The sequence below is a fragment of the Microvirga aerilata genome (assembly GCF_016743775.1).
GTDB classification, from domain to species: Bacteria; Pseudomonadota; Alphaproteobacteria; order Rhizobiales; family Beijerinckiaceae; genus Microvirga; species Microvirga aerilata.
The window spans coordinates 55,362-169,357 of sequence record NZ_JAEQMY010000002.1 but is presented as its reverse complement, the minus strand read 5'-3'; the positions used below and the strand labels follow the sequence as shown (position 1 = coordinate 169,357).

100 protein-coding genes and 1 tRNA gene (2 of these 101 cut by a window edge) are annotated in these 113,996 nt (G+C 63.4%); 58 read left to right on the top strand and 43 right to left on the bottom strand.

The window, feature by feature from the left end:
* From JKG68_RS02585 to hutI, 6 genes are all read right to left on the bottom strand, one after another.
* Positions 1–822, bottom strand: the 5' portion of a protein-coding gene (locus tag JKG68_RS02585; protein WP_202055560.1) for an ABC transporter substrate-binding protein. It extends 120 nt beyond the left edge of the window; only the first 822 of its 942 coding nucleotides appear in the window; its start codon is at positions 820–822; its stop codon lies beyond the left edge, outside the window.
* 317 nt (positions 823–1,139) lie between these two features.
* Positions 1,140–1,751, bottom strand: coding sequence for a HutD/Ves family protein (locus JKG68_RS02580; RefSeq protein WP_202055556.1), 612 nt, complete (start codon positions 1,749–1,751; stop codon positions 1,140–1,142).
* On the bottom strand, positions 1,751–3,415 hold the full coding sequence (gene hutU / locus JKG68_RS02575) for a urocanate hydratase (RefSeq protein WP_202055555.1): 1,665 nt from the start codon (positions 3,413–3,415) through the stop codon (positions 1,751–1,753). Before hutU ends, JKG68_RS02580 begins: the two co-directional genes overlap by 1 nt.
* 16 nt (positions 3,416–3,431) lie before the next feature.
* Positions 3,432–4,274: an N-formylglutamate deformylase gene (hutG, locus tag JKG68_RS02570; protein WP_202055553.1), complete on the bottom strand. Its 843-nt coding sequence runs from the start codon at positions 4,272–4,274 to the stop codon at positions 3,432–3,434.
* Positions 4,274–5,806 (bottom strand): histidine ammonia-lyase, encoded by a 1,533-nt coding sequence (hutH, locus tag JKG68_RS02565; protein ID WP_202055677.1) that lies wholly within the window; start codon positions 5,804–5,806, stop codon positions 4,274–4,276. The genes hutG and hutH overlap by 1 nt, the downstream gene beginning before the upstream one ends.
* Before the next feature lie 11 nt (positions 5,807–5,817).
* Positions 5,818–7,020, bottom strand: a complete 1,203-nt coding sequence (hutI, locus tag JKG68_RS02560; protein ID WP_202055551.1) for an imidazolonepropionase — start codon at positions 7,018–7,020, stop codon at positions 5,818–5,820.
* Positions 7,021–7,171: 151 nt separating this feature from the next.
* Here hutI and JKG68_RS02555 point away from each other — a divergent pair, with 151 nt between their 5' ends.
* The gene (locus JKG68_RS02555; RefSeq protein WP_202055549.1) at positions 7,172–8,530 is read left to right on the top strand and encodes a formimidoylglutamate deiminase; all 1,359 of its coding nucleotides are present in this window, start codon (positions 7,172–7,174) and stop codon (positions 8,528–8,530) included.
* Between the two features lie 17 nt (positions 8,531–8,547).
* On the top strand, positions 8,548–9,252 hold the full coding sequence (gene hutC, locus JKG68_RS02550) for a histidine utilization transcriptional repressor HutC (RefSeq protein ID WP_202055547.1): 705 nt from the start codon (positions 8,548–8,550) through the stop codon (positions 9,250–9,252).
* Between the two features lie 2 nt (positions 9,253–9,254).
* On the opposite strand, the gene JKG68_RS02545 is transcribed toward hutC, so the two are convergent.
* The gene (locus JKG68_RS02545) at positions 9,255–9,689 is read right to left on the bottom strand and encodes a MarR family winged helix-turn-helix transcriptional regulator (RefSeq protein WP_202055546.1); all 435 of its coding nucleotides are present in this window, start codon (positions 9,687–9,689) and stop codon (positions 9,255–9,257) included.
* A 59-nt stretch (positions 9,690–9,748) separates the two neighbouring features.
* Between JKG68_RS02545 and hmgA the strand changes: the two genes are divergently transcribed.
* A complete protein-coding gene (gene hmgA / locus JKG68_RS02540; RefSeq protein ID WP_202055545.1) occupies positions 9,749–11,104 on the top strand; it encodes a homogentisate 1,2-dioxygenase in 1,356 nt (451 codons plus the stop codon).
* 47 nt (positions 11,105–11,151) lie between these two features.
* On the opposite strand, the gene JKG68_RS02535 is transcribed toward hmgA, so the two are convergent.
* Positions 11,152–12,312, bottom strand: coding sequence for a cystathionine gamma-synthase (locus JKG68_RS02535; protein ID WP_202055544.1), 1,161 nt, complete (start codon positions 12,310–12,312; stop codon positions 11,152–11,154).
* Positions 12,309–13,685 carry a pyridoxal-phosphate dependent enzyme gene (locus tag JKG68_RS02530; RefSeq protein WP_202055543.1) on the bottom strand — a complete coding sequence of 459 codons (1,377 nt, stop codon included), beginning with the start codon at positions 13,683–13,685 and terminating at the stop codon, positions 12,309–12,311. Before JKG68_RS02530 ends, JKG68_RS02535 begins: the two co-directional genes overlap by 4 nt.
* Before the next feature lie 607 nt (positions 13,686–14,292).
* Between JKG68_RS02530 and msuE the strand changes: the two genes are divergently transcribed.
* Genes msuE through JKG68_RS02515 form a run of 3 tightly spaced genes read left to right on the top strand, consistent with a single transcriptional unit; the run spans position 14,293 to position 17,202 of the window.
* On the top strand, positions 14,293–14,877 hold the full coding sequence (msuE, locus tag JKG68_RS02525; RefSeq protein WP_202055542.1) for an FMN reductase: 585 nt from the start codon (positions 14,293–14,295) through the stop codon (positions 14,875–14,877).
* 41 nt (positions 14,878–14,918) lie between these two features.
* Entirely contained in the window at positions 14,919–16,316 is a 1,398-nt protein-coding gene (locus JKG68_RS02520) for an LLM class flavin-dependent oxidoreductase (RefSeq protein ID WP_202055541.1), read from the top strand.
* 55 nt (positions 16,317–16,371) lie between these two features.
* Positions 16,372–17,202 carry a MetQ/NlpA family ABC transporter substrate-binding protein gene (locus JKG68_RS02515; protein WP_202055540.1) on the top strand — a complete coding sequence of 277 codons (831 nt, stop codon included), beginning with the start codon at positions 16,372–16,374 and terminating at the stop codon, positions 17,200–17,202.
* A 72-nt stretch (positions 17,203–17,274) separates the two neighbouring features.
* Here JKG68_RS02515 and JKG68_RS34170 read toward each other — a convergent pair whose 3' ends face one another.
* From JKG68_RS34170 to JKG68_RS02500, 3 genes are all read right to left on the bottom strand, one after another.
* On the bottom strand, positions 17,275–20,247 hold the full coding sequence (locus tag JKG68_RS34170; RefSeq protein WP_202055538.1) for a right-handed parallel beta-helix repeat-containing protein: 2,973 nt from the start codon (positions 20,245–20,247) through the stop codon (positions 17,275–17,277).
* A 590-nt stretch (positions 20,248–20,837) separates the two neighbouring features.
* The gene (locus JKG68_RS02505; protein WP_202055536.1) at positions 20,838–23,747 is read right to left on the bottom strand and encodes a right-handed parallel beta-helix repeat-containing protein; all 2,910 of its coding nucleotides are present in this window, start codon (positions 23,745–23,747) and stop codon (positions 20,838–20,840) included.
* Between the two features lie 235 nt (positions 23,748–23,982).
* Entirely contained in the window at positions 23,983–24,288 is a 306-nt protein-coding gene (locus tag JKG68_RS02500) for a hypothetical protein (RefSeq protein ID WP_202055529.1), read from the bottom strand.
* A 119-nt stretch (positions 24,289–24,407) separates the two neighbouring features.
* Between JKG68_RS02500 and galE the strand changes: the two genes are divergently transcribed.
* From galE to tyrS, 5 genes are all read left to right on the top strand, one after another.
* A complete protein-coding gene (gene galE / locus JKG68_RS02495) occupies positions 24,408–25,400 on the top strand; it encodes a UDP-glucose 4-epimerase GalE (protein ID WP_202055528.1) in 993 nt (330 codons plus the stop codon).
* Positions 25,401–25,505: 105 nt separating this feature from the next.
* The gene (locus JKG68_RS02490; RefSeq protein WP_202055527.1) at positions 25,506–26,039 is read left to right on the top strand and encodes a DoxX family protein; all 534 of its coding nucleotides are present in this window, start codon (positions 25,506–25,508) and stop codon (positions 26,037–26,039) included.
* Positions 26,040–26,216: 177 nt separating this feature from the next.
* Positions 26,217–27,335, top strand: coding sequence for a LolA family protein (locus JKG68_RS34165; RefSeq protein WP_202055526.1), 1,119 nt, complete (start codon positions 26,217–26,219; stop codon positions 27,333–27,335).
* Between the two features lie 120 nt (positions 27,336–27,455).
* Positions 27,456–28,430, top strand: a complete 975-nt coding sequence (locus JKG68_RS02480; RefSeq protein ID WP_202055525.1) for a phosphoribosylaminoimidazolesuccinocarboxamide synthase — start codon at positions 27,456–27,458, stop codon at positions 28,428–28,430.
* 207 nt (positions 28,431–28,637) lie between these two features.
* On the top strand, positions 28,638–29,891 hold the full coding sequence (tyrS, locus tag JKG68_RS02475) for a tyrosine--tRNA ligase (protein WP_202055523.1): 1,254 nt from the start codon (positions 28,638–28,640) through the stop codon (positions 29,889–29,891).
* Between the two features lie 40 nt (positions 29,892–29,931).
* Here tyrS and JKG68_RS02470 read toward each other — a convergent pair whose 3' ends face one another.
* Positions 29,932–30,624: an EAL domain-containing protein gene (locus tag JKG68_RS02470; RefSeq protein ID WP_246515030.1), complete on the bottom strand. Its 693-nt coding sequence runs from the start codon at positions 30,622–30,624 to the stop codon at positions 29,932–29,934.
* A gap of 291 nt (positions 30,625–30,915) precedes the next feature.
* Here JKG68_RS02470 and JKG68_RS02465 point away from each other — a divergent pair, with 291 nt between their 5' ends.
* Positions 30,916–31,875, top strand: coding sequence for a homocysteine S-methyltransferase family protein (locus JKG68_RS02465; protein WP_202055519.1), 960 nt, complete (start codon positions 30,916–30,918; stop codon positions 31,873–31,875).
* Here JKG68_RS02465 and JKG68_RS02460 read toward each other — a convergent pair.
* From JKG68_RS02460 to JKG68_RS02450, 3 genes are all read right to left on the bottom strand, one after another.
* Positions 31,858–32,241: a DUF1622 domain-containing protein gene (locus tag JKG68_RS02460; RefSeq protein ID WP_202055513.1), complete on the bottom strand. Its 384-nt coding sequence runs from the start codon at positions 32,239–32,241 to the stop codon at positions 31,858–31,860. The genes JKG68_RS02465 and JKG68_RS02460 overlap by 18 nt on opposite strands.
* A 119-nt stretch (positions 32,242–32,360) precedes the next feature.
* A complete protein-coding gene (locus tag JKG68_RS02455; protein WP_202055511.1) occupies positions 32,361–32,564 on the bottom strand; it encodes a YgaP family membrane protein in 204 nt (67 codons plus the stop codon).
* Between the two features lie 110 nt (positions 32,565–32,674).
* Positions 32,675–33,406 carry a L,D-transpeptidase gene (locus JKG68_RS02450; protein ID WP_202055509.1) on the bottom strand — a complete coding sequence of 244 codons (732 nt, stop codon included), beginning with the start codon at positions 33,404–33,406 and terminating at the stop codon, positions 32,675–32,677.
* A gap of 256 nt (positions 33,407–33,662) precedes the next feature.
* Between JKG68_RS02450 and JKG68_RS02445 the strand changes: the two genes are divergently transcribed.
* Positions 33,663–34,241, top strand: a complete 579-nt coding sequence (locus JKG68_RS02445) for a tyrosine phosphatase family protein (protein ID WP_202055507.1) — start codon at positions 33,663–33,665, stop codon at positions 34,239–34,241.
* A gap of 21 nt (positions 34,242–34,262) precedes the next feature.
* Here the strand turns inward: JKG68_RS02445 and cueR are convergent, their stop codons facing one another.
* Entirely contained in the window at positions 34,263–34,718 is a 456-nt protein-coding gene (gene cueR, locus JKG68_RS02440; protein ID WP_202055506.1) for a Cu(I)-responsive transcriptional regulator, read from the bottom strand.
* Positions 34,715–37,249, bottom strand: a complete 2,535-nt coding sequence (locus JKG68_RS02435; protein ID WP_202055505.1) for a heavy metal translocating P-type ATPase — start codon at positions 37,247–37,249, stop codon at positions 34,715–34,717. Before JKG68_RS02435 ends, cueR begins: the two co-directional genes overlap by 4 nt.
* A gap of 240 nt (positions 37,250–37,489) precedes the next feature.
* Between JKG68_RS02435 and JKG68_RS02430 the strand changes: the two genes are divergently transcribed.
* From JKG68_RS02430 to JKG68_RS02420, 3 genes are all read left to right on the top strand, one after another.
* Positions 37,490–38,299 carry an endonuclease/exonuclease/phosphatase family protein gene (locus JKG68_RS02430; protein WP_202055504.1) on the top strand — a complete coding sequence of 270 codons (810 nt, stop codon included), beginning with the start codon at positions 37,490–37,492 and terminating at the stop codon, positions 38,297–38,299.
* Between the two features lie 140 nt (positions 38,300–38,439).
* Complete coding sequence (gstA, locus tag JKG68_RS02425; protein WP_202055503.1) at positions 38,440–39,054, top strand: glutathione transferase GstA; 615 nt, start codon at positions 38,440–38,442, stop codon at positions 39,052–39,054.
* Between the two features lie 93 nt (positions 39,055–39,147).
* Positions 39,148–39,957, top strand: a complete 810-nt coding sequence (locus JKG68_RS02420) for a glycosyltransferase family 2 protein (protein WP_202055502.1) — start codon at positions 39,148–39,150, stop codon at positions 39,955–39,957.
* Between the two features lie 4 nt (positions 39,958–39,961).
* On the opposite strand, the gene JKG68_RS02415 is transcribed toward JKG68_RS02420, so the two are convergent.
* On the bottom strand, positions 39,962–40,315 hold the full coding sequence (locus JKG68_RS02415; RefSeq protein ID WP_202055501.1) for a RidA family protein: 354 nt from the start codon (positions 40,313–40,315) through the stop codon (positions 39,962–39,964).
* A gap of 179 nt (positions 40,316–40,494) precedes the next feature.
* Between JKG68_RS02415 and JKG68_RS02410 the strand changes: the two genes are divergently transcribed.
* From JKG68_RS02410 to JKG68_RS02385, 6 genes are all read left to right on the top strand, one after another.
* Positions 40,495–40,585, top strand: a tRNA-Ser gene (locus JKG68_RS02410).
* An 83-nt stretch (positions 40,586–40,668) separates the two neighbouring features.
* Positions 40,669–40,932 (top strand): hypothetical protein, encoded by a 264-nt coding sequence (locus tag JKG68_RS02405; RefSeq protein WP_202055500.1) that lies wholly within the window; start codon positions 40,669–40,671, stop codon positions 40,930–40,932.
* The gene (locus JKG68_RS02400; RefSeq protein WP_202055499.1) at positions 40,892–41,293 is read left to right on the top strand and encodes a colicin D domain-containing protein; all 402 of its coding nucleotides are present in this window, start codon (positions 40,892–40,894) and stop codon (positions 41,291–41,293) included. The genes JKG68_RS02405 and JKG68_RS02400 overlap by 41 nt, the downstream gene beginning before the upstream one ends.
* Positions 41,294–42,594: 1,301 nt before the next feature.
* Positions 42,595–42,825, top strand: a complete 231-nt coding sequence (locus JKG68_RS02395) for a YMGG-like glycine zipper-containing protein (protein ID WP_202055498.1) — start codon at positions 42,595–42,597, stop codon at positions 42,823–42,825.
* A gap of 289 nt (positions 42,826–43,114) precedes the next feature.
* The gene (locus tag JKG68_RS02390) at positions 43,115–44,158 is read left to right on the top strand and encodes an aldo/keto reductase (protein ID WP_202055497.1); all 1,044 of its coding nucleotides are present in this window, start codon (positions 43,115–43,117) and stop codon (positions 44,156–44,158) included.
* Positions 44,159–44,192: 34 nt separating this feature from the next.
* On the top strand, positions 44,193–45,032 hold the full coding sequence (locus JKG68_RS02385) for an amidohydrolase family protein (protein ID WP_202055496.1): 840 nt from the start codon (positions 44,193–44,195) through the stop codon (positions 45,030–45,032).
* 66 nt (positions 45,033–45,098) lie between these two features.
* Here the strand turns inward: JKG68_RS02385 and JKG68_RS02380 are convergent, their stop codons facing one another.
* From JKG68_RS02380 to JKG68_RS02360, 5 genes are all read right to left on the bottom strand, one after another.
* A complete protein-coding gene (locus JKG68_RS02380; RefSeq protein ID WP_202055495.1) occupies positions 45,099–46,040 on the bottom strand; it encodes an ABC transporter substrate-binding protein in 942 nt (313 codons plus the stop codon).
* Between the two features lie 120 nt (positions 46,041–46,160).
* On the bottom strand, positions 46,161–47,165 hold the full coding sequence (locus JKG68_RS02375; protein ID WP_202055494.1) for an ABC transporter permease: 1,005 nt from the start codon (positions 47,163–47,165) through the stop codon (positions 46,161–46,163).
* Positions 47,162–48,712, bottom strand: a complete 1,551-nt coding sequence (locus JKG68_RS02370; protein WP_202055493.1) for a sugar ABC transporter ATP-binding protein — start codon at positions 48,710–48,712, stop codon at positions 47,162–47,164. Before JKG68_RS02370 ends, JKG68_RS02375 begins: the two co-directional genes overlap by 4 nt.
* Positions 48,709–48,870 carry a hypothetical protein gene (locus JKG68_RS02365; RefSeq protein WP_202055492.1) on the bottom strand — a complete coding sequence of 54 codons (162 nt, stop codon included), beginning with the start codon at positions 48,868–48,870 and terminating at the stop codon, positions 48,709–48,711. The genes JKG68_RS02370 and JKG68_RS02365 overlap by 4 nt, the downstream gene beginning before the upstream one ends.
* Positions 48,871–49,113: 243 nt before the next feature.
* A complete protein-coding gene (locus tag JKG68_RS02360) occupies positions 49,114–49,827 on the bottom strand; it encodes a GntR family transcriptional regulator (RefSeq protein WP_202055491.1) in 714 nt (237 codons plus the stop codon).
* Between the two features lie 125 nt (positions 49,828–49,952).
* Between JKG68_RS02360 and JKG68_RS02355 the strand changes: the two genes are divergently transcribed.
* From JKG68_RS02355 to JKG68_RS02340, 4 genes are all read left to right on the top strand, one after another.
* The gene (locus tag JKG68_RS02355; protein ID WP_202055490.1) at positions 49,953–50,948 is read left to right on the top strand and encodes a sialic acid TRAP transporter substrate-binding protein SiaP; all 996 of its coding nucleotides are present in this window, start codon (positions 49,953–49,955) and stop codon (positions 50,946–50,948) included.
* Between the two features lie 147 nt (positions 50,949–51,095).
* Positions 51,096–51,680: a TRAP transporter small permease gene (locus JKG68_RS02350; RefSeq protein ID WP_202055489.1), complete on the top strand. Its 585-nt coding sequence runs from the start codon at positions 51,096–51,098 to the stop codon at positions 51,678–51,680.
* The gene (locus JKG68_RS02345; RefSeq protein WP_202055488.1) at positions 51,680–53,086 is read left to right on the top strand and encodes a TRAP transporter large permease; all 1,407 of its coding nucleotides are present in this window, start codon (positions 51,680–51,682) and stop codon (positions 53,084–53,086) included. Before JKG68_RS02350 ends, JKG68_RS02345 begins: the two co-directional genes overlap by 1 nt.
* Positions 53,087–53,129: 43 nt before the next feature.
* On the top strand, positions 53,130–54,647 hold the full coding sequence (locus JKG68_RS02340) for a D-arabinonate dehydratase (protein WP_202055487.1): 1,518 nt from the start codon (positions 53,130–53,132) through the stop codon (positions 54,645–54,647).
* Between the two features lie 102 nt (positions 54,648–54,749).
* On the opposite strand, the gene JKG68_RS02335 is transcribed toward JKG68_RS02340, so the two are convergent.
* From JKG68_RS02335 to JKG68_RS02325, 3 genes are all read right to left on the bottom strand, one after another.
* Positions 54,750–55,169 (bottom strand): DUF1236 domain-containing protein, encoded by a 420-nt coding sequence (locus tag JKG68_RS02335; RefSeq protein ID WP_202055486.1) that lies wholly within the window; start codon positions 55,167–55,169, stop codon positions 54,750–54,752.
* Positions 55,170–55,396: 227 nt separating this feature from the next.
* On the bottom strand, positions 55,397–55,900 hold the full coding sequence (locus tag JKG68_RS33190; protein WP_246515022.1) for a DUF6894 family protein: 504 nt from the start codon (positions 55,898–55,900) through the stop codon (positions 55,397–55,399).
* The gene (locus tag JKG68_RS02325; RefSeq protein WP_202055485.1) at positions 55,875–56,276 is read right to left on the bottom strand and encodes a hypothetical protein; all 402 of its coding nucleotides are present in this window, start codon (positions 56,274–56,276) and stop codon (positions 55,875–55,877) included. Before JKG68_RS02325 ends, JKG68_RS33190 begins: the two co-directional genes overlap by 26 nt.
* A 606-nt stretch (positions 56,277–56,882) precedes the next feature.
* On the opposite strand from JKG68_RS02325, the gene JKG68_RS02320 reads away from it, so the two are divergent.
* From JKG68_RS02320 to JKG68_RS02290, 7 genes are all read left to right on the top strand, one after another.
* Positions 56,883–57,149 (top strand): hypothetical protein, encoded by a 267-nt coding sequence (locus tag JKG68_RS02320; RefSeq protein ID WP_202055484.1) that lies wholly within the window; start codon positions 56,883–56,885, stop codon positions 57,147–57,149.
* Positions 57,150–57,462: 313 nt separating this feature from the next.
* Positions 57,463–58,779, top strand: coding sequence for an ABC transporter substrate-binding protein (locus JKG68_RS02315; RefSeq protein ID WP_202055483.1), 1,317 nt, complete (start codon positions 57,463–57,465; stop codon positions 58,777–58,779).
* 68 nt (positions 58,780–58,847) lie between these two features.
* On the top strand, positions 58,848–59,771 hold the full coding sequence (locus JKG68_RS02310) for a carbohydrate ABC transporter permease (protein WP_202055482.1): 924 nt from the start codon (positions 58,848–58,850) through the stop codon (positions 59,769–59,771).
* A gap of 9 nt (positions 59,772–59,780) precedes the next feature.
* The gene (locus tag JKG68_RS02305; RefSeq protein WP_202055481.1) at positions 59,781–60,602 is read left to right on the top strand and encodes a carbohydrate ABC transporter permease; all 822 of its coding nucleotides are present in this window, start codon (positions 59,781–59,783) and stop codon (positions 60,600–60,602) included.
* Between the two features lie 14 nt (positions 60,603–60,616).
* Positions 60,617–61,750 (top strand): ABC transporter ATP-binding protein, encoded by a 1,134-nt coding sequence (locus JKG68_RS02300; protein WP_202055480.1) that lies wholly within the window; start codon positions 60,617–60,619, stop codon positions 61,748–61,750.
* Positions 61,751–61,774: 24 nt separating this feature from the next.
* The gene (locus JKG68_RS02295; protein ID WP_202055479.1) at positions 61,775–63,442 is read left to right on the top strand and encodes a GMC family oxidoreductase; all 1,668 of its coding nucleotides are present in this window, start codon (positions 61,775–61,777) and stop codon (positions 63,440–63,442) included.
* Between the two features lie 11 nt (positions 63,443–63,453).
* Entirely contained in the window at positions 63,454–64,935 is a 1,482-nt protein-coding gene (locus JKG68_RS02290) for a mannitol dehydrogenase family protein (protein WP_202055478.1), read from the top strand.
* A gap of 15 nt (positions 64,936–64,950) precedes the next feature.
* Here JKG68_RS02290 and JKG68_RS02285 read toward each other — a convergent pair whose 3' ends face one another.
* Positions 64,951–65,988 (bottom strand): NAD(P)-dependent alcohol dehydrogenase, encoded by a 1,038-nt coding sequence (locus JKG68_RS02285; RefSeq protein WP_202055477.1) that lies wholly within the window; start codon positions 65,986–65,988, stop codon positions 64,951–64,953.
* Between the two features lie 234 nt (positions 65,989–66,222).
* Here JKG68_RS02285 and JKG68_RS02280 point away from each other — a divergent pair, with 234 nt between their 5' ends.
* The 3 genes from JKG68_RS02280 to JKG68_RS02270 all read left to right on the top strand — a co-directional run bounded on the left by JKG68_RS02280 (position 66,223) and on the right by JKG68_RS02270 (position 72,542).
* Positions 66,223–68,052, top strand: a complete 1,830-nt coding sequence (locus JKG68_RS02280) for an adenylate/guanylate cyclase domain-containing protein (RefSeq protein ID WP_202055476.1) — start codon at positions 66,223–66,225, stop codon at positions 68,050–68,052.
* 77 nt (positions 68,053–68,129) lie between these two features.
* Positions 68,130–69,497, top strand: coding sequence for a cytochrome P450 (locus tag JKG68_RS02275; protein WP_202055475.1), 1,368 nt, complete (start codon positions 68,130–68,132; stop codon positions 69,495–69,497).
* A gap of 24 nt (positions 69,498–69,521) precedes the next feature.
* Entirely contained in the window at positions 69,522–72,542 is a 3,021-nt protein-coding gene (locus tag JKG68_RS02270) for a Dyp-type peroxidase (RefSeq protein ID WP_202055474.1), read from the top strand.
* Positions 72,543–72,646: 104 nt separating this feature from the next.
* Here the strand turns inward: JKG68_RS02270 and JKG68_RS02265 are convergent, their stop codons facing one another.
* Positions 72,647–73,108 (bottom strand): YidB family protein, encoded by a 462-nt coding sequence (locus tag JKG68_RS02265; RefSeq protein WP_202055473.1) that lies wholly within the window; start codon positions 73,106–73,108, stop codon positions 72,647–72,649.
* A 349-nt stretch (positions 73,109–73,457) separates the two neighbouring features.
* Between JKG68_RS02265 and JKG68_RS02260 the strand changes: the two genes are divergently transcribed.
* The 3 genes from JKG68_RS02260 to JKG68_RS02250 all read left to right on the top strand — a co-directional run bounded on the left by JKG68_RS02260 (position 73,458) and on the right by JKG68_RS02250 (position 77,601).
* Positions 73,458–75,128 (top strand): calcium-binding protein, encoded by a 1,671-nt coding sequence (locus tag JKG68_RS02260; RefSeq protein WP_202055472.1) that lies wholly within the window; start codon positions 73,458–73,460, stop codon positions 75,126–75,128.
* 184 nt (positions 75,129–75,312) lie between these two features.
* Positions 75,313–76,452, top strand: a complete 1,140-nt coding sequence (gene solA, locus JKG68_RS02255; protein WP_202055471.1) for an N-methyl-L-tryptophan oxidase — start codon at positions 75,313–75,315, stop codon at positions 76,450–76,452.
* Between the two features lie 30 nt (positions 76,453–76,482).
* Positions 76,483–77,601: a branched-chain amino acid ABC transporter substrate-binding protein gene (locus JKG68_RS02250; RefSeq protein WP_202055470.1), complete on the top strand. Its 1,119-nt coding sequence runs from the start codon at positions 76,483–76,485 to the stop codon at positions 77,599–77,601.
* A 101-nt stretch (positions 77,602–77,702) separates the two neighbouring features.
* Here the strand turns inward: JKG68_RS02250 and JKG68_RS02245 are convergent, their stop codons facing one another.
* From JKG68_RS02245 to JKG68_RS02235, 3 genes are all read right to left on the bottom strand, one after another.
* On the bottom strand, positions 77,703–78,149 hold the full coding sequence (locus tag JKG68_RS02245; protein ID WP_202055469.1) for a hypothetical protein: 447 nt from the start codon (positions 78,147–78,149) through the stop codon (positions 77,703–77,705).
* Positions 78,150–78,296: 147 nt separating this feature from the next.
* Positions 78,297–78,527 (bottom strand): hypothetical protein, encoded by a 231-nt coding sequence (locus tag JKG68_RS02240; RefSeq protein ID WP_210346192.1) that lies wholly within the window; start codon positions 78,525–78,527, stop codon positions 78,297–78,299.
* A 195-nt stretch (positions 78,528–78,722) separates the two neighbouring features.
* The gene (locus tag JKG68_RS02235; protein WP_312890719.1) at positions 78,723–79,364 is read right to left on the bottom strand and encodes a Crp/Fnr family transcriptional regulator; all 642 of its coding nucleotides are present in this window, start codon (positions 79,362–79,364) and stop codon (positions 78,723–78,725) included.
* 573 nt (positions 79,365–79,937) lie between these two features.
* Here JKG68_RS02235 and JKG68_RS02230 point away from each other — a divergent pair.
* From JKG68_RS02230 to JKG68_RS02195, 8 genes are all read left to right on the top strand, one after another.
* Positions 79,938–81,311 carry an amidase gene (locus tag JKG68_RS02230; RefSeq protein WP_202055466.1) on the top strand — a complete coding sequence of 458 codons (1,374 nt, stop codon included), beginning with the start codon at positions 79,938–79,940 and terminating at the stop codon, positions 81,309–81,311.
* Between the two features lie 68 nt (positions 81,312–81,379).
* Positions 81,380–82,138, top strand: coding sequence for an oxygen-dependent tRNA uridine(34) hydroxylase TrhO (trhO, locus tag JKG68_RS02225; protein WP_202055465.1), 759 nt, complete (start codon positions 81,380–81,382; stop codon positions 82,136–82,138).
* The gene (locus JKG68_RS02220; protein ID WP_202055464.1) at positions 82,131–82,349 is read left to right on the top strand and encodes a SlyX family protein; all 219 of its coding nucleotides are present in this window, start codon (positions 82,131–82,133) and stop codon (positions 82,347–82,349) included. The genes trhO and JKG68_RS02220 overlap by 8 nt, the downstream gene beginning before the upstream one ends.
* 299 nt (positions 82,350–82,648) lie before the next feature.
* Complete coding sequence (gene groES / locus JKG68_RS02215) at positions 82,649–82,963, top strand: co-chaperone GroES (protein ID WP_202055463.1); 315 nt, start codon at positions 82,649–82,651, stop codon at positions 82,961–82,963.
* A gap of 50 nt (positions 82,964–83,013) precedes the next feature.
* Positions 83,014–84,648 (top strand): chaperonin GroEL, encoded by a 1,635-nt coding sequence (gene groL, locus JKG68_RS02210; protein ID WP_202055462.1) that lies wholly within the window; start codon positions 83,014–83,016, stop codon positions 84,646–84,648.
* Between the two features lie 108 nt (positions 84,649–84,756).
* On the top strand, positions 84,757–85,839 hold the full coding sequence (locus JKG68_RS02205; protein WP_202055461.1) for a S66 family peptidase: 1,083 nt from the start codon (positions 84,757–84,759) through the stop codon (positions 85,837–85,839).
* A 311-nt stretch (positions 85,840–86,150) separates the two neighbouring features.
* Complete coding sequence (locus JKG68_RS02200; RefSeq protein WP_202055460.1) at positions 86,151–87,239, top strand: TRAP transporter substrate-binding protein; 1,089 nt, start codon at positions 86,151–86,153, stop codon at positions 87,237–87,239.
* 177 nt (positions 87,240–87,416) lie between these two features.
* Positions 87,417–88,415 (top strand): LLM class flavin-dependent oxidoreductase, encoded by a 999-nt coding sequence (locus JKG68_RS02195; protein ID WP_202055459.1) that lies wholly within the window; start codon positions 87,417–87,419, stop codon positions 88,413–88,415.
* Between the two features lie 149 nt (positions 88,416–88,564).
* Here the strand turns inward: JKG68_RS02195 and JKG68_RS02190 are convergent, their stop codons facing one another.
* The 3 genes from JKG68_RS02190 to JKG68_RS02180 form a co-directional block, all read right to left on the bottom strand.
* Positions 88,565–89,404, bottom strand: coding sequence for an ABC transporter permease (locus JKG68_RS02190; RefSeq protein WP_202055458.1), 840 nt, complete (start codon positions 89,402–89,404; stop codon positions 88,565–88,567).
* Complete coding sequence (locus JKG68_RS02185) at positions 89,401–90,348, bottom strand: ABC transporter permease (protein WP_202055457.1); 948 nt, start codon at positions 90,346–90,348, stop codon at positions 89,401–89,403. Before JKG68_RS02185 ends, JKG68_RS02190 begins: the two co-directional genes overlap by 4 nt.
* A gap of 190 nt (positions 90,349–90,538) precedes the next feature.
* Positions 90,539–92,020: an ABC transporter substrate-binding protein gene (locus JKG68_RS02180; protein ID WP_202055456.1), complete on the bottom strand. Its 1,482-nt coding sequence runs from the start codon at positions 92,018–92,020 to the stop codon at positions 90,539–90,541.
* Positions 92,021–92,212: 192 nt separating this feature from the next.
* Here JKG68_RS02180 and JKG68_RS02175 point away from each other — a divergent pair, with 192 nt between their 5' ends.
* Complete coding sequence (locus JKG68_RS02175) at positions 92,213–92,500, top strand: DUF2218 domain-containing protein (protein WP_202055455.1); 288 nt, start codon at positions 92,213–92,215, stop codon at positions 92,498–92,500.
* Positions 92,501–92,539: 39 nt separating this feature from the next.
* Here JKG68_RS02175 and JKG68_RS02170 read toward each other — a convergent pair whose 3' ends face one another.
* The 3 genes from JKG68_RS02170 to JKG68_RS02160 form a co-directional block, all read right to left on the bottom strand.
* A complete protein-coding gene (locus tag JKG68_RS02170) occupies positions 92,540–93,289 on the bottom strand; it encodes an SDR family oxidoreductase (RefSeq protein ID WP_202055454.1) in 750 nt (249 codons plus the stop codon).
* Positions 93,290–93,456: 167 nt separating this feature from the next.
* Positions 93,457–94,893: an aldehyde dehydrogenase family protein gene (locus JKG68_RS02165; protein WP_202055673.1), complete on the bottom strand. Its 1,437-nt coding sequence runs from the start codon at positions 94,891–94,893 to the stop codon at positions 93,457–93,459.
* Between the two features lie 49 nt (positions 94,894–94,942).
* Positions 94,943–96,556, bottom strand: coding sequence for an ABC transporter ATP-binding protein (locus JKG68_RS02160; RefSeq protein WP_202055453.1), 1,614 nt, complete (start codon positions 96,554–96,556; stop codon positions 94,943–94,945).
* Positions 96,557–96,714: 158 nt separating this feature from the next.
* On the opposite strand from JKG68_RS02160, the gene JKG68_RS02155 reads away from it, so the two are divergent.
* Complete coding sequence (locus tag JKG68_RS02155; RefSeq protein ID WP_202055452.1) at positions 96,715–98,142, top strand: coniferyl aldehyde dehydrogenase; 1,428 nt, start codon at positions 96,715–96,717, stop codon at positions 98,140–98,142.
* Here JKG68_RS02155 and JKG68_RS02150 read toward each other — a convergent pair.
* On the bottom strand, positions 98,139–100,190 hold the full coding sequence (locus JKG68_RS02150) for a sensor histidine kinase (protein WP_202055451.1): 2,052 nt from the start codon (positions 100,188–100,190) through the stop codon (positions 98,139–98,141). The two genes, JKG68_RS02155 and JKG68_RS02150, sit on opposite strands and share 4 nt — an antisense overlap.
* A gap of 112 nt (positions 100,191–100,302) precedes the next feature.
* Between JKG68_RS02150 and JKG68_RS02145 the strand changes: the two genes are divergently transcribed.
* Entirely contained in the window at positions 100,303–102,114 is a 1,812-nt protein-coding gene (locus JKG68_RS02145; protein WP_202055450.1) for an ATP-binding cassette domain-containing protein, read from the top strand.
* Between the two features lie 384 nt (positions 102,115–102,498).
* Positions 102,499–104,595 (top strand): cadherin domain-containing protein, encoded by a 2,097-nt coding sequence (locus tag JKG68_RS02140; RefSeq protein WP_202055449.1) that lies wholly within the window; start codon positions 102,499–102,501, stop codon positions 104,593–104,595.
* 98 nt (positions 104,596–104,693) lie between these two features.
* On the opposite strand, the gene JKG68_RS02135 is transcribed toward JKG68_RS02140, so the two are convergent.
* Together JKG68_RS02135 and JKG68_RS02130 are read right to left on the bottom strand one after the other, a co-directional pair.
* Positions 104,694–105,542: an SDR family oxidoreductase gene (locus tag JKG68_RS02135; RefSeq protein WP_202055448.1), complete on the bottom strand. Its 849-nt coding sequence runs from the start codon at positions 105,540–105,542 to the stop codon at positions 104,694–104,696.
* 197 nt (positions 105,543–105,739) lie between these two features.
* The gene (locus tag JKG68_RS02130) at positions 105,740–105,958 is read right to left on the bottom strand and encodes a dodecin (RefSeq protein ID WP_202055447.1); all 219 of its coding nucleotides are present in this window, start codon (positions 105,956–105,958) and stop codon (positions 105,740–105,742) included.
* Between the two features lie 197 nt (positions 105,959–106,155).
* On the opposite strand from JKG68_RS02130, the gene JKG68_RS02125 reads away from it, so the two are divergent.
* Positions 106,156–106,689: a DUF4142 domain-containing protein gene (locus JKG68_RS02125; protein WP_202055446.1), complete on the top strand. Its 534-nt coding sequence runs from the start codon at positions 106,156–106,158 to the stop codon at positions 106,687–106,689.
* A 65-nt stretch (positions 106,690–106,754) separates the two neighbouring features.
* Here the strand turns inward: JKG68_RS02125 and JKG68_RS02120 are convergent, their stop codons facing one another.
* Both JKG68_RS02120 and JKG68_RS02115 read right to left on the bottom strand, forming a co-directional pair.
* A complete protein-coding gene (locus JKG68_RS02120; RefSeq protein WP_202055445.1) occupies positions 106,755–107,102 on the bottom strand; it encodes a VOC family protein in 348 nt (115 codons plus the stop codon).
* Positions 107,102–108,121 carry a fumarylacetoacetate hydrolase family protein gene (locus JKG68_RS02115; protein WP_202055444.1) on the bottom strand — a complete coding sequence of 340 codons (1,020 nt, stop codon included), beginning with the start codon at positions 108,119–108,121 and terminating at the stop codon, positions 107,102–107,104. The genes JKG68_RS02120 and JKG68_RS02115 overlap by 1 nt, the downstream gene beginning before the upstream one ends.
* A gap of 73 nt (positions 108,122–108,194) precedes the next feature.
* On the opposite strand from JKG68_RS02115, the gene JKG68_RS02110 reads away from it, so the two are divergent.
* The 6 genes from JKG68_RS02110 to JKG68_RS02085 form a co-directional block, all read left to right on the top strand.
* Positions 108,195–109,283 (top strand): TRAP transporter substrate-binding protein, encoded by a 1,089-nt coding sequence (locus JKG68_RS02110; RefSeq protein WP_202055671.1) that lies wholly within the window; start codon positions 108,195–108,197, stop codon positions 109,281–109,283.
* Between the two features lie 38 nt (positions 109,284–109,321).
* Positions 109,322–110,053, top strand: a complete 732-nt coding sequence (locus tag JKG68_RS02105; RefSeq protein WP_202055443.1) for a hypothetical protein — start codon at positions 109,322–109,324, stop codon at positions 110,051–110,053.
* Positions 110,054–110,171: 118 nt separating this feature from the next.
* On the top strand, positions 110,172–110,675 hold the full coding sequence (locus JKG68_RS02100) for a MarR family winged helix-turn-helix transcriptional regulator (protein ID WP_202055442.1): 504 nt from the start codon (positions 110,172–110,174) through the stop codon (positions 110,673–110,675).
* Positions 110,672–111,298: a maleylacetoacetate isomerase gene (maiA, locus tag JKG68_RS02095; RefSeq protein WP_202055441.1), complete on the top strand. Its 627-nt coding sequence runs from the start codon at positions 110,672–110,674 to the stop codon at positions 111,296–111,298. Before JKG68_RS02100 ends, maiA begins: the two co-directional genes overlap by 4 nt.
* 88 nt (positions 111,299–111,386) lie before the next feature.
* Entirely contained in the window at positions 111,387–112,502 is a 1,116-nt protein-coding gene (gene hppD, locus JKG68_RS02090) for a 4-hydroxyphenylpyruvate dioxygenase (RefSeq protein ID WP_202055440.1), read from the top strand.
* 501 nt (positions 112,503–113,003) lie between these two features.
* On the top strand, positions 113,004–113,996 hold the 5' portion of the coding sequence (locus JKG68_RS02085; protein WP_202055439.1) for a porin. 270 nt of this gene lie beyond the right edge of the window; the window shows 993 of its 1,263 coding nt (coding positions 1–993); the start codon lies at positions 113,004–113,006; its stop codon lies off the right edge, out of view.

Here is a 113,996-nt window from a genome sequence, read left to right as displayed (position 1 = left end):
CTTCTTGTTCGCCTCGCGGTCCTGCCAGCGCAGGAACTGCGCCGACTTGCCGAAGGCCTCGCCCGTCTGCTTCACGTCGGCGCCCATGATCTCGTAGGCCTTGGCCTGATCCTTGGCGATCATGTCGAGGGCCTCGAAATAGCTGTCGGCGAAGGCCTTGGCGGCCTTCGGATTGTCGCTGAGGAATTTCGGCGTGCAGCCGAAGGTGTCCATCACGGCCGGATAGTCGAGGGTCGTGGCGATGATCTTGCCGGATTGCGGGGCCGCGCGCACGGAGGAGAGGTACGGCTCGTAGGTCATGGCCGCATCGTTCTGCCCGGCGATGAAGGCCTGCGCCGCAGGACCCGGCTCCATGTTGACCACGGTCACGTCCTTCACCGAAAGCCCGTTCTTCTTCAGCATCCAGGCGAGGACGAAATACGGAGACGTGCCGGGTGCGGAGGCCGCGACCTGCTTGCCCTTGATGTCCTTGATGGACGCAACGTCGTTCTTCACCACCATGCCGTCGGCGCCGAAGCTCTTGTCGAGCTGGAAGATCTGCTTGGTGGGCACGCCGTTGGCGTTCCACACGATCCAGGTCTCCACCGTGGTGGCGGCGCATTGGATGTCGCCGGACTGGATGGCGAGGTGGCGGCTGGCCTGCGGCACCTTCTTGATCGTCACGTCGAGGCCGTTCTTCTTGAAGATGCCGGCTTCCTTCGCGAGCGTCAGGGGCGCGAAGCCCGTCCAGCCCGACATGCCGATGGCCACCTTCGTGTCCTGGGCCGAGGCGGAACCGACCGCCAGCGCCAACACGGCCAACCCACCCAATACCGCCTTCATTGCAGCCTCCGTTTTATCCAAGTTCCCTGGCTCGTTCTGCCGACCGCACCCTTTGAAAGGTTTTGTCTCTCGGGCGGCGTTCTTCTATGAGCGGGCGAATGGCACCATGCCGAAGCGGCAATGTCAAATGTATAGACATTTCGCCCTGCCATTGTTTTAGGCACAATCAGCCGAAATTGCACTCCTGAAAGTCCGACCACAAGCAATGCCTCCCGTAAGCCCTCATCCTGAGGGCCGCCGGAGGCGGCGTCTCGAAGGGCGAGGGCGTTTCCAGTGCACACTGGATCCTCCTTCGAGACGGTCGCTGTGCGACCTCCTCAGGATGAGGTTGGAGATTCATGAGCAAGACTTTCGGATTGGTCTTGTGCAAGCTCGATGAGGATCGCCCTTCCGTTGCCCGAGAGCTGGATGAGATCCTGCGTGCCGTCCAGCATCAGGGCGTCGAGAACCTGAAGGGAAAGGATCGCCGAATCCAGCGTCACGTCGAAGGGGCCGTCCAGCGCGACGATGAAAGCCGTCTCCGTATCCTCGGCCAGCAACGCCACGCCGGATTGCACGAACCGCGTCCGGTGCCGGAATTGACCGCGCCGGGTCATCACGTTGATGTCGCGGATCGGTCCCGACAGGAGCCGCCCGACCGTCGCATCCTCGCCGGAGAAGGAGAGCTTGGGGGAGGCCCTGTCCAGACGAAACGGCACGCCCTCCACATCGAGCTCGATGCCGTTGCCTTCGACGACGATCAGCGTCCGGTCGATGTCGGGAAAAACCGAGAAAGGCCCGTCCGATTCCACATCCGCCATGCTGATGCGCCATCCGAACGTGTCGAAGCCGGAGCCTTCCGGGAATGCGGCGACCTCCGCGGTGGTGCCGCCGCCGTTTTTCCACGCAACGCGGACGAGATCCGCGTTGCGGATCACGCGCGCTGCCATCAGCCCAGGCTCGGCAGGTTGAGGCCGTGTTCGCGTGCGCAGTCCACCGCGATGTCGTAACCTGCATCCGCATGGCGCATGACGCCGGTCGCCGGATCGTTCCAGAGCACGCGCTCGACGCGCCGGGCCGCTTCCGGCGTGCCGTCGCACACGATCACCATGCCCGAATGCTGCGAGAAGCCCATGCCGACGCCGCCGCCGTGATGCAGCGACACCCAGGTGGCGCCCGACGCGCAGTTGAGCAGCGCGTTCAGCAGCGGCCAGTCGGAGACCGCATCCGAGCCGTCCTTCATGGCCTCGGTCTCGCGGTTCGGGCTTGCGACCGAGCCGGAATCGAGATGGTCGCGGCCGATCACGATGGGCGCCTTCAGCTCGCCCTTGGCCACCATCTCGTTGAAGGCGAGGCCGAGGCGGTGACGGTCGCCCAGGCCCACCCAGCAGATGCGGGCGGGCAGGCCCTGGAACTTGATGCGCTCCTTCGCCATGTCGAGCCAGTTGTGCAGGTGCTTGTTGTCGGGCAGCAGCTCCTTCACCTTGGCGTCCGTCTTGTAGATGTCCTCGGGATCGCCCGAGAGCGCGCACCAGCGGAACGGCCCGATGCCGCGGCAGAAGAGCGGGCGGATATAGGCCGGCACGAAGCCCGGGAAGTCGAAGGCGTTGTCGACGCCTTCCTCCTTCGCCATCTGGCGGATGTTGTTGCCGTAATCGAGGGTCGGCACGCCAGCCTTGTGGAAATCGAGCATGGCGCGCACGTGCTCGGCCATGGACTGCTTGGCCGCATGCTCCACGGCCTTGGGATCGGTCTCGCGCTTGGCCTCCCACTCGGCCAGCGTCCAGCCCTTCGGCAGGTAGCCGTTGATGGGATCATGCGCGGAGGTCTGGTCCGTCACCGCATCGGGACGGATGCCGCGGCGGTAGATTTCGGGGAAGATCTCGGCCGCGTTGCCGAGAAGGCCGACCGAGACCGGCTTCCTGTCGCGGCAGGACTGCTCGATGATGGCCAAAGCCTCGTCGAGGGTGTCGGCGCGCTGGTCGACGTAGCCCGTGCGCAGGCGCATCTCGATGCGGCTCGGCTGGCATTCCACCGCAAGGCACGAGGCGCCAGCCATGGTGGCGGCAAGCGGCTGCGCGCCGCCCATGCCGCCGAGGCCGCCGGTGAGGATCCAGCGGCCGGAAAGATCGCCATTGTAGTGCTGCCGGCCCACCTCCACGAAGGTCTCGTAGGTGCCCTGCACGATTCCTTGAGTGCCGATATAGATCCAGGATCCGGCCGTCATCTGGCCGTACATCATGAGCCCCTTGCGATCGAGCTCGTGGAACTTGTCCCAGGTGGCCCAGTGCGGCACGAGGTTGGAGTTGGCGATCAGCACGCGGGGAGCGTCCGCGTGGGTGCGGAACACGCCCACGGGCTTGCCCGACTGCACGAGCAGCGTCTCGTCGGCTTCCAGATCTTTCAGCGCCGCGACGATGCGGTCGAAGCTGTCCCAGTCGCGGGCGGCGCGGCCGATGCCGCCATAGACCACGAGCTCGCCGGGCTTCTCGGCGACCATCGGGTCGAGGTTGTTCATCAGCATGCGCAGGGGCGCCTCCGTCAGCCAGCTCTTGGCGGACAGGTCGGTGCCGTGGGCGGCGCGGATCACGCGGGCGTTGTCGATGCGGGTCATGGGACGGATCCTCGGGTCAGGCTTTGGAACGGGCGAAGGTGAGACAGGCTTGAAGAACGAGAGCAAGGGCCTCGCGCATGGGCGCCGCATAGGCCTCGTCATAGGCGCTCGGCCATTGGCCCTCGGTGACGGGTCCGAGGGGCTCTCTCATGTAGCCCCGGCAGGCGAGCTCCATCTGGACCGCGTGAACGCCGGCCTCGGGCCGGCCGAGGCTTCGCGTGATGTAGCCGCCCTTGAAGCGGCCGTTGACCACATGGCTGAAGCCGCTTCCGGCGCAGATCTTCTCGATGGATTCGCTCAAAGAGTGCGAGCAGGCGGCCCCGCCGTTGGTGCCGATGTTGAAGTGGGGCAGGGTGCCTTCGAAGAGGCGCGGAATGACGGAGCGGATGGAGTGGCAATCATAGACCACCACGTTGGCATGCCGCGCCCGCAGCCGCTCGACTTCGGCCCGAAGCGCTGCGTGATACGGGTCGAAGAAGCGGGCGCGGCGTTCGGCTATCTCATCTGCCGTCGGCTCGGTGCCTGGCTCATAGAGCGGCTCGCCGTCGAAGGTGGTGGTGGGGCACAGCTCCGTGGTCGCCTGTCCCGGATAAAGCGACACGCCGGACGGGTCGCGGTTCACGTCGATCACCGTACGGGAGACGGCGGTGCGGATCACGGTTGCGCCGAGATCGGCGGCGAAATCGTAAAGCCGCTCAATCCACCAGTCCGCATCCTTGCGGGCGAGCCAGGGCGAGACGAGGCCGCGCTCGTACGCGCTCGGGATCTCCGTGCCCGTATGCGGCAGGCTCACCACGAGGGGCGCATCCCCGCGCGTCACCGAGAGCCAGTCGTGATGAGGTGAGCGATGGAGGCTCATCACCGAGCCTCGTCGGCGATGAGCGGCAGAACGTCCCCTCCCGCCGCATCCACCAGCGCGCCGGACATGACCAGGGCGGCAGCCTGCTCCATGTCGGGCGCCATGTGCCGGTCGTTGTCGAGGTGCGGGATCCTGGCGCGCAGGAGCGCGCGAGCCCGCTCCAGGCGTTCGCTGGACCTCATGTTCGTGTGGAAGTCGCAGCCCTGAGCGGCGGCGAGCAGCTCGATGCCGATCACGTTGCCGGCGTTCGCCGCCATGGGCAGTAGCCGCCGCGCCCCGTGGGTCGCCATCGACACGTGATCCTCCTGGTTGGCGGAGGTGGGAATGGAATCGACGCTGGCGGGATAGGCGCGCTGCTTGTTCTCCGACACGAGGGCGGCCGCCGTCACCTGCGGGATCATGAAGCCCGAGTTGAGCCCGGGCTTGGGGGTGAGGAAGGCGGGCAGCCCCGAAAGGGTCGGGTCCACCAGCATGGCGATGCGCCGCTCGGCCAGCGAGCCGATCTCGCAGAGCGCCATGGCGATCATGTCGGCGGCGAACGCCACCGGCTCCGCATGGAAGTTGCCGCCGGAAATGACCTCGCCGGTCTCGGAGAACACGAGCGGATTGTCGGAAACGCCGTTCGCCTCGGTGGCAAGGGTTTGGCTGGCCTGACGCAGCAGGTCGAGCACCGCGCCCATCACCTGCGGCTGGCAGCGCAGGCAGTAGGGGTCCTGCACCCGGTCGTCGTTGGTGAGATGCGAGGCGCGAATGGCGCTGCCGGCCATCAGGGCACGCAACGATGCGGCGACCTCGATCTGCCCGGGATGGCGGCGCAGCTTCTGGATGCGCTCGTCGAAGGGCCCGTCCGAGCCCTTGGCCGCGTCGGTCGCGAGCGCCCCGGTGACGAGAGCGGCGCGGAACACGCGCTCGGCTTCGAACAGCCCTGCGAGCGCCAGCGCGGTGGAGACCTGCGTGCCGTTGAGAAGGGCGAGACCCTCCTTGGGGCCGAGCGTCAGCGGGGCGAGGCCAGCGCGGGCGAGAGCCGCCTCCGCCTTCACCCGCGCGCCATCCACGAAGATTTCGCCGACGCCCATCAGGGCCGCCGTCATGTGCGCCAGCGGCGCGAGATCGCCCGAGGCGCCGACCGAGCCCTGGCCCGGAATGACCGGGACCAGGTTCGCCTTCAGGCAGGCGGTCAGATGCTCGATGGTGGACCAACGCACCCCCGATGCCCCTTGGGCGAGGCTCGCGAGCTTGAGGGCCATCACGAGCCGCACCACGGCAGCAGGCAGCGGTTCGCCGACGCCGGCTGCATGCGAGAGCACGATGTTGCGCTGGAGCGTCGCGAGATCGGCGGCCCCGATGCGCACGCTGGCGAGCTTTCCGAAGCCGGTGTTGATGCCGTAGACCGGATCGCCCTTGTTGACGATGGCTTCGATGGTCTTCGCGCTGGCCTCGATGCCGGAGCGACAATCCTGATCCAGCGCTATGTCGGCGCCGAAATAGACCCGGCGCCAATCGGCCAATGGGACGGAGCCGGGGATGAGCATTACGGTTTGGGTCACTGTCCCCTCCAGATGCGGGCGTGAAGCGGGTTGAAGCCGATGCGGTAGACGAGCTCGGCCGGGCGTTCGATGTTCCAGATGGCGAGGTCGCAGCTCTTGCCGGGCTCGAGCGTGCCGATCTCATCGAGCTTTCCGAGCGCACGCGCCGCCTCGCGCGTCACGCCGGCGATGCACTCCTCCACCGTCATGCGGAACAGGGTCGCGCCCATGTTCATGGTGAGGAGCAGGGAGGTGAGCGGCGAGGTGCCGGGGTTGCAGTCGGTGGCGAGCGCCATGCGGGTGCCGGCTTTGCGGAAGGCCGCAACGGGCGGCACCTTCGTCTCGCGCAGCATGTAGAAAGCGCCCGGCAGCAGCACGGCAACCGTGCCGGCCTTCGCCATGGCGGCGGCACCGTCCTCGTCCGTGTATTCCAGATGATCGGCGGAGAGGGCTCCATGATCCGCAGCGAGCTTCGCCCCGTGCAGGTTGGACAACTGGTCGGCGTGAAGCTTGATCTTGAGGCCCAGCGCCTTGGCCGCATCGAAGACGCGGGCGGTCTGCTCGGGCGAGAACGCGATGCCCTCGCAGAACGCGTCGACCGCGTCGGCAAGGCTCGCGCGGGCAAGCGCGGGCAGCATCTCGATGCAGACCTTGTCGATGAAGGCATCCTTGTCGCCGTTCGCCTCCGGCGGCAGGGCGTGGGCGCCGAGGAAAGTGGTGGTGACGGAGACGGGGCGCTCGCGCCCCAAGCGACGTGCAGCACGGAGCGAGCGTGTCTCGGTTTCCAGGTCGAGCCCGTAGCCCGACTTGATTTCGACCGTGGTGCAGCCCTCAGCAATCAGATGATCGAGGCGGGGCAGGGCGCCTGCCACTAGCGCGTCCTCGCTTGCCGCGCGGGTGGCCTTCACGGTGGACACGATGCCGCCGCCGGCGCGGGCGATCTCCTCGTAGCTCGCGCCGTTGAGGCGCAGCTCGAATTCGTGCGCCCGGTCGCCGCCGAACACCAGATGGGTGTGGCAATCGACGAGGCCGGGGGTGATCCAGCGGCCCCCGCAATCGATCCGCTCAGCGGCGTCCCAGCCGGTCGGGAGCTCTCCCGCAGGGCCCGCAAAGGCAATGCGCCCGTCCTTTGCCGCAACGGCGCCGTTCTCGACGATCCCGAGATCGTCGCCGGCGAGGGTCGCAAGGCGAGCGTTGAACCAGACCCGGTCGAAGCGCATGTTCCTGCTCCGGTGACTTCGCGATAATGTCTATACATAATCGCGGAAGCTCGATATTGTCTAGACGTATTCGATGGGTTTCGATGGTCGGGCGGCGTCGTGGCATTTTGGCGGCTGCGGCGGGACCCCGTCCGGAGTGAAGGTGGCAGCGATGCGAAAGCTCATTCTCGATCACGTTCTCCTGCCGGAAGGGTGGGGGCAGAATGTCGGGCTCGACATCGACGGCGGCACGATCATGGCCGTGCATCGGCAGGCGGACGCTGGGGGGCGCGAGCGCATCGCCGGCATTGCTCTGCCGGGCCTGCCGAACCTGCACAGCCACACCTTCCAGCGCGGCATGGCGGGGCTTGCCGAAACCCGTGGGCCCGAGGGCGACAGCTTCTGGACCTGGCGGCAGGTGATGTACCGCTTCCTCGGCTCCCTCACGCCGGACGACGTGGAGGCCATCGCGGCCTTTGCCATGATGGAGATGCTGGAAGGCGGGTTCACGTCGCTCGCCGAGTTCCACTACCTGCACCACGATGCCGAGGGACGTCCTTACGCCGACATCGCGGAACTCTGCCGGCGCATCGCCGCCGGGGCGAACGAGTCCGGCATGGGCCTGACGCTTCTTCCCGTATTCTATGCCCAGGGCGGCTTCGGCGCCGTTGCCCCTGCGGAGGGGCAACGGCGCTTCATCAACGATGCCGAGAGCTACCTCCGCCTGCTCGAAGGCGCCCGCAGGGCCGTGGCCGATGTCGAGGATGGGGTCGTCGGCGTTGCGCCGCACAGCCTGCGCGCGGTCACGCCCGAGAGCCTTGGCGAGATCGTTGCGCTTGCCGGGGAGGGGCCGGTCCACATCCACATCGCCGAGCAGGTGAAGGAGGTGGAGGACTGCGTGGCGTGGTCGGGTCAGCGCCCGGTGGCATGGCTGCTCGATCACGCTCCCGTCGACCGGCACTGGTGCCTGATCCACGCCACCCATCTCGATGCGCGGGAGACGAAGGGCATCGCGGAAAGCGGCGCGGTGGCGGGCCTGTGCCCCATCACCGAGGCCAATCTCGGCGACGGCATCTTCGAGGGCGTCGATTACCTTGCCGCCGGAGGACGTTTCGGCGTCGGCTCGGATTCCAACATAGAGATCTCGGCTCCCGGAGAACTCAGGCAGTTCGAGTACAGCCAGCGCCTGAAGCACCGCGCCCGCAATGTGCTGGCCGCGCGCGAGGGGCAATCGACCGGGCGCAGCCTTTACGATCAGGCGCTGATGGGCGGAGCCCAGGCGCTCGGCCGCCGTGTCGGCGCCATCGAGGCGGGGTATCGGGCCGACCTCGTCGTGCTCGATGCGGGCCACCCGGACCTTGCCGCCGTTTCAGGGGACCGGTGGATCGACTCCTACCTGTTCGTGGCCGGCAAGTCCGCCATCGATACGGTGTTTGTCGCCGGCAAGCCCGTGGTAAGAGGCGGGCGGCACGTGAACCGCGAGGCCGTGGCGGCGCGCTATGCGCGCGCCATGGCCCGCATCTTGTCTTGAGGGAATCGCCGTCCGGCATGAAACATCTGCACCAGCGCATCCGCGACGACATCGAGGCCAAGATCATGTCCGGCGAGTGGTCGCCGGGCCACCGCATTCCGTTCGAGCACGAGCTGATGGCCGAATACGGCTGCTCGCGCATGACCGTGAACAAGGTGCTGTCGACGCTCGCCGCCAACGGCCTCATCACGCGCCGGCGACGGGCCGGGACGGTGGTGGCGGAGCCGAGCAACCAGCAGGCCGTGCTGCAGATTCAGGACTTTGCCCTCGAAGCCGCTCGCGCCGGCATCGAGTATCGCTTCAAGCTCCTGCACCGCTCGGTCGAGCCCATCGACGCCGCGGCGGCGCAGCGCACAGGGCTGCCCGCAGGCACGAAGATGCTTTGCGTCTCGACGCTTCACGTCATGGATGACGTGCCGCAAGCCTTCGAGCAGCGCCTGATCAACCTCGCCACGGTGCCCGAGGCCGACACGGAAAGCTTCAAGGATGATCCCCCGGGCACGTGGCTCTTGCGGCGCGTGCCCTGGACGGATGCGGAGCATATCGTGAGGGCCGTCAGTGCCGACGGCACCATGGCCAAGAGGCTTCACATCGAGACCGGCGCGGCCTGTCTCGTCCTGGAGCGGCGCACCTGGCAGGCGGGGGCCTTCGTGACCGAGGCGCGGATCACCTATCCGGGCGACAGGCATCACCTCGTCGGACGCTTCTCGCCGGTGGCTTGAGTTCAGCGCAACCGGAAGATCTCCTCCAGCCGTTCGAGGGCGGCCAGGAACGGCCCGGCCTCGGTTCCGAGCTCTTCCACGATGCGGCGCTCGAAGGCGAGGGCCTTGGGCACGATCTCCCGGTAGGCCTTTCGGCCCGATGCCGTGAGCGTCAGGATTTCCTCGCGCCGGTCCTCCTCGCTTTCGCGGCGCTTGAGCCAGCGCCGTTCCTCCAGGGCCTGAACGGCCCGGCTGACCTTGGTCTTGTGCATGGCCGAGTGCCGGCCGATGCCCTTGGCGCCCATCTCATCGAACTGCCCAAGCGTGGCCAGCACCCGCCATTCGGGGATCGTCAGGTCGTGGTGGGGCCCGTAGACGGCGCGGAAGTCCTGCGACACCGCAGCGGCGATCCGGTTGAGCCGGTAGGGCAGGAAGGCTTCGAGCTGGAGATGGGCCATGGCGTTGATGGTTACAAAATTGACGGTTACACCTGTAACTAAACTAGGAGGTCCTGCTCATGAATGTCCAGAACCCGTCCCTGCCTCAATCCGCCGGCCGGCTGGAGAGCGCCATCCAGCCCGGCTACATGTCGGGCTTCGGCAACGGCTTCGAAACCGAGGCGCTGCCCGGCGCCCTGCCCATCGGCCGCAACTCGCCGCAGAAATGCGCCTACGGGCTTTATGCCGAGCAGCTCTCCGGCTCGCCCTTCACGGCGCCGCGCACCACCAACGAGCGCTCCTGGCTCTACCGCATCCGCCCCACCGTTACCCATTGGGGCGAGTTCCGGAAGGCGGATATCGGGTTGTGGCGCACGGCACCCGCCGCCGAGGTCGAGGTGCCGATCGCGCCCATGCGCTGGGACCCGATCCCGATTCCGAGCGAGCCGGTCTCGTTCCTGGAGGGTATCCGCACCATCACGACGGCGGGCGATGCGGGCTCCCAGGCCGGCATGGGCTCGCATGTCTATCTCGTCACCCGCTCCATGGCGGACGAGTACTTCTACAACGCCGATGGCGAGATGCTCCTGGTGCCGCAGCAGGGCGCGTTACGCCTGTGGACGGAGTTCGGCATCATCGACATAGGGCCGGGCGAGATCGCCGTCATTCCGCGCGGGGTGAAGATCCGCGTCGAGCTGCCGGGCGGGCCCGCGCGCGGCTACCTGTGCGAGAACTACGGCGGCGCGTTCACCCTGCCCGAGCGCGGGCCCATCGGGGCCAACTGCATGGCCAATCCGCGCGACTTCCTCACGCCGGTGGCGGCCTATGAGGACAAGGACGCGCCCTCGAAGATGTTTGTGAAGTGGGGCGGCTCGCTCTGGGTGGCGGACATCGACCACTCGCCCCTCGACGTGGTGGCCTGGCACGGCAACTACGCCCCTTACAAGTACGACCTGCGCCGCTACTCGCCGGTGGGGCCGGTTTTGTACGACCATGCGGATCCGTCGATCTTCACCGTGCTGACCTCGCCGTCCGAGACGCCCGGCACGGCCAATATCGACTTCGTGCTGTTCTCGGACCGCTGGCTCGTGGCGGAAAACACCTTCCGGCCGCCCTGGTACCACATGAACGTGATGAGCGAGTTCATGGGGCTGGTCTATGGCCAGTACGACGCCAAGACGGGCGGCGGCTTCGTGCCGGGGGGCATGTCGCTCCACAACACCATGCTGCCGCACGGGCCGGACATGGATGCGTTCGAGAAGGCCAGCAACGTGGAGCTCAAGCCCCACAAGCTGGAAGGCACGATGGCGTTCATGTTCGAGACGCGCTTTCCGCAGAAGGTGACGGCCTTTGCGGCCGGCACGGACGCGCTGCAGAAGGACTACGGTGCTTACGGCCGCAAGCTGAAAAAACACTTCAACCCGAACCAGCGCTAAAGCGAAAATGAGCCTGCACCTGACGCCTCAGGTGCAGGCTCTTCGGTTCAGGCGAGGGCGGAGCGCAGATCCTCGATCAGGTCGTCCGCATCCTCGATGCCGACCGAAAGGCGCACGAGCCCGTCGTCGATGCCGAGCTCGGCCCGAACCTCCGAGGGCACGGAGGCATGGGTCATGATCGCCGGATGCTCGATGAGGCTTTCGACGCCGCCCAGGCTCTCGGCCAGGGTGAAGAGCTGGCAGCGCTCCAGGAAGCGCGTGGCGCCCTCGAGCCCGCCCTTGATCCTGGCGGTGACGATGCCGCCGAACCCGCGCATCTGCCGCTTGGCCAGTTCGTGCTGGGGGTGCGAGGCGAGGCCCGGATAGATCACGCCGTCCACGCCCGGATGAGCCTCGAGAAATTCGGCGATCTTCAGGGCCGAGGTGCAGTGCCGCTCCATGCGCAGCGAAAGGGTCTTCAGGCCGCGCAGGGCCAGGAAGCTGTCGAAGGGGCCCGACACCGAGCCGACCGCATTCTGCAGGAACCCGATCTTCTCGCGGATCTCCTGGTTCTGGCCCACGATCACCACGCCGCCCACCATGTCGGAATGGCCGTTGAGATACTTCGTGGTGGAATGCACCACGATGTCGAACCCGAATTCCAGCGGGCGCTGCACCCATGGGCTGGCGAAGGTGTTGTCGGCGACCAGCCAGGTGCCGTGGCCGCGGGCCGCGGCCGCGATGGCTTCGAGATCGGCGAGCTTCAGCAGCGGGTTGGTGGGGGTCTCGACCCAGACGAGCTTCGTGTTGGGGCGCAAGGCCGCCTTCACGGCGTCCGTGTCGCCCAGATCCACATAGGTGATGTGGAGCCCGGCCGACTGCTTGCGCACCCGCTCGAAGAGGCGGCGCGTTCCGCCGTAGAGATCGTCGGACGCGACGATGTGCGAGCCGTGCTCCAGCATGTCGAGCACGGTCGCGCTCGCGGCAAGGCCCGACGAGAACGCGAAGGCCGCCGAGCCGCCCTCGAGATCCGCGATGCAGCGCTCGAAGGCCATGCGGGTGGGGTTCTGCGAGCGGGCGTACTCGAAGCCCTTGTGAACGCCGGGGCTCTCCTGCGCGAAGGTCGAGGTGGCGTAGATCGGCATCATCACCGCGCCCGTGGTGGGGTCCGGTGACTGCCCCGCATGGATGCAGCGGGTGGAGAAGGCGAGCTGGTTGCGCACGGTCATTGGGCCTGAATCCGGAAGAAGTTGATGAGGTCGATGCGGGTGGCGAGACCCACGAAGGCGTCGCCATCCATGATCACCGGCACGAGGCCGGAGGCGAAGAGAGGCAGAAGCTCCGTAACGGGAGCATTGGCCGAGATGGTCTGGAGGCGCGTCACCATCACGTCCCGCACCGCCTTGTCGAACACGCCCTGGGGCGCTCCCTCGTTGGCGACCAGGGCGTCGAGAATGTCGCTCTCGTCGATAAGCCCGACAACGCGGCCTTCCTCGATGACCGGGAGCTGGGAGATGTCGGAGGAGCGCATGCGGGCAAACGCCGAGCGCAGCGTCTCGTTGGGCGACACGAAGATGGTGGCTCCCTCGCCAAAGGGGTTGATCACCACATCCCGGGCCGTGCCGGTGACGTCCCGGTCGAGCCAGCCCTCCTGCGCCAGGAAGGCATCGTTGAACACCTTCGACAGGTACTTGGCGCCCGTATCGCACACGAGGGTCACGACGCGCTTGGGCTCGGTCTGCTCGCGGCAATAGCGCAGGGCGGCGGCCAGCAGGGTGCCGGAGGAGGAGCCTGCCAGGATGCCTTCCTTGCGCAGAAGCTGGCGCGCGGTCGAAAAGCTTTCCTTGTCGTCGATGGAATAGGCCTTCTTGACCAGCGAGAGATCGCAATTTGGCGGCACGAAATCCTCGCCAATGCCCTCGACGGCCCAGGAGCCGGCTTCCGTCATCCGGCCGGTCTCGACGAGGGGCGCGAGGATCGAGCCTGCCGGGTCGGCAAGGACCATGACGGTCTTCGGCGACGCCTTTTTCATGTAGCGACCGATTCCCGTCAGGGTGCCGCCGGAGCCGACGCCCACGACCACGGCATCCACATCGCCGCCCATGCCGTCCAGGATCTCCGGGCCGGTGCTCGCCTCGTGAGCTGCCGGGTTGGCCGGGTTCTCGAACTGGTTGATGTAGACCGCGCCCGGGGTCTTCTGGGTAATCGCAAGCGCAAGATCCTGGTAGTAGTCGGGGTGTCCCTTGCCCACATCGGAACGGGTGATCACGACCTCGGCGCCCAAGGCCTTGGCATGCAGCACCTTCTCGCGGGACATCTTGTCCGGCACCACGAGCAATGTGCGATAGCCCTTGCTGGCGCCGACCAGCGCCAAGCCGACCCCCGTATTGCCGGCCGTGGCCTCGATGATGGTGCCGCCCGCCTTGAGGTTGCCATTGGCCTCTGCGGCCTCGATCATGGCTCTGGCGGGGCGATCCTTGATGGAACCGCTCGGGTTGGAGCTCTCCAGCTTCAGGAAGAGCCGGCAGGGACCGGTGTTCAGGCCTGTCACCTCCACGAGAGGCGTTTGTCCGATCAGGTCTAAGGCTCCGCGAGCGGCCATTTCACTGTATTCCTATGTGGATCAATAAATTCGTGTTTCACATTTTGTGAAAACGTGATCTCCATATAGATCCTAATGTGGATTGTCACGTTCACGTGGTGGGTATTACGCTCTGCAATGTGGGAGCGGCGGCGATGATCCGCCACCCATGACCTGGTCCTGTCAGCACGGGGCGCGGCATTACCGCAGGGAACAGCAACCCTGCTGAGGCTTGTTCTTTCTATCGAACGAAATGGTTGACATTAAAAACATTCGCGCCGAAGCTGATCCTGCTTTCGAGCCAACCGGCTCAAGGAAAGCCGCGGTGATTTGAGGTGTGCAGCTTGCGCCGCGTGATCAAACGCTAAGGTGCCGCGGAGCGTTCACTGCGCCTCGTGGTCTGACAGAAGGATTGCCAGTCATGAGTGCTCACGCCTGTCCTCCGCCGCTTCCGTGTTCCGCCCTCGAGCAATTCCGCCACGGCTGATCGGCCGTCGCCGCGCCGTCCTCGCCTTAACCTGACCGTCCGTTCACCGCCGGCCCGCCCCGGCGGCCGGGGAAGCCTTGCCTGCAGCCTGCGGCCATCGCCGCTCGAATGCCCACTCACCCTACCGGAAAGGGCCCATCCATGACGAAACCTCGGATCGTCGGCATTGCCGGCAGTGTTCGCCGTCCCTCCAAAACCCGCGCGCTGGTCCAGGCCCTGGGGGCGGAGGCCGGGCGACTGAAAGCCGTCGATCTCATCGTTCACGACTTGGCGGAGATCGGTCCGGGCCTGGGCGCGGCGCTCTCGCGGGCTCAACTGATGCCCGACGCCAGGCGTGTGCTGAGGGATATCGAGACGGCGGATGCGCTGATCGTCGGAACGCCCGTCTACAAGGGATCCTACGCGGGTCTCTTCAAGCATCTCTTCGATTTCGTCGAGCCCGAGGCGCTCAGGAATGTGCCCGTGGCGCTCGCCGCAACGGGCGGCGGACACCGGCATGCTCTCGTCGTGGAGCAGCATCTTCGCCCGCTCTTCGGCTTCTTCGAAGCGCTCACGATTCCGACCGCCGTCTATGCCGCCGAATCCGATTTTGACGCAGGCGCCCTCGCGGACGCCGGGGTGATTGAGCGGGTTGCCACGGCGGCTGGGCAACTCTCCGCACTGCTGGGCCAGCGCACCGGCCATGCCTTCAACGCCGCGCCGGTCCGGCTCGCCTTGGCCCGCTGACGGCAGCGGTCGCAACCCGAACGAACCCGATGGAGACACCTATGACAAAGCAGATCCGGCTCAACGCCTTCGACATGAACTGCGTCGGCCATATCCAGCACGGAATGTGGGCGCATCCCCGCGATCGCTCGACCGCCTACAACACCCTGGAGTATTGGCAGGACCTGGCCCGAACGGCCGAGCGGGGATTGTTCGACGGCATCTTCCTCGCCGACATCGTCGGCGTCTACGATGTCTACAAGGACAGCCTGGACCCGTCGATCGCTCACGCGGTTCAGGTGCCGGTCAACGATCCCTTGCTCGTGGTGCCCGCCATGGCGGCGGTCACGAAGCATATCGGCTTCGGGGTGACCTGCAATCTCACCTACGAGCCGCCCTATCTCTTCGCGCGCAGAATGTCGACGCTGGATCACCTCACGCGGGGACGGATCGGCTGGAACATCGTGACGGGCTATCTCGACAGCGCCGCCCGCGGCATGGGGCTCACGAAGCAGATCAAGCACGACGAGCGCTACGATGCCGCCGAGGAGTACATGGAGGTCGTCTACAAGCTCTGGGAGGGCAGCTGGGAGGATGACGCGGTTCTGCGCGACCGCGAGCGCGGCCTCTATGCCGATCCCGGCAAGGTGCACCGGGTTCAGCACATTGGGCAGCATTACCGGGTCGATGCCATTCACCTGGCCGAGCCTTCGCCCCAACGGACGCCGATCCTTTATCAGGCCGGCGCCTCGTCCCGCGGCAAAGATTTCGGCGCCAAGCATGCGGAATGCATCTTCCTTGCCGGGCCGACCAAGGAGAACACCCGCACGACCGTGGCGGACATCCGCCGCCGCGCAACGGAGCAGGGGCGCGATCCCTCCGACATCCTGATCTTCCTCGGGCGCGCCGTCGTCGTCGGGCGGACCCGCAAGGAGGCCGAGGAGAAGTACGAGGAATACAACCGCTATGCCAGCATCGAGGGAGCGCTGGCGCATTTCTCCAGCTCCACCGGCATCGATTTCTCCCGCTACGACCCCGACGAGCCCCTGCGCTACGAGGAGAACGACGCGATGAACTCGATCCTGCGCGCCTTCACGGTCGACAGCAGCGAAACGTGGACACTGCGCAAGATCTTCGGCGACAAGGGACTCGGAAGCCGGAACGCGCCCCTGGTGGGATCCGCCGAGGAGATCGCCGACGAGCTGCAGAGCTGGGTCGAGGACACCGACATCGACGGCTTCAACCTCAGCCGGGTGGTGACGCCCGAAGGCCTCGAGAGCTTCGTCGATCTGGTGGTGCCGATCCTGCAGGAGCGAGGAATCTACAAGCGCGATTACGCCGAGGGCACCTTACGCGAAAAGCTGTTCGGGGCAGGGCGGTCGCGCCTCGCAAAGAGCCATCCGGGCGCCTCCTACCGCGCCCTCGATCAGGCCCGGTCCATTGCTCCGGCCGCCGAGTGACCCGTCATCGCGTAACCCGCCTTCCCGCAAAACCTGCTCAAGAGGATGCCCAACGATGAACTCAGCCAAGAAACCGCACCGAACGCTCGCCCGCCGCAGGCTCGGCGGCCTGCTGGCCGGCGCCGCAGGACTCCTGCTCCTGCTGGCTCAGACGGGAGACGCGCTTGCCCGACCGCTCAAGGTGGGGACAAGCGGCGGGCCCGTCGCCGACATCATGAACTTTGCCGCGGAGCGCGCCCGGCAGCAGGATCTGGATGTCCAGGTGGTCGAGTTCTCCGACTGGGTGACACCCAACGAGGCGCTGGCCAATGGAGACATCGACACCAACCTGTTTCAGCACATCCCCTTCCTGAACGCCGCCATCAAGGCCCGCGGCTACAAGCTCACACCGGTTGCGCCAACCTATGTGCTGCCGGTCGGCTTGTTCTCGAACAAGGTCACGAGCTTCGATCAAGTGCCGGAAAACGCGACGGTGGCCATCGCCAACGATCCGGTCAATGGCGCCCGTGGCCTGCAGTTGCTGCAGAAAGTCGGATTGATCGCCCTGAAGCCCGGCGTGGCCGATGCGGCCACCATCCTGGACATTACCTCCAACCCCAAGAGCCTGCGCTTCCGTGAGCTCGAAGCGGCGCAGCTGCCCCGCGCCCTCGACGATGTGGTGCTCGGCCAGGTGAGCATCAGCTACCTGATGCTGTCGGGGGGCGATCCGGAGAAGGCGCTGATCGCCGACGGGTTCGGCGATCCCCATTATGCCCTTCAGTTCGTGGTGCGGACGGATCGCAAGGACGATCCGGAGATTGCGAAATTCATCGCGGTCTACCGTTCGCCCGAGGTGAAGGAGTATATCGGCAGGAAATACGGAAAATTCTTCGTGCCCGTCTGGTAGAACCGACGGGTCTCTCCATCAAAGAAAAGCCCCGGCTTTTGGCCGGGGCTTTTGTTGTTGGGTTAAGCTGGCTTAGATGATGAAGATGTCCTTGTGGCTCAGCGCCAGGCCCTTCTTCAGCTGCGCAAACTCCACCGCCTCCTTCGAGCCCGAGCCGTCCGCATCGTAGCTCAGCACACCCGTCTTCTTGTTGTAGATCAGGTAGTCGTCCTTCTCCCGCGCCTTGCTGCCCGTGGTGAAGAACTCCCGATCCAGCGCACCCGGATTGGCCGTGCTGCCCGCGCCGAGCTTCTTGAAGATGGCGTTGTCGAGCCACAGGTTGTCGTACTTGACGTTGAAGTCGCTGATCGTGTCGAAGCTGACCTTCCGGTCGGTGCTGGACGTGCCCAGCCGGGAGCTGAACACGAAGGCATCGCTGCCGGCGCCGCCCGACAGGTAGTCGTTGCCCGAGCCGCCGTTGACCTTGTCGTTGCCGGATCCGCCATAGACCCGGTCAGAGCCGCTGTCGCCATAGACCGCGTCGTTGCCGGCATCGCCGTAGACCCGGTCGTTACCCGAGCCGCCGTAGACCTTGTCGTCGCCCGATCGGCCGTAGACGCGATCGTTGCCGCCAAGACCCTTGACGATGTTGGCCTCGCTGTCGCCGCGCACGGTGTTGTCCCTGCTATCCCCTTTCATGCTGGTGACCACCGGCTGCTCAGGAGTGCCCGGAACGGGATCTGTCGGGCCAGGATTGACAGGGCCAGGATTGACAGGGCCGGGATCGATCGGCATTGGCTCCCAGACATCACCCACGAGGCGACCGTCCGAGAACTGGATGATCTCGATGCCCCTCAGGGTGTCGGTGCCTTCGCTGCCGCCAGCGACGGTGCGCTCGGAGCTGGTTCCGCCAATCGTATAGCTGGCGCGGGTGCCGGCATACACGGCGGTGTCGGTGTCGGCTCCACCGTCCAGGGTATCGTTGCCGAGGCCGCCGCTCAGGACGTCGTTGCCGGCACCACCCGACAACTTGTTGGCAGCGTCGTTTCCTGTGATGGCGTTGTTCAGGGTGTTGCCGGTGCCGGAGACGGCAGTTTCCTGGAGGACGAGGTTTTCGACGAACTGGCCGAGCGTCAGGGAAAGAGTGCTGTAGACCGTATCCGTGCCTCCGCCGTCGGCTTCGGAAACCACGTCGCCCGTATGGTCGACATAGTAGGTGTCGTTCCCCAGGCCACCCGTCATAAGGTCGCTGCCGCCCAGGCCGTTCAGGACGTTATTGCCCGAATTGCCGGTCAGGCGGTTCGCTCCGCTGTTGCCGGTGGCGTTGATGTTGGCGGAGCCCATCAGGAACAGGTTCTCGACCTGCGCGGACAACGTATAGCTGACCGTGCTCTCGACGGTGTCGGTCCCGCCGAGGCCGCTGCTGGCCTTCTCGACGATCACGTCTCCGGTCGAGTCGACGCGGTAAGTGTCGTTGCCGTTCCCGCCGTCGAGAATGTCGTTGCCTCCACCGCCATCGAGGGTGTCGTTGCCGTCAAGGCCGTTGAGCTCATTCGCGAGGTGGTTGCCGGTGATCCTGTTGGCGAGTTCGTTGCCGTAACCGTTGATCCCCTTCCCGTCGACGGACACCTTGGCGCCTTCGAGCGTCAGATGCTCCACATTGGCCGTCAGCGTATAGGTGATCGAGGAGAGGACGTGATCGTTGGCGCCTTCTCCCGCTACTTCAACCACTACATCCTTGGAGTGATTGACGGTATAGGTGTCGTCGCCGCCAAGCCCCTTCATCTGCTCGCCGCCGGTGCTGCCGGCAATCACATCGTTTCCTGCAGTGCCGGTGATCACTTCGGAATAGTTCGGCACAGAAATGCCGCCGGTCGCCATGCCCGTGACGGTGTTGTTCTGGAGCGTGGTTCGCGTTGCTCCACCGTCGTCGTTGGTTGGCTCCTCCCGGATGCCGTAGCGGGCCTTGACCGGGCCGTTCGCGTAGATGGTGTTGTTCAGGATCTGCGTGTCGGTCGAATAGTAGGTGTAGGGGAATTTCTGAGCGTTGCCGTCCGTGAAGTCGTTGCGCAGGCGAATGCTGACTTCATCATACTCGTTATGTAGCTCTTGCGAGTTGTTGTAGATCTCGCTGTTCTGCAGGGTCGTGTTCGTCGACCCTTCGATCCTCACGCCCTGGCGCAGGTTGCCGTAGACGTCGACGCCGTCGATGGTGACCTTGTCCGACAGTTTGACGAGAATGCCTTCCTTGTTGTTCCCGTGATAGGAGCCGCCGGTGATCTGAATGTTGGTGACCCACGGAATGGTGCTCGAGCCTTCGGGCGGGATGTTCCCGCGCTGGATGGTGATGCCTGCTCCGCCCCACACAAGGCCGGTGGCCGGATTGATGCCGTAACCGTTGTCGTAAGCTTCGTTGTTCTTGAGAACCAGGTCCTTCGTGGCGTTCTGGATGTTGAATCCGTGACGGTCGTTGTCGTAGGACACGTTGTTTTCGTACGTGCCGCCGATCACGGCATCCGCCACGAAGCCGTCGAGGCCGTTGTTATGGGCAACCGAGTTCTTGACGACCATGTTGTACGTGATTTCATGCGGGTTGATCCCGTATGCCGTACAATTCATCACCTCCACACCGTCGATGGTGATGTTCCTCTGCTCCTCACCGTCGGCGTTCTCCTTGATGCCGCAGATGAAGCCTGCCTGGTGGCCCTGGTTGTTGGCGCGGTTCCCGTCGATGACCAGGTTGGAGACGGTGACATTCTCCACATCCGTCAAGGCAGTACGGACGATGCCGTTGATCCTGGCGTCGAAGTGGTCCTCGAGCTTGATGGTGGATCCACGGGTTCCGAAACCTGTCAGCTCGACTCCGGACAGCAGCTCGACCGGGCCGACCGAGGGATTGTCCTTGTCGCCGGTGACGACATAGGTGCCCTCTTGAAGCTGCACCTTCACCTGAGCCTTCAAAGGATCTTTCAGGTAAGCTGCGTTCGCCTGTTGGATCGCGGTCTTGATCGCCGCTGTATCCTTTACCGCGTCCCCAGTCGGACCAGGTACTTCAATGATGGTCATGATCAAAATCCTTATGATCGTGCGTTATTCAAAGCATTGATGGTGATGGCTATCAGTGGGCAGGCTGGCTTAGACGCTGGGTGTGCAATGAATGACTGCACCGAAGTGTTGCTGATCTGCATAGGCCGCGACGGAAGGGCTTCAGGCGCAGCTTCCCAGAAAAGCAGCAGGCTTTACTGAACGCGGAAGTGAGCGTTGGTCGGGGCGGGCGGCGTGTGACGCGGAGATTGGGTAAGTTGTGTACCATCTACTCGGATTTTGTTTGATTGCGGCGTTTCCAAGGATGATTTTAGATTATAAATGCAGATGAGATATCGTCTGAATATGGTAGCCGGAGGCGTATTCCGGGTTAATACTTTGGGGGTTTGGCAGCTTGTCATGCATCCTATTGAGGTATGTCGCGCACAGCGTGGAGCCATGGATCGTATCCCACCTGCTTGCATATCAGCCGCCACAGGGTGCTCAAATCCTTTCTCCAAGATCATGTTCCGGCGAGACTACGGGTGACCGGATGCACAAACCGACGGGTCTCTCCATCAAAGAAAAGCCCCGGCTTTTGGCCGGGGCTTTTGTTGTTGGGTTAAGCTGGCTTAGATGATGAAGATGTCCTTGTGGCTCAGCGCCAGGCCCTTCTTCAGCTGCGCAAACTCCACCGCCTCCTTCGAGCCCGAGCCGTCCGCATCGTAGCTCAGCACACCCGTCTTCTTGTTGTAGATCAGGTAGTCGTCCTTCTCCCGCGCCTTGCTGCCCGTGGTGAAGAACTCCCGATCCAGCGCACCCGGATTGGCCGTGCTGCCCGCGCCGAGCTTCTTGAAGATGGCGTTGTCGAGCCACAGGTTGTCGTACTTGACGTTGAAGTCGCTGATCGTGTCGAAGCTGACCTTCCGGTCGGTGCTGGACGTGCCCAGCCGGGAGCTGAACACGAAGGCATCGCTGCCGGCGCCGCCCGACAGGTAGTCGTTGCCCGAGCCGCCGTTGACCTTGTCGTTGCCGGATCCGCCATAGACCCGGTCAGAGCCGCTGTCGCCATAGACCGCGTCGTTGCCGGCATCGCCGTAGACCCGGTCGTTGCCCGAGCCGCCGTAGACCTTGTCGTCGCCCGATCGGCCGTAGACGCGATCGTTGCCGCCAAGACCCTTGACGATGTTGGCCTCGCTGTCGCCGCGCACGGTGTTGTCCCTGCTATCCCCTTTCATGCTGGTGACCACCGGCTGCTCAGGAGTGCCCGGAACGGGATCTGTCGGGCCAGGATTGACAGGGCCAGGATTGACAGGGCCGGGATCGATCGGCATTGGCTCCCAGACATCACCCACGAGGCGACCGTCCGAGAACTGGATGATCTCGATGCCCCTCAGGGTGTCGGTGCCTTCGCTGCCGCCAGCGACGGTGCGCTCGGAGCTGGTTCCGCCGATCGTATAGCTGGCGCGGTTGCCGGCATACACGGCGGTGTCGGTGTCGGCTCCGCCATCCAGGGTGTCATTGCCGACGCCGCCGCTCAGGACGTCGTTGCCGGCGCCGCCCGACAGCTTGTTGGCAAGGTCGTTGCCGCTGATCCAGTTGGCCAACTCGTTGCCTGTACCGGTAATCGCCGTGCCCTGCACAAACAGGTTCTCGAGGAATTGACCCAGTGTGTAGGCAATCGTGCTGTAGACCGTATCCGTGCCGCCGCCTGCTACTTCGACCACCACGTCGCCGGTGTGATTGACGACATAGCTGTCGCTGCCAGCTCCGCCGGTCATCAGGTCGGCACCACCCTGACCATCGAGAACGTTGCTGCCGGCGTTGCCGGTCAGGCTGTTCTGAGAGGCATTGCCGGTAGCGCTGATGTTGGCCGTGCCGTCGAGGATAAGGTTTTCAACCTCAGTCGTAAGCGCCAGCGAGTAGCTGACGGTACTGTGCACGGTGTCCACCCCACCGAGGGAGTTGCCTTGGGCGTCGTTATGGGCCTTCTCGACGATGACGTCATTAGCATCGTCCACATAGTAGGTGTCGTTGCCGTCGCCGCCGTCCAAGCTATCGGCACCGGCTCCGCCATCGAGGACATCAGCGCCAGCAAGCCCCTTAAGAGTATTGGATGCCGCGTTGCCGACGATCCAGTTGTTCAACTCATTGCCCGTTCCGCTGATCGGGTTAGCACCCTGAAGAAAGAGGTTTTCAATGTTGGCGGACAAGGTCTCACTAATATGAGCAAGAACCGTGTCGCTGCCCTCGTTGGCATTCTCGATCACCACATCACCAGAGTGGTTGACCACGTAAACGTCGTTGCCGGCGGCTCCTTGCATCTCGTCGCCACCAGCAGTGCCTGTCAGCGTATCGTTGCCGGCGCCTCCCGTTACCGGGTTTGCAGCGCCCGGTACAGAAACGGCTCCTGCATCCGTGCCCGTGATGGCATTACCAGACACAACAGTATTGGTTGCTCCGCCATTAATATTGGTGGGCTCCTCTCGGACTCCCCAGCGGGCGTTAATGGCGCCACTGGACTCAATGACGTTGTTCAAGACCTGCGTGCCGGTTGAGTAGTATGTCACGCCGGTGACAGCATCTGCATCTAGGCGGATGCTGATCTCGTCATACGTGTTATCGGCAGCCTGAGCATTGTTGTAGATGTGGCTATTTTGAACAATTGTGTTGATTGAGCCTTCGATCCGGACACCCTGACGCAGATTTCCATGGATGTCCGCGCCACTGATCGTGACGTTCTTGGCCATGTTGATCAGAATGCCCTCACGAGTATTGTCGGAGTACTCACCTCCAATGATCTGAACACCGTCCGGCCAAGCAATATTTTCCGAACCGCGCTGAACAACGATGCCTGACGACCCGTTGCTATACGCTTTGTTGCCCTCGAGAATCAGATCAGTCGTGCTCGTCGTGACGTTAAAGCCATGGCGATCATTGTCGTAAGCAATATTATTGCGATAGACACCATCGATGATGAAGTCGGCTACGAAGCCATCCAGTCCGTTTCCGTGCGAGATGCTGTTCTCAATCGTCAGGCGAATGGTTTGTTCATGCGGGTCGAAGCCATAGCCCGAGCAGTTCATGACCTCCACTCTCGAAACGGTAATGTCTGCATCCTGCTCGGTGCTGCCAGGACGGACACCCGTATAAAAGCCGTCGATCTTGCCCGCAGTGTTCGCGCGATTGCCGTCGATGGTAAGGTCGAGGAGGCTGGCCTTTGTGGTAACCTCATTGAACGGCGTGCGAACCACGCCAGTAATATCCCCAACCGAACCATCGGCAACCTTGAGGATCGTCTGGCCGATGCCGGCACCCTTGAGGATCGTGCCGGTGAGCAATTGAATTGCGCCCAGGCTCTTGTCGCTTGAGCCGGAGACGATCAGCGTGCCCGTCGGCAGAATAACCGTGACTTGGCCTGCTCCAGGATCGTTCAGGTAGGCGGCGTTCGCTGCTTTGAGAGCGGCGTTAATGGCTGCTGTATCGTTGATGCCATCGTTTGCGTTGGCCCCGTAGTCTACAGCGTTGAAGGTTAGTGCCATAATTGAGTTTTCCCCTAGGATGAAGAACTTGTCGCCAGATTAAATGGCAGTTTCTCCAGGAAGAGGAGTGGCTATATCCTTTCTGAGCAGATCCACTTCGGATTAGCTAATTCGCAGGAGGGGCTATCTACTTTATAGGTACGGCGTCTATTGCGCATATTTGCAAAAGAGTTGCCTTTCCCCTAGCGTTTCTGCTTTCCTTTCTGTGTTTGTCAGCCATGAACTACGACGCTACTCACTTGATGTAGTCGAAGAGCTGGCCTGAGCACTGCGAAACGAGAATGAGAAGCAGGATGCCGATGAACCACAGCCACGAGCCTGCCCGCTGCGGCTTGGCGGGGGCGGTGGGCTCCGGCTGGGGAGCGATAGCCGGTACGGGAGGGGCCGGCAGGCGCTCGATCAGCTCGGCCGAACTGGCAGGAATGCTGCCGGCCGTTCCGATGAACCTGAACGTCATGGGGATCCCGCCGACGAAGCCCACCTCGGCAGGCTGAACGGCGGCATTGTAGCGGACCCACCAGTATTCCGAGCGATCGTCCATCCTGCACCCTCTCAAGAATGTGGGGCTACTCTAGCGGGCTTTGCCGCCGGGTTGATCTGGAAATCCAGATCCAATAGAGCCACCCTGACAACAAATCGAATAGCAGGCTCGGTGGATCCATGAACGTTCTCGTTACCGGTGGGGCAGGGTATATTGGCGGCCATATGGTTCTCGCCTTGCTCGATGCAGGGCATAAGCCGGTTGTGTTCGACAACCTGTCGACCGGGTTCCGCTCGTCCGTGCCGGATGGGGTCCCCCTGGTGGTCGGCGACATCGGCGATCACGAACTGGTCTTTCGGACCCTTCACGCACACAGGATCGACGCCATCGTTCATTTCGCCGCCAAGCTGGTGGTGCCGGAATCCGTCTCGGACCCGCTCGGCTATTACCTGAACAATACGGTCAAGAGCCGCGCGCTTATGGCGGCGGCCGTTGCGGCCGGCGTGGAGGCATTCGTGTTCTCCTCGACGGCGGCGGTTTACGGGAATGCCTCCGACAAACCGATAGGGGAGGATGTGCCCCTGGCTCCTCTCTCGCCCTATGGCAGCTCGAAGCAGCTGACCGAGGTGATGCTGCGCGACGTCGCGGCAGCCCACAGCCTGCGCTATGTCGCCCTGCGCTATTTCAACGTTGCGGGGGCCGACCCGGCGATGCGCCACGGCCAATCGACGGCGAACGCGACCCATCTCATCAAAGTGGCCGTCCAGACGGCGCTCGGCATGCGGTCCCACATGGAGGTCTACGGAACCGACTACCCGACGCCCGATGGAACCTGCATCCGCGACTATATTCATGTGAGCGACCTGATCTCGGCCCATATGCGCGCTTTGACCCATCTCAGCGAAGGTGGGGAAAGCCTCGTCATGAACTGCGGCTATGGCCATGGCTATTCCGTCTCCGAGGTCGTCGAGACGGTGCGCAGGGTCTCGGGAAGGGCCGTGGAAGCCCGACTGGCTCCGCGGCGAGCGGGCGATCCGGTCGCCATCGTGGCGGATTCCAGCCGCATCCGGTCCCGTCTCGGATGGGAACCCCGCTACGACGATCTGTCGACCATTGTCGAGCACACGCTTCGATGGGAAAGCATGCTGCGGGAGAGAAATCTCACGCTCTGAGGGATGCGGCGCCTCGATCCGCTAAGGCGGGATTAACAACCTCTGCCTCAAATGCTCATGCGGTCCGGGGGCGATTCTCCGCCGCACTGGAAGGGAGAGCGGAATATGGTCGAGGGCAGGGGAGCGGGCGTCAACGGGATCCTGCTGGTGGGTCGCTTGCTGCTGGCCGGCTGTTTTCTTCCGGGGGCTGTGGGCAGGCTCTCGAACATCTCGGGCTTTGCGGCATCCCTGACCCTGAAGGGCATCCCTTATGCGGATGTTGCGGCGACCCTGATCCTTCTGGCGGAGGTTTTCGGGCCTTTGGCCTTGATCTTCGGTCTAGCCCCACGCCTGAGCGCCGCTGCGCTGATCGCGGCGCTGGCGGTGACAACCGCGACCCTGCACCGCTTCTGGGATTACGGGGGCTTAACGCGCCAGGCCGAGCAAGCGGTATTCCTGTCCCATCTCGGCGTCCTCGCAGGGCTTCTGTTCTATTGCCTCACAGGCCCCGGCGCCTGGAGCTGGCAGGCTTGGTGGCGCGGGTTCGGCGGGGCCGCGAAGCCTGCCAAGAAAAAGCGCCCATCCCGCCCCCGCACCCCCAAGCCCCGTCCTGTGCCCGCCCGCGCCGCGATGGACGACGACTTGGCCGATGCGGCCTGAAGCGGATGAGCAGCGCCTGCGTTCAAAACGGTGCAAACCTCGCCCGAGCCCTTATTTCGGCTTGTGTTCCTCCTCAGGTTCCTGCCTTCATTAAGCCTCTTATCGGGGCCATAAATCGTTGATCGGTCGTGCCTTTGCACACAGGCCTTCTCGTCTTTTCAGGTTAGCAGTGGCGTCATGTCCAACTCGTCCTTGCGTTGCATTCTCGGTCTTGCTCTTGCGCTCGCATCCGTGTCTCCCGCTGCCGCGCAGCAGCCTTCCGATCCGCTGACCCGCTTCCTTGACGGTGTTTTCAAAAAGGGTTCCGCTCCGGCGGCCCCAGCCGAAAGCGCTCCGCAGGCGACGCCCGCCCAGCCCGCGTCGCGTCCGCGCCCGCAGGCGCAACCCCAAGCCCAACCCCAGGCCGGAGCCAATCCACAGGCTAAGCCGAGTGCCGCGGCCCAGAAGCCTCAAGCCCCGCAAAAGCCACGAGTAACGCAGCCCCAGCCGAAGACGCAGCCAGAGCCCCAAACGACGGCGAAACCCGAGCCAAAGCCCGAGCCTCGTCCTGCTGCCGTGCCTGAGAAGGCCGAGGCGAAGGCACCCGCGCCCGAGCCGCAAAAGCCCGTAAGCCAACCGCCGGCGAAAGCGAGCGAGCAGGCGAAGCCTGCGGAGGCTTCCCCCGCAAAGGTAGCCGAACCGCCGAAGCCCGCGAGAGCCACACCGGCGCAAGGGGCGCCGGCCCCAACCTCGTTTGCCGCTCCGGCAACGGCGCCAACTCCTACGTCCCCGCCAGGCCCGCGCTCTCCCGAGGAAGCCCTCGACCGGGTCAATGCCTATTTCAACAGCATCGACCAGCTGTCGGCCTATTTCGTGCAGAGGAATCCTAACGGGCAGCAGGCCGAAGGCTCCCTGTCCATGCGCCGTCCGGGGCAGTTCCACTTCGCCTATTCGCCGCCGAGCACCCTTGAAGTGGTCTCCGACGGCCGCAACGTGGCGATCCGCGACAAGAAGCTTGGCACCAACGATGTCTATCCGGTCGCCCAGACGCCCCTGAAGTTCCTGGTCCAGGAGAACATCGACCTGTCGCGCGACACGAAGGTCCGCGATGTGCAGGTGGGGCGGGACGGCGTGGTGACCGTACGTTTCGACGACAGCGCGACCTTGGGCGGCACGTCGAAGATCACCCTGCGCTTCGATAGCCGCGCCAACGCGCTCAGGCAATGGACCATCATCGACGCCCAGGGCTATGAGACGACTGTGACCCTGTCCGGGCTCAATGCGACCTACCGCAGGGATGCCCGTGCAAGCCAGTAAAGGTGGCATGCCGGACCCTCTTCTGGTGGAAATGGCGGTTTTTTCGTCGAGAGGGCCTAGCACGGAGGCGATTTCCGTCTAGAACTCGGCCACCCCTTCGGAATTCCTTGGCAGGTGAGCATGGTCGATAAAGCAGCCCTTGAGGCCTATGCCGGTTACGTTCTCGAGGACGCGACCATCCCGGAACTGCCGAACCATTACCGAGGCAAGGTGCGCGACAACTACGATCTGCCGGACGGGCGGCGGATCATCATCGCGTCCGACCGCCTGAGCGCCTTCGACCGCAACCTCGCCGCCATTCCGCTCAAAGGACAGGTGCTGACGCAGACGGCGCGGTTCTGGTTCGAGCAAACGGCCGATATCTGCCCCAATCACGTCATCGAATATCCTGACCCGAACGTGCTGGTGGGCCAAAAGCTCACGATCCTGCCCGTCGAGATCGTGGTGCGGGATTATCTCGCCGGCACCACCGGAACCTCGATCCTCTCTCTTTATAAGAAGGGCCAGCGCGAGATGTACGGCATCCGCCTGCCCGACGGCATGCGGGACAATGAAAAGCTGCCGCAGACGATCATCACGCCGACGAGCAAAGCGTTCCATGGTGGTCACGACGAGCCCCTGACGCCGGCCGAGATCGTTGGGCAGGGGCTGCTCAGCCAGGAGCAATGGCGCACTGTTTCCGACTATGCCCTCGCGCTGTTCGCGAAGGGGCGGGATATGGCCCGCGAGCGCGGCCTCATCCTCGTCGACACGAAATACGAGTTCGGCATCGACGGAAGCGGCCGCATCATGATCGCCGACGAGATCCATACGCCGGACAGCAGCCGCTACTGGTTCCTGGAGAGCTACCACCAGCACTTCGAGGCGGGCGAGCGGCCCGAAAGCTTCGACAAGGACTTCGTCCGCAACTGGGTGGTTGCGCGCTGCGACCCCTACAAGGACGACGTTCCTGAGATTCCGGCCGACGTGATCCTCGAGACCTCGCGGGTCTATATCGATGCCTATGAGAGGATCACGGCGCGGACCTTCGCTTTGCCGGACCCGAACACGTCGGCGCTGGAGCGGGTGCGGCAAAACCTGCGGGAATATTTCTGACCACCGTTGACGATCCGATCCTGCACCCATAAGAATGCCCCCATGATCACCGGTCGCACCAATTTCACGAACTATTTTACGCCGTCCCCATAGGGCGGCTCCGTTCGGTTGCGACCAAACGTTCGATGCCGCCGCTTCCCGGCGGCATCTTCATTTGGTGATCAGGTCTCCGGGCAGCGGCTACTGCCAAGCCACAAGGAGACTTTCATGACTGCCCCCCGATCCGAATTCCTGAAAACGCTCACCGAGCGCGGCTTCATCCATCAATGCACCGATCCGACAGCTCTCGATGACAGGCTGTCGACTGGGCCCGTCGCCGCCTATATCGGATTCGACGCGACGGCGGACAGCCTTCATACGGGCCACTTGCTGCCGATCATGACCCTGCGCTGGCTCCAGAAATCCGGCCACAAGCCTGTCGTGCTCATCGGTGGCGGCACCACCCAGATCGGCGATCCAAGCTTTCGCGACACGAGCCGTCCGCTACTCGACGACGAGCAGATCGCGAGAAATGTCGCGGGCCTGAAGCAGGTGTTCTCCCGCTACCTCACCTTCGGCGACGGGCCGACGGACGCGGTGATGGTGGACAATGCGGACTGGCTCGACCCGCTGCGGTACCTGCCTTTCCTGCGCGATTTCGGCACCCATTTCACGATCAACCGGATGCTGAGCTTCGACAGCGTGCGCCAGCGGCTCGAGCGCGAGCAGCCTCTCACGCTCCTGGAGTTCAACTACATGGTTCTCCAGGCTTTCGATTTCCTGGAGCTCTCGCGTCGCCACGGTTGCGTGCTGCAGATGGGCGGATCGGATCAGTGGGGCAATATCGTCAACGGCATCGAGCTCGCCCGTCGCATCGACCAGCGCCAGCTCTTCGGGCTGACGACGCCGCTGCTCACCACGTCCGCCGGGACGAAGATGGGCAAGACGGCGGGCGGCGCCGTATGGCTCAATGCGGAGCGCTTGAGCCCTTACGAGTTCTGGCAGTTCTGGCGCAACGCCGAGGACGACGATGTTGCGCGCTTCTTGAGGCTGTTCACCGAGGTGCCCCTCGACGAGGTGCATCGCCTGGGGCAGCTGCAAGGCGCCGAGATCAACGAAGCGAAGCGGATCCTGGCCACCGAGGCCACCCGGCTCGCCCATGGGGACGAGGCCGCGCAGGCGGCTGCCGACACGGCGCGGCGCGCCTTCGAGGAGGGCGAGAACGCATCCGGTCTTCCCTCGTTGGGGCTGTCGAGAAAGGAGCTGGAATCCGGCGTGACCCTCGCTCACCTTTTCGTCTTGGCGGGCCTGGCCAGCTCCAAGAGCGATGCCCGCCGGCTTGTCGCCAACAGCGGGGCGAGGCTCAACGGGAATGTCGTGCAGGATGGCGACGTTCAGGTGACACCGGCGGATCTCGTTGACGGCGCCCTGAAGCTCACGGCAGGCAGGAAGCGCCACGTGCTGGTGCATGTGAACGGATGAAGCAAGAACGCGAGGGCAGCCGCATAGGGCTGCTCTCGCATCATACGCTGAACGAGACTTCCGGCAGGGTCTCGATGGCGGGCCTGGCGAACAGAAAGCCTTGAAACAGCTGGACTCCCGCGTCCTTGAGCGTGGCGAGCTCCGCTTGCGTCTCGATGCCTTCGGCTATGACGGTGATGTCGAGCGCGCGGGCCATGACCAGGATGCCGGAAATGATGGCCCGGCGTGCCGCGGAATCCGTGATGCCGCGGATGAGCTCCATGTCGATCTTGATGAGATCCGTCTGGAAATTGGCGAGGAGGTTCAAGCCCGCATGGCCCGCGCCGAAATCGTCGATGGCGGTGATGAAGCCGAGGCGCTTGTATTCCGCAATGATCCTGGCCACGTGCTTCGTGTCCGCCATGCGCTCGTTCTCGGTGAACTCGAACATGATGCGCCGGGTGTCGAAGCCGACGCGGCTGGCGGTTTCAAGCGAGGTCCTGATGCAGGCCGCGGGCTCATAGACCGCATTCGGCATGAAGTTGATGGACAGCCGGGCGCTGGTGTCTCTTGGAAAGAGGCGGCCCGCCAGTTCGATGGCCTTTACCCGGCAGGCCTGGTCGAACTTGTATTGCCGCTCCTCGTCCACTTGGCTCAGGATCTGCCCGGCCGATTGGCCTTCGGTTCCGCGGACCAGCGCCTCGTAGCCCCAAACCGTCTTCCGCTCCAGGTCGACGATGGGGTGGAAGGCCATGGTGAACGTGAAGGGTAGGGGTTCGCCGGCCTGACAACCCTGGCACCTGACCTTCGTATCCAGCACGGGAATCTCGCTTGCCCATGAATGAGTTCGAGACCGCAGTCTCAAGGAAATACCTTGCGATTGGCCTAACATGCCCAAAGGTCATGAATGGTCCGGCAAACCAAATAGAGCGCTCTCGCAGGCTGTCCTGCCCGTGCGCGTTGACAAAGTGAAGCATGAGGCGGATGATTTTTTCAGGGCGGGCTGACGGCATAGCTTTTTCGCGAACAAGCGGGAGCCGCCTCCATGGCCAGCAGCCGATTTGCGTTCCCACCATCCGGCGAGACGATCTTTCTGACCGACGGCGGTCTCGAAACCACCCTGGTTTTTCTCGAAGGGTTGGACCTTCCCTGCTTTGCGGCCTTTCCTCTGCTGCGGAGCGAAGAGGGGCGGGAGGCGCTCGAACGCTATTTCCAGCCCTATATCCGCACCGCCGTGGAGCGGGATGTGGGCTTCATTCTCGACACGCCTACATGGCGCGCCAACGCGGACTGGGCCGCGAGGCTGGATGTCCTGGCCGATGAGCTGGCCGGAATGAACCGGGAGGCCGTGCGCTGGGCCGCCGCCCTTCGCGACAGGCTCTCCGACAGGACGGACAGGGTTCTGATCAACGGTGTCGTCGGGCCCCGGGGTGACGGTTACAGGCCCGAGGCGCAAATGACGGCGGGCGACGCTCAGGCCTACCACGCGCCGCAGGTCGAATCCTTTCGCGAAGGCGGGGCGGATTTGGTGAGCGCCATCACCATGAACTATGCGGAGGAGGCCATCGGCATCGCCCGCGCGGCGCAGGCTCTCGGCATGCGAGTCGTGATCTCGTTCACGGTCGAGACGGACGGCAAGCTCGCCTCAGGGGAGACGCTCCAATCCGCCATCGCGAGGACCGATGCGCAGACCGACGGGACTCCGGCCTACTACATGATCAACTGCGCGCACCCGACCCACTTCGACAGGGTTCTGTCAGACAACGAGCCCTGGACTCGGCGCATTCGCGGGCTGCGCGCCAACGCGTCGCCGAAGAGCCACGCGGAGCTCGACGAAGCCACTGAACTCGACCCGGGCGATCCCGTCGATCTGGCTCGCCGGTATCGGGACCTGCGCGCGCGCATGCGGCATCTGTCCGTGCTCGGAGGATGCTGCGGTACCGATCACCGCCATATCGCGGCGATCTGCGAGGCCTGTCTTCCAGCCTCAAGCCGAGCGTTGTGACGAGACGTCGGTCTCTTCCTTGTGCCGCTCCCAGGGCCAGCGGCCTTCGATCTCGACCTCGAGGGAGAAGCTGAGGAAGGTTCTGATCAGCACGATGCCGCCGAGGATCAGAAGGCTCTGGAGGGTGGGCTCGATGGCGACCGTGTTGATGATGTCGGCGGCAACCAGGAATTCCAGGCCGAGCAGGATGGCGCGCCCCAGATTCGAGCGGTAGAGGCCGAACGCCTCCGATCCTGGGCGTCCGCGAAGAACCTGCCAGAGGACCGCGACGCTCGCTCCCAAGATCCCTAGAACGATGATGGCGATCCCGCCGACCTCGATGACGCGCGTGATGAAGTCCAGTGCCGGGCGGAACCATTCGTCCATGAGTGCGCCTTTCCAGGGTTCTTAAACATGGATTCATAGGTCAGCCGGGCCAAGCCGCCAGAGGGCAGCGCCCGAATGGAGCCCGAGCATCCCGGAAGGGCGCTGGAACCTGGAGCGGGTCAGGTGAAGCCGGGTTTGCTCGGAAGCCCCAGCCGTTTGAACATCATCACCACCGGGCACATGCCGGTGAAGGATGCCTGAACGAGATGAGCGCCGAGGATTCCGGTGAGCCAAAGCCAGTTGATGTCGACGTAAACGGCGAGCAGGACGCTCGCGATGATAAGCCCGCCGACGGTGAGAAGGATTGCGCGTTCTACGGTCATGGACATGCCTCCAGGAGAGACCTGCGGATTCTACCTCAAGCCGGGCAGGGCGACAAAGAAAAAGGGCCGGCGGAGGCCAGCCCTTTCTCGAAACGCTCAGTATGCAAGCGTCATTCGGCGGACGACACCCGGACCTCGTCCTCCACGTCGAACAGGCGCTGTCCTCTCAGGACCACCACGGGCGAGCCGACGGGCACGCGGCTGTGGAGGTCGATGATGTCCTGGTTGAACATGCGGATGCAGCCGCTCGACACCGACTGGCCGATGGACCAGGGCTCGGTCGTGCCATGGATGCGGTACAGGGTGTCGACCCCGTTGTCATAAAGGTACAGGGCGCGCGCGCCGAGAGGGTTGTCGAGGCCGCCCTCCATGCCGCCGGCCCATTTGGCGTTGCGCTCGGGCTCGCGCCGGATCATCGCAGGGGTCGGGGTCCAGCGCGGCCAGGCGGCCTTGCGGCCGACACGGGCGCGTCCGCTCCAGGCGAGACCCTCCTTGCCGACGCCGATGCCGTAGCGGATGGCCCGGCCGCCCTCGCGCACGAGGTAGAGATAGCGGGCGGTGGTATCGACCACGATGGTGCCGGGCTCCTCGCGACCGTAATAAGCGACCTCGCGGCGCAGGAAGCGCGGATCGACCTCGGAGATGTCGGTGGCCGGAAGGGGGTGCGGCTCGTCGAGGCGGGGTCCGTACATGGCCGCGTAAGCCGGATCGATGCGACGCATCGCTTGCTGCGGAGGGGTCTGGGTGGACACGCAGGCCGCCAGGGCAACGGGCAGAAGAAGGACGAGGAAGCGAATGGCTTTTCGCAGCGAGGACAGGCTGGAGACCGGCGCAGCAAACATCAGTGGGGGAACCTGCAGTTTCTGGTTTTTGGCTACATCCGCCGACGCCTAGGAGCGACGGCAGTACTCTCAAAGAGACATAGTCCCGGTGGTGTCGAGAAGGTGGATGTCTCGTGGCGGAAATGTGGCAGAGGCAGGTTGTGGTTTGCAAGACACAGTCTTTTGAACGTGGCTATACTATTTCATGGAAGCGGGTTGAAGCCTTCGCTAAGGTCGAGCGTTCCTTCTCGCCTCATACCGATAGCGAGCACTTTCGATGCAGCCCATATCCATTCAGATGCTGACGATCTGCGGCATCTCGGAACTGCCGGACCAGCGTGACCGGTCCGTGACCCATGTCCTCTCGATTCTCGATCCCGATCATCCCGATCCGGAGGCCTTCGCGGCATACGATCCCCATCATAGGACGATCCTGCGCTTCCACGACATCATCAATCCCATCGAAGGCATGATCCTGCCCGAGCCGGAGCATGTGGCGGCCGTCCTGCGCTTCGGCGATGAGGTTGCGGCAGGAAGCGCCGAGCGGTCCGAAGGGCATCTGCTCGTCCACTGCCATATGGGCATATCCCGTTCGACCGCCGCGATGCTGACGCTCCTGGGCCAGACCAATCCGGAGGAGAGCGAGGACCGGCTGTTCGAGCGGCTGACGGACATCCGGCCTCAGGCTTGGCCGAACTCGCTCATGATCGCCTTCGCGGACGATCTTCTGTCGCGCAACGGCCGCCTCACCGACGCTCTGCGCCGCCACTACGGGCGCCAGATCCGGCGCATGCCCCAGTACGCGCAGTTCATGCACGATCTCGGCCGGAGCCGCGAGGTCGAGATGGCGGCCTGACCGCCGCCTCTCGATCCGATGCTAGCGGGCCGGGGACTTTCCCAAGGGCCCGAACTTCGCGTCCGGCTTGAGCGGAGGAGGCACAGCCTCGTCGTTGGCCAGTTCCTCGATGATCGGGCAATGCGGACGCGCATCGCCATGGCAGTTCGTGGCCAGGTGCTTGAGGGTCGAGGCCATCTCCTGCAACTCCCGGATCTTGCGCTCGAGCACGCCCACATGTTCGAGCGCAATGGTCTTCACATCCTTGCTCGCCCGCTCCCGGTCGTGCCAGAGCGAGACCAGATCGGCGATCTGCTCGACGGAAAAGCCGAGATCCCGTGCCCGGCGGATGAAGCGCAGGGTATGCACGTCACGGTCCGAGTAAACCCGGTAGCCCGACTCCGTTCGCACCGTCCTCGGGATCAGTCCGATGGACTCGTAGTAGCGGATCATCTTGGCCGAAACGCCCGAGGCTGCGGCTGCCTGTCCGATGTTCATGCGGCACCTTCGATGGCTTGCGTGGCTGTGGAGGCAGTCACCTGCCCAGACGGGACAGGGGCTTTGAAGCGGCGCAGCCGCAGGGCGTTGCCGAGAACGAAGACGCTGGAGAGCGCCATGGCTCCCGCCGCCACGACCGGGGAGAGCAGGGTGCCGTCGACCGGATAGAGGACGCCGGCGGCGACCGGGATCAGCAGCACGTTATAGGCGAAGGCCCAGAACAGATTCTGACGGATGTTGCGGATCGTCGCCTTCGAGAGGGCGATGGCATTCACCACGCCGCGCACGTCGCCCGACATCAGCACCACGTCGGCGCTCTCGATGGCGATGTCCGTGCCCGTGCCGATGGCAATGCCGATATCGGCCTCCGCCAGGGCAGGGGCATCGTTGATGCCATCGCCCACGAAGGCGATCCGTCCATGGGCTTCCCGCAGGCGCTTGACCGCCTCCACCTTGCCGTCGGGCAGAACCTCCGCCGCCACTTGGTCGATTCCGATCTGCCTTGCGATCGCCTCGGCGGTCCTGCGGTTGTCGCCGGTGATCATGGCGACCTTCAGCCCAAGCGCATGCAGGGCCGCGATGGCCTCCGGCGTCGAGGCCTTGATCGGGTCCGCGACCGCGATCACGGCCGCAAGCCTGCCGTCGATGGCGGCATAGAGGGGGCTTTTGCCCTCCTGCCCCAGGCGGGCCGCCGCATCGCCGAACGTGGAAACATCCAGCCCGAGCGTCGTCATGAAGCGGTCGGCGCCCACATCCACCTTTCTGCCTTCGACCAAGGCGGAGACCCCAAAACCCGGAACGGCCTCGAAGCCCTCGGCAGCCGGCAGGGGAAACCCCCGCCGCCCGGCCGCCGCAGCGATGGCCTGGGCAATCGGGTGCTCCGAACGGCTCTCGACGGAAGCGATGAGCCTCAGGGCCTCGGCTTCCGAAAAGCCGGGCGCCGTCATGAAATCCGTCAGCTCAGGACGTCCCTGGGTAAGGGTGCCGGTCTTGTCGAGGGCGACGATGCCGGTCTCCTTGAGGCTTTGCAGGGCCTCGCCTTGGCGGAAGAGCACGCCCAGCTCCGCCGCGCGGCCCGTGCCCACCATGATCGAGGTGGGGGTGGCCAAGCCCATGGCGCATGGGCAGGCGATGATCAGCACGGCAACCGCATTGACCAGCGCGAAGGTGAGGGCGGGATCGGGCCCCAGAACCAGCCAGACCAGGAATGTCGCAAGCGCCGCCGCCATCACGGCGGGCACGAACCAAGCCGTCACCCTGTCGACCAGGGCCTGAATCGGGAGCTTCGAGCCTTGCGCCTGCTCGACCATGCGGATGATCTGGGCCAGCACCGTGTTCGCGCCGATGCGGGTGGCCCGGAAGGTGAAGCTGCCGGTTTTGTTGATGGTGCCGCCGACCACCTCCGCCCCTTCTGCCTTCTGCACCGGCACCGGCTCGCCCGTGATCATGGATTCGTCCACGAAGGAGGAGCCCTCGACAACCTCGCCGTCGACGGGGATGCGCTCGCCCGGGCGCACCTGGACGATGTCGCCGGCGAGCACCTGATCGAGCGGGACCTCCAGGGCCTCGCCGTCGCGCATGACCCGGGCGGTTTTGGCCTGCAATCCCATGAGGCGCTTGATCGCCTCGGAGGTGCGCCCCTTCGCCTTGGCCTCCAGATAGCGGCCGAGGAGGATCAGCGTCACGATCACGGCCGCCGCCTCGTAATAAACGTTGTCCAGGCCGGCGGGCAGGAGGCCCGGCAGGAAGGTCGCGACGACCGAATAGGCGTAGGCCGCGCTCGTGCCGAGCACCACCAGGGAGTTCATGTCCGGGGACCGGCGCAGGAGGGCGGGAATGCCCTTGCGGAAGAAGCGCAGGCCCGGTCCGAACAGAACAAGCGTCGTCAGCGCGAACTGCAGGTACCAGCTGTTCCGGTGCCCGAGGGTCCCTATCACCCAGTCATGAACCGCCGGGATGAAGTGGGAGCCCATCTCAATGACGAACACCGGCAGGGTGAGGATGGCGGCCATCAGGAGCGCGCGCCGGAGATTGCCGATCTCGGCGTCCCGGGCAACTTGCTCCCGGCTGGAATGATCGTGGTCCGGGCGGATGGCCTCGGCTTCGTAGCCGGTGCTCTCCACCGCGCCGATCAGACGCTCCACCGCCTCCGGACCGCCGAGATACCGGACCGTGGCCCGCTCGGTCGCGAGGTTGACCGAGGCGTCGAGAACCCCTGGAGCCCGCCTGAGCGCCTTCTCGACCCTGCTCACGCAGGAGGCGCAGGTCATGCCGGCGACCTTCAGCTCGACCGTGCTGTCGGCGGGCTCGTATCCCGCGGCCCGGATGGCCTCGGCCACCGCCACCGCGTTCGCCTCGGCCGGTGCGAAGGACACATGGGCCCGCTCCGTCGCAAGGTTCACGTTCGCGGCGGTAACGCCCTCGACGGAACGGATCGCCTTTTCGACACGCCCGACGCAGGACGCGCAGCTCATGCCCTGAACGGGAATGTCGATGCTGCCCTCTGCAGCGGAAAGCTTGACGGTGGCCATGCTGAATCTCCTGACCTTGATATAGGAGTTCGGTGTAATCCTTCCAATCATGGGAAGGTCAAGTCGGCTCGAAGCAGCGGCCTCGATCCGCTTGTCCGGCTGCCATTGCGCGGGAACCATGGCCGAGCCTGGGTCATTGATCCGACACGTTTGCCGAATAGCCCGCCATTGGAACTTCCTGCTTGTGCCGATCGAGCCGATGCTCTTTCCTGTAACGAACGATAAAGCCGGTGCCGACCTTTGAAGCATAGCGATCAACAGGGGCGAACCCTTCGGATTCTCACCTACAATGTCCACCGCTGGCTTGGCACGGACAGGCAGATTTCACCGGGGCGGATTGCGGAGGTCATTGCATCCTGCGATCCCGACATCGTGGCGCTCCAGGAGGTTCGCGTCGGACGGGTGAGGGCCGGCGAGGTCGATCAGGCCGCGACCGTTGCGGCCACCCTCGGCATGGATCTCCACTTCCAGCCGACGATCCGCATCCTGGGAGAGCAATACGGCATTGCGGTCCTGACCCGCCACTCGTCGAGGATCGTCCGGGCCGAGCGCCTGCCCACGCAATCCACGAGACCGTCTTTCGAGAAGCGCAGCGCCCTGTGGGTGTCGGTGGAGGTCGAAGGCCATGCGGTCCAGGTGGTGAACGCCCATCTGTCCTTGCGCTCGGGGGAGAGGAGGGCGCAGGCGGCGGCCCTGGTCGGGTCCGATTGGATCGGCCATCCGGACTGCGCCGATCCCGCAGTGCTTCTCGGCGATTTCAACGCGCCGCCCTATTCACGCTCCTACCGGCTCATCGCCAACCGGCTGCACGATGCTCAGCTCTCGAATGCATCGGGCGAGCCCCAGCCGACATTTCACACCCGGGCGCCGGTTCTGCGCCTCGACCACGTGTTCGTGACGAAGTCGGTGGAGGTGGTCAACGCCGGGCCGGTGCGAAACCCGCTCACCAAAGTTGCCTCGGATCACTTTCCCCTTCTGGCGGAGCTGCGGGTGCGCAAGCGCTCCAAGGCGGCCGCGGAGGGGCAGGCCCATGCGAGCGAGCTCCTGTGACGGATCGTCTGTTCTCTTATGTGAAATAAAGTAGCAATTTAGTCTAGGGTGCCTTGAATGTGGCACCGTGTGACGTACAAATGATGCGTCTTGTTACGTTGTAATTTTATATTCCCGTGGGGCAGGGAAGAGGGACCGGAATGAAGCTGTACTATACCCCTGGCGCCTGCTCGCTTGCCCCTCGGATCATCGCATGCGAGGCCGGCCTTGAGATAGAGTACGACAAGGTTGACCTGAAAACCCAGACGACCGCCTCCGGGAGGGACTTCATCAGGATCAATCCCAAGGGCTATGTTCCCGCGCTCGCGCTCCGCAGCGGCGAGATTCTGGCCGAAGTCCCCGTCATTCTCGAGTACATGGCCGATCAGGCGCCGTCCGCGCAGCTCCTTCCGAGGCTCGGCTCCCTTGAGCGCTACCGGGTCAAGGAATGGCTCGATTTCACAGGCACCGAGCTTCACAAGGGCTTCGATCCCCTGTGGAACGGACCCATGCCCAACAAGGCGCGCCAACTGGCCGTGAGCCAGCTGCAGCGGCGTTTCGAATACCTCGACCGGTGTCTCACAGGGCAGCCCTACCTGATGGGTGAGCGGTTCACGGTTGCCGATGCCTATTGCTTCACGGTTCTGAGCTGGACGCGCTTCCACCGCATCGACCTGTCCGCCTGCGCGATGGTTCTGGACTATATGAAACGGATGTCCGAGCGGCCGATGGTCAAGCGCGCTCTGCAGGCCGAAGGGCTGCCGATCGCCGCCTGACACCATAAACCAGGGCACGGCAAGGGTTGCGCCGGGCATGGGCGACCTGAGCCCCTTGCCATGGGGCCGAAGGGCGGCTAGGCACCCGTTGCCATGCTTCCTGTGTCTGTTTTCATCATCGCCAAGAACGAGGCCGACCGGATCGGTGCCACGATCCGTGCGGTTCGTGACCTGACGGACGATCTCGTCGTGGTCGACTCCGGCTCGACGGACGGAACCCAGGCCGTGGCCGAGGAGCTTGGCGCCCGGGTGATCTTCAATGCCTGGCCGGGTTACGGGCTGCAAAAGCGCTTTGCCGAAGACCAGTGCCGGCACCCATGGCTGCTCAACCTCGATGCGGACGAGGAGGTGTCGCCCGAGCTCCGGGCCGAGCTTCGTGCCCTGTTCGCCCAGGGGGAGCCCCCGTGCCAGGCCTATGGCATCCGCATCGCCGAAACTTATCCCGGGGAAGGTGCGCCGCATCCCCTGGCGTACCGGATCGCCCCCGTTCGGCTCTACCGCAGGGATTCTGGCCGCTATTCCTCGTCCCTGGTCCACGACCGGGTCGATCTGAAGCCGGGAACGAAGGTCGGGAAGCTGAGAGGCCTCGTGCACCACCGGTCCGTGCGCTCCCTCGGCGATCAGCTCGCCAAGCTCAACAGCTATGCCGATCAGCAGGCGGTCGACCTTGAGGTGAGGGGCATCTCGATTCCCACCTGGCGGGTGTATTTCGAGTTCCCGGCGGCCTTCCTGAAGGCCTATTTCGGCCGGCTCCATTTCCTGCGCGGCACCTACGGGTTCCTGATTTCCATGAACTACGCCACTTGGCGTCATCTTCGCCTGGCGAAGCACTACGAGAGAAAGCGCCTGAGCGCCCTTGCGAGAGCGAATGCCAGGGCCGAGCAGACCAAGGCGCTGCGCTAGCCCCTCACAGGGCGGCGATCACCTGGATCTCGAGCCCATAGCCGGGATCCGCCAGCCGGGCCTCGACGCAGACCCGCGCGGGAGCCTCCCCCGGCACGACCCACGCATCCCAGACCGCGTTCATCTCGTCGTAGGAGGCGATGTCGGCAAGCCAGATCGTCGCCTGCAGGATCCTGACCCGGCTGCTGCCGATCTCCGCGAGGGATTGGTCGATCTGCTCCAGGATGTCCCTGGTCTGCTCCGCAACCGGAAGGCCCAATGTCGTCTCGGGGACATAGCCTGAAAAATAGGTCGTGTCGCCGAGGATGACGAGATCGCTGTAACGCGCGGCTACGCCAATCCGCCTGATGCCTGTCACGGTGTTCTTCCTCGCCTGTTCGTCGCAGCCTGCTCTTATCACGGCCCTTGGTGCGGCGCACAGTCCCGCGTTCGCCGACGGGACCGGAAGGGGTAAATTTGGACCTTGACGAAAGGCCCCCATTCGCGTCTATTGCGCCACCTGCGCGAAGGGGATCAGGCATCCCCGTTCGTCGCCCTGGAGACGTGGCCGAGCGGCTGAAGGCACTCGTTTGCTAAATGAGCATACCCCAAAAGGGTATCGAGGGTTCGAATCCCTCCGTCTCCGCCATCCCTCACGCAAGTACCCACAAAGCTGACGCGCCCACCGCAACAGGTAGAACCTAGCCTTGTCAGAGCTGCTGCGTTCTCGCCATGCCGGCGTTGGACGCGCCCCCGGACCTGCCCGGTTTCACGCCGGCTCCGCCTCTGCCGAACGTGCTGGATATGCCCATAGCCGAGGAGGTGCCGCCGCTGCCCGGCTTCACGGCCGATTCCATGGCCGGCCAGCCCGATCTGGAAAGCTACCCGATCCAGGATCATGACCCGTCCGACTATGTGGAGTCGTTCCCCATCGGCGAAGATGGCCGGGCCCTAGGTGCTGGAGAGCGTCGATACACCGGCAGCAAGATTCCTTGAAGAGGTAGCGAGAGGAGAGTTGCCTCCGCAGCAAGATCAAGAGCTTAGAAACCTTCAACACAAGTACAATAAACATGGCCATCACTGGGGTATGGACAAAAATGCTTCTTTCCGCGTGAATGCAGCAGCCTACGCACAGACCTTGATCGACCATAAAAATAATCCAGATACTGAAGTATCTTTCGGTACATTCCGCGGGGCTACGCCAGTGATTCATTACTTCAATCCAATCACAGGGCTATGGTTAGGCGTGTTCGCAGATAGCACTATCTCGCGCTTAGCGACCTTCATGCTCGATGATGATCAAGTAAGGGATCTAGACGAGAAGGGAGATGTGCGGAGAGAAAGGGAAATTATGTAGTCGATTATCAAACAGTTTTGAAGCAACACACCAATGATCTACTATAAGGAAAGATCAGCGGAGATGAATTCTGGTCAAACTTGGACGAAATTAGGACTAATATTATACATCGCGAAAGAGAAGTTATAAAATCTTATGCTCTTGATGAGCAGGATTATAGAACGAACCACCCAAATCTATACAATAAATATGAAGTAGAGCATCAGAAAGAGGACCGATTCAATAGGTTTGTTAGCAAGATACACTCAGAGGCTCAGTTCTATGAGTCGAATGATCAAGCACGATCTGATCTTAACGCCACCCCCTCAGAGGGAATGCACTATCTTGACGACGAAGAACTTCGTCAGTTGATCAAGAAGTTTTATGAAGAGGTGATCCAAACCGGCTTATGGCTGGATGAGGAGATCGCGAGCTCAAGCGAGTAAAATGGAGCTAATTATGGATTTAAAGCGGACTGAGGGAGGTAGGCTCTCACTGGTATTGACGGAAGATCAGTTGCGCCTTCTACAAGCGAGTATACATGAGACTTTTGGAAGTATGAACCGAGCAGATATCAAGGATCGAATTCAAGCTGATCCTGAGCAGGTCCTAGCTATGGGAACTGAGCTGATGGACTTGCTTGAAGGACAGAATATCAATCTTTAGTATTTGCCAGCCTTTTGGTAAATCTACTGAGTCTTACACGAATTGATACTGGAGAGATGCAATGGAGTTGCGCCGAATTGACCAAAATACACTTTCTCTTGTTCTGACAGAAGACCAACTTCGCGTGTTTCAGAATTGCATGCGCCAATTGCTTATAAACCTACATGAAAAAGCCTTCGATTCACGAACAGGGGTTAATTTCACAACTTTTTCTGATTTTGTGGAGGAACTATCAAAGCTAAGTAGCGACGAAAAGCTTATGTAAGCTTCATTTAAGTGCGGCCTTTCCCCAGTTATGGCAGGGAATGCTATGGCGAGATTTTCCTAGAGATTTGGCTGAGACTGCTCTCGTTAAATAATATAATTTAAGTACAAACTTAGCCTAATCTGTTCCAGTGCAAATTAAACGGGACATGTTCCATGAGCACGACTGATTTGATGAGCAACATGGACCCGACCTAAAGATCCTCATGCGTAATCTGATCGATGAAGAAATCGACGGAAGCGCCTTTCGGAAAAGGCTGCAGCGGACGCGCGGCTGCCTTCAAGCGGTCGACATCGCGCTCCGGTGGACCCTGACGGATTATCCTCCTGAACTGTTCAGCTATGTCGCAGTTATCTTATGGGTCCAACGTCGGACCTGTTGGAGGAATCTCATGTACAAGCTCGCGTTCGCTGCCGCCTTGGGCCTGTTAGCCGCTGCCTGCGCCACCCAGCAGCAGACCACCAGCACTGCGGTTGGAGCGACGGCCGGTGCCGTTGTGGGCGGTCCTGTCGGAGCCGTGGTGGGTGCCGGCGCCGGCGCCGTGGCCGGTGCGCCCGGCGGTGTCGTTGATGAAGTTCAGGGTGACAACCGTCCCCGTCGGCGCGTGACCCGGCGCCAGTAAGCCGCTCACGCCGGCCAAATACACGCTGCAGCCACATGGTCCCACATGTGGCCCAACTGGCTGCAGCGTGTGAGGCCTCGGTGCGGATGTCGGCTCTCTGCCGCTGCCTAAGGGTAAGCAGTCCAGACCATAACCTCGCAGTGATGCCTCCCCGGACGGGCGGCCCGAACGGTCGCGCCCATCGCTGTCTGCGAGCCATCGCCAAGCCTGAGGATCCGCCTTTCTTCACGCTGGGCGCCCCTCGGGTTCTTCTGCTAAGCTAACCCGATCACACCAAAGGGACAGCAGAATGGACAGGGCGGGATCTCAGGTTGCACGGTCGTTTCCCACGCGCTCAGGCCGGAGCCTGTCCTTCACCGAACTCGGCTTCGGAACCGCTCCCCTTGGAAATCTCTACCGGGCGATCGACGAGAGCGCCGCACAGGAGACCTTGCAGACGGCCTGGTCCGTCGGCTGCCGGTACTTCGATACGGCGCCGCTCTATGGACTCGGCCTCTCGGAAACGCGGCTGAACCCATTTCTCCGCGGGCGGCCCCGGGACAGCTATGTCCTGTCGACCAAGGTCGGCCGTCTTCTGAGAGCCTGCCCGCCCGAGCAGCGGACCGGCATTGGCAAGTTCTTCGGGACCCCTGCGCGGCAGGAGGTGTACGACTACTCCTATGACGGGGTGATGCGCTCGATCGAGGACTCGCTGGAGCGCCTCGGGGTCGATCGGATCGACATTCTCTTCTGCCACGATGTGGACGTGTTCACCCATGGCTCGAAGGAGGCATCCGACCGGCGCATCGGCGAGTTCATGCAGGGCGGCTACCGCGCCCTCGCGGCCCTGCGGGACCAGGGCGTGATCGCCGCCATCGGGGCCGGCGTCAACGAGTGGCAGGTGTGCGAAAGAATGGCCCGGGAGGGCGATTTCGACCTGTTCCTGCTAGCTGGCCGCTACACGCTCCTGGAGCAGGAGGCGCTCGAAACCTTCCTGCCGTATTGCACCGAGCGCGGCATCGGCATCGTGCTCGGCGGCCCCTACAATTCCGGCATCCTGGCCACGGGGCCGAAACCCGGCGCCTTCTACAATTACGATCCGGCACCCCCGGAAATCCTGGAGCGCGTTGGGAGGATCGAGAAGGTTTGCAGCGCCCACGGCGTTCGGCTGATCGAAGCCGCTCTGCGCTTCCCTCTGGGGCATCAGGCCGTCGTATCGGTGGTTCCCGGCGCCCAGACGGCCGAGGAAGTGCACCGCAATGCCGAGATCATCCAGGCCCGTATCCCGAGCGGCCTGTGGGAGGACTTGAAGTCGGAAGGCTTGCTGCGCCAGGACGCTCCTGTGCCGGCATAGGGTGTCAGACGTAAACAGAACCCGCGAGGCGACGATGTTGATCGATTCCCACCAGCATTTCTGGCGCCTCAGTCGCGGCGATTACGGATGGCTGAAACCTGAGCTGACGTTGCTTTATCGCGATTTCGGTCCTGACGACCTGCGTCCGCTTCTCGACCGCCACGGCATCGAACGCTCCATCCTGGTGCAGGCCGCGCCGACCGTGGCTGAGACCGAATTCATGCTGGAGACGGCCGAAGCGGCCCCCTTTGTGGCCGGGGTTGTCGGCTGGGTCGAGTTCACGGCACCCGAAGCACCGGAGATCATGCGCAAGCTCGCGGCCAATCCCCTGACCGTGGGGTTCCGGCCGATGGTTCAGGACATCCCTGACGACGACTGGCTCGTGCGCCCCGAACTGGCGCAGGCGTTTCGGGCGATGATCGAGAGGGGCATCGTGTTCGATGCCCTTGTTCTTCCGCGCCACCTGTCCCGGTTGCTGGTGGTCGCAGACCGTTATCCGGAGCTCACCATCGTCATCGATCATGGGGCCAAGCCTGCAATCCGCGAGGGCAGCCTCGACCCCTGGAGGGCCGACATGGCAGCCGCGGCCGCCCGGCCGAACGTCGTGTGCAAGCTCTCCGGCCTGGTGACGGAGGCTCGGCCTGACTGGTCCGTCGAGCACTTGCGTCCTTACGTGGATCACCTGCTCGACGTGTTCGGGCCTGATCGGCTCCTCTGGGGGAGCGACTGGCCCGTGGTGAATCTTGCAGGCGGCTACGACCGCTGGCGCGAGGCGACCCTGCAGCTTATTGCACACCTTTCGGAAGCAGAGCGGGCTGCAGTGCTCGGCGGCACGGCAGCCCGGATTTACCTGAAGAGCCGAGGGCGGCCCTGACGCAATCTGTGGCGAGCGCGACCTCATAACCGGAGAGGAGGGGGCTCCTCTCCGGTTCGGGCGGTCTCAGTCGTACAGAACGGCTGCGATCTTCGGGTCCGTCATGTTCGACTTGTCATAGTAGAAGAAGCCGGTGTCGATCACCTTGTCGACCTTCTCGCCTTTGAGGGTCTTTACGGCAGCCTCCACGGTCTTGTAGCCGATGCCCACAGGGTTCTGGGTGATCGCGCCGGCCATGAGCCCGTCCTGAATCGCCTGCTTCTGCTGCTTGCCGGAATCGTAGCCGATGATGACGAGCTTGCGGTTCATCTCCTTGGCGCCGTTCACGACACCAATGGCCGAGCCCTCGTTGGCGCCGAAGATGCCCTTGAGCTTGGGATTGGCCTGCAGAATCGACTTCGTGATCTCGGTCGATTTCAGGTGATCGCCGGAGCCGTACTGGACGGAGACGATGTTGATCTTCGGGTGCTTCTCCTTGATGCGGTTCACGAAGCCGTCGCGCCGGTCGATACCGGTGCGGCTGGTCTGGTCGTGCACCACCAGCGCGATATCGCCTTCGCCGCCGATGAGCTCCGCCATCTTGTCGGCCGCAAGCGCTGCCGCGGCGATGTTGTTCGTGGTCGCGGTCGTGACCGGGATGTCGCTGTCGACGCCCGAGTCGAAGGCGACGACCGGGATCTTGGCGGATTGCGCCTTGCGCAGCAGCGGGATGGCGGCCTGGCTGTCGAGCGCGGCGAAACCGAGAGCCTTCGGGTTCTTCGCAAGAGCCGCGGAGAGCATGTCGATCTGCTTGTCGACCATGGTCTCGCTGTCGGGTCCCTCGAAGGTGATCCGCACGTTGTGTTCGTTCGCGGCCTGCTCGGCGCCGGCCTTCACGGCCTGCCAGAACTGATGCTGGAAGCCTTTGGACACGAGCGGGATGTAGATGTCCTGGGCGGCTGCTGGGCCGGCGAGGCTCATGAGGGCCCCGAGGCTGATGGCACCGATCAAAGAGCGTCTATTCCACATTGTTTCCTCCTGGTTCTGATTGATTGCCTCCGGCATCGTGTTCGGGTGACAGGGCCGGATTCTTTGGATCGTCGCTGCGGCTTGTCTGTTCCTTTTCGATCAACAGAGGGAAGGGGATCCTCAGCTCTTCCGGCGGAGGATGTCGGCGTAAACGGCCAGAATGATGATGATCCCGGTCACCACCGTCTGCCATTCCTGGGCGACCGAGAGGATTCGCAGGCCGTTGGTGAGCACGCTGATGATCAGCGCGCCGATGATGGTGCCGAGGATGGTGCCGCGTCCACCGCTAAGAGAGGTGCCGCCGATGACCACGGCGGCGATGGCATCCAGCTCGTAGCCTTGGCCAAGGGCGGGCTGGGCCGAGTTGAGGCGCGACGCGATGATGAGGCCTGCGATGCCGCAGATGGCCCCCGACACGGTGTAGACGATGATCTTCCAGAAATCCGTGTTCACGCCCGAGAGGCGAACGGCTTCCTCATTGGAGCCGAGCGCGAAGGTGTAGCGGCCGAGGGCCGTGCGCGTGAGCACGATGCTGGAGGCGACAGCCACGACGAACAGGATCAGAACGCCGTTCGGGATCGGCAGGAAGGGCAGGATCTCGCCGATGAGCGATTCCTGGGAGATCACCGGGAAGTTCGGCGTGTCGTTGAAGTAGATCGGCCGCGTTCCCGAAATGACCAGAGCCAGGCCCTTCAGCAGCATCATCATGCCGAGCGTCGCGATGAAAGGCGGGATCTTCATCTTGGCGATGAGAACACCCGAGACGGAGCCTGCCAGCGCACCGGCCGCGATGGCGGCCATGATCCCCACCGGCATGGGCAGGCCCCAGTAGGTGAGGAAGACGCCGGCGATGACGGCGCAGAATGTCATGAGCGTACCGACCGACAGGTCGATCCCGCCCGTGATGATGACGAAGGTCGCGGCGACGGCGAGCACGCCGTTGACGGCGGTTGCCTGAAGGATGCCGATTATGTTGTCCGGCTGAAGGAAGTTCTCCGACGCGATGCTGAACACCGTCATCAGAACCACCAGGCTGGCGAAAGCCAGGATCTTCTGCCAGGCGCCCGGGCTGAACACCGTTGCCTTGCCTGCCGCCAGCGCGGTTTGCTGCGCAATTGTCGTCATTGTGTCAGTTCCCTGGCAGCCGCGGATGTGGTGCTGCCGGTTGCGGTCGTGCTGTGCCGTTGGGTGGCGAGGCGCATGATATCTTCCTGGGTCGTTCCTTCGCCTGGCAGGATGCCGGTCAGCCGGCCTTCGCACATGACGGCGATGCGGTGGCTCATGCGCAGGATCTCCGGCAGTTCGGACGAGATCATCACGATGGCGCGCCCCTGGGCCGCCAGGGTGTTCAGGAGCTTGTAGATCTCGTTCTTCGCGCCGACGTCGATGCCCCGCGTCGGCTCGTCGAAGAACAGGATCTCGCAATCCCGCGTGAGCCATTTGGCGATCACGATCTTCTGCTGGTTGCCGCCTGACAGGAGGCGAACCTCCTGCGAGTCCGAAGGGGTCTTGATCTTCAAGCGCGCGATGTAGGAACGGGCCGTGTCGCGAATCTCCCTTGATTTCAGGAACATCCCCAGGGAGAGAAAGCGCCGCAGGCACGGCATGACGATGTTGGTGGCCACATCCATGCCCGTGGCAAGCCCGAAACGCTTGCGGTCTTCCGAGAGATACCCGATGCCGAGGCGCACCGCGTCGCGTGGCGAGCGGATCGCAACCGTACTTCCCCTGACCATGATCTCGCCGCCGTCCAACGGATCGGCACCGAAGATCGCGCGCGCGACCTCCGTGCGTCCAGCGCCCATCAGGCCGGCAAAGCCCAGGATCTCGCCCTTGCGCAAGCTGAAGCTGACATCCTGGATGGCGTGGCCGCGCCTGAGGTTGCGCACCTCGAGCACCACGTCGTTGCCGATGGAATCGGGAATGGCCTCCTTGGTCTCGGTCAGGCTTCGGCCGACCATCATCGAGATGATCGTATCCATCGTGGTGGAGGCGGTTGGCAGGGTGCCTACATAAGCGCCGTCGCGCATCACGGTGACGCGGTCTGAGATCTCCTTCAGCTCATCCATCTTGTGGGAAATGTAGACGATGCCCACGCCTTCGGCCTTGAGCTGCCGGATGATTCTGAACAGCTCCATGGTCTCCGCATTGTTCAGGGCGGCCGTCGGCTCGTCCATGATCAGGACCTTGGACCTGAACGACAGGGCCTTGGCGATCTCGACCATCTGCTGCATGGCGACCGTAAGCTCGCCAACCTCCCTGCGCGGGTCGAGCTTGAGATTCATGCGCGCGAAGATCGCCGCGGCATCCCGGTTCAGGGCATCCTCGTCGAGCATGAGGCCCAGAGTGCGCTTGGGCTCGCGGCCGATGAAGATGTTCTGCGCCGCGGTCAGGTCGTTCATCAGGTTGAGTTCCTGATGGATGATGCTGATGCCCAGATCCTGCGCCGCGCGCGGCGAGGGAATGTCGACGGATGCGCCATCGACCCGGATCGTGCCGGCGTCCTTCTGGTAGATGCCGGCGAGAATCTTCATGAGCGTGGATTTTCCCGCTCCGTTCTCTCCCATCAGGGCATGAACTTCGCCGGGAAGGAGTTCGAAGCTCGCTTTCTTCAGTGCCTGTACGCCGGGGAAGGATTTGTCGAGGCCCGTGATGGTCACAAGAGGCGTCATATGACGCCTCGCAGTTGGCGGCAGGCATGAGTGACGCTGCGATCCTCGGCCAAGGCGGGCGCATTGCCGCTTGTCGCGCCGACACGCGCAAAGGCGCTTGCATGACCTACACGCGATGCAGGCGCGAAGATGACCAGGGTATCGCCCTGACGTCGCATATGTTCCTCCCGACCGCCAGATGAGACGACCCTGGAGCCTTGTCTCGCATCCCGGTTCAGCCGACCCGGGCGATGCGAGAGTTCGGATCTCTTCTTATTGTTCGAAGATGATATTCTTGGACAATTTCGGAATGCAACCGAAAAATACGACCTCCTGCGGCAGCAGCAAGCCTGCGCGAAGTGGTCTTCAAGATATGCGGCCGGCAGTGGATTCTGCAGCATGCAATTGCTCGCGATCCTGCCTCATATGACGAACAGGTCGGAGCTTCTGGCCGCTAGCAGATCCACCTCGTCCATCACCGCCCCCAGATGAGCCTTCATGGCTTGGCCTGCGGCCGCTGGGTCATGCCCTTCGAGAGCGCGGAAGATGGTCCAATGCTCCGCCAGCGTGTCGGCATGGCGCCGCCGGGAGGAGAGGAGGCGTCGAACCCGGTCGATGTTGGCGCGCGATGCATCGATCACGGCCGCCACGCGCGGAAGGTCCAGGCCGTCTACCAGGATGGCATGGAATCTGAGATCGAGGGCATGAAACCCTGTGCGGTCGTCGCGGGCAACCGCCTCCTGCTGTGCTTCGAGATTGCTCCGCAGCATTGCCAAAACGGTCGGGGGCAGGCGGCTTGCGGCCGTCTCGGCCACCATCACCTCGAGCGCCCTGCGGATGAGCATCGACTCCTGGATTTCGCTCAGCCGGATGCGTGCGGCGCGCGAGCCGCGCTGGGGCAGGATCTCGACCAGCCCCTCCGTCGCAAGGCGCGTCAACGCCTCCGAGACCGGGAATCGGGACACCCCCAGGGCCGTGCAGACCGCAGCCTTGTCGATAAACTCGCCCGGAGCGAAGTCGAGGGCGACGATCGCTGCGCGAAGGCATCGTTCCACCTGTTCGGTCGTTTGCCCTCGTGCCTCCCGATCCAGGGGCGTGAGGAATTCGTATCTTTTTCTCTTGTCCGGCGCGTCCATTTGCCTAACATGTTAGCCGAGCCGATGGGCGGACGCCACCAGCTTGTCGGGCCACTCACGCGAGCAAAGTCGCTCGCCGCAATCTGATAGCCGGTCGCAGAGCCGGGTTTTTCGGAGGAACGCCTATGCCATCTCTCAGCCGCCGCCTAGCGTTCGGACTCATCGCTGCTGCCACCGTGACGCTTCCGGCCTTGCCAGCCTTTGCACAGGCAAAGCTGAAATGGGCCCATGTGTATGAAACATCGGAACCTTTCCATACTCAGTCGGTATGGGCGGCACAGGAAATCGCGAAGCGAACCAACAACCGTTACCAGATCGACGTCTACCCGGCTTCGCAGCTGGGCAAGGAAAGCGACATCAACCAGGGCCTGTCGCTGGGCACCGTCGACATGATCATCTCCGGCCCGAGCTTCGCCGCCCGCAGCTACCCGCCGGTCGGGATCGGGTATTATCCATACATCTTCCGGGATGCCTCCCATCTGCTCACCTTCGCGAAGAGCGACGTGTTCAAGGAGCTCAGCGCAGGTTACGCCGAGAAGACGGGGCACCAGATGGTCGCTCTTACCTATTACGGCATCCGTCACAGCTCCACGAATAAGCCGTTCAAGACCTGCGCCGAGATGAAGGGGCTCAAGATCCGAGTGCCCGATGCGCCGGCTTATCTCGCAATGCCCCGCTCCTGCGGCGCGAACACGTCGCCGATTGCCTTCGCAGAGGTTTATCTGGCGCTCCAGAACGGCACCGTGGACGCACAGGAAAACCCGCTGACGACCATCGAGGCCAAGAAGTTCTACGAGGTCCAGAAGCACATCGTGCTCACCGGCCACATCGTGGACCATCTCTCGACCATCATCTCCAAGCAGCTCTGGGCCAAGCTCTCCGACGAGGACAAGAAGGTCTTCACCGCCGTCGCGCAGGAGGCCGCTGTCCGCGCCTCTTCCGAGATCCAGGCGAAGGAAAAGGAACTGCTCGACACCTTCAAGCAGAAAGGCCTGACGATCACCGAGGTGAACAAGGACGAGTTCAAGGAAGCGGTCATGAAGAACGTGACCCTGGAATCTCTCGGCTATCGGAAGGCTGACTACGACAAGATCCAAGCGCTGAAATCAGAAGGCCTGTGAAGCTACGGGAGCGGGCTGTCGTCAAAGGGCCCGCTCCCATCCTGCGTCATCGACCCTGGGGCCGTTCCAAGCGGCCCGCCCCTGACGCTTTTTGCGAAACATCCCCCGGGATGCTCCCGCCTGGCTTTTGAGGATGAAGGACACTGAATGACCACCGAGGTGCATACCCAGGTCACCGCAGAGGAGTTGGCCAAGACCTTCGACGAAAGCGAGCACGCGCCGATCGACCTATCGGGCTACGCCTTCGAAGATTGGTTGTCCTTGGCTCTTTTCTGGGCGATGGCCTTGGCCGTGTTCGTGCAGTTTTTCACCCGCTACGTGCTGAACGACTCCTTGGCCTGGACGGAGGAGATTGCAACGAACCTCAATGTGGCCCTGGTTTTCGTCGGTTCCGCCATGTGCGTTCGCATGAGCCGGCATATTCAGGTCGATTTCCTGTACCGCTATCTACCGCCCGGCATCGCTCGCGTGCTCGCAACGGTCATCGACGTCGTTCGCATCGCTTTCTTTGCCTACGGAGCCCTGCTCATGTGGCAGTTCATGAGCATAGTCGCAGACGAGCAGATGACCACCATCGCCCTGCCGAAAAACCTCAGCTACGGGCTCGTCTTCATCGGCTTCGTTCTAATGTTTTTCCGCGCCGTCCAAGTTGCCGTCGCGAACTGGCGCCGAGGTTATTCGGTGCTTGAGCGTCCTGAAGCTTTCGATGCACCCATAGTGGCAGAAACCTAATGTGGATCTTGATCGGCTCCTTCCTCATTCTCATGATCCTCGGGCTGCCGGTGGCGCTGTCGATGGCCGTCGCCTCGCTGCTCTACATCCTTGCTACCGGCACGGTGCCCGACGTGATCGTTGCACAGCGCATGATCGCCGGCGTCGAGAGCTTTCCGCTTCTCGCCGTTCCGTTCTTCATCCTTGCCGGCAACCTCATGAACATCGCAGGCGTGACCGGCCGCATCTATTCCTTCGCCGTCGCGCTCGTCGGCTGGATGAAGGGCGGCCTGGGTCAGGTCAATATCATCGGTTCGGTGATCTTTTCAGGTATGTCCGGCACCGCCATCGCCGATGCCGCGGGGCTTGGCACAATCGAGATCAAGGCCATGAAGGATCATGGCTATTCGACTGAATTCGCGGTTGGCGTCACGGCCGCATCGGCAACCCTCGGGCCGATCTTTCCTCCCTCTCTGCCCTTCGTCATCTACGGGATGATGGCGAACGTCTCCATCGGGGCTCTCTTCCTGGGAGGTCTCATCCCCGGCGTGGTGATGACGCTGATGATGATGATAACGGTGGCCTACTTTGCCTATAAGAACGGCTGGGGCTCGGATACTCCGTTTTCTTGGCGCCAGCTCGGAAACGCCAGCATCGAAGTCGTCATCGTTCTTATGTTCCCGGTCGCGGTGTGGCTGATGATCCAGGGCGGCCTCTCGCCGAATGTGGCGATCGGCATCGCGTTGGCCGTGCTGCTTGCGCTCGACTGGTACTTCGACTTTTCCGCCGTCATGGCCCTGATGGCGCCTGTCATTCTGATCGGCGGAATGACCCTCGGTCTCTTCACCCCGACCGAGGCGGCCGTGGCGGCCGTCATCTGGTCGCTCTTCCTCGGGCTTGTCCGCTACCGTTCCATGACCTTGAAGAGCTTGGCCAAGGCTACGTTCGATACCATCGAAACCACGGCCTCGGTGCTCTTCATCGTCACGGCGGCCTCCATCTTCGCCTGGCTTCTGACGGTCAGCCAGGCCGCCCAGATCCTGTCGGACGCCATTCTCGGCTTCACCCAGAACAAATGGGTGTTCCTGCTGCTCGCCAACATCCTCATCCTGTTCGTGGGCTGCTTCATCGACACCATTGCGGCCATCACCATCCTGGTGCCGATCCTTCTGCCGATCGTTCTCAAGCTGGGCATCGACCCGGTTCATTTCGGCCTCATCATGACCCTGAACCTGATGATCGGCCTTCTGCATCCGCCGCTCGGCATGGTGCTTTTCGTGCTGGCAAGGGTTTCCAGGCTTTCCGTCGAACGCACGACAGTGGCTATTCTTCCCTGGCTCATTCCCTTGATGCTCGCGCTCGTCGCGATCACCTATATTCCTGAGCTGACCCTATGGCTCCCGCAGAAGATGGGATTGGGACGGTGAATGCCTGGCCAGTCGAACGATCAAATTGGGACGTAAGACACACATGAGCAATCCCCGCACCATCCGCCTCTCCCCCGATGACAACGTGGCCATCGCCATCGACCTCGTGAACCAGGGCGCCAACACGGCCGGGCTGACCGCGCGGGAGCGTATCCTGCGCGGCCATAAAATGGCGGTGGAGCCGATTCGTGAGGGCGAGCCGATCCGGAAGTTCGGCCAGATCATCGGCTTTGCCAAAGCTCACATCGCGCCCGGTGAATGGGTGCACGAGCACAATGTCGGCCTGCACGACTTCGAGCGCGACTACGCTTTCTGCTCCGAGGCGCGGGACGACGAGCTTCTGCCGCTGGAGATGCAGGCGACCTTCCAGGGATACAGGCGCGCGTCCGGCCGAACGGGCACGCGCAACTACATCGGCATCCTGACCTCCGTGAACTGCTCGGCATCTGTTGCCCGCTTTGCGGCGGCCGAGGTGGAGCGGTCCGGTCTCCTCCGCGACTACCCCGGAATCGACGGCATCGTCGCCATCGTGCACGGCACGGGCTGCGGGCATGCCGCCTATGGCGAAGGCTTCGACATCCTGCGCCGCACCCAGTGGGGTTATGCCAGCCATCCCAACTTTGCCGGCGTGATCATGGTGGGACTCGGCTGCGAGGTGTTCCAGATCGGCCGGATGAAGCAGGAATACGGCCTGAAGGAAACCGACACCTTCAGAACGCTCACAATCCAGGAGACAGGCGGCACCCGGCGGACGGTGCAGGCTATCGTCGATGCGGTCAAGGACATGCTCCCGGTCGTGGCTAAAGCCCAGCGCGAGACTCGCCCCGCCTCGGAGCTGGTGCTCGCTCTCCAGTGCGGCGGCTCGGACGGTTACTCCGCCCTTACGGCAAACCCCGCGCTCGGCGTAGCCTCCGACCTGCTGGTTCGTCACGGCGGAGCGTCGATTCTTTCGGAAACGCCCGAGATCTATGGCGCCGAACACCTGCTCACCCGGCGCGCCGCATCGCGCGAAGTGGGCGAGAAGCTCGTCTCGCGCATTCGCTGGTGGGAGGCATATACTTCCCGCAATGGCGGTGAGATGAACAACAACCCGTCACCGGGCAACAAGGCAGGCGGGCTCACGACGATTCTCGAGAAATCCCTGGGCGCTGCAGCCAAGGGCGGGCGCTCCACGCTTCGCGCCGTCTACGAATATGCCGAGCCGGTCAAGGAGCATGGCTTCGTCTACATGGACACGCCAGGCTACGATCCTGTAGCGGCAACTGGCCAGGTAGCGGGTGGCGCAAACCTCATCGCGTTCACGACGGGCCGGGGATCGGCCTTCGGGTGCAAGCCCGTGCCGTCCCTGAAGCTGGCAACCAACTCCGATATCTACCGCCGCATGGTCGACGACATGGATATCAACTGCGGCGACATTCTCGATGGTGTCTCGCTCGACCAGAAAGGGGCCGAGATCTTCGAGATCCTGCTTCGGGTCGCGTCGGGAGAGCACACGAAATCCGAGGATCTCGGCTATGGCGATCTCGAATTCGTTCCTTGGCAGGTTGGCGCCGTGATGTGAGCCCAATCGGGTGACGCTCGCCCGAGAGCGTTCAACGCATCTATAACCGATCATAAAAAAGGCGGCCTCGAAGGCCGCCTTTCTGTTCGTTTCGAGTACTCGTTATTCGATGACCTGAATGACCTGACGGGTCTGCGGATCGACCAGCACGGTGCGGTCGTTCACAACCGTGTAGCGGTACTGGGTGCGCACACCCGCATCGGCCGGCAGAGCGTAGAGATCCACCGTTTGGGGCAGCGGGGCTCCAACGACGACCTGCTCCTGAACGCGCACGGACGGGGTGCGCTGGGTCACCACATATTGCTGGACCTGCGCCGCCTCGGGGGCAGCAAGCGTACCGCCGGCGATGGCGCCGACAGCGCCGCCAACGACGGCTCCGACGGGACCGCCCACGATGGCGCCCGTGACCGCACCGGTCGCAAGGCCGGCTCCGGCTCCGGCATTCTGGTTAGCCGTTTGAGCCTGGGCAGCGGCAGGAAGAGAAACAAGAGCCAATAGAGCAGCAGAAAAAACAAAACGCATTGTATGACCTCATTGATAACTGGAGATCAAACGCGAATCGCGGCCTATGCGTTCCAGTCTTCTATCAATTGCTTAAACGATTATTATTCGATATTATCACGATAAGTTAAAGTTCGTTAAAAAGATCTGGTAATGCAGATCGGTTCTATTATGCAGGCGTGTTCCTGCTGGCGGTTCGCCTCAAGAGTCCCCCTGCATATGTCATCGATCGTCATGCGGGTATGACGTCAGTGCGGTTGAGTATCGATCTGAATGGCTTCCAGGAATGGGAATTCCAGGATGATCTCGTCTGCCTGATCCTTCACCTCGATATGGGAGGAGGCCCAATTGATCGGCTGCTCGAACTTGGTCTGCATCAGGTTCTGGGCCATTGCCTTGGCCACTTCCCACGCCTGATCCGGATCTCTGAGGTCCTGACCATCAGGATCGCCGAGAACGTCGGAACCGATATGCACGTTGAAGAAGTAGCGCGGCATAGTCTTACCCGTCGTCATGAGAAATGCGCCAACGGCCTGCATAGCACATGCCTTGGCTGAAAGGCGCATCCGGATGGGTCGTGTCCAGCCTGTAAAAGAAAAGAGCCCGATGGCGCTTGGCCCCAGGCCCTTGAGTTTGTTGAGGAGAGAACCAACCCAGTCGATAGGACAACGGCTACGCTGCGTCAGGGTTCCTTCCGCTGTTGATCCCATGCGACCGTGAGGCAGTTCAGCGGCAGATTTCCCGTTGAACACGGACCTTGTCGCCCCAGCGGTTCACCCGCTCGGTTATGATGATCCTGCACGGCGGGCGGTAGCCTCTGTGCGGCTCGGCAAAGACGGGCCGCCTCCCGACGGGGATCTCGTGATATCTGTGTCCGTAGGGGCGCCCATGACGCCATTCCGGTACATCGCGTTCGAAGGAGCGGGCAGGACCGCGACGTTCGTAGCGTTCATCACGATAGCGGTGCTGGCGGTGTTCCAAAAACTCACCGCTGTAATCCGCGATGCGCTGAGGCGCGCCGTAGCCGCCGGCATGGATCGTCACATTCACGTCGGTCGCCTGAGCGGACGTGCCGATGACAAGAGTGGCAAGGCCGGCAAGTGCAATCTGTTTCAGGCCGAAGCTCATGGAAAAACTCCCTCAGGGACAACCTCATGATGAGGCGCCCGTTGATGGGGAGAATGCGGAATGCCCGTTGAAGCGCACCCTAACGAGGCATGCAGCTTCCGTTCATATCATCCAGCATTGCCGCAGCATGGAACATGGCCATGGCTTGCCGACGCCGCTGCCGGAACCTTGTCCTGACCAAAGCAAAAAAGAAGCGCCTCGAGGGGAGGCGCTTGAGTTACGATCCGTAGGGGCAAAGCTCGGATCGGGCAGCAATAGATAGGCTGTCAAAGGCCACAGAGCTAGTCTTCCCGATCTGCGCATTGATGGTACCCATTGTGTGCAGATTTATCTTGAGCGCCGTGGGCCAAATCAGATACGCCTTAGGCTCCGTAGGGGCACTATGGACCGAGGGCCGCGACCGGGACCGGACAAAGAGAACCGGCGCGGCCCTGCTCGCTTCGTGCTTGAATAAAGTAACGAAACGCCTGAGCGGTCTGGCCCCAGTCGGCCCCTAACGCTTTTCCAAGCCGTTTTTAACGTAGCCTCAATGATGTTCGTCTCATCTTTGCCTTGCTTTGCTTGACATTGATCTCGTCAAGGCCTCGGAAGCCACAAGGGTAGACCATGACGGACCACGATGAACTTGTTGAGCTGGTCGCTGAGGATCTCACTCAAAGCATCTCTCAGATGCTGATCGAGATGGGGGCCGACGAGGGACAGAGGTTCGCCAAGGAGGCCCTAATCGAGTTCGCCACCCAAACCCTCAAAGGTGCCCCCCAGGTGCATGGGATGGATCTCTCAGGGTTCACGGAGGGCGAAAGGCTGGCCGTGGCCGAGGCCTCCGCGCTGGTCCTGGCAACCATCCAGGCGGACACATCCAAGGTGCAATGAGGCGTCACGCCCTCCGCCCGGCCGCATGAAACATCGGGCGGCCTGCAAGCCATACATTCGAGGCCGGCCTCAGGCTATTGGCCCTGGGGCGCTTTGCTCATGAGGGTGGCTTTATCTAGGCACCCCGAAGACGGCGGCAATCCCTCAAGCTTGCAATCAGCATTGAAGAAGTAAGTTTCAAGCGATTACCATCGTCGATGCATCAGCATAGGCAATGAATGTTGGTTGCGTAATTGACGTACATTCATCGTCATGCGAGCATTCATTCTTATAAAGAAAAACAATCCAAAACAGATTCCATCGGGAGGACGCAATGCAGTTGAGGCAGCTTACGTTACTATCGGCAGTGAGTTGGATTGCAGGCACGGGTCTGGCCTTGTCGCAAGGCCAGACGCTGACGATCGCTACCGTCAACAATGCCGACATGATCATCATGCAGCGCCTGGCGCCCAAGTGGGAGCAGGCCACAGGCAACAAGCTGAATTGGGTGGTGCTCGAGGAGAACGTTCTTCGCCAACGTGCGACCACAGACATCGCCACCAAGGGCGGGCAGTTCGACATCATCACGATCGGGTCCTACGAGGCGCCGATCTGGGGCAAGCAGAACTGGCTGCTGCCCGTCGACGACCTCGGTGCCGACTACGATTATGCCGACATCATACCGTCCGTGAAGAACGGCTTGTCCTTCAACGGCAAGCTTTATGCCGTGCCATTTTATGCGGAGAGCTCGTTCACTTTCTACCGGAAGGACCTGTTCGAGCAAGCTGGCATCAAGATGCCCGACAAGCCCACTTACGATCAGATCGCCGAATATGCCGCGAAGCTGACGGACAAGTCCAAGGAGCAGTACGGCTTCTGCCAGCGCGGCAAGCCCGGCTGGGGCGAGAACATGGCCTTCATCGGCCCCATGGTGAATGCCTTCGGGGGGCGCTGGTTCAACGAGAAATGGGAGCCCCAGCTCACCACCGAGCCCTGGAAGAACGCGGTCAACTACTACGTCAAGAACATGAAGGAATATGGGCCTCCGGGCGCAACCGCGAACGGGCACAACGAGAACCGGGCGCTGTTTGCCACCGGCCATTGCGCCATGTGGGTGGATGCCACATCGGCCGCGGGCTACATCTACAACCCCAAGGAAAGCCAGGTTGCCGACAAGACGGCCTTCACGGCAGCGCCGATGCAGGTGACGAGCAACGGCTCCGGCTGGTTCTGGGCCTGGTCCCTCGGGATTCCGGCCTCCACGAAGAAGGCCGATGCGGCCAAGTCCTTCGTGAAATGGGCGACCTCGAAGGAGTACGTGACGCTGGTGGGCAACGAGGCCGGCTGGGTAGCGGCTCCTCCCGGGACGCGCAAGTCGACTTACGACAATCCGGAGTACCAGAAGGCCGCGCCCTTCGCGAAGGTTGTCTACGAGTCGATCGTCAATGCCGACCTGACCAAGCCGACCAAGGATCCGGTGCCCTATATCGGCATCCAGTATGTGGCGATCCCAGAGTTCCAGGGCATCGGCACGGCCGTGGGCCAGCAGATCGCGGCGGCGCTGGCCGGCCAGGTGACGGTGGAACAGGCTTTGGAAACGGCCCAGCGCTCGACCGAGCGGACCATGAAGCAGGCCGGTTACCCGAAGTAGGCTAGCAGCCGTACAATCGGCAGGCACGCATGCCTGCCGATTGTTCCCTCCAGCCGCGAGCAGTCCCGATGGTAAGCACCACAACCAGTGCCCCCGTGCCCAGTGCCACGGCTGCCGCAGGCGAACGCAGCCAGCGCAACGTCAAAACGCTGCCCTTGGTCGCGCCGTCGGTGGTCATCCTGTTCCTCTGGATGATCGTGCCGCTGGCCATGACCCTGTGGTTCTCGTTCCAGTACTACAACCTGCTCGATCCGTCGGTCGGCGGCTTTGCGGGGTTTGAGAACTACACGTTCCTGCTGACCGATCCGTCCCTCTTGACGGCCATGATGAATACCCTGTTCCTGGTCTTCTGGGTGCTGGTGATCACCGTAGGCTTCGGCACCCTGCTGGCCGTTTTGTTCGACCAGGATTTCTATGGGCGCGGCATCGCGCGTCTGCTCGCCATTGCGCCGTTCTTCGTCATGCCGACGGTGAGCGCCCTGGTGTGGAAGAACATGCTGATGCACCCGGTCAACGGGCTGTTCGCGTTCTTCGCCCGCTCCCTCGGCCTTCCGGCCATCGATTTCTTCGGCAGCTTCCCGCTGACCTCCGTCATCATCATCGTGGCGTGGCAGTGGCTGCCCTTCGCGCTGCTCATCCTGCTCACGGCCATCCAGTCGCTTGACAGCGAGCAGAAGGAGGCGGCGCGCATGGATGGGGCAGGGCCGTTCTCGATGTTCTTCTTCATCATCCTGCCGCATCTCGGCCGCGCCATCAGCGTGGTCATCATGATCGAGACCATCTTCCTGCTGTCGGTGTTCGCCGAGATCTACGTCACCACCTCGGGCGGTCCTGGCCTTGCTTCGACCAATCTGGCCTTCCTGATCTACCTGCGGGCCCTGCGCGAATACGACGTCGGGGGCGCATCCGCGGCCGGCATCATCGCGGTGATCCTCGCCAACATCGTGGCGATCTTCCTCGTTCGCTCCATTGCCAAGAACATCGCCGATTAAGGAGTGCGCATGCATCCCAGAACCCGCGAAAAGCTTATTCTCACGGTGGTCGGCTGGTTCGCCGCAGGACTGATCTTCTTCCCGATTTTCTGGATGGTGCTCACCAGCTTCAAGACCGAGGTCGAGGCGGTGGCGACCCCGCCCAAGCTCTTCTTCACCCCGACCCTCGAGAACTACATCACCGTTCGCGAACGGGCCGATTACGTCCACTTCGCGATCAACAGCATCGTCATCTCCGTTGGCGCAACGCTGCTGGCGACCCTCATCGCCGTGCCGGCGGCCTATGCCATGGCGTTCTTTCCGGGCAAGCGGACGAAAGACCTGCTGCTCTGGATGCTGTCCACCAAGATGATGCCGGCGGTCGGCGTCCTGATTCCGATCTACCTCCTGTTTCGTGACACGGGCGCCATCGACACCCGCTGGGGCCTCATCGTGGTCTATACGCTCATGAACCTGCCGATCGTGGTCTGGATGCTCTATACCTTCTTCAAGGAGGTGCCGAAGGACATTCTCGAGGCCGGCCGCATGGACGGAGCCAAGCCGAAGCAAGAGGTCTGGATGCTTCTCCTGCCCCTGTCGCTGCCCGGCATCGCCTCGACGGCGTTGCTCTCCATCATCCTGTGCTGGAACGAGGCGTTCTGGAGCCTCAACCTGACGACCTCGCAGGCAGCGCCACTCACCACTTTCATCGCCTCGTTCTCCGCGCCTGAAGGCTTGTTTTGGGCCAAGCTCTCGGCTGCCTCCACCATCGCCATTGCGCCCATTCTGGTCTTCGGCTGGATGAGCCAGCGCCAGCTGGTGCGCGGCCTGACTTTCGGCGCCGTCAAGTAAACGGGAAGGGTGCTATGTCGACCATCGTACTCAAGGGCATTCAGAAGAGCTACGGCGCGGTGCAGGTCATCAAGGGGGTCGATCTCTCCATCGACGACCGGGAGTTCTGCGTGTTCGTCGGCCCATCGGGATGCGGAAAATCGACCCTGCTGCGGATGATCGCAGGCCTGGAGGAGATTACCGCCGGCGATCTTCTGATCGACGGGCAGCGGGTCAACGATGTTCCGCCCTCCGAGAGGGGGCTCGCGATGGTGTTCCAGTCCTACGCGCTCTACCCGCACATGTCGGTGGCGGACAACATGGGATTCTCCCTGCGGCTTGCGGGCGTTCCCAAGGACGAGCGCCGCGCGAAGGTGGCCGAGGCTGCCCGCATCCTTCACCTTGACAAGCTGCTCGACCGCAAGCCCAAGGAACTGTCAGGCGGACAAAGGCAGCGCGTCGCAATCGGCCGGGCAATCGTGCGCAAGCCGAGGGTCTTCCTGTTCGACGAGCCGCTGTCGAACCTCGATGCCTCCTTGAGGGTTCAGATGCGCATCGAGCTCGCCCGCCTGCACGATGAGCTGGCCGCGACCATGATCTACGTCACGCACGACCAGATCGAGGCCATGACCATGGCGGACAAGATCGTGGTGCTGCAGAGCGGCATCGTCGAGCAGGCCGGCACTCCGTTGGAGCTCTACCACCATCCCAGAAACCTGTTCGTGGCAGGCTTCATCGGCAGCCCGAAGATGAATTTCCTTCCTGCCAAAGTCACGGGTGTTTCGGACGCCGCCACCACCGTCGAGCTTGCCGGCGGAGCCGGTCTGTCGGTTCCGGTCCGGGCCGGCGGTCAGAAGGTGGGAGATGCGGTAACCCTTGGGGTGCGGCCCGAGCATATGAGGCTGGCCGGGGAGGGCGAGCTTCACGGCGAGGTCATGGTGGTCGAGCGGCTGGGCGGCGAAACCTTCCTCTACACGCAGCTCAAGGAAGGCACGATGCTGATCGTGCAGGCGGATGGAGAGATCCCGACCGGCGTGCACGAGCGCATTGCGATCAAGCTCGATCCGGCTGCCTGCCACCTGTTCGATAGCCAAGGCCTGGCCATCGAGCGCATGCAGCGCCATCCCCTGGCCAACCTGCGCCGATTGCCGACCCGCAAGGCGAGCTAGAGCCTTCGGTTCATGAGGCGGGCCATGGTCTCGAGGCGTTTCGACTACATCGTCGTGGGCGGCGGCAGCGCAGGATGCGTCGTGGCGAGCCGCCTCGTGGCCGAGCACGGCGCCCGCGTCCTGCTCGTCGAAGCCGGGCCGCGCCGCGCCAGCCGCATCCTTGCGATGCCCGCAGGGTACATGAAGTTCCTTGCCCGGGAGACTTACCTGACCATGCACCGGGTCATCCCGCAGCCGCAGCTTGGGGGGCGGGCCCCCATTGTTCCGCAGGCGAAGGTGCTGGGCGGCGGCAGCGCGGTCAACGCCATGGTCTATATCCGGGGCCAGGCGGCGGACTACGACCGGTGGGACGAGGCCCTGGGCGGAGCCGGATGGAGCTACAGGGATCTACTGCCTTATTTCATCAGGCAGGAAGGCAACGATCACCTCGGCGGGCCCTATCACGGGGTTGGCGGTCCCCTGAAGGTCTCGCATCTCGGGCAGCATTCCGCCATGAGCCGCGCCTTCGTGCAGGCCATGCAGGCGAGAGGCATCCCCTACACGGCCGATTTCAACGGCGCCCGGCAGGACGGCGTCGGCTTCATGCAGCACACCATCGACTGGGCGGCGCGGCGGCGGTGCAGCGCGGTCGATGCTTTTCTGGGTCCCGTTCTGTCCAATCCGAAGCTCACCCTGGAGACCGAGGCGACCGTCACCCGCATCCATCTGGAGAAGGGCCGGGCGACGGGGGTGGAGTTGCAGGGCCGAGGGGGGCGGACGACGGCTTTCGCCGATGCGGAGGTGATCCTCGCCGCCGGCACGTACATGACCCCGAAGCTCCTGATGCTGTCAGGGATCGGGCCATCGGACGAGCTGTCCCGTCACGGGATACAGGTTGAGGCCGATCTGCCGGGCGTCGGTCGAAATCTGCAGGATCATCACGAGGTTCCGGTCGTTGCGACAACCTCCGGCGCCTTCGGTTATTTCGGGCAGGATCGCGGGCTGGCGATGCTGAGCAACGGCCTGCAATACGTGATGTTCAAGTCGGGAGCAGTAACCACCACGGGTGTGGAGGCCTGCGCGTTCATCGATCCCGATGGCAACGAGCGGCCGACGATTCAGCTCTATTGCGTGCCGACGGTCTATCTCGACCGCGACGTCTCTGGCGTGGAGCCGACTCATGGCGTGACGTTGAACCCGTGCCTGCTGCGCCCGAAGGCGCGGGGGGCGGTGCGGCTCGCATCGGCCGATCCCGCCGCGATGCCGCTGGTCGACCCGCAATTCTTCGGCGATCCGGACGACCTGCGCCTCACCATAGCCGGTTTGCGCTACGCCCGAGAGGTCCTGGCGACGAGCCCAGTCCGCGAGATGGTGCACGCGGAGATTTTCCCTGGGCCCGAGACCGCTTCGGATGAGGATCTTGCCGCTCACTGCCGAAAAACCGTGAAGACGAACTATCACCCGGTGGGCACCTGCCGCATGGGCCGTGCGAACGATCCCCATGCTGTCGTTACGTCGGATCTTGCGGTCCGCGGCGTTCAGGGGCTACGGGTCGTCGATGCATCCATCATGCCCACGATCCCCAGCGGCAACACCAATGCGCCGGTGCTCGCCATCGCAGACAAGGCCGTCGACATCATCATAGGATCATCCCGCATGAACGATGAACCGATGGCCGCTTCGCCGAAACACATCCCTTCCCTGTTCCATTAGGTCAATCTGCCATGAGCCAGAGCCTGAATCTTGCCAATCTCGCGAATCTGCCTTCGGCCATCGCCCGGCCGAACTACGCTCGCGAGGCGCTCCGTCCCGGCATCCTGCATATCGGCGTCGGCAACTTCCACCGCGCCCACCAGGCGGTTTACCTGGACGACCTGTTCAACGCCGGCAAGGACCACGATTGGGCCTTGATCGGCGCAGGCATCCGTTCCGGCGACCGGGCAATGCGCCAGGCGCTCGAACCTCAGGATTGGCTCACCACCGTGGTCGAACTCGAGCCCGGCGTCGATGTCGCCCGTGTGACCGGTTCCATGGTAGGGTTCGTGCCTGTGGGCGAGGATGGGCGCGCCATCGTCGATGCCCTCGACGGTCCGGGCCTGCGGATCGTGTCACTGACCGTCACGGAGGGCGGCTATTGCATCGACCCGGCGACCGGAGCTTTCAATCCCGAGCACCCGGACATCGTCCATGACGCGGCCCACATGGATGCTCCCAGGGGTGTCTTCGGTGTTCTTCTGGCAGCGCTTAGGCGCCGACGCGACGGGGGACTTGCGCCCTTCACGGTGATGTCCTGCGACAACATCCCCCATAACGGACAGGTGGCGCGGGATGCCGTGGCAGGGCTTGCCGATCTCGTCGATCCCGCGCTGGCAGCCTTCGTACGCGAACAGGTGGCATTCCCCAACAGCATGGTCGACCGCATCACGCCGGCAACCACGGACCGGGAGCGCGCCATCCTTTCCGAACGCTTCGGCATCCAGGACAACTGGCCCGTCTTCTGCGAGCCGTTTCGTCAATGGGTTCTGGAGGATAACTTCCCGACGGGCCGGCCGGCCCTGGAGGAGGTGGGCGTCACCTTCACGCCTCACGTGGCGGCGTTCGAGCTGATGAAGCTGCGCATCCTCAATGGCGGCCACGCGGCCATCGCTTATCCGGCTGGGCTTCTGGGGATTCATTTCGTCCATGACGCCATGGCGGATCCGCTGGTGAGCGGCTTCCTCGACAGGCTGGAGACCGAGGAGATCATCCCTCATGTGCCGCCGGTTCCGGGCGTCGATCTTCAAGACTATTACCGGCTCATCGCGAGCCGCTTCGCCAATCCGGGCGTGGGGGACACGATCCCGCGTCTCGCTCAGGACGGCTCGAACCGGCAACCCAAATTCATCCTGCCGTCGACCCGGGATCGCCTGAAGGCGGGCGCCGATGTGACGGGCCTTGCCCTGGAATCGGCCCTGTGGTGCCGCTACTGCGCCGGCACCACCGATGCGGGCGAGCCCTTCACCCTCGACGACCCGAACGCCGCCCGCCTGACGCCCGCCGCCCTGGCCGCGAAGGACGATCCTTCCGCCTTCCTGGCCCTGCGCGACATCTTCGGGGACATCGCGGATGCCTCGCTCTTCCGCTCCCGGTTCGAGACGGCGCTGAAGAGCCTTTGGCGTGATGGCACCCGCGCCACCCTGCAGCGCTATCTGAACGCGGATGGCTGAGCCTTCCTGCTCGGCCTAGCCCGGCAGCTCGATCTGTACCTTCACGGAAGCTGGCGGCATCGCTTTCGCGAAGTCGAAGGCTTCGACGCTGTCCTTGAAGGCGAAGCGGTCGGTGATCAGGGGCTTCACGTCGATCTTGCCCGAGGCGATCATCGCCACCGCTCGCGGATAAACATGGGCATAGCGGAAGATGCTCTCGACCCTGGCTTCCTTCACCTGGGCCTTGCTCACGTCGAAGGCGAAGGGCTCCAGGGGAATGCCGACCAGCGCCACCTTCCCCCCGGGGCAGACAAGATCGAAGATCTCGGCCATGGCAGGCGGATAGCCCGAGCACTCGAAGACCACGTCCGCTCCCCAGCCGTCGCTCTCGCGGCTCACCACATCTGCGAGCCTCTGGCTTCTGACATTGACCGGGAGCACGGCGCCTAGCGTCCTGGCCAATTCGAGCTTCGGCTCGTGGACATCGCTGACGATCACCCGGGAGCAGCCGGCCGCGAGGGCCGCCAGGATGGTTACCATTCCGATGGGGCCCGCGCCGATGACGACCGCCAGGTCCCCAGGCTGCACCTGAACCTTGGTGGCGGCATGCACGCCCACGGCGAGGGGCTCGACCATGGCGCCCTCCGCGTAGCTGACATGGTCCGGGAGCTTGAAGGTGAAATCGGCCGGGTGAACCACGGTCGGCCGCAGCACCCCATGCACCGGGGGCGTGGCCCAGAACCGCACCGCCGGATCGAGATTGTACTTGCCCAGCCGGGTCGCGCGGCTCGCCGGGTCGGGAATGCCGGGCTCCATGCATACCCGGTCGCCGGGCTTCAGCTCCGTCACCGAAGAGCCGACCTCCACGACCTGGCCCGCGGCCTCGTGACCGAGGATCATCGGCTCCTTCACCACAAAGGGACCGATGGCCCCATGGGTATAGTAATGCACGTCGCTGCCGCAGACCCCGACCGTTCGAGGAGCAATGCGGACATCGCGCGGTCCCAGCGTTTCCTCGACCGGGAAGTCACGCAGATTGAGCTCGTCCTTCCGTTCAAGCACCAGCGCTTCCATGGCTCGCTCTCCTCTTCGGAAACGTCCATTCTGCCCTGAGCCGGTGCAGGTGCATAGGGTCCATGGGAAACGCGGCTTGCTTTAGCGGATCGACCGCAGAATGGGCAGCCCTCGTGCGGTAAAGCACATGGCCGTTCTCCGTATGCCTTCTGCGGGTTTGACCCTGTGCACCATCGGTCCTATCTTCAAGCTGCGTAGCCTTTGCGTTTGAAGCAGCTTCTAATGGAGCCGGAGGTGATCGCAGGCTCAGGCACACATGACGACACGCGAGAGCGCCAGGATCCGGCAACGGACTTCGTCGAGCGCTGCTCCGCCATGGTGTCGATGGACCTGGTGGGCTACAGCACCATGGTCTCGAACAATCTTCACGAGACCGCCCGCGCGATCAAGACCTTCAACGATACGCTGATCCTGCCTGTTTTGGCGGATTTCTCGGGGCAACTGGTCAGCCGCGCCGGCGACAGCTGGCTCCTCGAGTTCACCCAATCGTTAGACGCCGTTCGCTTCGCGCGATCCATTCAGGCCCTGTCCGCACGAGACGGCGCGCTGTCGCTTCGCACGGGAATTCACTTCGGCAAGATCATCGATGACGGCTCGACCATCCACGGCGACGCCATAACGGTCGCCGTGCGCCTGCAGAGCATCGCACAGGCCGGCGGCATCACGATCTCGGCCGAGGTGTTCCGGCAGTTACCTGAGGAGTTGAGGCACAGCATCCGCGAGATCGGCCCCCGGGTAGTCAAGAACATCCCCCAGCCCGTCTGGGTCTACCGCTTCATGGGGGCGTCGGACGAGGAAAACGCCCGCTTTTTCACGACTCCGTTCGAGGTCGACCTGTCCCATCCGGTGCCGGGGCTCGAGGATCGGCCTGCCGTGGCCGTGCTGCCGTTCGAAAATGCAGACCCCGACTTCGAGCACGAGTTCTTTTCCGACGGCCTCACGGAAGACGTGATCAACGGCCTGTCCCGGATCCGCTGGCTGCCGGTCATTTCCCGCAACAGCACGTTCCAGTACAAGCACAAGCTCGCCGATATCCGCGAGATCGGCTCTCAGCTGCATGCCCGTTACATCGTGGGCGGAAGCGTGCATGTGTCGGCCCAGCGGCTTCAGGTCAAGGTATGGGTGGCCGAAGCGGAGCGACGGCGGCTGCTCTGGAGCGAGCGCTTCGATCGGGAGCCCCGCGATCTCTTCGCGATCCGTGAGGATATCGCGCGCGGCATCGTCTCTGTGGTCGAGCCGGAATTTTCACGGGCCGAACAGTTTCGCTCACGGGAAAGACCGCTCGAGAGGCTCAACGAGTGGGAGCTGGTCCGTCGGAGCCTCTGGCACATGAATCGCCTGACGCGGGCCGATGCGCTGATTGCGCGCGAACTCCTGGAGAGGGCGCTTGCCGGCAATCCGGAATCCGTGGAGGCGTTGATCCACTTCGCCTGGTGGCATTTCTGGAATGGCTGGACCCGGCGCGGGCCGACCGAGGATTTCGTCGAAATGGCGCGGCTCTCCCGGCTTGCCTTGCAGCTTGATCCGCAGGATGCGCGGGCTGTCATGCTGATGGGCATCGCCGAATTCCTTCAGGCCGAAACCGAGCGGGGCCGCCGGCTCCTCCTGCAGGCCATTCAGATGAACCCGAGCCTGGCGCTGGCCCATGCCAGCGTGGGCAGCACCTACATCCTGGCAGGGGAGCCGGAGCTTGCGATCGAGCCCCTTCAGACGGCCCTTCGTCTGAGCCCAAACGACTTTCACATCTTCCACACCCTGGGTGAGGTGGCGGTCGCCCGGTACATGATGGGCGATTTCGGAATTGCCGTATCGGCTGCGGAGGAGTCCCTCCAGATGCGCCCGGGCTACATCCATGCCCATGTGGTGCGGATCGGCAGCTTTGCCCGCGCGGGGCGCATCCCAGAGGCGCAGAACGCTCTTCGGAATCTCCTGCACAGGCGCCCGGATTTCAAGCTGTCCCGGCTGGAGTGGCTTCCTTTCGCTGACCGGTACTGGATCTCGTACCTCGCGGAAGGTTTGCAGCTTGCGGGCTATCGGGGGGATAGCCCCGGGATCGTTGCGTAGTGAGCTGATTGTCGCGGCGGCAATTCGAATTCGTTCCGCACCACGTTTCGGCGGGCTCGGTCACGGGAGCTTCGATCATGAGCGCGAATACCATCGATGAGGGTGTGATGGAGCCCGGTGCCGTCGCGCCGCGTTCCTCGTCTTCTCCTCCGCGGACGGCGGCGTCCTCCTCTGGAGTATCGGGCAAAGCGCTTCGACGGCTTTTGAACAATCCATACTGGATTTACGGTCTGCTCCGGTTCGTCGCACCAGTCTTCCGGATACCCTTCACGCAGTGGTACGTCGTCTCCCGGTTCGGGCACGTCAAGGAAGTTCTCGCAAACAGCGAGGTCTTTCGTGTGCCGTGGGATCAAAAGGTGGTCGAACTCAACGATGGCGGTCCCGCGTTTGTCTTAGGGCTCGACGAGCCACGTGCCCACCGCGCGGCGCTGCGGGAACTGACGCAGGCGTTCAAGCGCGAGGACATCGGCTGCGTTGCGGCGATGGCTTCCCAGGAGGCCGAGGCGATCATTCAAGCCCATGTGGCGAAAGCCGGACCGGGGGAGGGCTCGGTGCCGCCTTTCGATGCCATCAGGGACCTCGTCATTCGGGTGCCGACGCGGATCTGCCGCCGCTATTTCGGCCTTCCGATTTCCGAAGATCGCGAGGATGAGTTCGCCCGCTGGACCATGGACATCAGCAGCTATCTGTTCGGCGACCCTCTTGGAGATCCTGCCGTCAGGGAGAAAGCCAGACAGGTGGCAGAGCACATGCGGGCCTTCCTCGACAGGGCGATCGGGGATGCCAGGGCGGAATCGCCTGACGAGACGACCATCCTGGGTCGCCTCGTTGCCATGCAGCGGCAGGAGGGCGGTCCCACCGATGCGGGGATCCGGGCTCACCTGATGGGGATGATCACAGGCTTCGTGCCTACGGACACCGTCGCGGCCGGGCATATGCTGGACGTCCTTATCGGCAACGGGCGCTTCCTGACCTGGCGTCGGACCCGGTTCACCAAGCCAGTCATGCGCGCCATCGAGGCCAATGACGATCGGCAGCTGACCAAATGCTTGTTCGAGACACTTCGCTTCCTGCCCATCAACCCGGGGCCGTTCCGGGTCTGCAGCCGAACGTACGAGGTCGAAGGGGGAGGGTGGTTCGGCCGGGGATCTCGCGTCATCCCCGAAAAGGCTCGCCTCATCGCAAGCACGCAATCGGCCATGTTCGACCGCCGCGCCGTCGAGAGGCCGTACCGTTTCGATCCATCCCGGTGCCGTGCGGAGTACATGCTCCTCGGATCGGGTCTTCATGCCTGCGTCGGCATTCACCTGGCGGAGGCCCAGATCACGCAAACGCTGAAGGCGCTGCTCCGGCAGAAGGAGCTCCGTCGGGCACCGGGGCGGGCCGGCCAGCTGGAACGCTACGGACCGTTCCCGGCCCATCTCATGGTTCAGTTCGACCGCTGATTGTCTTTCGCCCGGGAGGGTTCGATGGAACAGAGTCTGATCACGATTGCGATTCCCATAGCCGATGATGAGGACAAGTCGCGGCAGACCGAGATCGAGCGCTGCCTCAAGCCGTTCGGCAATCTCCACCGGTATCCCCCTCTCCAGGACGAGGCCGCTTATCTTCAGGCGAAGAACAACGTGCGTGAGGGAACGCCGGCGGACGGTGTTCAGGCGTCCCTTCTGCAGTGGCGGCTCAAGGCGACCGATATCGTTCATTTCATGAGCCTGAACGTCATTCCCGGAACAAGGAGGTCGTCGGCGCATCTGCTCATGGAGGTCTCGGCCGATGGTTCTCCCAGCACCGTGCTGAACCGGCTCGCGACTATCCTTTCCGAGGAAATCCCTGCTCTTTGGGCGACGTTGGGGCTCTCCGGTCCAGAGGCCCTGGAGCGAGCCCTCCTGGGGCACAGGCTCGATGTGGGCCCGGACTGGGGTCATACCCTTGGGCTGCCGTTCAACGGCACGCCAGGGATGACCGTCACGCGGATCGCCGCCGAGGCAAGGCTGGCCTGCACGATCCTGGCGGACCTCCTCGATGAGCCCATGAAGCAAGCCGCCTCTCCCCTGAAGGCTCTCGAGCACGTGAGACAGAAGCTGTGGGCCAGCGGAGAGAAGTGGGCGTTCTTTCCGGAACCCATTGCATGGCAGGGGTTCACGCCCTGGAACGTCTGGATCGCCAGGATCTCCGCAGGCCTCGGACTTTTCTGGCCCGTTCTCGCGGGAGCGGTTCTTGTCTACGCTCTGGCGCACCTGACGTTCGGATCGGGGCTCCGCCAATGGTGGTGGCCGAGCCCATGGACCTTCATAGGTCTTCTCGTTCTCGGGGTGTTGGGGCTTGCCTTTGCATTGTTCCGATGGCTGCGGCGCGCCGAGGATCTTGACGATCCACCGCTCGCATCCCCCAGCTCGACCAAGATCGGCCCCGTGATGAAGCAGGAGAACCACTGCGCCAACAACCACCTCTTTGCCGTCTCGAGGCTGAAGGCCGGGCGGTTCCGCCCGCTGACCCTGCGCTTGGCTTTCCTGGTGATCGCCAGAATGGCCCGCTTCGTCTATGGCCCCGGCGCTCTCGGGGAGCTGAAGACGATTCATTTCGCCCGCTGGGTTCTCATTCCTGGAACGGACCAGCTGGTGTTCCTTTCGAACTACAGCGGCAGTTGGGAGAGTTACCTGGAAGACTTCATCACCAAGGCTCACCAGGGCCTCACAGGGGTTTGGAGCAACACCAGAGGTTTCCCGAAAACCAGAAACCTGTTCCAGGACGGCGCCACGGATGGCGACCGGTTCAAGCGCTGGGCGCGCAGCCAGCAGGAGCCCTCGCGTCTCTGGTTCTGCGCCTACCCCGACCTGACCACCGGACGCATCCGGCTCAATGCCCTGATACGCCAGGGCATCGCCTCCGCCACTACCGAGAGGGAGGCGGCGGATTGGCTATCCTGCTTCGGATCGGCGCCGCGTCCGGCATCGGCCCTCGAGCCTGCCGATGTGCCGAGCCTTGTCTTTGGCGGCCTGTCGCCCTTCCGGTATGGTGCTGCTCTCATCCTGAACCTAAAGGACGGGAACGCCGCAAAATGGCTCGCTTCGGTCGAGGAGAGAGTCATCTACGGCGATGTGCTGCCAGAGGACGATGAGGACGCGCTTGTCCTTGCCTTCAGCGCAAGAGGATTGGCCAAAATCGGTTTGAGCGATCGGGATCTCGCGACGTTCCCGGTAGCCTTCCAGGATGGCATGAATGCGTCCTGGCGCGCGAGAAACCTCGGCGACATCGAGCGAAACGATCCGAAGAAATGGGCCTGGGGCAACGAACCGGCGGTTGACGCCATCCTGCTGCTGTATGCCAAGGAGGAGCATCTCTTCGACGAGGCGCTCAGGCGACGCGAGGAGGAGCTCTCGAGCTTCGGACACCGCGTGCTGCAGAAGATCGTATTCACGCCGCTTCCGAAAAAGCCGGAGGCGGAGCTGATGGCGCCGGCGGACAGGACGTCCGCGAGACCTCCTGCGCCCATTGGGCAGGTGGAAGCCTTCGGGTTCGTCGACGGCGTGTCTCAGCCCATCATCCGCGGCACCCGGCGATGGACGGCGGAGCGGGACCGCAACCATCTGGTGCAACCCGGCGAGATCGTTCTCGGGTATCCCGACAACCGCAACAAGGTCCCGCCATCTCCTTCGGTCCTCTCGGCCGACGACCCCCGCAACCTGCTGCCTTCCCTGGAAGGAAGCGCCGACCGCAGCAGGCCTGATTTTTCGCGTCCCCAGTCCACCGCCGAGCACGATCTCGGTCGTGGCGGGACGTTCCTGGTTGTGAGGCAGCTCGAACAGGACACGGCAGCATTCCGAGAGTTCGTCGGCCGAGCCGCGAGCGATCTGGAGGGCGACCCCCGCGTTCCCGGGAATCTGCGGGATCGCCGAGAATGGATCATGGCCAAACTCGTCGGCCGCTGGCGCGACGGCACGTCCCTCGTGCGCTATCCCAACGAGCCCGGCACGAAGCGCCATCCGGCGACCCGCCCCGACAACGACTTCCTGTTCGCGAACGACGATCCCGATGGCCTGCGCTGCCCCTTCGGAGCGCATGTGCGCAGAGCCAATCCACGGGATTCCCTCGGATCGGGCGATACGGCCGAGCAGCTCGCCATCAGCAACCGCCACCGGATCCTGCGGGTCGGGCGGCGCTATCACCCTCAAGGGAAATTCGAGAAGGAGGGTCTCTTCTTCATGTGCCTGAACGCCGATATCGAGCGGCAGTTCGAATTTGTGCAGCAGACCTGGACGAACGCGACAAGCTTTCATGGGCTTGAGAACGAGGTCGATTGCTTCTCGCCGGCAGGCCGCACGAACCGGTTCACGATCCCCACGGCACACGGGCCGCTCTGCCTTCCCCGCATGGCGGATTTCGTCAGCGTGAAAGGCGGGGGCTACTTCTTCCTTCCGGGACGGCGGGCGCTGCACTACCTCGCATCCAAGCAGGGTCAGGCCGCGACCCTGACACGGGTGCTGACCTAGCGGCGTGCCTCGCATGAAAACGAGGATCGCAGCCTTGGGTAGGCAGACGCCCAAGGCTGCGGATATGGGTGAGGTTCGTTCCCTGCTTCAGGGGCCGCAAAGCCTCAGGTCGGAAGCCGCCCGTCTGGGGTATACTGGTCGACGGCGTGAGGCAGGTCCTTCGACAAACGGGCAAGAATGTCTTCACGGGACAGGCCTGTCTGCTGCGTAAGGGAGTCCAGCACGTCGGGTCCGATCGCCTGCTCGAGATGCTGGGGAGCGACTTCCTTGTTCGGGCCGGTGCCGACCCATGAGTCGGCAACCTCGCCATGGCCGTTCTGCCGGAAGCGGTCGACCAGTTCACCCAAGCCTCCGCTCAGCAGGCCGCCGACGCCCGCTCCACCGAGGTTTCCGAGATTGCCCAGCAGGCCACCCGGACCGCCGGGCTGTTGGCCGATTCCACCGGGTGCGCCTGATCTGTCGGGCGATTGGCCTCCAAGCATTTCGGCCAGCTTGTCCCGGTTCTGATAACCGGCGATGGCGAGAAGCCCGAGAAGGGCGGTCATGGACGGAAAACCACGGCTCATGTCGATGCTCCATTCTACTGGACGAGAACAGCGGTTGTGCTGAAAGGGTTCCAAAGCAGGCACTGCACTAAGCCCCTGAGCGAGCTAATGTCGGAAGAACCGCGTTCGTTGCTCATTACAACATAAAGTTACGTGTGCGCATGCGTACACCCCAAAAACGTTACAATACTGCGCGCTGTCGAGCTAAGTACTTTAGATATCTATGAGATGTTCTTGGCAGTTCAGATCTGTCGGAACGCTCATCCATATTTGCAATCTTGCATAGCCTCTTTGCAGATGCATAAACGGCCCAGCTTAGGCCTGAGCGAAACACCTCCAAAACAATGCTTCTTTCGAAGAGGACACCACTTTGTCTGCACAAGATCAGTACGGCAGCGATCAGACCAATTTCACGGCCTTTGCAGGGGAGCCGCATGTTATCAACGGCAACGATACCAATGAGGTTCTAGATGGCCTTGATGATGCTTCCGTCGACTATGCCGATGTCATCTACGGCCATGGCGGCAACGATACCATCAACGGGGGAGACGGCAAGGACTTCCTGCATGGCGGCGCCGGCAATGACAGCATCAATGGCGGCGACAACAATGACGATACCCTGGTCGGCGGGGAGGGCGAGGACGTCCTGAACGGCGGATCCGGGATCTCCTACTGGGATTTCGCCTCGTATGCGCAATCCTCGTTCGGTCTGACGTTGAACCTGCGCAACACTGCGCTCAGCACGGGTCAGGCCAGGAACGACAAATACATCTCCATCGAGGGCATCATCGGCACGGACTACAACGATCTGATCGTCGGCAATGGCGACAAGCACGACCTGCGGGCCGGCGCCGGAAACGACACCGTCATCGGCGGATCGGGCCAGGAGATCATGGACGGCGGCGACGGCATCGATACTGTGTCGTACGAACTGTCCACCCAAGGAGTTTCGGTCAGCCTTGGAGCCGGTGGCGGCGGGGTGAACGATTCCCAGAGCGACACATGGAAAAACTTCGAGAACGTCAGAGGCTCCAACTACAACGATTCCTTGAGCGGAGACGCGAACGCCAATCACATCTCCGGTGGCCTCGGGGCCGACTCGATCTACGCAGGTGATGGGAACGACACCCTGGATGCGGGCAGTGGAGCGGATCACATGCAGGGTGGAGCAGGCAGTGATGTCTACTACGTCGACAACGCCAAGGACGAGGCTCGCGAGCAGTCCTACCATGCGGGCACGGACACCGTCATCACGAGCGTGAGCTATGACGCCGGCTTCAGTGCCGTGGAGATCCTGCAGGCGGCTGCAGGCTACGACCCCATCAATCTGACGGGGAACGAATATACCACGACCCTGATCGGCAATGACGGCAGCAACGTCCTCAAGAGCGACGGGGGCGGCAGCGTAATGATGGGCGGCGGCGGCAACGACGTCTATTACATCGACAGCGCGGCCGACCAGATCGTCGATACGGGTGGCGTCGACGTTGCGTATGCCACCACGAGCTTCACGCTGGCGTCGAACTCCGGCATCGACCAGGTTTACGCCGTGGGAGAAGTCGCCGTCCTGAACGGCAATGCCTTCGACAACGTTCTGCTGGGAACCTCAGGCAAGAACACCATGAACGGCGGCGGCGGCAACGACAAGATCTACGGCAAGGGCGGTAAGGACGTTCTCACCGGTGGCGCCGGCAAGGACTGGTTCGTGTTCGATACCAAGTTGGGCAAGTCCAGCATGGACACCGTCAAGGACTTCAAGGCGGGCCAGGACAAGATCGTTCTGGACAATGCTCTGTTCAAATCGAACAAGTCCTTCTATGGCGCGATCAAGAAAGGCACGCCAGACAAGCCCCTCAAGCTCGGCAAGTCCTTCTTCACCATCGGCAGCGATGCCAAGGATAAGAGCGACTATCTCGTCTACAACAAGAAGACCGGCGTCCTGTCGTACGACAAGGACGGCTCGGGCAGAGGGGATGCCGTCGAGATCGCCAAGTTCAGCAACAAGACGTCGCTGAGCTATAAGGACTTCGACGTCATCTAGAGTTGCTGCCTCGGCAGGCCGGCATGGACCCCGCGGCCAACCGCGGGGTCTGTCGTTTGGGAGCGTCAGGCTCCGGTGGAAAATTCGCTTGTGCTGCTGCCATATTGTCGTCCTATGTTCCGTCACTGAACTTGACTGATCGAGCCTTGTGGGCTTTCGCGATGACGTGGAGATTGGAAACCCGATGGCAACCTTTGATGTGGCGGTGATAGGGCTTGGTGCCATGGGCAGCGCCGCCCTTTTCAATCTTGCCCAACAGGGACAGCGCGTCATCGGCATCGAACAGTTCGAGCCCGGTCACGACAGGGGGTCGTCCCATGGGGAGAGCAGGATCATCCGGCTGTCCTATTTCGAGCATCCTTCCTATGTGCCGCTGGTCCGTCGCGCCCTCGAGAAATGGCGTGAGCTCGAGGGGCTGTGCGGACAGACGATCCTTACCGTCACAGGTGTTCTCGAGGCTGGCTTTCCAGGCTCCACCATCGTGAATGGTTCTCTCGAGGCATCCAGGCTGCACGACCTCGATCATGAGGTGCTGAGCGCCGCCGAGATCACGCGCCGCTTTCCCGCGTTCAAGGTGCCCTCCGCGTGGACCGGCCTCTTCCAGCCCGAGGGCGGCTTCCTGCGGCCCGAGCTTGCCATCGGGCAATTCGTCGAGCAGGCGCGCAGACATGGCGCGGAGGTGCGGACGAGCGCGCGGGTCATTGCGGTCGAGCCCTTCGGGGCAGGCATTCGTGTGCGCACCGAAACGGACGTGATCGAAGCCGGATCGGTCATTGTCGCAGCCGGAGCATGGATCGGTGACTTCGCTCCCGATCTGAAACCGCATCTGAACCTGACGCGGCAGGTTCTCGGCTGGTTCTCTCCCCGCGAGCCGGCTCTCTTCACGCCGGAGCGCTGCCCTGTCTTCCTGCTCGAGTCCGAGGATGACGCCTGCTACGGCTTTCCGGATTTTGCCGGCACGGGGGTCAAGGCGGCCTCGCATCGCAAAGGCTCTTCCCTGTCGAGCGCAGGGGAGATGACGCAGGATGGCGGCCCTGCCGACGAAGCGCAGATCCGGCGAATGCTCGCTCTCGCCATGCCGGATGCGAATGGCCCTCTGCAGAAGATGCGCGCCTGCATCTATACCCGCACCCCGGACGAGGAGTTCGTGGTCGACCGTTCTCCCGTCGATCCCCGCATCATCCTGGCCTCCCCATGCTCCGGGCATGGATTCAAATTCGCCAGCGTTCTGGGCGAGGTTCTGGCGGACCTCGCGGTCGGGAAGACGCCGGCCAACGATATCAGCCGTTTTCAAATCGGCCGTCTGACGGCAAGATCGGCCTAGACCGGCCGCAAAACAGGAAGGAACCGCGCCATGAAGAGAGAATACGCTTATTGTTTGCCTGTGCTGGCATTGCTGGCCAGCACAGGGCTCGCCAGGGCCCAGGACATCACCATCGCCGTTGCAGGCCCCCTGACTGGGCCGGTCGCCACCATCGGCGAGCAGATCAAGAACGGTGCGGAACTGGCCGCACAAGCCATCAACCAGAGCGGCGGCGTGAACGGCAGGAACATCAAGGTCGTTCTCTATGATGATGCCTGCGACCCCAAGCAGGCGGTGGCCATTGCGAACCGAATCGTTGCCGAGGGCATCAAGTTCGTCAACGGCCATGCCTGCTCAGGCTCGTCGATCCCGGCTTCCGAGGTTTATGCTGAGGCCGACGTGCTCATGATGAGCCCCTCCTCCAGCCATCCGACCATGACCGACAAGGCGGCGGAGCAGGGCTGGACGACGGTCATGCGCCTGTATGGCCGGGACGACGCGCAGGGCAAGTTCATCGGCCCGTGGATCAAGCAGAACTACGGATCCAAGAAGATCGCGATCCTGCATGACAAGAGCGCCTACGGCAAAGGGCTTGCGGATGTGGTGAAGGCCTCCCTGAACGCCTCCGGCGTGAAGGAGGTGTTTTACGAGGGGATCAATGCGGGCGAGAAGGATTACACGGCGGTGGTCAACCGCCTCAAAACCCAGGGCGTGGAGTTCCTGTATTTCGGCGGGTATCACACGGAGGCCGGTCTGATCCTGCGTCAGGCCGGGGACCAGAACTACAAGTTCCAGCTCATGATGGGCGACAGCATCGCCACTCCGGAATTTGGGTCCGTTGCCGGTCGCGCCGCAGACGGAACCCTGTTCACCTTCCCGCCGGACGCACGCGACAGCGAAGCGGCCAAGGGGGCGATCGCTCAGTTCCAGCGGATCAACTTCGTGCCGGAAGGCTTCACGCTGTTCTCCTACGCGACGATCCAGGCTCTTGCCGGAGGGATCGCCAAGGCCGGCAGCACGGATCCTAAGGCTGTGGCCAAGACCCTGCGCAGCGCAAATGTGGACACCGTGCTCGGTCCGGTGACCTTCGACGACAAGGGAGACGTCAAGGATCCCAAGTACATCATCAATGTCTGGAAGGACGGCAAGTACAGCCGGCTGACCCAGTAAGCGAAGTTTCAGGTGAGGGCAGGGGGCGGCTCCCGATTGGGCCGCCCCTTCGCTGTTGCGGGCGCAGTTTTCCATAGCAGGCGAAGCGTTCGGGCTGTCGCCTAGTCGTGTGCCGTAGCGGAAGTGGTTTCCTTTGGAGAAAGCACGAGGTGTTCGATGGAAACCCAGTCCGTGCAGGCCCTCAGGATCGGGGCCAAGTATGCACGGTTCCCTTCGATCTCGACTACTCGGCAGGAGTACGCCCTTCGATCCCCTGGAGGACGGTAGATGACGGTTGCGCCGGGCCTGATGTCGTCGTGCCCATCGGAGTGGCGAGGTTGCTTCGCCGGAGGCTGCATGGCGACTTGCCTGTTGTCCTGCGAGAGGGCGGACGTGCTCTCGCGGCTCGCGCGGAAGCGGTCGAGGGCCTCGATGGCTACCCGCGCGCGATCGCGATAGCGGTCGCATACGACCCGCATCAGGGTTCCTTTTTCACGTCCTGGATACCAAGCAACGCCACCGATCTTGGCCAACTCTTCCGCAACGAGTTCGATCTCTTCCTCAGTCATTGGCTACAATCCCTCTTGAGCAGTTTGGGTGTGCTCAGGTCTTGTGGACGCACTCATGTGACCTGATTCATCGAGTGCCTTAGCCCCAAGGTTTTATTGTCTTCATCCGGTCGCTTGGCGTTGATGGGCGCGCCGAACGAAATGTCTTTATTGAGCTCTCAGGTCCGTCATGCGTTGCTGCAGAACGGCAAGTTGCTGGATATAGGGTTCACGCCTCTCCCGGTGCCGAGCCCTCAGTTTTTCAAGAGCCTTGATCTTGAGGTTGACGTCCGGTGCAGCATTGCTCAGCTTCTCGCGCTCCAGCTCGTAATCGAAATCGATATCGGCCAGGGCTGACAGCAGGTTTTGCAGAAGCGGTTCGAGGTAAGGAGAGTACATTCTGGTGAAGGGGGCCCCGTTTCCGGAATTTTCTTCGTGAAACTTAGTATCGTTCATCCTTTTCCTCGCATGAACTTTACGATAGCAGGGCTTAACGATACTAATGTGGAGTTACCCCGTCTGTTGGGAACCCGACAGAGTGCAAAGAATGTTTAAAGATACCTCTTTTGCGCAGCCCAGCTTCGGGTCTTGACGTCAGCTTCGTCTATAAGCCCCTGGAATAAGCTTCTCGAAGCTTTTGCAAATCGCGTGATAACATTCGCATGCTGTTTCTTCGAGACGTGACTGGTCCGTAATCCTGATCGTTCCCCGCCCCTGGCTGATAAGACCCGATTTCTGGAGCGCGCTCGTGACGCTGCTGACTGTCGAACGCTGAACTCCCAGCATCTCGGCCAAGGCTTCATGAGTGAGAGGCAATTCATCCTTGTCGGTTCGATCGCGGGTGCTCAGGATCAGGCGGCAGAAACGAGCTTCCACACTGTGGACAGCATTGCACGCAACGCTCTGGAGAGTCTGCGCCAGGAACGCTTCCGTAAAGCGGAACAGGATGTGCCGCATCTTGGGCCTTTCGACAATGGCCTTATTGAGAAGCTCCAAGGCCACGCGCGAGGCCGTTCCCGGAATCTGCGTGACGTAGCGACCGAAGGACTGGCGGGTAACCAAGGCGCTCACGAAACCAAGTGCGGCCTCCCGGCCGAAGACGGCCACTTCCACTGAACCGCCATTGCGCAGCACTGTTACGAGCGAGACGACGGCATCATGGGGGAAGTATGTATGGCGTATGGGCTCGCCCATCTCGTAAAGGACCTTGCCGCGCGGCAGTTCAACGATGTCCATGTGAGGTTCGAGCCAAAGGAGGTCGTCTGGCTCCAGAGCTGCGAGGAGCCGGTTGCTTCGGTGAGTGGCAGCCTTCGAACCATTCCGCATGGCAAGGGTCACCGCGTTATGCAGGGTCCGTCAGCAGGAGCCGCGCATGTCAACAGGATTATAATGACACAACTTATGGGGGAAGTGTTCTTCCTTTTCGGTTGTAAACAGCCATTTTTTCGGGCTGGCGACGCGCTTCTCGCCTCTCAAGAGAGTAGAATGTTTCCGCTCTCAAGGGAAAACTTTCCGGCATCGGCTGCATGAGAGTCGCATGATCCCGCAAAGTAAACTCTGACGGCCCCGCTTTGTGCCCTGGCGGCTGCGGGTGAGCGCCCGAAGGGGCAGGCAAGCCATTGGGGCCCAAGGCCCGGCTGCAAGTCCCTGCATATGCAGCATCGCGGCCATGCGCCTCAACTCGAGCAAAAGCGGTTTACCCCCCGTGAGGAAAGCATCAGCATGGAAGGCGAACGAATCCACAGCCACGGAGAACCTGACTTGAGCGCTCAATCCCCTTCGCACCAGGCAAGTTCGGAGCCGGCCGGCATGGCTGATTGGTCCGGCCCTGAGCTTCTCGACGCTTATGCCCGAAAGCAGGTGTCGCCTGTCGAGGTGACGAAGGCCGTGATCGCACGGATCGAGAATTACGAGCCCAGGCTCCAGGCTCTCTACGCTTTCGATCCCGATGCAGCCCTGAGGGATGCCAAAGGCTCCGAGGAGCGCTGGATGACCGGAGAGGCGAGGGCGCTCGACGGTGTTCCCGCAACGATCAAGGAAAACATCGCCACCAGGGGAACGCCGGTGCCGCTCGGCACCGCCGCGCGGCCGCTTGTTCCGGCCTCCGAGGATGCGCCTTCCGCCGCGCGCCTGCGCGAGGACGGGGTGGTCATCCTCGCCAAGACCACCATGCCGGACTACGGCATGCTCTCCTCCGGGCTTTCGAGCTTTCATCCGCTCGCGCGTAACCCTTGGGACCTGTCGAAGAACCCTGGAGGCAGCTCGGCGGGAGCGGGCGCCGCGGCGGCGGCAGGCTACGGTCCGTTCCACATCGGCACCGATATCGGCGGCTCAATCCGCCTGCCGGCTGCCTGGTGCGGCGTATTCGGCCTGAAACCCAGCTTCGGCCGTATCCCCATCGACCCCACCTATTACGGACGCGTGGCGGGGCCGATGACGCGAACCGTGCGCGACGCCGCCCTGATGATGAAAAGCCTGACGAGGCCCGACCCGCGCGATCCCATGAGCCTGCCTTACCAGAACCTGCCATGGCTCGATCTCGGCGTCGACATCAGGGGCCTGAAGATCGGCGTGATGATGGAAGCCGGCGTCGGCATGCCGCTCGATCCGGAGATCCGCGCCACCGTCGAGAATGCCGCCAAGATCTTCGCGGATGCCGGAGCGACAATCGAGGAGGTGCCCGCCTTCATTACCCGCGAGATGCTGGACGGGCTCGACGATTTCTGGCGCCAGCGGGCCTGGATGGACATCGGTCCGCTGAGCGACGAGGAGCGCTCCCGGGTTCTGCCCTACATCCTGCAATGGGCGGAAGGTGGCAGGTCGCTGACGGGCGCTCAAGTCTACCAGGGCATGAACCAGATGATGGTCATGCGCCACGCGGCTGTTGCAGCAACCCACCGGTTCGATTTCGTGATCTCGCCGGTGGCGCCCTGCGTCGCCTACCAGGCCGAGCTGGCATCGCCCATCCATGACCCGGAGGAGCCCTTCGAGCATATCGGCTACACGGTGGCCTTCAACATGTCGGACCAGCCGGCCGCCTCGGTCAACGCGTGCTTCACGAAAGCAGGGCTGCCCATCGGCCTTCAGATCATCGGTCGCCGCTTCGACGATATCGGCGTGCTTCGGCTCTCCCAGGCTTGGGAGGAGATGTGCCCGGCCAGGCGGCCCTGGCCAACCCTGTAGGCAGAGGGCGACACCGACGACCGGGCTGACGGGTTTTCCGACGGCCGTCCTGCTGGTAAACAGCGGCCATGACGTACAAAGTTGCCGCTCTTTACCAGTTTGTCGCGCTGCCCGACTTTCGGGAGCTGAAGGACCCGCTGCACAAGCTCTGCCTGGATCTTGGGATCAAAGGCACGCTTCTGCTGGCACACGAAGGCATCAACGGCACCGTGGCCGGCCTCGACGGGGCAATCGACACCCTCATGGCCGAGCTGCGGGACGGCCCCCTGTTCGGTGGTCGGCTCGACAATCTGGAGCTGAAGTTCTCCGCCGCATCCGAGATGCCGTTCGGGCGCATGAAGGTGCGGCTCAAGAAGGAGATCGTGACGCTGGGCGATCCGCAGGTCGACCCGACACGGCGTGTCGGCACCTATGTGTCACCGGCGGAGTGGAACACGCTGCTGGAGGAGCCCGGCATCGTGCTTCTCGACACGCGCAACGATTTCGAGGTCGAGATGGGCACCTTCGACGGAGCCATCGATCCCCGGATCAAGCGCTTCAACGAGTTCAAGGATTTCGTCCGCACCGAGCTCGACCCCAAACAGCACAGGAAGGTTGCCATGTTCTGCACCGGCGGCATCCGGTGCGAGAAGGCCAGCGCCTACATGCTCGCCCAGGGGTTCGAGGAGGTCTTTCACCTGAAGGGCGGCATCCTCAAATATCTGGAGGACGTGCCGGAGGCCCGGAGCCGCTGGAACGGCGAGTGCTTCGTCTTCGACGAGCGGGTCGCCCTCGGCCACGGACTTGTCGAGCGCTCCGGCGAAGCAGGAGAGCAGGCCGATGACTGATCCTGACGCGCTCAATGCTCGGATCGAGGCCCTGGAGGTGCGTGTCGCCTACCAGGATCAGGTGATCGAGGACCTGAACCAGACCGTGATCGCCCAATGGAAGCAGATCGACAGCCTCCGGCGCCAGTTCGGCGATCTCGTCAACCGTGTCCAGGAGGTCGAGGACAATACGGGCGGAACGGCGCCCGAACCTCCGCCGCCGCATTACTGAACCTCACCGGCGGTTCCCAAAACGGCATCCCGGGACTGCAGGGCAGAACCTGGGATTGCGGGAGGAAAGCGGCTCTATTGTGCCCCGTTCCCGGATCGCCTCGCGGCGCCCGGGACGACCGCCAAGTCCATGCCTATTTCACTGTCCGAAAGCCGATTGGCACTCCCATTTCACACGCGCCAAAAAATTTTCATGCTCCCTCTTGAACGGCAAAGCTTGTCAAACCAAATCATCGGCCGTGGAGGCCAAGACGGCTCCGCATGATGGTTTAACTTACTGAAATCATTGGAGGAAGCTTCATGAAGTTCCGTCCTTTGCACGATCGTATCGTGGTCAAGCGCATCGATGCCGAACAGAAGACGGCAGGCGGGATCATCATCCCCGACACCGCCAAGGAGAAGCCCCAGCAGGGCGAGGTGATCGCCGTCGGTCCCGGCGCCCGCAACGAGCAGGGCCAGATCGTTCCCCTCGACGTCCAGGTCGGCGACACCGTGCTCTTCGGCAAGTGGTCCGGCACGGAAGTGAAGATCGACGGTGAGGATCTCCTGATCATGAAGGAGAGCGACATCATGGGCGTGCTGGAGCACACCGCCGCCCAGAAGAAGGCCGCCTAAGGCCGGCAATCAGAGTCACATATCGTTACGTCTCGAAGGAGTGACGAACAATGGCTGCTAAGGAAGTGAAATTCTCGTCGGACGCTCGCGACAAGATGCTGCGCGGCGTCGACATTCTGGCTGACGCCGTGAAGGTGACGCTGGGTCCCAAGGGCCGCAACGTGGTGATCGAGAAGAGCTTCGGTGCTCCCCGCATCACCAAGGACGGCGTCACCGTCGCGAAAGAAATCGAGCTCTCCGACAAGTTCGAGAACATGGGCGCCCAAATGGTGCGCGAGGTGGCCTCGAAACAGAACGACCGGGCTGGCGACGGCACCACCACCGCGACGGTTCTGGCCCAGGCCATCGTGAAGGAAGGTGCGAAGGCCGTGGCCGCCGGCATGAACCCCATGGACCTCAAGCGCGGCATCGACATGGCCGTGGAGGCCGTGGTGGCGGATCTCAAGAAGAACGCCAAGAAGGTCACCTCCAACGACGAGATCGCCCAGGTCGGCACCATCTCAGCCAACGGTGATGCCGATGTGGGCCGCATGCTGGCCGAGGCCATGCAGAAGGTCGGAAACGAGGGCGTGATCACGGTCGAAGAGGCAAAGTCCCTGGAGACCGAGCTTGAGGTTGTCGAAGGCATGCAGTTCGACCGCGGCTATCTCTCGCCGTACTTCATCACCAACGCCGAGAAGATGCGGGTGGAGCTGGAGGATCCGTACATCCTCATCCACGAGAAGAAGCTGTCAGGCCTCCAGGCCATGCTGCCCGTGCTGGAAGCCGTAGTGCAGACCGGCAAGCCGCTGCTGATCATTGCCGAGGACGTGGAAGGTGAGGCTCTCGCCACGCTGGTGGTGAACAAGCTCCGTGGCGGCCTGAAGATCGCGGCCGTGAAGGCTCCGGGCTTTGGTGATCGCCGCAAGGCCATGCTCGAGGACATCGCCGTGCTCACGAAGGGGCAGACGATCTCCGAGGACCTCGGCATCAAGCTCGAGAACGTCACCTTGCAGATGCTCGGCCGCGCCAAGAAGGTGGTGATCGAGAAGGAGAACACCACCATCGTGGACGGTGCCGGCGACAAGCGCGACATCGAGGCTCGCGTTTCGCAGATCAAGGCGCAGATCGAGGAGACCACCTCGGACTACGACCGTGAGAAGCTCCAGGAGCGTCTCGCCAAGTTGGCCGGCGGCGTCGCGGTGATTCGCGTCGGCGGCGCGACCGAGGTCGAGGTCAAGGAGAAGAAGGACCGCGTGGACGACGCCATGCACGCCACCAAGGCGGCCGTCGAGGAGGGCATCCTGCCCGGCGGCGGCGTGGCCCTGCTGCGCGCCCTGAAGGCTCTTGAAACCGTCAAGCCCGTCAACGACGACCAGAAGACCGGCGTCGAGATCGTGCGCCGTGCCCTTCAGGCTCCGGCGCGGCAGATCGCGCTGAATGCAGGCGAGGACGGCTCCGTCATCGTCGGCAAGGTGGCCGAGGCTTCTGACTACGCGGCGGGCTGGAACGCCCAGACGGGCGAGTATGGCGACCTCTACCAGTTCGGCATCATCGATCCGGCAAAGGTCGTGCGCGTGGCGCTGGAAGACGCCGCGTCCGTTGCCGGCCTCCTCATCACCACCGAGGCCATGATTGCCGAGAAGCCGAAGAAGGAAGCGGCTCCGGCGATGCCCGGCGGCGGCATGGGCGGCATGGACTTCTAAGGTCCAGGCCCGTCAATCGAAACGGAACGGCGTCGCGAAAGCGGCGCCGTTTTCTTTCGAGGTCCGATCTGCGAACATGCCACGAGCGAATGCTTCGCAGGAGCCCCTATGATCGACCCCTCATGGCGAAGACCGCTCGTCAAACCTCGTGCCCTGCAGACGGGGGATCGCGTTGCCGTCGTCTCGACGAGCTGGGGCGGGCCGGCTGTTTTTCCGCACCGCTATGAGGCGGGCAAACGGTATCTGGCCGATGCCTTTGGGCTCGATGTCGTCGAGATGCCTCATGCCCTGCGCGATGTGTCTTGGCTCGACCGGAACCCACAGGCGCGGGCTGATGACATTCATCAGGCCTTTGCCGATCCCTCCATTAACGGTGTCATCGCCAGCATCGGCGGCGACGATGCGATTCGCCTGATCCCACATATCGAACTGTCGGTAATTGCAAACAATCCGAAGGTTTTCCTCGGCTATTCCGATCCGACCGTCCTGCATTTCGGCTGCCTCAAGGCAGGGCTCTGCTCGTTCTACGGCCCCACCATCATGTCGGGCTTTGCCGAAAACGGCGGCATGCATACCTATGCCGAGACATCGCTGCGCAAGGCCATCTTCCAAACGTCTCCCCAGATACTGCCCATGGGCGAGGTCGAGCCGAACAGGGACGGCTGGACCGTCGAGCATCTGCCTTGGAATGACCCTGAGAACCAGAACCGGCGCAGGACGCTCACTCCCTCGACCGGCCCGCGGGCCCTGCAAGGAACCGGCACCGTTCAGGGGCATCTCATCGGCGGATGCGCCGAAGTGCTGGAGATGCTGAAGGGCTCGGAGTGGTGGCCTCCCGTGCAGTACTGGAACGGAGCCATTCTCTTCTACGAAACTTCCGAAGAGGCGCCGCCCGCCGGTCAGGTTCTGCGCTGGCTGCGCAACTTTGCAGCTCAAGGCATCCTGTCGCGCCTGTCAGGGATCGTTCTCGGGCGGCCCGGCGGGCAGACGGATGAGGCCTATCGAACGGAGCAAGAGGCGGACATCCTCCGTGCATTGGATGAGGCCGGTCTCCATCATCTGCCGGTTCTGGCCGAACTCGATTTTGGGCATACGGATCCCATCGCCACGATGCCCTACGGCGTACGCGCCGAGATCGATTGCGGGAGATCGGCATTGTCCGTCCTGGAGCCTGGCGTGTCAGCCGTATAGCTCAAGGTAGCTAACCTCAATGTCATGCTTTGCATGCAAGCTTGGCAAGCAGCCCCTGCGCTGAGGTCATGCCCATGAGCCTAAGACCGGAAGCAATCAGCCGAGCACACTTCTTCGCGAGGAGCCGCAGGCCAGTCATATCAATGGCTTGAGGTTTGCGTTGTCTTCAGGCGCACAAAGGAGGTACTCGGTTACGACGGGGCTCACTTATACAAGCCTCTCCTTTAGTCTAACTTTACTCAACGCCCCCCATCCCTTGTTACCGAGCCTTCCAAAAAGCGCGACATGCCCTCGAACAGGAGTAGGCACTTATGAAACGCCGCAATTTTCTTGCAACCGCCGGTGCAGGCCTCGCCGCAGGCGCCGTTGCCAGCCCTGCCATTGCCCAGTCCAATCCGGAGATCCGGTGGCGTCTGACGTCGGGCTTCCCGAAGTCGCTCGACACCATCTATGGCGGGGCCGACTTCCTGGCGAAGTACGTGTCCGAGGCGACCGAGGGCAAGTTCCAGATCCAGCCCTTCGCGGCAGGCGAAATCGTCGGCACCTTCCAGGCCGCTGACGCCGTTTCCTCCGGCACCGTCGAGATGGCCCACACGGCCGCCTACTACTATGTCGGCAAGGACCCGACCTTCGCGGCCGCCGCGGCGGTGCCGTTCACGCTGAACGCCCGCCAGCTCAACGCCTGGCAGTATCATGGCGGCGGCATCGGCCTCGTCAACGAGTTCATGGCCAAGCACAACCTCTATGCTCTGCCCGGCGGCAACACCGGCACCCAGATGGGCGGCTGGTTCCGCAAGGAGATCAAGACCGTCGAAGACCTGAAAGGCCTGAAGATGCGCATCGCCGGCATCGCCGGTCAGGTGATGGCCAAGCTCGGCGTAATCCCGCAGCAGGTGGCCGGCGGCGACATCTATCCGTCGCTGGAGCGCGGCACCATCGATGCCGCCGAGTGGATCGGCCCCTATGACGACGAGAAGCTCGGCTTCCAGAAGGTCGCGCCGTTCTACTACTATCCGGGCTTCTGGGAAGGCGGCCTGACGCTCCACTTCATGTTCAACAAGGCGAAGTGGGAATCCCTGCCGAAGCACTACAAGGCCATCGTGGAATCCGCCGCCATGGCGGCGAACCAGGACATGCTGGCGAAATACGACGCCAAGAATCCCGCCGCGCTCCGCAGCCTCGTGGGTGCCGGCGCGCAGCTGCGTCCGTTCTCAGCCGAAATCCTCGATGCCGCCTTCAAGGCGACCAACGAGGTCTATGCGGAGATCTCGGCCCAGAATGCGGACTTCAAGAAGCTGATCGACTCGCTCCGCGCCTTCCGCAACGAGGAGTATCTCTGGTTCCAAGTGGCCGAATACGCCTTCGACAGCTACATGATCCGCGCCCGCACCCGCGGCTGAGCCCTCATCGGCTCACATCGCAACCCGGCGTCGTCCCTCGGCGCCGGGTTTTTGTTTGGCTGCGCCCGACGCATGGCTAAGTTGTCTTGAGCGGGCGGGCTTCGGCTTGCATACCCGGCCTGCCGACCTGATCTGATAGGTCACGGCTCCCAGCCGGCTGCATTCGAAAGAAGCCTCATGCCTCCCTTTTCGGTTCTCGACCTCGCGCATGTTCCCGAAGGCTCCACCCCATCGGACGCCCTGCGCAACTCGCTCGATCTGGCGCAGCACGTCGAAGCATGGGGTTACAATCGCTTCTGGCTGGCCGAGCACCACAACATGGTGGGCATCGCGAGCGCGGCGACCAGCGTCGTCATCGCCCATGTGGCCGGGGGCACCAAGACGATCCGCGTCGGCGCAGGCGGGATCATGCTGCCCAACCACGCGCCCATGATCATCGCCGAGCAGTTCGGCACCCTGGATGCCCTCTTTCCGGGCCGCATCGATCTCGGCGTCGGCCGGGCTCCGGGCACCGACCAGCGCACCCTGCGGGCACTGCGCCGGGACCCTTCCGCCGCCGATACCTTCCCGCAGGACGTGCTCGAGCTGCAGGCGCTCCTCGGGCCCGTTCAACCGGATCAGGCCATCCAGGCTGTGCCGGGAACGGACTCAGACGTGCCGATCTGGATTCTGGGCTCCAGCCTGTTCGGTGCACAGCTTGCCGCCATGCTGGGGCTGCCTTACGCCTTCGCGTCCCATTTCGCGCCGGGCGCCCTGATGCAGGCGCTGCAGGTCTACCGCGAGCGCTTCCAGCCGTCGGCCCAGCTCGACCGGCCCTATGCCATGGTCGGCGTCAACGTGATCGCCGCCGACACGGACCGGGAGGCACGCCATCTCTTCACCTCGCCGCAGCAATCCTTCACCAATCTCTTCCGCGGCACCCGCGGCAAGCTCCAGCCGCCCATTGACGATATCGAGAGCTACTGGTCGCCCCACGAGAAGGCGCAGGCCATGAACATGCTGTCCTGCTCGTTCGTGGGCTCGCCCGATACGGTGAGGGAGGGGCTAAAGGGCTTCATTGCCGAGACCGGCGCCGATGAGGTGATGGTCGCATCCGCCATCTACGACCATGGGAAGCGCCTGCGCTCCTACGAGATTCTGGCTGAGGTTCAGAATGCGATGAGCAAGGCAGCTTAGAGCACCCGCCAAACTCCTCCCGTGATGCCCGTGCATCATGGCCGGGCCTGTCCCGGCCATCCCGATCCTGTGAGACGCGGCCCTTCTTGCATCGGGATCACCGGCACAAGGCCGGTGATGGCACGTGAATCTGCAGGACCAGCGCACCTTTAAGCCGGAGCGCCTCTTCCCTTCAACGTCGGATCCAGCGCATCGCGCAGGCCGTCGCCCAGAAGGTTCAAGCCCAGCACCGACAGGGCAATGGCGACGCCGGGCGCGATGGCAAGGTGAGGGGCTTGGGACAGGTAGGTTTGGGCATCGCTCAGCATCCGGCCCCAGCTCGGATTGGGAGGGCGGATGCCGAGCCCGAGATAGCTCAGGCCCGCTTCCGTCAGGATGGCGAGCGCCAGCTGAGTCGTCACCTGAACGATGAGCGCGCCCGCGATGTTGGGCATCACGTCTTCCCAGGTGATCCGCAGCGGATGCTTGCCGATGGCCCGTGCCGCCGCGATGTAATCGAGGGTCCAGACCTGAAGCGCGACGCCGCGGGTGACGCGGGCGAAGACCGGCACATTGAACACCGCGATCGCCAGAATGGCCGCGAGCGGCCCGGAGCCCAGAAGCGCCCCGATCATGATGGCGGAAAGAACGGCCGGGAAGGCGAAGACCACGTCGGAAACCCGCATGGCGATCTCGTCGGCGATTCCCTTCCATGCGGCGGCCGCGCAGCCTATGGCGATGCCGACGGCGGCGCCCAAGAGAACTGCGGGCCAGGCTATGGCGAGAGAGTTCCAGGCCCCTGCCATGAGCAGCGAGGCGACATCGCGACCGAAATGATCCGTTCCCAGAAGGCCCGCCTCCCCGGGACCTTTCAGGCGCATGACGACCCGCACGCGGGTGGGGATCTCCGGGGTCCAGACGAGGGACACGAGGGCGGTGACGATGAGCAGGGCCGTCAGAACGCCGCCGACCACGAGGGCGGAGTTCAGGGGGATGCGTGAGCGCTTCATGCCCGGCTCCTCAGGCGCGGGTCTAGGATGGCGTAGCCAATGTCGACGATGAAGTTCACCACGATCACGAGTCCGGAAAAGATCAGCACGATATCCTTGATCACCACGAGGTCACGTTGGTTGAGAGCCTGGTAGGCGAGCCGCCCGAGGCCAGGCAGGTTGAACACATTCTCGACCAGGATCGCTCCGCCGAAGAAGAACGAGAGCTGAAGGCCGAGAATCGTGGTTACGGGAATGAGCGCGTTCGGCACCACGTGGCGACGCAGGGTCGAGCCCTTGTCGACCCCCTTGGCCCGGGCCGTGCGCACGAAGTCGGCGCCGATGACCTCGAGGGTCGCGGAGCGCGTGACCCGGGTCAGCACGGCTGCCTGGGGCAGGGCGAGGGCCACGGCCGGCAGCAGCAGGGCCTGGAAGGCAGGCCAGAGGCCATTGCCCCAGCCAGGAAAGCCGCCTGCGGGAAACCAGCCGAGCCAGGTGGAGAAGAACAGGATGAACAGGAGACCGATCCAGAAGTTCGGCACGGCCACGCCCAGCTGGCTGAACACCAGCACGGCGCGATCCACAGGGCCGTCCCTGCGGGCGGCGGCGGCCACCCCGAGCGGCAAAGCGAGCGCTGTCGAGATCAGGATGGCCAAAAAGCTCAGCGGCAGCGTTACGTTCATGCGCTCGGCCACAAGGGTCGACACCGGCATCTTGTAGGTGATGGAGGTGCCGAGATCGCCCTGGAGGAGGCCGCCGATCCATTGCAGGTACCGCAGGAGCGCCGGCTGATCGAGCCCGAGCTCCTGTCGCAGGGCGGCAAGCGTGTCCTCCCGTGCGGAGGTGCCGAGCATAATGGCGGCCGGATCGCCCGGCAGCACCTCCAGGATCAGGAAGATGGCCAGCGAGACGGCAAGAAGGGTTATGGCAAGCGAGACGAGGCGAGACAGAATAAGACGCAGCATGAGGTTACTCGCTGCCTGCTCCCCGTTGCAGGGGTTAAGGGTGGTGTGACTGAAGATGACCCTGCACGTCAACACCGGCCTTGTGCCGGTGATCCCGATCCAAAGGCTCAGACGCTCTTATCATCGAGATGGCCGGGACGAGCCCGGCCATGACGCGTAAAGGGTTTTAACGAACGACAGTGAGCCAAGCTCACTCCGTCCACGAAACTTCCGTCACGTCGTTCGACGGGATCGGCGAGTTCTCCCACAGGCCCTGCACCTTCGCGTTCCACACGCCGAGCTTCGGCAGCTGGAAGAGGAAGAGGGCAGGAACGTCTTCCGCCAGGATCTTCTGCGCCTCGGCGTATTTGGCAAAGCGCGCCTTCTCGTCCGTGGTCTTGGCGGCTTCGGCCACCAGCGCCTTGAACTTCTCGTTCTTGTAGTTGAAGTAGTAGCTGTCGCGGGCGAAGATATCGATGTCGAGCGGCTCCGTGTGGGACACGATGGTCATGTCGTAGTCCTTGGCCTTGAAAACCTCCTCGATCCACTTCGCCGGGAATTCGGTGGGGATGATCTTCAGCTCCACACCGGCCTCGCTCAGCATGGCGGAGAGGAGCTCCGCCGAGCGGCTGGCATAGGCCATCTGCGGGCTCTTGATCGTGATCGACAGGCCGTCGCCGTAGCCTGCCTCCTTCAGCAGAGCCTTCGCCTTCTCCACATCGTAGGGAACGACGTTGGTGGTATCCACGAAGGCCGGATTGTTGGGGGAGAAGAAGCTGCCGATCGGCTGTCCGAAGCCCGAATAGGCGCCCTCGATCAAGGTCTTGCGGTCGACCGCATGCATGAGGGCGCGGCGCACCCGCACGTCGTCGAAGGGCTTCTTGGCGCTGTTGAGGCCGGCGACCGTCTCGCCCTCCGTGTTGCCGGCGACGGCCTTGAAGCGCGCATCCTTCTGGAACTCGGCAAAGAGCTCGGACGCTCCGAGGTTGGGGAAGGCATCCACGTCGCCTGCCCGGAGGGCCGCGACCTGCGCCTGCGCATCGCTGATGAACCGGAACGTGACCGTGTCGAGCTTGGTCTTGTCCTTCTGCCAGTAGTCGGCATTGCGGGTCAGCTCGACCCGGTCTCCCCGGGTCCAGGACTTGAACTTGAACGGCCCGGTGCCGACCGGATTGGCCGCATTGTTCGCCGCCGTCTCGGGCGCCACGATCACCGCATCGCCCCAGCCGAGATAGTAGAGGAAGTTGCCCGAGGTCTCTTTCAGCCTGATCACCACCGTGGCCGGATCGGGCGTCTCGATGGAGCTGATGGGGGCGAAGATCTGCTTCTGCGCATTGGTGGATTTCGGGTCGCGGGCGCGATCGAAGGCGAATTTCACGTCGGCGGAATCGAAGGTCGAGCCGTCATGGAACTTCACGCCTTCCTGCAGGCGGAACGTATAGGTCAGCCCATCCGGCGCAATCTCCCAGCTTTTGGCCAGAAGCGGCTGCACCTTGCCGGCTTTGTCGATGCGCACGAGCCCTTCATAAAGATTGACCCAGGTGACTTCGCGAATGGCGACAGGCGCCGCAACGGTGGGATCGAGGCCCGGCGGCTCGATGGGCATGCCCACCACGAGGGAGGTCTTGGCGGCATGGGCCGGGATGACGCTGACGGCGAGAAGGAGGGCGGCAGTCAGAAGGCGCTTCGTCATCAGGCGGATCTCCATCGGGTATGTCGTGCGATTGCTCGCGGTGGGACCAGCTTACGCAGGATCACGACGGATGGAAGATGGTCATTACGGATTGTTCACTTAACTTCAGCCCCGCAGAGGCCTAAGCAGCCTCGCCGACATACCGCAGGCCAGCTCTTCCAAACGGCTTCGGCGGCAGGGAAAGGCTTTGACATGGCTGTTGAAAAGGCACGGGTGCCCACTACGAACGGGGCCAAATATCTCCAGCAGCTCTGCAAGCACTGGAGCCACAAGCTCGATGTGAAATTGAGGGAGAGTGAGGGCGTCGTCCGCTTTCCAAACGCCATAGCCACCATGGCGGCAAGTGCCGATACCCTGACGGTCACGGTTGAAGCCGAGGACGACGAAACGCTGCAGCGGATGAAGGGCGTCGTCGCCTCACATCTCGACAGGTTTGCTTTCCGCGAGGCCCCGCTGCCGTTCGTGTGGCAGAAGGGCTGAAGCGTATAAGCCCTCCTCGCAAGGGGTAAACGCGCCGCGCTAAATGCACCGCCCCCCATCGACCTCCAGCACCACGCCGGTGATCATGCTGGCCTCGTCGGAGGCGAGGTAGAGGGCTGCGTTGGCGATGTCCTGGGGGGTGGAGAAGCGGCCGAGCGGGATCGAGTTGACGAACTGCTCGCGCTTCTGGGGCGTGTCCTCGCCCATGAAGGTGGCGAGCAGCGGCGTCTCGCCGGCAACTGGCGCCAGGGCGCAGACGCGGATCCTGTTGGGGGCGAGTTCCACGGCCATGGATTTGGTCATGGTGTGCACGGCGCCTTTGGTGCTGTTGTACCAGGTAAGCCCGGGACGCGGGCGCAGGCCCGCCGTCGAACCCACATTGATGATCGCGCCGCCGCCCTGGCCCTGCATCAGTGGAACGGCCGCTCGGGCGAAAAGGTAGATCGACTTCACGTTCACCGCGAAGACCCGGTCGAACTCGTCTTCCTCCACCTCCAGCATCGGCCGGTTGCGGTGGCTGATGCCGGCATTGTTCACCACGATATCGAGCTTGCCGAAGGCGGCGACCGTCTGCTCCACGGCGGCATTCACGTCGGAGGCCTTCGACACGTCGGCCGCAAGGCCGATGGCGCTCGCGCCGATCTGGTCGGCTGCGCTCTTTGCCGCCGCTTCGTTGATGTCGATGATAGCGACCCGGGCGCCTTCGCGGGCGAATGTTTCCGCGATACCCAGGCCGAAGCCGGAGCCGGCGCCTGTGATCAGCGCCACCTTGCCTTCGAGGCGATTCATGGTTCTTTCCTTTCAACGTGTGCTTTTCCCTCCCCCTTGTGGGGAGGGGGTGCCGCGTAGCGGCCGGGTGGGGGTGTGAGCGATAGCCTATCCGCGTGTGGCGCCAACACCCCCGCCTCCAACTCCTCTCCACAAGGGGGAGGAGGGCTGCCCGCTCTTTACGAGGCCTATCCGTGCGCGATGACGAGGGTCTTGGTCGTGGTGAACTCGATCAGCCCCTCGAAGCCCTTCTCGCGGCCATGGCCCGAGCGGCCGAAGCCCCCGAAGGGCAGCTCGATGCCGCCGCCCGCGCCGTAGCAGTTCACGAAAACCTGGCCTGCCCGCATGGAACGGCCGACCCGGGTGGAGCGCATGGCGTCGCGGGTCCATACGCCCGCCGCAAGGCCGTATTGCGTGCCGTTGGCCAGCCGGATCGCTTCCGCCTCGTCCTCGAAGGGTGTTGCCACCAGAACCGGGCCGAAGACCTCTTCCTGGGACAGGATGCTCTCGTGCGGGACAGGGGCGAGGAAGGCCGGAGCCACATAGTAGCCGCCCGGAGGCGCATCGAGGGCCACCACCCCTTCGCCAATGATGGTCAGGCCCTCGTTGCGGCCGCGCTCCAAGTAGCCGAGGACGCGCCGCTGCTGGGCCTGGTTGATCATGGGGCCGAGATCGGGCTCGCGCTCGGGATGGCCCGCGCGCAACGTGCGGAAGCGCTCGGCGACGGCATCGACCACGTCCTGGAAGATGCCGCGCTGGATCAGCAGGCGGCTGCCTGCCGAGCAGGTCTGGCCGCCATTCTGGATGATGGCGTTGACGAGGGCGGGCAGGGCGCGTTCGAGATCGGCATCGTCGAAGACCACCTGGGCCGACTTGCCGCCGAGCTCCAAGGTCACGCCCACATGGTTCCTGGCCGCTGCCGTCTGGACCGCGGTGCCGGTCTCCGGGCTGCCGGTGAAGGACAGGAAGTCGATGCCCGGATGACCGGCAAGGGCCGCGCCGGCCGTGCGGCCGAGGCCCGTCACCACGTTCAGCGCACCGTCGGGAAAGCCGACCTCGCGGGCAAGCGCCGACACGCGCAGGATCGTCAGCGAGGCGTCCTCCGCGGGCTTGACCACGGTGGCGTTGCCGGCAGCAAGCGCGGCGCCCACGGAGCGGCCGAAGATCTGCATGGGATAGTTCCAGGGCACGATGTGCCCCGTCACCCCGTGCGGCACCCGTTCGACCCCAACGAAGTGGGTGTTGAGATAGGGGATCACATCGCCGTGCAGCTTGTCGGCGGCGCTGCCGTAGAACTCGAAGTAGCGGGCGAGCGCGATGGCGTCGGCCCGGGACTGGCGCAGGGGTTTGCCGTTGTCGCGGCTCTCCAGAAGGGCGAGCTCGTCGGCGCGGGCCTCGACGGCGGCAGCCAGCTTCATGAGCAGGCGTCCGCGCTCCGTTGCGGTGAGCTTGCCCCAGGCGCCCTCGAAGGCGGCGCGGGCGGCGTTCACGGCGTCGTCGATGTCCTGGGCCGTTCCGGCAGCGATGCTGGCGAGGGGCGCGCCGTCAATCGGGGACAGCACGTCCAGGGTCATGCCGTCGGAGGACGGACGCTCCTGTCCGCCGATGAGGTTCTGGAAAACCATGGTGGGCGCAACCGGCGCGCTGACCTGATCGTTCACGGGCTTCGTCTCCCTAAATCATCTTGTTCATGCCCGGCACCGCGGCCAGGAGCTGGCGCGTATACGCGTCCTGCGGATGGGCGAAGAGTTGCGCGGTTTCGGCCATTTCCACAATCCGCCCTTTTTGCATAACTGCTACGCGGTCGCAGATCTGGGCGGCTACCCGCAGATCGTGGGTGATGAACAGGATGGCAAGCCCCAGCTCCTCCTGCAGATCCCGGATCAGCCTGAGAATGTCGGCCTGCACCGACACGTCGAGAGCCGAGACCGCCTCGTCAGCCACCAGAACGTCCGGCCTCATGGCGAGCGCCCGGGCAATGCCGATGCGCTGGCGCTGCCCGCCGGAGAATTCGTGGGGATAGCGGTCGATGGCCTGGGCCGGCAAGCCGACCTTTTCCAGGAGGATGCGGGCGTCGTCCAGGGCCTTGGCCGGGTCCGTTCCTTGGGTGATCGGCCCCTCCGCGATGATGCGCCCGACAGTTCGTCTCGGGTTGAGGGAGGCGAAGGGGTCCTGGAACACCATCTGGATCCGGCGCCGGTGGGGTCGCAGGTCGCGCTGCGACAGGGTGCCGAAGGGTAGGTCGCCAATGTCGATGGCGCCTCCGTCAGGCTCGATCAGGCGCAGCACGCAGCGCCCCACCGTGGACTTGCCGGAGCCGGATTCGCCCACGAGCCCCAGGGTCTCGCCGCGCCGTATGTCGAAGCTCACCGCATCGGCGGCCTGGACCTCGCGGCTCTTTTTGAAGAAACCCCGCCCTCCATAGGACTTGGTCAGGGCGCCCACCCTCAAGGTGATGGGCTGGCTCTGGAGCTGCTTGGGCGCAGGGGGGACGAGAGAGGGCACCGCCGCCAGAAGCCGTTTGGTGTAGGGGTGCTGCGGCCGGGTCAGCACCTCCTCGGCGGTTCCCTCCTCCACAAGCTCCCCGTGCTGGAGCACGGCCACCCGGTCGGCGATCTCGGCGACCACGCCGAAATCGTGGGTGATGAAGAGAACGGCCGTGCCCATCTTGCGGCGCAGGTTGTCGATCAGCTTCAGCACCTGCGCCTGGGTGGTCACGTCGAGGGCCGTCGTGGGTTCGTCCGCGATGAGGAGCTTCGGCTCGAGCGCCAAGGCCATGGCGATCATCACCCGCTGCCTTTGCCCGCCGGAGAGCTCATGCGGATAGGCCCTGGCGATCAGCTCCGGGTTGGGCAGGTGCACCTCGGTTAGGAGATCGAGGACGCGCCGGTCACGCTCGGCGGGTTTCAGCAGGCCGTGCGCCCGGAAGGTCTCGGAGATCTGGTCCGCCACCCGCATCACCGGGTTGAGGGAGGTCATCGGCTCCTGAAACACCGTGCCGACCTCCCGCCCGCGAACGTCGCACCAGCCGGCCTCGTCGAGGGACAGGAGATCGCGCCCGGCCAGCCTGATCGAGCCCGACAGGACCTCGACGCCTCCCGGCAGGAGGCCGATGGCGGCCATGGCGGTCATGGACTTGCCGGAGCCGGATTCGCCCACGACGCAGAGCGTCTCGCCGGGATCGATGGAAAGCGACAGGCCCTTGATGGCATGCTGCCGGTCGGCCAGAGCGGGCAGGCCGATGGAAAGGTTCTCGATCGACAGCACGGGGGAGGGGCTGCTCAACATGGTTCTCCTGCTGCCTCACGGCCGATAGGCCATCCTTGCCATCTCTGACGTTCCGTCAATCCGTTCTTCGGCCGAAATCACCCGAAAAGCAGTGCTTGGTTGAGAATGGTGTCGGCTCCACCATATTGTCACCCTGACCAGGCGGAGCCATTCGACCCGTGCACGATGCCGTTCCCAATCCCGCAAGAGACAGGCTGCAAACCTGCCTGAACCTGCAAAGGCAAGCCTGGGCCGAACAGGGACCTCTCCCGCCCGAGCGGCGGGCTGAAGCCCTGGATGGGCTGGCGGATGCAATCGTGCGCCATGCGGACGATTTCGCCCAGGCGGTCAGCCGGGATTTCGGGCATCGCTCGGTGCACGAGACCAAGCTCGCCGACCTTTATCCCGTGATCGGCGCCCTGCGTCACGCCCGGCGGAACTTTCGCCGGTGGATGAAGCCGCGCCGCCGTCCGATCCAGCTCATGTTCCGGCCCGGATCGGGGCGCGTTCTGTATCAGCCGCTCGGAGTGGTCGGCATCGTCAGCCCATGGAACTACCCGATCCAGCTGACGCTCTGGCCCCTCGTGGGAGCCCTGGCGGCGGGCAATCGGGTCATGATCAAGCCCTCCGAGATCACGCCCCGAACGTCCGCTCTGCTGGAGCAGGTGATCGGCGAGGTTTTCGACGAAAGCGAGGTCGCCGTGGTGCAGGGCGGGCCCGACGTGGCGAAGGCCTTCACCCGGCTCAAATTCGATCACTTGCTGTTTACCGGCTCGACCGCGGTCGGGCGGCAGGTGATGCTGGCGGCGGCCGAGAACCTGGTGCCGGTGACCCTGGAACTCGGGGGCAAGTCCCCGGCCCTCGTGGCACCGGATTATCCGATCGCGAAAGCCGCCGAGCGGATCGCGGTGGGCAAGCTCTTCAGCGCCGGCCAGACCTGCATCGCGCCCGATTACGTGCTCGTTCCCCGCAGCGGGGAGGCCGCGTTCGTCGCAGCCTTCCGGGACGCCGTCTCGACGCTGTACCCGACGCTTGCCGACAATCCCGACTACACCTCCATCATCGATGAACGGCATTACGAGCGCATCCGCGGCCTCATTGCGGATGCGCGGGAACACGGCGCGCTCGCACACGAGATCAACCCGGCGGGCGAGGCCCTGGACGCGGCAGGGCGCAAGATCGCGCCCGTCATTCTGACCCAGGTGCCGGATCATGCGCTCGCCCTGCGGGAGGAGATCTTCGGGCCCGTGCTTCCCGTGGTGCCCTATGACGATCTCGACGCGGCCTGCCGCTTCATCGGCGCCCGACCGCATCCTCTGGCGCTCTATCTGTTCAGCCAGGATCGCGGAACCGTCGACCGGATACTCGAGCGAACCGTCTCTGGCGGCGTGGCGGTCAACGACACGCTGCTGCATTGCGTCCAGGAGGAGCTGCCCTTCGGCGGCGTCGGGGCGAGCGGCATGGGGGCCTATCACGGGGAGGCGGGCTTCAGAACCTTCAGCCATGCGCGATCGGTCTTCCGTCAGGCCCGCCTCAACGGAGCGGGAATGACCAAGCCGCCCTATGGCGGCCGCATGAACCGCCTGCTCCGGATGATCCTCCGTTAGGCCCCTGGGCTCAGGGGCACGGAGATGTCGTAGGAAACGCCGGCCTCCGCGAAGTTGAGCACCATGTAGCCTCCGAGCTCGCCCTCGATGCTGCGGCGGATCAGGCGCGACCCGAAGCCTTGGCGCTTGGGCGGCGCCACCGGCGGTCCGCCCGTCTCGGTCCAGTGAATGCGAAGCTGCTGCGGACGATCAGGCCTTTCGACAACCGTCCAGGCGACCTCCAGATGCCCGGAATTCGTGGAGAGCGCGCCGTATTTGGCGGCGTTCGTCACCAGCTCGTGGAGGACCAGGCCCAGATTGATCGCGTAGCGGGCGGGCAGCTTGACGTCCGGCCCGGTGAGAACGACCCGTTCGTCGCCCGGCTTACGATAGGGCGCCAGCTCCTGCTCGGCGATATCCCGCAGCTCCGCCTCGCGCCAGGACTTGCGGGTGAGCAGGTTGTGGGTTTTCGACAGGGCCAGCAGGCGTCCCTCGAAGGCTTCCCGGAACTGCTCGGGCGTTTCGGTGGTGCGCAGGGTTTGGGACGCGATGGACTGAACGGTGGTCAGGGTATTCTTCACCCGGTGGTTCAACTCGTCGAGGAAGAAGCGCTGCTGCTCCTCCGCCTGCTTCTGCTCCGTGATGTCCTGGAAGATGCCCACGAAGGACACCGGCTTCTTCTGAGCATCCAGGAAGACGCGCCCCTTCGAGTTGATCCAGCGGATGCCGCCATTGGGATGCCGGATCCGGTACTCGTCCTCGTACTCGCCCTTGTTCTTCACCGTGGTGAGCCACTTGGAGAAGACGCGTTCGACGTCGTCTGGATGGATGAGCGCCCGCCACTCCTGCGCGATCATCTTGGTCGGGGCGGGCGGAAGCCCGAGCATTGCGGCGGCCTGGCTCGACCAACCGCCTGCATTCCTGGCCGGATCGTACCACCAGGTGCCCATGCGGCCGCCCTCCAGGGCCAGGCGCGCCCGCTCCTCGCTCGCCTGAAGCGCCTGCTGGCGTTCGGCCACATCGTCCAACAGATCGTTGAAGGCCCTGGCCAGGATGCCGAACTCCCCCGCCTTTCCAGGAATGTCGATCCGTGCCTGGTAATTGCCCTGGCGCCAGTCGCGCACGGCGCCGATCAGACGGTCGAAGGGCTGGGTGATGAAAGCCCTGCTGAGCAGGGCCGACAGGGAGAGCGCCAGGATGAGCGCCGCCGCAATCAGCATGAAGCCGCGCCGCGCGGCCTGGTTGATGGACGCGAAGGCCGCTTTCGTGGACAGGCCCACATTGATGTAGACGTCCTGCGGGGCGACCGCGAACGGGCTGTAGCCCACCACGCGCCGAACCCCGTCGGGGCCAACGATCTGGGCCGTGCCCACGGACCTGGCCCGGGCCTGGTTCAGATAATCCTGGGGCAGCAGCTTTCCGAGCAGGCGCTCCGGTTGAGGATCCTGCACGATCACGACGCCTCTCCGGTCGGCGATCGTCACCGAGCCGTTTTCCGGCACCGTGCGCTCCTTCACCTTCTGGGCCAGCCATTTCAGGTCCAGGGCCGCCGCCAGCACGCCTACCAGCTCGCCTCTTTCGTCCCAGATCGGCAGGGCGAGCGGCAGCACCGGATGAGGTCTAAGCCCGCCTTCCTCGAAGACCGGCGTATAGTCGCCGACCACGAAGCCTCTCACGCTGATCGCATTGTGAAAATAGGCTCGGTCCGCATAGTAGTGCTGGGTGTCGATGGTGCCCGTGGGCCGGCACCGGATATGGCCGCTGATGTCCATGGCCACGAAGGACAGGACATACGGCACCTTCTCCTGAATTGCTTTCAGGTATGGACTGCAGACGGCCGTGTCGAAGGAGCGGATGGACCGGGTCTCGTCGATGGCGAGCAGGAGGCCGTAGACGCCGTCGAAGATCCGCTCGAGCTCCGCGCCCACCAGCTGGGCCTGCCTGATCGCGAGGTCGTTCACTTCGGCTTCCCGGTCGCGGCGCAGAGAAACTTCCGTGTAGGTCCAAATCACGATCGCCGGCAGAACCGAAATCAAAGCAAGAAGGAGAAGACGCCTCGTCAGTGTCATCCAAACGCTCAGCTTAACCCCGTCAGGGGACCACAAAGACGGCGAAGCGTCCACCCCGTAACAACCCTGAGCGGTCTTGCATCTGCGACTAAGAGGTGTCAGGTGACGGGGAATGGCACTTCCTCCTCTTTTATCTCTTCAGGATACGGCGCTCACCTTCGGCGGCACGCCCTTGATCGTGAGCGCGGACCTCTCGGTTTCCCCAGGCGAGCGGGCCTGCCTCGTCGGCCGCAACGGCTCGGGCAAGTCCACCCTGCTCAAGATCGCCGCAGGCTTTGTCGAGGCCGACCGGGGCAAGCGCTTCGTGCAGCCGGGCGCCACCGTGCGCTATCTGGCGCAGGAGCCGGACCTCGCCGCCTATCCCACCACGCTCGCCTATGTGGAGGCGGGCCTCGGGCCGGGGGACGATCCCTACCGGGCGCGCTACCTGCTGGAGCAGCTGGGCCTGACCGGCGAGGAAGTGCCCGCCGCCCTGTCAGGCGGCGAGGCCCGCCGGGCGGCGCTGGCCCACGTGCTGGCGCCCGAGCCCGACATCCTCCTCCTGGACGAGCCCACGAACCACTTGGACCTGCCGGTGATCGAGTGGCTCGAAGGCGAGCTGAAGAGCCTGCGCTCGGCGCTTGTCCTCATCAGCCACGACCGGCGCTTCCTGGAGAGCCTGTCCCAGGCTACCGTCTGGCTCGACCGGGGCAAGACCCGGCGCATGGACCGGGGCTTCGCCCATTTCGAGGAGTGGCGCGATGCGGTGCTGGAGCAGGAGGAGGCCGAGCATCACAAGCTCGGACGCAAGCTCGTGGCCGAGGCCGACTGGCTGCGCTACGGCGTGACTGCCCGGCGCAAGCGCAACGTGCGCCGCCTGGGCAATCTCCACGCCATGCGTCAGCAGTACCGAGACCGCAACCGCGCGGTCGGCACGGTCAATGTGAGCCTGGCCGAGGCCGAACAGTCCGGCACCCTCGTGGTCGAGGCGGAAGGCATCGCGAAATCCTACGGCGACCGCCCCATCGTGACGAACCTGTCCTTACGCGTCCTGCGTGGGGATCGGCTCGGCATCATCGGCCCGAACGGGGCGGGCAAGACCACCCTCATCAACATGCTCACCGGCGCTCTCGCGCCGGACGAAGGCCGGGTGCGCCTCGGCTCGAACCTGCAGATGGTCACCCTCGACCAGCGCCGGGCGAGCCTCGACCCTGACGCCACGGTCGCCGAGACCCTGACGGGCGGGCGCGGCGACACGGTCACCATCGGCGGCCAGACCAAGCACGTGATCGGCTACATGAAGGACTTCCTGTTCTCCCCCGAGCAGGCCCGCACCCCCGTGGGCGTGCTCTCCGGCGGCGAGCGCAACCGCCTGATGCTGGCCCGGGCGCTCGCGCAGCCCTCGAACCTTCTGGTGCTCGACGAGCCCACCAACGACCTCGACCTGGAGACCCTCGACCTCCTGGAGGAGATGATCCAGGATTATTCCGGAACCGTGATCCTGGTGAGCCACGACCGCGACTTCCTCGACCGCACGGTGAGCTCCATTCTCGTGTCGGAAGGCGAGGGGCGCTGGCTCGAATATGCGGGCGGCTACACCGACATGGTGGCCCAGCGCGGGCGCGGCGTGCAGGCCCGCGTCGTCGAGAAGGAGGCCAAGCCCAGGAACGCCGACAAGCCTGCGGCCTCTGCCCCGGCACCGGGCAAGCGCAAGCTCTCCTTCAACGAGCAGCACGACCTCAAGGCCCTGCCGAAGCGCATGAGCGAACTGGAGGCGAAGATCGCCAAGGTCCAGGACATCCTCGCCGACGCGGATCTCTACGCCCGCGATCCCGCGCGCTTCCAGAAGGCGATGGATGCTCTGACGCAGTTGCAGACGGAGCTGCATGCGGCTGAGGAGCGCTGGCTTGAGCTGGAAATGCTGCGCGAGGATCTGGAGGGGTAGGCTGTTGAAGCCTTGCCCCCGTGGGCCAAGCCTTCTCCCGCGTGAAGGCGGTTGCAGCGTGCTTGCCGTTGCCGATCAGGACGCGGCATTGCGGAGGCCTATCAGACCTTTCGGTTGGAGGCCTTCCTCCTCTCGCAAACCCTTCTCACTATACGCCGTTTGGCTTCAAGCTTAAGCCTAGAAGACCGTATCCTGCGCCTTCTTGGCGGCTCGAACATTGTGAGGGCCGCGAAGGAAGGGTGCGACCCTCAGCATAACCCTGCTGCTTCAGGGTAAGCATTGGCAAAAAACGCGACGCCTCCTCCCTGAACGGAGGGGGCGCGGGCCATGCTTTCTGTGGCAAGTTGCTGCCGACCTTTATTGCAAGGACATTTGGGGCAGCTCATGGCTACATTTATCGTGAATACTGTTCTTCCGATACGAACAGGGGAAACGCACGGTATCGAGATCACTGGATTTAGCGATCTACTGATCGTTGAAAGCACAGGTTCCATTTCTGCTTCAGGCCCTACTGCGAATGGCATTCATGCCCGCAACGCTAATCTGACCGTAACGATCATGGGCAGTGTTTCAGGGGGAGCGTTCGGTAATAAGTCGCTGACTGGCGCGAACAATGTGTCGGTTGGCTCGACAGGATCTGTCCACGGAGAAGACGGCGGAGTTAGCCTTTGGGGGGACAGCTCTGCAGATCAGGCGGTCACAAACGAAGGATACATCTTCGGAAAAACAGCCGGTGGTATATCTTTGCAGGGACGTAATCTTTCGATCCTGAAAAGTGGGACTATCATTGCAGCGACCAGCTCCAGTGCAGTTAATTTTGTATCCGATGCGCATTCTTACATTTTTAATACAGGTAAAATTTTTGGTGGAACTGGAGGTGACGGAACTTATCTTGGAATTAGTGGCTCGAATGGGGTGGACACTATTATCAATACAGGCCTCATCCGCGGTTCCATCAGTTTAGGAGACGGAGATGATTTCTTTGATGGGCGTTTAGGGCAGCTAATCAACGGGTATGTCGATTTCGGCCCCGGCAACAATCAAGCCTTTGGTAGTGCAATCAATGACACCTTTGCAGTTGCGGGTGGAAACGACACGATCGATGGTGGGGATGGTCAAGACACCATGAGAATCGAAGGTCCGGATCGCGATCTTACGCTGGACCTGCGACTGACCCATGAGCAATCCACGGGGTATGGAAAAAAGACGTTCCTGAACATCGAGAACATCGAAGTCGGTGCGGGCCGCGATCACATAATTGGAAGTGAAGCAAACAACAGCATATCGACAAATGCAGGCAATGACACCCTTGAGGGCGGCCTCGGAGATGATACACTGGATGGTGGTCTCGGCACGGACGCGGCCGTCTTCTCCGGCACCATAGGTGCAATGGTCAATCTTTCGCTAGGGATTGAGCGCCAGAACACCGGCTATGGCTGGAACAAGCTTGGTGGCATCGAGAACCTGCGCGGCGGCGCGGGTAACGACGTCTTCAAAGGCGACGCCGCAGCCAACCTGCTCGAAGGAGCCGGCGGCAACGATACGCTCCAGGGCAACGCCGGCAACGACACCCTGGATGGCGGCACGGGCACCAACACCGCCGTCTACGCGGGCAGCCGTGCCGATTATCGCATCCAGAATGTGAGCGGCGGCGTAACAGTCACGGGCCAGGGCGCCCGTGCGGTGGACGGGACGGATCAGCTCAAGAACATCCGCTTCTTGAAGTTCGATGACGGCGTGAACGCTCTCACCAACTCAGCCCCGACAGGCCTTGCCCTTTCGGCTACGAGTGTTGCGGAGAACGCGTCGGTCGGCAGCGTGGTCGCAACGCTCTCGGCGCAGGACGCGGATGGGGATGATGTCAGATACAGCCTCAGTGCGGGCAGCCCCTTCGCCATCGTCGGCAACAAGCTCGTTGTGGCCAACGCGGTCGATTTCGAAGCCGTCCGCCAGCACAGCGTGACCGTTCAGGCCCAGGACGATTACCAAGGCGTGACGACACAGACCTTTGCCATCGCGGTGACGAACGAGGTGGAGGCCGCGCCCTTTGTCCTGCAGGGCGGGGCAGGGGCCGATGTGCTCCAGGGCGAAGCGGGCGCCGACACGATCTATGGCGGTGACGGCAGGGACATGCTGGCCGGAGGCGCGGGCAGCGATGTGTTCGTGTTCAACGCCCGGACGGGACGGACGAATGTGGATGCCATCGACGATTTCGTCGTTCGTGACGACAGCATCTGGCTCGACAATGTGGTGTTCAAGGCTCTCGGCAGCAAGGGCAGTCTCGCCAAGCCTCAGAAGCTTGACTCCGACGCCTTCGTGACCGCCACGCGGGCCCAGGATAAGGAAGACCGGGTCGTCTACGACAAGAAAACCGGGAAGCTCTACTACGACCAGGATGGGGCCGGCGGGAAGGGTCAGGTGCAGATCGCAGCCCTCGGCAAGAACCTGAAAATGACGGCGGCAGATTTCTTCGTGATCTGAAGATCGGTGAATTGCCCATCCTCTGCTCACCGGCAGAGGATGGCGCATAGCCTACGGGCTCATTCGGCCCGCGCCGATGGCTGGGCTCCGTACCGCCTTTATAGCAATGGGGTCCCGCCGGTGACGGCGTAGATGCCGCCGGTCATGTAGCTGCCCTCCTCGGAGGCGAGCAGGACGTAGATGCCGGCGAGCTCCTTGGGCTGGCCGGCGCGGCCAAGGGGCGTGTCCTTGCCGAAATTCTTGACCTTCTCGTCCGGCATGGTGGAGGGGATCAGGGGCGTCCAGATCGGGCCCGGCGCCACCGCGTTCACCCGGATGCCCCGGTCGCCCAGCATCTGGGCGAGGCCCGCCGTGAAGTTGGAGACGGCGCCCTTGGTGGACGCATAGGCGAGCAGCATGGGGCTCGGCTTGTCCGACTGGATCGACGTGGTGTTGATGATGGACGATCCCGGCTTCATGTGGGGGACGGCGGCCTTGGAGAGGTGGAACATGGCCTCGATGTTGGTGCGGAACGTATAGCTCCACTCCTCGTCCGGAATATCCTCCAGCTTCTCATAGGTGCGCTGGAAGGCGGCGTTGTTCACCAGGATGTCGATGCGGCCGAACTCGCTCACCGCCCGGTCGATGACTGCACGGCAGTGGGCGGCCTCGGCGATGTCGCCGGGCATCAGCACGCAGCGCCGCCCAGCCGCCTCGACGTGGCGCGCGGTTTCCCGGGCATCCTCGTCCTCCTGCTCGTTCAGGTAGCTGATCAGGAGATCCGCGCCCTCGCGGGCGTAGGCGATCGCCACCGCTCGCCCGATACCGCTGTCGCCTCCGGTGATCACCGCCACGCGCCCGGTGAGCTTGCCGGAGCCGCGGTAACTCGCCTCGCCGTGATCCGCCTGGGGCGTCATCTCCGCTTCGGTGCCGGGGGGTTGGATGTGTTCCTGATCGGACTGGCTCATGGCGGTGCTCCTCGAATGACCCCGTTAAGCACGGGACGCGCGGGAAGTTCCGTGCCCGATCAAGGATTGGCGCATGCGCAGGCGGGCGATCGAGGCCTACCGCCCCATTCCACGCCTCATGCCATTCGGTCGGTCCGGTCGGAGGGGCGAACAGGCCGTCGCGGTTCAGGCCTCGAGCCCAGGGCCGAGACGAGGCGTCATTCAGCGCCGGCTTCCAGGGTGAAGCCTGCCTTGAGCACGACCTGATAGTGGCGCACCTCGCCGTTCTCCACATGGCCGCGGGTCTGGATGACCTCGAACCAGCGCAGATTTCTCAAAGATTGGCTCGCCCGCTGGATCGCGGTCTGAATCGCGTCCTCGATGCTGTCCGTGGATGAGCCGACGAGCTCGACGACTTTGTAGACGTGATCATCCATTGGGCGCTCCATGATTTTCGGGGACGCACGGATCTAGGGCACCCGGTGAGATCGGCCACGGCTGGCCGGGCGATTTCGTCAGGATGGGCCGATTAGAAAAAATTGATGAGACGACGGAGGAACTTAGGAGGATGTTCCCTCGTTTCGGGTGCGTCAGCTCGGCCATAGGGATCGGGCACAGGAAGGGAACCCCTGCGATGAACCTCAAGATAGCTCTTGTCGCCAGCGCCATGGCGCTCGGCGTTGCCGGCTGCATGACCCCGATGGCGTCGGCCCCACCTCCAATGGCCGTGACCAGCGCGGCGGTGTTCGTTCCGACGGCGACCTCGTCCAACCTCCTTGAGATCGAATCGAGCCGTCTCGCCCTGCAGCGCGCCCGCAATCCGGAGGTCCGCCGCTTCGCCCGGCAGATGATCCGCGACCACAACCTGGCCACCCGCCGTATGGCGGCGGTCGTCCGCCGCTCGGGCCTGCCGATGCCGCCGCCCGCCCTGATCCCCCGCCACCAGGCGATGCTGGCCACCGTTCAGGCAGCCCCGGATTTCGACTCGGCCTATATGAGCGCCCAGGTCATGTCGCACCAGGAATCAATCGCGCTGTTCTCGTCCTACGCCTCCAACGGCGACGTTCAGCCCCTCGCCGACTTTGCCGGCGCAACCCTCCCGAACCTGCAGATGCATCTCGAGCATGCGCAGTCGATCGGCGGCGGTGGCGTCGCACGGGCGATGTGAATTTAGCAGGAGATCAGGCTGCCGGATCCTTTCGGCAGCCTGCCCACCCTCAAGAGGGCTCACCCTTACAAGAACTCGATCCTGTTGCCCACAGGATCCGAGACGAAGAACCGCCGAACCTCAGGAATGGCATCATCCCAGGTGGGTTCGCAGCCTGCTTCGGACAGCATCTGGGCCAGGCCATCGAGATTGCCGGTCGCAACAGCCGGATGCGCCTTGCGGGCGGGGCTGAATTTCTCCTCGACCCCGAGATGAATCCGCACAGGCCCGCTCTCCAGCCAAAGACCGCCGCGCCCGGCGAGGGTGGAAGGCTTGGGCGCTTCCTTCATGCCGAGCAAATCGACATAGAGGCGCCCGCACTGATCCTCCGCGCCCTTTGGAATGGCAAGCTGAACGTGGTCGAGGCGCAGCATCAGCCTTCCCTCCGGTAGGCCGCCAGTTCCTGCTCGATGGCGCCGAAGATGGAGTGGCCCGCCTTGTCCTTCATCTCGATGCGGATCGTGTCGCCAAAGCGCATGAAGGGCGTCCTGGCCTCGCCTTGCACCAGGGTTTCCACCGTGCGCAGCTCAGCAAGGCACGAGTAGCCGAGGCCGCCCTCGGCAATGGGCCTGCCCGGTCCACCGCCTTCGTCCTTGTTGGAGACCGTGCCGGAGCCGATGATGGTGCCTGCCCCGAGCGGCCGGGTCTTGGCCGCATGCGCGATCAGGGTCGGGAAGTCGAAGGTCATGTCGACGCCTGCGTTCGGCTTGCCGAAAGGCTGCCCGTTCAGGCTGGAGAGCAGGGGCAGGTGCAGCCTGCCGCCGTCCCAGGCCTCTCCCAGCTCGTCGGGGGTGACGGCCGCGGGCGAGAGGGTGGAGGAGGGCTTGGCCTGGAAGAAGCCGAAACCCTTGGCCAGTTCCGCCGGGATCAGGTTTCTCAAGGAAACGTCGTTGACGAGCACGATCAGCCGGATGGCGGCCGCCGCTTCCTCGCGGGTTGCCCCCATGGGCACGTCGCCGGTGATCACGGCCACCTCCGCCTCGAAGTCGATGCCATGGGCCTCGTCGATGGCCAGGACGGGCTCCCGCGGTCCGAGGAAGGAATCGGAGCCGCCCTGGTACATGAGCGGATCGGTCCAGAACGATGCCGGCATCTCGGCGCCTCGCGCCTTGCGCACCAGCTCCACGTGATTCACGTAAGCCGAGCCGTCCGCCCATTGATAGGCCCGGGGCAGGGGAGACGCGCAGTCGTGCTCATGGAACCGGAAGGCCGGGACGGAGCCGTGCTCGAGCTGCTCGGCGAGATCGCGAAGGCGGGGCTCGACTTTTTCCCAATCGTCCAAGGCTTGCTGAAGCGTCGGAACAATGAAAAATGCGTCTGTCGCGCGGGTCAGGTCCTTCGAGACGACCACGAGGCGGCCATCACGGCCTTGATTGAGGGAGGAGAGCTTCATTGCCACCGACCGGGTTGTTATGGTCCACTCAGCTTGCAACGAAATACTTTCCGGGGAAACGCCTATGACCACAATGAAGAGAAGAAACTTCCTCAAAGGAGCCGGGCTCGCAGCCGCGGCCGGTGCTGTGGCCGCCCCGGCGATCGCGCAGACGCAGCCGGAAATCCGCTGGCGCCTGACCTCGAGCTTCCCCAAATCCCTCGACACGATCTTCGGAACCGCCCAGACCTTCGCCAAGTACATGGCGGACGCGACCGACAACAAGTTCCAGATCCAGGTGTTCGCGCCCGGCGAGATCGTCGGCGGCCTCCAGGCCATGGACGCCGTGCAGAACGGCTCCGTGGAATGCGCCCATACGCCTCTCTACTACTACATCGGCAAGGAGCCGGCGCTGGGCATGGGCACGGGCCTGCCCTTCAGCCTCAATGCGCGCCAGCTCCATTCCTGGTGGCACTTCGCCGGCGGCAAGGAGATCATCAACGAGGTGATGGGCAGGCATAACTGCACCTCCCTGGTCTGCGGCAACTCCGGCACGCAGATGGGCGGCTTCTTCCGCAAGGAAATCAACTCCGTCGAGGACCTGAAGGGCCTCAAGTTCCGCATCGGCGGCCTGGGCGGCCAGGTTTTGGCGAAGCTCGGCGTCGTGCCGCAGCAGCTTGCGCCGGGCGACGTGTATCCGGCCCTGGAGCGGGGCACCCTCGACGCGGCCGAGTTCGTCGGTCCCTACGATGACGAGAAGCTCGGCTTCCTGAAGGTGGCCAAGTACTACTACGCTCCCGGCTGGTGGGAGGGCGGCGCCATGCTGCACCTCGTGGTCAACCAGCAGAAGTGGAACGAGCTGCCAAAGCACTACCAAGCCATCATGAACCAGGCGACGGAGGCCGCGAACAACTGGATGCTGGCCAAGTACGATGCGGTGAACGGGCAGGCGCTGCGCCGCATGGTCGGCGCCGGCGCGGAGCTGCGTACCTTCTCCCAGCCCATCATGGAAGCCTCGCTCAAGGCCGCCAACGAGCTTTATGGCGAGCTCTCCGCCAGCAATGCGAGCTTCAAGAAAGTCTACGACTCGATGGTGGCCTATCGCAACGACGTGCTGCCCTGGTGGCAGCTCAACGAATACGCCTTCGACACCTTCATGATCCGCACCCGCGGCCGGGTATGAGCATGAGGCGGGCCCAGAGTAGGACGCCTTTGTTCAAGGTGCCGCTCCTTCTCTGGCTCACCCTTGGCGGCGGGACCCTTCCCGCCGCCGATGCCCGAGCGCAGGACATTGCCATCGCGGACGTTTCCTATCCGGGACTGCCCAAGCGGGCTGCGTCTGCTGACGGATTCGTGCCGACCGGATGGGTGCTTGAAGCTCAGGCCTCCGGTGATCTCAACCAGGACGGCATGGACGATCTCGCGCTCGTCATACGCCAGAAGAGCCCCGCCAACGTCATCCCGAATTCCGAAGGCTTGGGGGAAGATCCCTTCGACACCAATCCTCGTATTCTGGCGGTTGCCTTCCGTGAGAAATCCGGGACCGATTATGCCCTGCAGCTTGAGGATCACGCGCTGATCCCACGCCGCACGAATCCCGTGGCAGAGGATCCCTTCGACAAGGACGATGGCATCGCCATCAGGCGCGGCTCGATGCAGGTGCGCTTGCGCTGGTTCCTGAGCGCCGGAGGTTGGGAAACCTTCACCGCTGCCTATACGTTCCGGCACAGGCACGGCAGGTTTGAGCTCATCGGATACGACCGGGACGAGCTGCATCGGGGAAGCGGCGCGACCAAGGCCGTCAGCATCAACTACCTGACCGGGAAGGTCAAAGTGACGACCGGCAACATTCAGGACGATGCCACGAAAGTCAGGCAGAAGAACCTGCCTCGGCGCCGGGACCTGCTCATCGGCGACATAGGTAATGGGTTGCAGTTCGATCCTGATCGTTAGCCTGAGAGCCGGTTCTCAAACCGCTCTGACGCCCTGATATTGACCTTGATGCGCCCAGATCTAGTTGCCTATGCAACGAATTGTGATATTGGTTGCACCGGCAACGATCGGCATGGGAATGGCATCAGCGTCCGCGGCAAAGAAAGAGGCTTCTGACCCATTGGTGGTCCTGGAGCAGTTTCTGCCTTACCGGCTCAATGTTCTGGCGAGCCTGACCTCGAACGCGCTCGCTCAAATCTACGCTGAGCGCTTCGGCCTCTCAATCCCGGCTTGGCGAGTCATCGTCACATTGGGTCAGTATGAGCATCGCGCGGCGCGCGATATCGCGCCCGATGGGGTCATGCACAAATCCACCGTTTCGCGCGCCGTGTCCTCCCTCGAGGAGCGCGGCCTCATCGTTCGCCGCCCTAATCTGGAAGATCGTCGCGAGGAGCTTCTTGCGCTGACCGATAAAGGGCGCGCGATCTACGAGGCGGTGGCTCCCGAGGCCCTTGCCGTCGAGGAGCGCCTCATGTCGGTTCTCACCCGCGAGGAGCAGCACACGCTCGTGGGGATCATCGACAAGCTCACGGCTCAGGCGCGATCTCTGGCTCCGAACACAGAAGAGGAGAACGGCGCGTGAAGCTTTATACCTATTTCCGCTCTTCCGCAGCCTACCGGGTCAGGATCGCTTTGAACCTGAAAGGCGTGAGTTACGATGCGGTGCCCGTCAATCTGTTGAAGGGGGAGCAGCGCGAGGAGCGCTATGGGGCGATCAATCCTCAAAGGCGCCTGCCTTCCCTGGATATCGGCAGCACGACCCTGATCCAGTCTCCTGCGATCCTCGAATATCTCGACGAGGTATATCCGGAGCCGCCTCTGCTGCCTGTGGGTGCGATCAATCGGGCCAAGGTCCGGGCCATTGCCAGCCTGATCGCGTGCGATATCCACCCGCTCAACAATTCCGGCACCATCGGCTATCTCAAGAACCGCTTAGGGCACGATCAGGCCGCTGCCGATGAATGGTATGCCCATTGGGTGCGAGAGGGCTTCGATGCGATCGAGGCTCTGCTCGGTCCCGGGCCTTATGCGTTCGGTCCCCGCATCACGCTCGCCGACATCTACCTCGTGCCGCAAGTCTTCAACGCGCGGCGATTCAACGTTCCGCTCGACGCTTACCCGAAGATCGTTGCGGTGGATGCGGCCTGCGCCGCTCACAAAGCATTCCAGAATGCCGCTCCCGACAACCAGCCCGACGCGGTCTGAGAAGGATGCATCCGCCTGCTGGCGCATGCGTTGGTTTTGAACAATCGGAAGCCTCTCGACAGGTGAGGGGCATGACAGGAGGAAAGCCATGGGACCATTCCCGCACGATGCACCGCCGGCCGCCATTTCCGAAGAGAACCCCATGGGAACGGACGGGTTTGAGTTCGTGGAATTCTGCCACCCTGATCCGCAGGCTCTTGATCGCCTGTTCAAGACCATGGGCTTCAGCGCCGTTGCCAAGCACCGCTCTAAGAATGTGATGCTCTACCGCCAGGGCGACATCAACTTCATCGTGAATGCCCAACCAGGCTCGTTTGCGGAGCGGTTCGCAAGCCAGCACGGCCCGTCGGCTCCCGCCATGGCGTTCCGGGTTGCCGATGCGAAGTATGCCTTCGAGCGTGCCCTCTCCATGGGCGCCAAGCCTGTTCAGACGGAGGTCGGCCCCAACGAGCTCGAGATACCAGCCATCGAGGGCATCGGCGGTCTGCAGATCTACTTCGTGGATCGCTACGGGTCGAAGGGCTCCATCTACGATGTGGATTTCGAGTGGTTGGGCGAGCCCGACCCCAAGCCCAAAGGCGTCGGCCTTTATTACATCGATCACCTGACCCATAACGTTTATCGCGGCCGGCTCAACGAATGGGCGGGTTTCTATGAGCGCCTCTTCAACTTCCGCCAGATCCGCTACTTCGACATCGAGGGCAAGCTGACAGGGTTGCACTCCCGCGCCATGACGAGCCCGGACGGCAAGATCCGCATTCCCATCAACGAGGATGCGGGAGAGACCGGCCAGATCGAGGAATATCTGCAGGAGTACAAGGGGGAGGGCATCCAGCACGTGGCCCTTGGCTCCCACGATCTCTACGAATCCATTGAGGCTCTCATGGAGGCCGGTCTCGAATTCATGCCGGCACCCAATGACGTCTATTACGCGCGCGTCGACAAGCGCCTGCCCAGCCACGAGGAGCCGCTCGAGCGGCTCCGGAAGGATGGCATCCTGATCGATGGAGAAGGAGTGGTCGAAGGAGGCTTCACGAAGGTTCTGCTCCAGCGCTTCGGCAAGACCGCCATCGGGCCGATCTTTTTCGAGTATATCCAGCGCAAGGGCGACGACGGCTTCGGCGAAGGCAACTTCAAGGCTCTGTTCGAGTCGATCGAGGAGGATCAGATTCGCCGGGGCGTGCTGGGTCCGAAGGTCGCCTAGACCTTTTCCGGTCCACGATTCGGGAGGGAGGCCGGGCTTGTCCCGGCCTTTTCTTTTACGTGGGCGGAAGAAGGCGTTCTGCGCCTCGATGGGCGTTATGCACAGCCTGATCGCCGGATGAAGCCCGGAACGATCCCATCATGCCCCGCCGCGGAAACATTGCTTCATGGAAAAAGGCTTATTTCTTAAGAATTTCTTAGGAAATCGAGCAAAGTCTTAACGAAGCGTAAAGATGCTGCTGCTGAACGTTGCGTTTGTGCAACATGCCCCTGAAAATCCCCCCGACCCGCCCATTTTGCGCCTTCATTCGGTTGCTTGCGGGGCGGTGATGGATAATGTGGCTGCAGCGACGGGGGCACCCCAGTCGTGATCTGGCGGGTTCAGCCGAAAAGGCGGACTTGCCGGGTACTAGGGGAAAAGGGACGTGTTTAGGGCTTCGTTGAAGCTATCGAGGCACAAAAACCCGGCCCCCCAGGGTCTCAACACTTTGGAGGTTTAACCATGAAGCTCGCCAAGAGCCTCTTCCTCGGATCGGTCGCGGGTCTCGCGGCTGTTGCCGGGGCTCAAGCTGCCGATCTGCCGGCCCGCAAGGCCGCTGCCGTCGAATACGTTCGCGTCTGCTCCACCTACGGCGCAGGCTTCTTCTACATCCCCGGCACCGAAACCTGCCTTAAGGTCGGTGGCCGCGTCCGCGCCGAGTACCAGTACCTCGAGCCGCAGTTCCGCGAAGACGCTTCGATCGGCTTCCGTGCTCGTGCCCGTGTTGCTCTCGACGCCCGCACCGCCACGGCTTACGGCCTCCTGCGCGCTTACGTCCGCATGGAAATGGACCGTAACACCGGCGTGTACAACAGCCAGAGCGGCGGCTTCGGCACCAACCCGAACATCGCTCAGGCCTACATCCAGTTCGGTGGCCTGACCGCTGGTCGCGCGACCTCGTTCTTCACGAACGGCGACCTGCCCAACGGCAACATCACCACGCTCCGCTTCTACGACTATCCGGACGTGAACCTGCTGGCTTACACCTTCTCGTTCGGCAACGGCTTCTCGGCCACCCTGTCGCTCGAAGAAGGCGCCTTCACCGGTAACGAGCTGACGGACGTGATCGTCAACCCCGTCACTGGCGTTGTTACCCGTGGCGCAGCAGCCGGCCAGATGTGGCCCGATCTCGTCGGTAACGTGAAGTACGCCGGCACCTGGGGCTCGGTTCAGCTCTCCGGTGCTCTGCACCAGACCCGTTCCAACGTGCTCGGCCTCGACGCCGACATTGAGGATAGCGAGCTCGGCTGGGCCGTGGGCCTTCAGGCTGGCCTGAACCTGCCGGCTCTCGGTGCAGGCGACGCCCTGTGGCTCTCCGCCGCTTACGCTGACGGCGCTCTCGCCTACCTCGGCTTCGGCTCGACGGTCACGGGCGTTGGTGCTTCCGGCACGTCTCGTGCGTTCTCTGTGGTCGATGCCTACGTCGACGTCGATGGCGACATCGAGACCGGCCAA

Bases quoted from the DNA above. Each gene is read 5' to 3' on its own strand.
- JKG68_RS02580 (WP_202055556.1), bottom strand. From the start codon at position 1,751: ATGGCAGCGCGCGTGATCCGCAACGCGGATCTCGTCCGCGTTGCGTGG.
- hutU (WP_202055555.1), bottom strand. From the start codon at position 3,415: ATGACCCGCATCGACAACGCCCGCGTGATCCGCGCCGCCCACGGCACC.
- hutG (WP_202055553.1), bottom strand. From the start codon at position 4,274: ATGAGCCTCCATCGCTCACCTCATCACGACTGGCTCTCGGTGACGCGC.
- hutH (WP_202055677.1), bottom strand. From the start codon at position 5,806: ATGCTCATCCCCGGCTCCGTCCCATTGGCCGATTGGCGCCGGGTCTAT.
- hutI (WP_202055551.1), bottom strand. From the start codon at position 7,020: ATGCGCTTCGACCGGGTCTGGTTCAACGCTCGCCTTGCGACCCTCGCC.
- JKG68_RS02555 (WP_202055549.1), top strand. From the start codon at position 7,172: ATGCGAAAGCTCATTCTCGATCACGTTCTCCTGCCGGAAGGGTGGGGG.
- hutC (WP_202055547.1), top strand. From the start codon at position 8,548: ATGAAACATCTGCACCAGCGCATCCGCGACGACATCGAGGCCAAGATC.
- JKG68_RS02545 (WP_202055546.1), bottom strand. From the start codon at position 9,689: ATGGCCCATCTCCAGCTCGAAGCCTTCCTGCCCTACCGGCTCAACCGG.
- hmgA (WP_202055545.1), top strand. From the start codon at position 9,749: ATGAATGTCCAGAACCCGTCCCTGCCTCAATCCGCCGGCCGGCTGGAG.
- JKG68_RS02535 (WP_202055544.1), bottom strand. From the start codon at position 12,312: ATGACCGTGCGCAACCAGCTCGCCTTCTCCACCCGCTGCATCCATGCG.
- JKG68_RS02530 (WP_202055543.1), bottom strand. From the start codon at position 13,685: ATGGCCGCTCGCGGAGCCTTAGACCTGATCGGACAAACGCCTCTCGTG.
- msuE (WP_202055542.1), top strand. From the start codon at position 14,293: ATGACGAAACCTCGGATCGTCGGCATTGCCGGCAGTGTTCGCCGTCCC.
- JKG68_RS02520 (WP_202055541.1), top strand. From the start codon at position 14,919: ATGACAAAGCAGATCCGGCTCAACGCCTTCGACATGAACTGCGTCGGC.
- JKG68_RS02515 (WP_202055540.1), top strand. From the start codon at position 16,372: ATGAACTCAGCCAAGAAACCGCACCGAACGCTCGCCCGCCGCAGGCTC.
- JKG68_RS34170 (WP_202055538.1), bottom strand. From the start codon at position 20,247: ATGACCATCATTGAAGTACCTGGTCCGACTGGGGACGCGGTAAAGGAT.
- JKG68_RS02505 (WP_202055536.1), bottom strand. From the start codon at position 23,747: ATGGCACTAACCTTCAACGCTGTAGACTACGGGGCCAACGCAAACGAT.
- JKG68_RS02500 (WP_202055529.1), bottom strand. From the start codon at position 24,288: ATGGACGATCGCTCGGAATACTGGTGGGTCCGCTACAATGCCGCCGTT.
- galE (WP_202055528.1), top strand. From the start codon at position 24,408: ATGAACGTTCTCGTTACCGGTGGGGCAGGGTATATTGGCGGCCATATG.
- JKG68_RS02490 (WP_202055527.1), top strand. From the start codon at position 25,506: ATGGTCGAGGGCAGGGGAGCGGGCGTCAACGGGATCCTGCTGGTGGGT.
- JKG68_RS34165 (WP_202055526.1), top strand. From the start codon at position 26,217: ATGTCCAACTCGTCCTTGCGTTGCATTCTCGGTCTTGCTCTTGCGCTC.
- JKG68_RS02480 (WP_202055525.1), top strand. From the start codon at position 27,456: ATGGTCGATAAAGCAGCCCTTGAGGCCTATGCCGGTTACGTTCTCGAG.
- tyrS (WP_202055523.1), top strand. From the start codon at position 28,638: ATGACTGCCCCCCGATCCGAATTCCTGAAAACGCTCACCGAGCGCGGC.
- JKG68_RS02470 (WP_246515030.1), bottom strand. From the start codon at position 30,624: ATGGCCTTCCACCCCATCGTCGACCTGGAGCGGAAGACGGTTTGGGGC.
- JKG68_RS02465 (WP_202055519.1), top strand. From the start codon at position 30,916: ATGGCCAGCAGCCGATTTGCGTTCCCACCATCCGGCGAGACGATCTTT.
- JKG68_RS02460 (WP_202055513.1), bottom strand. From the start codon at position 32,241: ATGGACGAATGGTTCCGCCCGGCACTGGACTTCATCACGCGCGTCATC.
- JKG68_RS02455 (WP_202055511.1), bottom strand. From the start codon at position 32,564: ATGACCGTAGAACGCGCAATCCTTCTCACCGTCGGCGGGCTTATCATC.
- JKG68_RS02450 (WP_202055509.1), bottom strand. From the start codon at position 33,406: ATGTTTGCTGCGCCGGTCTCCAGCCTGTCCTCGCTGCGAAAAGCCATT.
- JKG68_RS02445 (WP_202055507.1), top strand. From the start codon at position 33,663: ATGCAGCCCATATCCATTCAGATGCTGACGATCTGCGGCATCTCGGAA.
- cueR (WP_202055506.1), bottom strand. From the start codon at position 34,718: ATGAACATCGGACAGGCAGCCGCAGCCTCGGGCGTTTCGGCCAAGATG.
- JKG68_RS02435 (WP_202055505.1), bottom strand. From the start codon at position 37,249: ATGGCCACCGTCAAGCTTTCCGCTGCAGAGGGCAGCATCGACATTCCC.
- gstA (WP_202055503.1), top strand. From the start codon at position 38,440: ATGAAGCTGTACTATACCCCTGGCGCCTGCTCGCTTGCCCCTCGGATC.
- JKG68_RS02420 (WP_202055502.1), top strand. From the start codon at position 39,148: ATGCTTCCTGTGTCTGTTTTCATCATCGCCAAGAACGAGGCCGACCGG.
- JKG68_RS02405 (WP_202055500.1), top strand. From the start codon at position 40,669: ATGCCGGCGTTGGACGCGCCCCCGGACCTGCCCGGTTTCACGCCGGCT.
- JKG68_RS02395 (WP_202055498.1), top strand. From the start codon at position 42,595: ATGTACAAGCTCGCGTTCGCTGCCGCCTTGGGCCTGTTAGCCGCTGCC.
- JKG68_RS02390 (WP_202055497.1), top strand. From the start codon at position 43,115: ATGGACAGGGCGGGATCTCAGGTTGCACGGTCGTTTCCCACGCGCTCA.
- JKG68_RS02385 (WP_202055496.1), top strand. From the start codon at position 44,193: ATGTTGATCGATTCCCACCAGCATTTCTGGCGCCTCAGTCGCGGCGAT.
- JKG68_RS02380 (WP_202055495.1), bottom strand. From the start codon at position 46,040: ATGTGGAATAGACGCTCTTTGATCGGTGCCATCAGCCTCGGGGCCCTC.
- JKG68_RS02375 (WP_202055494.1), bottom strand. From the start codon at position 47,165: ATGACGACAATTGCGCAGCAAACCGCGCTGGCGGCAGGCAAGGCAACG.
- JKG68_RS02370 (WP_202055493.1), bottom strand. From the start codon at position 48,712: ATGACGCCTCTTGTGACCATCACGGGCCTCGACAAATCCTTCCCCGGC.
- JKG68_RS02365 (WP_202055492.1), bottom strand. From the start codon at position 48,870: ATGCGACGTCAGGGCGATACCCTGGTCATCTTCGCGCCTGCATCGCGT.
- JKG68_RS02360 (WP_202055491.1), bottom strand. From the start codon at position 49,827: ATGGACGCGCCGGACAAGAGAAAAAGATACGAATTCCTCACGCCCCTG.
- JKG68_RS02355 (WP_202055490.1), top strand. From the start codon at position 49,953: ATGCCATCTCTCAGCCGCCGCCTAGCGTTCGGACTCATCGCTGCTGCC.
- JKG68_RS02350 (WP_202055489.1), top strand. From the start codon at position 51,096: ATGACCACCGAGGTGCATACCCAGGTCACCGCAGAGGAGTTGGCCAAG.
- JKG68_RS02345 (WP_202055488.1), top strand. From the start codon at position 51,680: ATGTGGATCTTGATCGGCTCCTTCCTCATTCTCATGATCCTCGGGCTG.
- JKG68_RS02340 (WP_202055487.1), top strand. From the start codon at position 53,130: ATGAGCAATCCCCGCACCATCCGCCTCTCCCCCGATGACAACGTGGCC.
- JKG68_RS02335 (WP_202055486.1), bottom strand. From the start codon at position 55,169: ATGCGTTTTGTTTTTTCTGCTGCTCTATTGGCTCTTGTTTCTCTTCCT.
- JKG68_RS02325 (WP_202055485.1), bottom strand. From the start codon at position 56,276: ATGAGCTTCGGCCTGAAACAGATTGCACTTGCCGGCCTTGCCACTCTT.
- JKG68_RS02320 (WP_202055484.1), top strand. From the start codon at position 56,883: ATGACGGACCACGATGAACTTGTTGAGCTGGTCGCTGAGGATCTCACT.
- JKG68_RS02315 (WP_202055483.1), top strand. From the start codon at position 57,463: ATGCAGTTGAGGCAGCTTACGTTACTATCGGCAGTGAGTTGGATTGCA.
- JKG68_RS02310 (WP_202055482.1), top strand. From the start codon at position 58,848: ATGGTAAGCACCACAACCAGTGCCCCCGTGCCCAGTGCCACGGCTGCC.
- JKG68_RS02305 (WP_202055481.1), top strand. From the start codon at position 59,781: ATGCATCCCAGAACCCGCGAAAAGCTTATTCTCACGGTGGTCGGCTGG.
- JKG68_RS02300 (WP_202055480.1), top strand. From the start codon at position 60,617: ATGTCGACCATCGTACTCAAGGGCATTCAGAAGAGCTACGGCGCGGTG.
- JKG68_RS02295 (WP_202055479.1), top strand. From the start codon at position 61,775: ATGGTCTCGAGGCGTTTCGACTACATCGTCGTGGGCGGCGGCAGCGCA.
- JKG68_RS02290 (WP_202055478.1), top strand. From the start codon at position 63,454: ATGAGCCAGAGCCTGAATCTTGCCAATCTCGCGAATCTGCCTTCGGCC.
- JKG68_RS02285 (WP_202055477.1), bottom strand. From the start codon at position 65,988: ATGGAAGCGCTGGTGCTTGAACGGAAGGACGAGCTCAATCTGCGTGAC.
- JKG68_RS02275 (WP_202055475.1), top strand. From the start codon at position 68,130: ATGAGCGCGAATACCATCGATGAGGGTGTGATGGAGCCCGGTGCCGTC.
- JKG68_RS02270 (WP_202055474.1), top strand. From the start codon at position 69,522: ATGGAACAGAGTCTGATCACGATTGCGATTCCCATAGCCGATGATGAG.
- JKG68_RS02265 (WP_202055473.1), bottom strand. From the start codon at position 73,108: ATGAGCCGTGGTTTTCCGTCCATGACCGCCCTTCTCGGGCTTCTCGCC.
- solA (WP_202055471.1), top strand. From the start codon at position 75,313: ATGGCAACCTTTGATGTGGCGGTGATAGGGCTTGGTGCCATGGGCAGC.
- JKG68_RS02250 (WP_202055470.1), top strand. From the start codon at position 76,483: ATGAAGAGAGAATACGCTTATTGTTTGCCTGTGCTGGCATTGCTGGCC.
- JKG68_RS02245 (WP_202055469.1), bottom strand. From the start codon at position 78,149: ATGACTGAGGAAGAGATCGAACTCGTTGCGGAAGAGTTGGCCAAGATC.
- JKG68_RS02240 (WP_210346192.1), bottom strand. From the start codon at position 78,527: ATGTACTCTCCTTACCTCGAACCGCTTCTGCAAAACCTGCTGTCAGCC.
- JKG68_RS02235 (WP_312890719.1), bottom strand. From the start codon at position 79,364: ATGGACATCGTTGAACTGCCGCGCGGCAAGGTCCTTTACGAGATGGGC.
- JKG68_RS02230 (WP_202055466.1), top strand. From the start codon at position 79,938: ATGGCTGATTGGTCCGGCCCTGAGCTTCTCGACGCTTATGCCCGAAAG.
- trhO (WP_202055465.1), top strand. From the start codon at position 81,380: ATGACGTACAAAGTTGCCGCTCTTTACCAGTTTGTCGCGCTGCCCGAC.
- JKG68_RS02220 (WP_202055464.1), top strand. From the start codon at position 82,131: ATGACTGATCCTGACGCGCTCAATGCTCGGATCGAGGCCCTGGAGGTG.
- groES (WP_202055463.1), top strand. From the start codon at position 82,649: ATGAAGTTCCGTCCTTTGCACGATCGTATCGTGGTCAAGCGCATCGAT.
- groL (WP_202055462.1), top strand. From the start codon at position 83,014: ATGGCTGCTAAGGAAGTGAAATTCTCGTCGGACGCTCGCGACAAGATG.
- JKG68_RS02205 (WP_202055461.1), top strand. From the start codon at position 84,757: ATGATCGACCCCTCATGGCGAAGACCGCTCGTCAAACCTCGTGCCCTG.
- JKG68_RS02200 (WP_202055460.1), top strand. From the start codon at position 86,151: ATGAAACGCCGCAATTTTCTTGCAACCGCCGGTGCAGGCCTCGCCGCA.
- JKG68_RS02195 (WP_202055459.1), top strand. From the start codon at position 87,417: ATGCCTCCCTTTTCGGTTCTCGACCTCGCGCATGTTCCCGAAGGCTCC.
- JKG68_RS02190 (WP_202055458.1), bottom strand. From the start codon at position 89,404: ATGAAGCGCTCACGCATCCCCCTGAACTCCGCCCTCGTGGTCGGCGGC.
- JKG68_RS02185 (WP_202055457.1), bottom strand. From the start codon at position 90,348: ATGCTGCGTCTTATTCTGTCTCGCCTCGTCTCGCTTGCCATAACCCTT.
- JKG68_RS02180 (WP_202055456.1), bottom strand. From the start codon at position 92,020: ATGACGAAGCGCCTTCTGACTGCCGCCCTCCTTCTCGCCGTCAGCGTC.
- JKG68_RS02175 (WP_202055455.1), top strand. From the start codon at position 92,213: ATGGCTGTTGAAAAGGCACGGGTGCCCACTACGAACGGGGCCAAATAT.
- JKG68_RS02170 (WP_202055454.1), bottom strand. From the start codon at position 93,289: ATGAATCGCCTCGAAGGCAAGGTGGCGCTGATCACAGGCGCCGGCTCC.
- JKG68_RS02165 (WP_202055673.1), bottom strand. From the start codon at position 94,893: ATGGTTTTCCAGAACCTCATCGGCGGACAGGAGCGTCCGTCCTCCGAC.
- JKG68_RS02160 (WP_202055453.1), bottom strand. From the start codon at position 96,556: ATGTTGAGCAGCCCCTCCCCCGTGCTGTCGATCGAGAACCTTTCCATC.
- JKG68_RS02150 (WP_202055451.1), bottom strand. From the start codon at position 100,190: ATGACACTGACGAGGCGTCTTCTCCTTCTTGCTTTGATTTCGGTTCTG.
- JKG68_RS02145 (WP_202055450.1), top strand. From the start codon at position 100,303: ATGGCACTTCCTCCTCTTTTATCTCTTCAGGATACGGCGCTCACCTTC.
- JKG68_RS02140 (WP_202055449.1), top strand. From the start codon at position 102,499: ATGGCTACATTTATCGTGAATACTGTTCTTCCGATACGAACAGGGGAA.
- JKG68_RS02135 (WP_202055448.1), bottom strand. From the start codon at position 105,542: ATGAGCCAGTCCGATCAGGAACACATCCAACCCCCCGGCACCGAAGCG.
- JKG68_RS02130 (WP_202055447.1), bottom strand. From the start codon at position 105,958: ATGGATGATCACGTCTACAAAGTCGTCGAGCTCGTCGGCTCATCCACG.
- JKG68_RS02125 (WP_202055446.1), top strand. From the start codon at position 106,156: ATGAACCTCAAGATAGCTCTTGTCGCCAGCGCCATGGCGCTCGGCGTT.
- JKG68_RS02120 (WP_202055445.1), bottom strand. From the start codon at position 107,102: ATGCTGCGCCTCGACCACGTTCAGCTTGCCATTCCAAAGGGCGCGGAG.
- JKG68_RS02115 (WP_202055444.1), bottom strand. From the start codon at position 108,121: ATGAAGCTCTCCTCCCTCAATCAAGGCCGTGATGGCCGCCTCGTGGTC.
- JKG68_RS02110 (WP_202055671.1), top strand. From the start codon at position 108,195: ATGAAGAGAAGAAACTTCCTCAAAGGAGCCGGGCTCGCAGCCGCGGCC.
- JKG68_RS02100 (WP_202055442.1), top strand. From the start codon at position 110,172: ATGGCATCAGCGTCCGCGGCAAAGAAAGAGGCTTCTGACCCATTGGTG.
- hppD (WP_202055440.1), top strand. From the start codon at position 111,387: ATGGGACCATTCCCGCACGATGCACCGCCGGCCGCCATTTCCGAAGAG.